Annotated in this window: 85 protein-coding genes; 58 read left to right on the top strand and 27 right to left on the bottom strand. The window is 31.4% G+C overall.

What is annotated here, in order from left to right; translation table 11 throughout:
- Positions 1-333: 333 nt before the first annotated feature.
- Together B4A23_RS02345 and B4A23_RS02340 are read right to left on the bottom strand one after the other, a co-directional pair.
- A complete protein-coding gene (locus B4A23_RS02345) occupies positions 334-1,482 on the bottom strand; it encodes a hypothetical protein (RefSeq protein WP_291116399.1) in 1,149 nt (382 codons plus the stop codon).
- Entirely contained in the window at positions 1,463-2,263 is an 801-nt protein-coding gene (locus tag B4A23_RS02340; RefSeq protein WP_291116395.1) for a hypothetical protein, read from the bottom strand. Before B4A23_RS02340 ends, B4A23_RS02345 begins: the two co-directional genes overlap by 20 nt.
- A 292-nt stretch (positions 2,264-2,555) precedes the next feature.
- Here B4A23_RS02340 and B4A23_RS02335 point away from each other — a divergent pair, with 292 nt between their 5' ends.
- The 3 genes from B4A23_RS02335 to B4A23_RS02325 are packed head-to-tail and all read left to right on the top strand — an operon-like array spanning position 2,556 to position 5,324.
- Positions 2,556-3,422, top strand: a complete 867-nt coding sequence (locus B4A23_RS02335) for a hypothetical protein (RefSeq protein ID WP_180905930.1) — start codon at positions 2,556-2,558, stop codon at positions 3,420-3,422.
- A 4-nt stretch (positions 3,423-3,426) separates the two neighbouring features.
- A complete protein-coding gene (locus B4A23_RS02330; protein WP_291116393.1) occupies positions 3,427-4,356 on the top strand; it encodes a hypothetical protein in 930 nt (309 codons plus the stop codon).
- 2 nt (positions 4,357-4,358) lie between these two features.
- Positions 4,359-5,324 carry a hypothetical protein gene (locus B4A23_RS02325; RefSeq protein ID WP_286487201.1) on the top strand — a complete coding sequence of 322 codons (966 nt, stop codon included), beginning with the start codon at positions 4,359-4,361 and terminating at the stop codon, positions 5,322-5,324.
- An 88-nt stretch (positions 5,325-5,412) separates the two neighbouring features.
- On the opposite strand, the gene B4A23_RS02320 is transcribed toward B4A23_RS02325, so the two are convergent.
- Entirely contained in the window at positions 5,413-5,559 is a 147-nt protein-coding gene (locus B4A23_RS02320) for a hypothetical protein (protein ID WP_180905933.1), read from the bottom strand.
- A 409-nt stretch (positions 5,560-5,968) separates the two neighbouring features.
- On the opposite strand from B4A23_RS02320, the gene B4A23_RS02315 reads away from it, so the two are divergent.
- Together B4A23_RS02315 and B4A23_RS02310 are read left to right on the top strand one after the other, a co-directional pair.
- Positions 5,969-6,505, top strand: a complete 537-nt coding sequence (locus B4A23_RS02315; RefSeq protein ID WP_286479852.1) for an RNA polymerase sigma factor — start codon at positions 5,969-5,971, stop codon at positions 6,503-6,505.
- Between the two features lie 33 nt (positions 6,506-6,538).
- Positions 6,539-6,946, top strand: a complete 408-nt coding sequence (locus B4A23_RS02310; protein ID WP_291116386.1) for a hypothetical protein — start codon at positions 6,539-6,541, stop codon at positions 6,944-6,946.
- Between the two features lie 6 nt (positions 6,947-6,952).
- On the opposite strand, the gene B4A23_RS02305 is transcribed toward B4A23_RS02310, so the two are convergent.
- The 3 genes from B4A23_RS02305 to mnmD form a co-directional block, all read right to left on the bottom strand.
- Positions 6,953-7,249, bottom strand: a complete 297-nt coding sequence (locus tag B4A23_RS02305; RefSeq protein ID WP_180905936.1) for an ATP-dependent Clp protease adaptor ClpS — start codon at positions 7,247-7,249, stop codon at positions 6,953-6,955.
- 5 nt (positions 7,250-7,254) lie between these two features.
- Positions 7,255-8,082, bottom strand: a complete 828-nt coding sequence (gene prmA, locus B4A23_RS02300) for a 50S ribosomal protein L11 methyltransferase (RefSeq protein WP_280046303.1) — start codon at positions 8,080-8,082, stop codon at positions 7,255-7,257.
- Between the two features lie 72 nt (positions 8,083-8,154).
- The gene (gene mnmD, locus B4A23_RS02295) at positions 8,155-8,871 is read right to left on the bottom strand and encodes a tRNA (5-methylaminomethyl-2-thiouridine)(34)-methyltransferase MnmD (protein ID WP_291116382.1); all 717 of its coding nucleotides are present in this window, start codon (positions 8,869-8,871) and stop codon (positions 8,155-8,157) included.
- Positions 8,872-8,951: 80 nt separating this feature from the next.
- Here mnmD and B4A23_RS02290 point away from each other — a divergent pair, with 80 nt between their 5' ends.
- From B4A23_RS02290 to B4A23_RS02280, 3 genes are all read left to right on the top strand, one after another.
- The gene (locus B4A23_RS02290) at positions 8,952-10,013 is read left to right on the top strand and encodes a branched-chain amino acid aminotransferase (RefSeq protein ID WP_291116379.1); all 1,062 of its coding nucleotides are present in this window, start codon (positions 8,952-8,954) and stop codon (positions 10,011-10,013) included.
- Between the two features lie 105 nt (positions 10,014-10,118).
- Complete coding sequence (locus B4A23_RS02285; RefSeq protein WP_180905940.1) at positions 10,119-11,141, top strand: DUF4407 domain-containing protein; 1,023 nt, start codon at positions 10,119-10,121, stop codon at positions 11,139-11,141.
- A gap of 53 nt (positions 11,142-11,194) precedes the next feature.
- Entirely contained in the window at positions 11,195-11,623 is a 429-nt protein-coding gene (locus B4A23_RS02280) for a hypothetical protein (RefSeq protein WP_125350302.1), read from the top strand.
- A gap of 32 nt (positions 11,624-11,655) precedes the next feature.
- On the opposite strand, the gene folP is transcribed toward B4A23_RS02280, so the two are convergent.
- On the bottom strand, positions 11,656-12,483 hold the full coding sequence (gene folP / locus B4A23_RS02275; protein WP_291116376.1) for a dihydropteroate synthase: 828 nt from the start codon (positions 12,481-12,483) through the stop codon (positions 11,656-11,658).
- 53 nt (positions 12,484-12,536) lie between these two features.
- Between folP and B4A23_RS02270 the strand changes: the two genes are divergently transcribed.
- From B4A23_RS02270 to B4A23_RS02245, 6 genes are all read left to right on the top strand, one after another.
- Positions 12,537-13,085 carry a DUF1599 domain-containing protein gene (locus B4A23_RS02270; RefSeq protein ID WP_280051635.1) on the top strand — a complete coding sequence of 183 codons (549 nt, stop codon included), beginning with the start codon at positions 12,537-12,539 and terminating at the stop codon, positions 13,083-13,085.
- Positions 13,082-14,206, top strand: a complete 1,125-nt coding sequence (locus B4A23_RS02265) for a BT_3928 family protein (protein WP_291116372.1) — start codon at positions 13,082-13,084, stop codon at positions 14,204-14,206. The genes B4A23_RS02270 and B4A23_RS02265 overlap by 4 nt, the downstream gene beginning before the upstream one ends.
- A gap of 3 nt (positions 14,207-14,209) precedes the next feature.
- On the top strand, positions 14,210-15,292 hold the full coding sequence (locus B4A23_RS02260; RefSeq protein ID WP_291116369.1) for an ABC transporter permease: 1,083 nt from the start codon (positions 14,210-14,212) through the stop codon (positions 15,290-15,292).
- 76 nt (positions 15,293-15,368) lie between these two features.
- Positions 15,369-16,127 carry a triose-phosphate isomerase gene (tpiA, locus tag B4A23_RS02255; RefSeq protein ID WP_180905945.1) on the top strand — a complete coding sequence of 253 codons (759 nt, stop codon included), beginning with the start codon at positions 15,369-15,371 and terminating at the stop codon, positions 16,125-16,127.
- 206 nt (positions 16,128-16,333) lie between these two features.
- A complete protein-coding gene (locus B4A23_RS02250) occupies positions 16,334-17,095 on the top strand; it encodes a hypothetical protein (protein WP_291116366.1) in 762 nt (253 codons plus the stop codon).
- A 123-nt stretch (positions 17,096-17,218) separates the two neighbouring features.
- A complete protein-coding gene (locus tag B4A23_RS02245; protein ID WP_291116363.1) occupies positions 17,219-18,133 on the top strand; it encodes a helix-turn-helix transcriptional regulator in 915 nt (304 codons plus the stop codon).
- Between the two features lie 29 nt (positions 18,134-18,162).
- On the opposite strand, the gene B4A23_RS02240 is transcribed toward B4A23_RS02245, so the two are convergent.
- Positions 18,163-20,304: a type IA DNA topoisomerase gene (locus tag B4A23_RS02240; protein ID WP_291116360.1), complete on the bottom strand. Its 2,142-nt coding sequence runs from the start codon at positions 20,302-20,304 to the stop codon at positions 18,163-18,165.
- A gap of 323 nt (positions 20,305-20,627) precedes the next feature.
- Between B4A23_RS02240 and B4A23_RS02235 the strand changes: the two genes are divergently transcribed.
- The 4 genes from B4A23_RS02235 (at position 20,628) to B4A23_RS02220 (ending at position 23,648) form a co-directional block, all read left to right on the top strand.
- A complete protein-coding gene (locus B4A23_RS02235) occupies positions 20,628-21,440 on the top strand; it encodes a MotA/TolQ/ExbB proton channel family protein (protein WP_180905949.1) in 813 nt (270 codons plus the stop codon).
- An 88-nt stretch (positions 21,441-21,528) separates the two neighbouring features.
- Complete coding sequence (locus B4A23_RS02230) at positions 21,529-22,119, top strand: biopolymer transporter ExbD (protein WP_291116357.1); 591 nt, start codon at positions 21,529-21,531, stop codon at positions 22,117-22,119.
- Positions 22,120-22,137: 18 nt separating this feature from the next.
- The gene (locus B4A23_RS02225; protein ID WP_291116354.1) at positions 22,138-22,668 is read left to right on the top strand and encodes an ExbD/TolR family protein; all 531 of its coding nucleotides are present in this window, start codon (positions 22,138-22,140) and stop codon (positions 22,666-22,668) included.
- Between the two features lie 32 nt (positions 22,669-22,700).
- Entirely contained in the window at positions 22,701-23,648 is a 948-nt protein-coding gene (locus tag B4A23_RS02220) for a hypothetical protein (RefSeq protein ID WP_291116351.1), read from the top strand.
- Positions 23,649-23,823: 175 nt separating this feature from the next.
- Here the strand turns inward: B4A23_RS02220 and B4A23_RS02215 are convergent, their stop codons facing one another.
- On the bottom strand, positions 23,824-24,891 hold the full coding sequence (locus B4A23_RS02215) for a M20 family metallo-hydrolase (protein ID WP_286502182.1): 1,068 nt from the start codon (positions 24,889-24,891) through the stop codon (positions 23,824-23,826).
- Complete coding sequence (argB, locus tag B4A23_RS02210; protein ID WP_291116347.1) at positions 24,885-25,652, bottom strand: acetylglutamate kinase; 768 nt, start codon at positions 25,650-25,652, stop codon at positions 24,885-24,887. Before argB ends, B4A23_RS02215 begins: the two co-directional genes overlap by 7 nt.
- A gap of 251 nt (positions 25,653-25,903) precedes the next feature.
- Between argB and B4A23_RS02205 the strand changes: the two genes are divergently transcribed.
- From B4A23_RS02205 to carB, 8 genes are all read left to right on the top strand, one after another.
- Positions 25,904-26,482: a GNAT family N-acetyltransferase gene (locus tag B4A23_RS02205; protein ID WP_038336858.1), complete on the top strand. Its 579-nt coding sequence runs from the start codon at positions 25,904-25,906 to the stop codon at positions 26,480-26,482.
- A gap of 70 nt (positions 26,483-26,552) precedes the next feature.
- Positions 26,553-27,005 (top strand): arginine repressor, encoded by a 453-nt coding sequence (locus tag B4A23_RS02200; protein ID WP_038336857.1) that lies wholly within the window; start codon positions 26,553-26,555, stop codon positions 27,003-27,005.
- 7 nt (positions 27,006-27,012) lie between these two features.
- Positions 27,013-28,194, top strand: a complete 1,182-nt coding sequence (argG, locus tag B4A23_RS02195; RefSeq protein ID WP_291116344.1) for an argininosuccinate synthase — start codon at positions 27,013-27,015, stop codon at positions 28,192-28,194.
- 94 nt (positions 28,195-28,288) lie between these two features.
- The gene (gene argC / locus B4A23_RS02190) at positions 28,289-29,275 is read left to right on the top strand and encodes an N-acetyl-gamma-glutamyl-phosphate reductase (RefSeq protein WP_291116341.1); all 987 of its coding nucleotides are present in this window, start codon (positions 28,289-28,291) and stop codon (positions 29,273-29,275) included.
- A 34-nt stretch (positions 29,276-29,309) separates the two neighbouring features.
- On the top strand, positions 29,310-29,672 hold the full coding sequence (locus B4A23_RS02185) for a four helix bundle protein (RefSeq protein WP_291116338.1): 363 nt from the start codon (positions 29,310-29,312) through the stop codon (positions 29,670-29,672).
- 27 nt (positions 29,673-29,699) lie between these two features.
- The gene (locus tag B4A23_RS02180) at positions 29,700-30,836 is read left to right on the top strand and encodes an aspartate aminotransferase family protein (protein ID WP_291116335.1); all 1,137 of its coding nucleotides are present in this window, start codon (positions 29,700-29,702) and stop codon (positions 30,834-30,836) included.
- Positions 30,829-31,917, top strand: coding sequence for a glutamine-hydrolyzing carbamoyl-phosphate synthase small subunit (gene carA, locus B4A23_RS02175; protein ID WP_219034922.1), 1,089 nt, complete (start codon positions 30,829-30,831; stop codon positions 31,915-31,917). Before B4A23_RS02180 ends, carA begins: the two co-directional genes overlap by 8 nt.
- An 11-nt stretch (positions 31,918-31,928) precedes the next feature.
- Positions 31,929-35,159, top strand: coding sequence for a carbamoyl-phosphate synthase (glutamine-hydrolyzing) large subunit (gene carB, locus B4A23_RS02170; protein ID WP_286514266.1), 3,231 nt, complete (start codon positions 31,929-31,931; stop codon positions 35,157-35,159).
- A gap of 101 nt (positions 35,160-35,260) precedes the next feature.
- Here the strand turns inward: carB and B4A23_RS02165 are convergent, their stop codons facing one another.
- The 4 genes from B4A23_RS02165 to B4A23_RS02150 form a co-directional block, all read right to left on the bottom strand.
- The gene (locus tag B4A23_RS02165; RefSeq protein WP_291116330.1) at positions 35,261-36,295 is read right to left on the bottom strand and encodes a DUF3667 domain-containing protein; all 1,035 of its coding nucleotides are present in this window, start codon (positions 36,293-36,295) and stop codon (positions 35,261-35,263) included.
- Between the two features lie 214 nt (positions 36,296-36,509).
- Positions 36,510-37,217 (bottom strand): hypothetical protein, encoded by a 708-nt coding sequence (locus tag B4A23_RS02160; protein WP_291116327.1) that lies wholly within the window; start codon positions 37,215-37,217, stop codon positions 36,510-36,512.
- A gap of 60 nt (positions 37,218-37,277) precedes the next feature.
- Entirely contained in the window at positions 37,278-38,000 is a 723-nt protein-coding gene (locus tag B4A23_RS02155; protein ID WP_280063035.1) for a tRNA threonylcarbamoyladenosine dehydratase, read from the bottom strand.
- A gap of 14 nt (positions 38,001-38,014) precedes the next feature.
- Positions 38,015-38,671, bottom strand: a complete 657-nt coding sequence (locus B4A23_RS02150; protein WP_291116324.1) for a TatD family hydrolase — start codon at positions 38,669-38,671, stop codon at positions 38,015-38,017.
- Between the two features lie 73 nt (positions 38,672-38,744).
- Here B4A23_RS02150 and B4A23_RS02145 point away from each other — a divergent pair, with 73 nt between their 5' ends.
- On the top strand, positions 38,745-40,148 hold the full coding sequence (locus B4A23_RS02145) for a DHA2 family efflux MFS transporter permease subunit (protein ID WP_291116402.1): 1,404 nt from the start codon (positions 38,745-38,747) through the stop codon (positions 40,146-40,148).
- 60 nt (positions 40,149-40,208) lie between these two features.
- On the opposite strand, the gene B4A23_RS02140 is transcribed toward B4A23_RS02145, so the two are convergent.
- Positions 40,209-41,249, bottom strand: a complete 1,041-nt coding sequence (locus B4A23_RS02140; RefSeq protein ID WP_291116322.1) for an asparaginase — start codon at positions 41,247-41,249, stop codon at positions 40,209-40,211.
- A 125-nt stretch (positions 41,250-41,374) separates the two neighbouring features.
- Between B4A23_RS02140 and B4A23_RS02135 the strand changes: the two genes are divergently transcribed.
- From B4A23_RS02135 to B4A23_RS02110, 6 genes are all read left to right on the top strand, one after another.
- Positions 41,375-42,211: a hypothetical protein gene (locus B4A23_RS02135; protein WP_291116319.1), complete on the top strand. Its 837-nt coding sequence runs from the start codon at positions 41,375-41,377 to the stop codon at positions 42,209-42,211.
- Positions 42,212-42,274: 63 nt separating this feature from the next.
- Positions 42,275-42,730 carry a peptidoglycan-binding protein LysM gene (gene lysM / locus B4A23_RS02130; RefSeq protein WP_038336838.1) on the top strand — a complete coding sequence of 152 codons (456 nt, stop codon included), beginning with the start codon at positions 42,275-42,277 and terminating at the stop codon, positions 42,728-42,730.
- Between the two features lie 148 nt (positions 42,731-42,878).
- Positions 42,879-43,721, top strand: a complete 843-nt coding sequence (locus tag B4A23_RS02125; protein ID WP_038336837.1) for an OmpA/MotB family protein — start codon at positions 42,879-42,881, stop codon at positions 43,719-43,721.
- Between the two features lie 88 nt (positions 43,722-43,809).
- Positions 43,810-45,108, top strand: coding sequence for a cation:proton antiporter (locus tag B4A23_RS02120; protein ID WP_291116316.1), 1,299 nt, complete (start codon positions 43,810-43,812; stop codon positions 45,106-45,108).
- The gene (locus tag B4A23_RS02115; RefSeq protein WP_114999127.1) at positions 45,108-45,614 is read left to right on the top strand and encodes a hypothetical protein; all 507 of its coding nucleotides are present in this window, start codon (positions 45,108-45,110) and stop codon (positions 45,612-45,614) included. The genes B4A23_RS02120 and B4A23_RS02115 overlap by 1 nt, the downstream gene beginning before the upstream one ends.
- A gap of 119 nt (positions 45,615-45,733) precedes the next feature.
- Positions 45,734-47,128: an ATP-binding protein gene (locus B4A23_RS02110; protein WP_291116313.1), complete on the top strand. Its 1,395-nt coding sequence runs from the start codon at positions 45,734-45,736 to the stop codon at positions 47,126-47,128.
- Between the two features lie 58 nt (positions 47,129-47,186).
- On the opposite strand, the gene B4A23_RS02105 is transcribed toward B4A23_RS02110, so the two are convergent.
- Genes B4A23_RS02105 through dnaN form a run of 3 tightly spaced genes read right to left on the bottom strand, consistent with a single transcriptional unit; the run spans position 47,187 to position 51,219 of the window.
- Complete coding sequence (locus B4A23_RS02105) at positions 47,187-47,621, bottom strand: META domain-containing protein (protein WP_291116310.1); 435 nt, start codon at positions 47,619-47,621, stop codon at positions 47,187-47,189.
- Between the two features lie 13 nt (positions 47,622-47,634).
- A complete protein-coding gene (gene pheT, locus B4A23_RS02100) occupies positions 47,635-50,064 on the bottom strand; it encodes a phenylalanine--tRNA ligase subunit beta (protein ID WP_291116307.1) in 2,430 nt (809 codons plus the stop codon).
- 36 nt (positions 50,065-50,100) lie between these two features.
- Positions 50,101-51,219 (bottom strand): DNA polymerase III subunit beta, encoded by a 1,119-nt coding sequence (gene dnaN / locus B4A23_RS02095; RefSeq protein WP_038337242.1) that lies wholly within the window; start codon positions 51,217-51,219, stop codon positions 50,101-50,103.
- Positions 51,220-51,487: 268 nt separating this feature from the next.
- Here dnaN and B4A23_RS02090 point away from each other — a divergent pair, with 268 nt between their 5' ends.
- The 7 genes from B4A23_RS02090 (at position 51,488) to B4A23_RS02060 (ending at position 57,838) form a co-directional block, all read left to right on the top strand.
- Positions 51,488-51,766: a GNAT family N-acetyltransferase gene (locus B4A23_RS02090; RefSeq protein WP_038337243.1), complete on the top strand. Its 279-nt coding sequence runs from the start codon at positions 51,488-51,490 to the stop codon at positions 51,764-51,766.
- A gap of 6 nt (positions 51,767-51,772) precedes the next feature.
- The gene (locus B4A23_RS02085; protein WP_180905972.1) at positions 51,773-52,399 is read left to right on the top strand and encodes a carbonic anhydrase; all 627 of its coding nucleotides are present in this window, start codon (positions 51,773-51,775) and stop codon (positions 52,397-52,399) included.
- A 63-nt stretch (positions 52,400-52,462) separates the two neighbouring features.
- A complete protein-coding gene (locus B4A23_RS02080) occupies positions 52,463-55,288 on the top strand; it encodes a hypothetical protein (protein ID WP_291116304.1) in 2,826 nt (941 codons plus the stop codon).
- A 4-nt stretch (positions 55,289-55,292) separates the two neighbouring features.
- Positions 55,293-56,042 (top strand): SDR family NAD(P)-dependent oxidoreductase, encoded by a 750-nt coding sequence (locus tag B4A23_RS02075; RefSeq protein ID WP_291116301.1) that lies wholly within the window; start codon positions 55,293-55,295, stop codon positions 56,040-56,042.
- Positions 56,043-56,167: 125 nt separating this feature from the next.
- The gene (locus B4A23_RS02070) at positions 56,168-56,677 is read left to right on the top strand and encodes an RNA polymerase sigma factor (RefSeq protein WP_286514290.1); all 510 of its coding nucleotides are present in this window, start codon (positions 56,168-56,170) and stop codon (positions 56,675-56,677) included.
- Complete coding sequence (locus B4A23_RS02065) at positions 56,649-57,350, top strand: hypothetical protein (protein WP_291116296.1); 702 nt, start codon at positions 56,649-56,651, stop codon at positions 57,348-57,350. Before B4A23_RS02070 ends, B4A23_RS02065 begins: the two co-directional genes overlap by 29 nt.
- An 11-nt stretch (positions 57,351-57,361) precedes the next feature.
- Positions 57,362-57,838, top strand: a complete 477-nt coding sequence (locus tag B4A23_RS02060; RefSeq protein WP_291116293.1) for a DUF4252 domain-containing protein — start codon at positions 57,362-57,364, stop codon at positions 57,836-57,838.
- Positions 57,839-57,889: 51 nt separating this feature from the next.
- Here B4A23_RS02060 and B4A23_RS02055 read toward each other — a convergent pair whose 3' ends face one another.
- The 4 genes from B4A23_RS02055 to B4A23_RS02040 all read right to left on the bottom strand — a co-directional run bounded on the left by B4A23_RS02055 (position 57,890) and on the right by B4A23_RS02040 (position 64,612).
- On the bottom strand, positions 57,890-61,204 hold the full coding sequence (locus tag B4A23_RS02055) for a S8 family peptidase (RefSeq protein WP_291116290.1): 3,315 nt from the start codon (positions 61,202-61,204) through the stop codon (positions 57,890-57,892).
- A gap of 23 nt (positions 61,205-61,227) precedes the next feature.
- Positions 61,228-61,518 carry a hypothetical protein gene (locus tag B4A23_RS02050; RefSeq protein ID WP_291116287.1) on the bottom strand — a complete coding sequence of 97 codons (291 nt, stop codon included), beginning with the start codon at positions 61,516-61,518 and terminating at the stop codon, positions 61,228-61,230.
- 209 nt (positions 61,519-61,727) lie between these two features.
- On the bottom strand, positions 61,728-62,198 hold the full coding sequence (locus tag B4A23_RS02045; protein ID WP_291116284.1) for a GNAT family N-acetyltransferase: 471 nt from the start codon (positions 62,196-62,198) through the stop codon (positions 61,728-61,730).
- Positions 62,199-62,245: 47 nt separating this feature from the next.
- Positions 62,246-64,612, bottom strand: coding sequence for an outer membrane beta-barrel family protein (locus B4A23_RS02040; protein ID WP_291116281.1), 2,367 nt, complete (start codon positions 64,610-64,612; stop codon positions 62,246-62,248).
- 122 nt (positions 64,613-64,734) lie between these two features.
- Here B4A23_RS02040 and B4A23_RS02035 point away from each other — a divergent pair, with 122 nt between their 5' ends.
- Entirely contained in the window at positions 64,735-66,057 is a 1,323-nt protein-coding gene (locus tag B4A23_RS02035; protein WP_291116278.1) for a sensor histidine kinase, read from the top strand.
- Positions 66,047-66,724, top strand: a complete 678-nt coding sequence (locus B4A23_RS02030; RefSeq protein WP_291116275.1) for a response regulator transcription factor — start codon at positions 66,047-66,049, stop codon at positions 66,722-66,724. The genes B4A23_RS02035 and B4A23_RS02030 overlap by 11 nt, the downstream gene beginning before the upstream one ends.
- Before the next feature lie 89 nt (positions 66,725-66,813).
- On the opposite strand, the gene gdhA is transcribed toward B4A23_RS02030, so the two are convergent.
- The gene (gdhA, locus tag B4A23_RS02025) at positions 66,814-68,163 is read right to left on the bottom strand and encodes an NADP-specific glutamate dehydrogenase (protein ID WP_180905982.1); all 1,350 of its coding nucleotides are present in this window, start codon (positions 68,161-68,163) and stop codon (positions 66,814-66,816) included.
- A 199-nt stretch (positions 68,164-68,362) separates the two neighbouring features.
- Positions 68,363-68,953 (bottom strand): DUF937 domain-containing protein, encoded by a 591-nt coding sequence (locus tag B4A23_RS02020; RefSeq protein ID WP_180905983.1) that lies wholly within the window; start codon positions 68,951-68,953, stop codon positions 68,363-68,365.
- A gap of 104 nt (positions 68,954-69,057) precedes the next feature.
- On the opposite strand from B4A23_RS02020, the gene B4A23_RS02015 reads away from it, so the two are divergent.
- Both B4A23_RS02015 and uvrA read left to right on the top strand, forming a co-directional pair.
- The gene (locus tag B4A23_RS02015) at positions 69,058-70,095 is read left to right on the top strand and encodes a GyrI-like domain-containing protein (RefSeq protein WP_291116272.1); all 1,038 of its coding nucleotides are present in this window, start codon (positions 69,058-69,060) and stop codon (positions 70,093-70,095) included.
- Positions 70,096-70,181: 86 nt separating this feature from the next.
- Positions 70,182-73,007, top strand: coding sequence for an excinuclease ABC subunit UvrA (uvrA, locus tag B4A23_RS02010; protein WP_286514312.1), 2,826 nt, complete (start codon positions 70,182-70,184; stop codon positions 73,005-73,007).
- Between the two features lie 47 nt (positions 73,008-73,054).
- Here uvrA and B4A23_RS02005 read toward each other — a convergent pair whose 3' ends face one another.
- Positions 73,055-73,591, bottom strand: a complete 537-nt coding sequence (locus B4A23_RS02005; RefSeq protein WP_286479811.1) for a hypothetical protein — start codon at positions 73,589-73,591, stop codon at positions 73,055-73,057.
- Between the two features lie 252 nt (positions 73,592-73,843).
- Here B4A23_RS02005 and B4A23_RS02000 point away from each other — a divergent pair, with 252 nt between their 5' ends.
- Positions 73,844-74,308, top strand: coding sequence for a Dps family protein (locus tag B4A23_RS02000; protein ID WP_114999161.1), 465 nt, complete (start codon positions 73,844-73,846; stop codon positions 74,306-74,308).
- A 109-nt stretch (positions 74,309-74,417) separates the two neighbouring features.
- Here B4A23_RS02000 and B4A23_RS01995 read toward each other — a convergent pair whose 3' ends face one another.
- Both B4A23_RS01995 and B4A23_RS01990 read right to left on the bottom strand, forming a co-directional pair.
- Positions 74,418-74,744 (bottom strand): YegP family protein, encoded by a 327-nt coding sequence (locus B4A23_RS01995; RefSeq protein WP_114999163.1) that lies wholly within the window; start codon positions 74,742-74,744, stop codon positions 74,418-74,420.
- Between the two features lie 129 nt (positions 74,745-74,873).
- The gene (locus B4A23_RS01990; protein ID WP_038336956.1) at positions 74,874-76,823 is read right to left on the bottom strand and encodes a KUP/HAK/KT family potassium transporter; all 1,950 of its coding nucleotides are present in this window, start codon (positions 76,821-76,823) and stop codon (positions 74,874-74,876) included.
- 325 nt (positions 76,824-77,148) lie between these two features.
- Here B4A23_RS01990 and B4A23_RS01985 point away from each other — a divergent pair, with 325 nt between their 5' ends.
- From B4A23_RS01985 to B4A23_RS01925, 13 genes are all read left to right on the top strand, one after another.
- Positions 77,149-77,610 (top strand): MarR family winged helix-turn-helix transcriptional regulator, encoded by a 462-nt coding sequence (locus B4A23_RS01985; RefSeq protein ID WP_038336958.1) that lies wholly within the window; start codon positions 77,149-77,151, stop codon positions 77,608-77,610.
- A complete protein-coding gene (locus B4A23_RS01980; RefSeq protein WP_291116265.1) occupies positions 77,594-79,993 on the top strand; it encodes a 3-hydroxyacyl-CoA dehydrogenase/enoyl-CoA hydratase family protein in 2,400 nt (799 codons plus the stop codon). Before B4A23_RS01985 ends, B4A23_RS01980 begins: the two co-directional genes overlap by 17 nt.
- 36 nt (positions 79,994-80,029) lie before the next feature.
- Positions 80,030-80,389 carry a four helix bundle protein gene (locus tag B4A23_RS01975; protein ID WP_180905989.1) on the top strand — a complete coding sequence of 120 codons (360 nt, stop codon included), beginning with the start codon at positions 80,030-80,032 and terminating at the stop codon, positions 80,387-80,389.
- 34 nt (positions 80,390-80,423) lie between these two features.
- Positions 80,424-81,605, top strand: a complete 1,182-nt coding sequence (locus B4A23_RS01970) for an acetyl-CoA C-acyltransferase (RefSeq protein ID WP_038336965.1) — start codon at positions 80,424-80,426, stop codon at positions 81,603-81,605.
- 86 nt (positions 81,606-81,691) lie between these two features.
- Positions 81,692-83,494 carry an acyl-CoA dehydrogenase family protein gene (locus tag B4A23_RS01965; RefSeq protein WP_291116262.1) on the top strand — a complete coding sequence of 601 codons (1,803 nt, stop codon included), beginning with the start codon at positions 81,692-81,694 and terminating at the stop codon, positions 83,492-83,494.
- 495 nt (positions 83,495-83,989) lie between these two features.
- Positions 83,990-84,670 (top strand): SIR2 family NAD-dependent protein deacylase, encoded by a 681-nt coding sequence (locus B4A23_RS01960; protein ID WP_291116257.1) that lies wholly within the window; start codon positions 83,990-83,992, stop codon positions 84,668-84,670.
- A 39-nt stretch (positions 84,671-84,709) separates the two neighbouring features.
- Positions 84,710-84,967, top strand: coding sequence for a hypothetical protein (locus B4A23_RS01955; protein ID WP_291116254.1), 258 nt, complete (start codon positions 84,710-84,712; stop codon positions 84,965-84,967).
- Positions 84,968-85,045: 78 nt separating this feature from the next.
- Positions 85,046-86,038, top strand: a complete 993-nt coding sequence (locus B4A23_RS01950; RefSeq protein WP_291116251.1) for a homoserine kinase — start codon at positions 85,046-85,048, stop codon at positions 86,036-86,038.
- A gap of 903 nt (positions 86,039-86,941) precedes the next feature.
- Positions 86,942-87,376: a nuclear transport factor 2 family protein gene (locus B4A23_RS01945; protein ID WP_180905996.1), complete on the top strand. Its 435-nt coding sequence runs from the start codon at positions 86,942-86,944 to the stop codon at positions 87,374-87,376.
- Between the two features lie 336 nt (positions 87,377-87,712).
- A complete protein-coding gene (locus tag B4A23_RS01940; RefSeq protein ID WP_291116247.1) occupies positions 87,713-88,534 on the top strand; it encodes a two-component regulator propeller domain-containing protein in 822 nt (273 codons plus the stop codon).
- Complete coding sequence (locus B4A23_RS01935; RefSeq protein ID WP_291116244.1) at positions 88,531-88,818, top strand: two-component regulator propeller domain-containing protein; 288 nt, start codon at positions 88,531-88,533, stop codon at positions 88,816-88,818. Before B4A23_RS01940 ends, B4A23_RS01935 begins: the two co-directional genes overlap by 4 nt.
- 584 nt (positions 88,819-89,402) lie before the next feature.
- Positions 89,403-89,708, top strand: a complete 306-nt coding sequence (locus B4A23_RS01930) for a cupin domain-containing protein (protein ID WP_291116241.1) — start codon at positions 89,403-89,405, stop codon at positions 89,706-89,708.
- Between the two features lie 13 nt (positions 89,709-89,721).
- Positions 89,722-90,537, top strand: a complete 816-nt coding sequence (locus B4A23_RS01925) for a siderophore-interacting protein (RefSeq protein WP_291116238.1) — start codon at positions 89,722-89,724, stop codon at positions 90,535-90,537.
- Positions 90,538-91,159 lie beyond the last annotated feature (622 nt).

The following is a 91,159-nucleotide window of genomic DNA, read 5'->3' as shown; positions in this document are numbered from 1 at the left end:
TTTTTATCAAAAGCCTCAAGAAATAAATCTTGAGGCTTTTTTTGTGGTTATACTTTTTGTAAAATGTATTAAGTAAAATGTAAGTTCTACGTCTAACGAATCAAAATTATGTTTTATAAAACAAGAAGCTTCCAATCAGCAAATAAGAGGCTTCTAATTAGTCAACAAGAAGCTTCCCTTTTTTTACTCAGAACTTTTATTCTGTAAGCCTTAAATCTTATGTATTAACTTATTATTCATAACTCAGCTCTTACATTATTAATGTTTGTATTCTTTTTCTTATCTTAAGAAATAATATAAATGGAAGGCAAAGAGTGAGAGAACGCCTTAATATTATTTGTTAAAAATTCGTTTTATTAGATTGAACATAATCAAATAGAAAACTATAGAAATAATCATCAATTCGATATTAGTATTCAAATAGTTGATTATTTCCTTGGGTTGGTTAAAGATTGTTTTTATCAAATCTATCGGTCCAGAAATTAATCTGTATTGATAAGTGATTACTATTCTATATACAATGTAGATCATTACAAACTGGTTGAAAAGACCATATAAAAATATAAATGTTTCTTTTTTACTTGTTAACTTAAACTTGAAAGGATTTTTAAAGAACCTGCTTACGCTATTAGTACTACTTGGTAAAAGATTTGGAATATCTGTAAGATCCGAGACAATCCAATAACCATCTGTACGAATAAATGGAATCAATTGATAAAGAATAATCATTGTACTAATACCTATCACATCTAATAATTGGTGATTATGTGTAATAAGATAGACGATATATAATGCTGCAATTATAAAAAGTTGTACATAAACGCCTGCTAAGTTTGTAATAATTCGTTCTTGTTTTTTGGCAGACCAAATGGGCGTGATATTTGAATAAAAGACTGGAAAAATGAAATAAATTCCAACCCCAACTTCTCCATTTTTTTTTGTAAATCTATTACAAGCTGCAACATGTCCAAATTCATGAATAAAAGCACTCACTAAATACAATAGAAACAAAAGAAGCATATATTCTTTCTCAAGATGAAAATGATGCATTTGAGTAAGATTATATATAGAGAGGCTAAATAATATTGTAAAAACAATCCAAAAGAAAGTAGGTTGAAATAGAGGCTGTAATAGTTTTGAAATTGAAGCTGCGTTTTCTTTAGAAATTAATTTTGTTTCGAAAAGAATAAATGATTTTTCTTTTTTTTGCTGACTATTTACTTTATCTAACTCTAAACTTTTTAGATTTTGTTTTACAATTTTATCGAAATCTTCATTAGAAACATAATCAAATTCTTGAATGAAGTCTTGATAAGAGTTCTCAAGATTATAGTGATTTCGTTTTAAGATTTCTAATAAAATTTTTATTTCTTCACTTACAATAAAAAATTTTTCTGAATGTTCTAAGACCCAACTTTGTTCATTTTTTTTTGTGAAAGAAAAATTTATATCTGTTAATGTACTAAGCAGTTCTGATCTCATCTATTTGGTTTTTCCAATCTTTAAGTTGAGTATCGATTGCATCTATCCAATTAGCAATTTTTACTAAATCATACTTTAATGCAATTTCTTTTGCAGCAGAAAATTGTTCTTCCATAAATTCAAATTGAGGATTAGATAATTCTTCAAGAGCAAAGAAAGCTTTGTGTGTATAGAGTTGATTATCTGGGTGATAATCGTTGTCGTTTTTAAGAAACTGAATAGTATTTGAAATAATATAAGTGAATTGTTTTTCTCGTAAATCATCACCAATATCTGTTATGTCATCATACATTTGTATTCCTTTGAAAATATAAGATAGCATCAATTTTATATCTTCTGATGGATAATCAGATTGTAAAAGATTTATTCCATCTACAATAAAAAAGACTGGAATATGTTTTTCTACTGCAATTTGTTCAAATTCTTCTTTGGATAAAATAGTTGAATCGAAATCCCATAATTTTTCTTTGATTAAAGCATCAAAATATATTTTACTATATTTTGCTTTACTTTCGAAAATAGAAGAATCTTCACCAAACAATTTGATAAGTGTCTTAATACAAAGTTCGTAATGATTAGTTAAGTTAACTAAAGGATTAGAATCAAGTAATTTTTTTTCAATAATAATTTCTTGATCTATTAATTTATCTAAGTGAATAATGTAATTATAATACGTTTTTGCAACTAGGTCTAATTGATCTTTTTTTAAACGATTAATTTTCACATTCTCAGTTAGAAAGTCGACAACTTCTCGAAAAAAGAGTTGATTAATTTGGCTCATTTAGGGTAGTTTTAAGTTGATACGAAAGTATAATTTTTATAGGAAGTATAAAAATAATTTTGTTAAATATTTGATAATTAATGATTTTAGTAATATATTTACTTCACCTAAAATTATAAAACTACCAATTACTATGAAAAGACTCTCTATTATTTTTTCTGCAAATTACTTCATGCAGATTTTATAAAATCAACACTGGATATTTCGTTTTTACATTAATTTTTTTTAGAAAAATTTTATTGTAATCTACGATTGTATTAATCTGTAAATAATCATAAACAACTATAAACCTATGTTAAAGAATTTTACTTTTTTAGCGACGTTATTTTTATCTGTTTTATATGCACAGGTAGAAATATCAAATAAAAACAAACCAGAAATAGATAATGCTACTGATGGTATTTATGTTAATTTTTCTGATAAAGGTGTTTTACTTCCACGAATATCATTGAATTCATTAACAGAACTTAAAAATTCCTCTGGAGTTAATTTTCCTAAACAAGGAGATGCCTCTCAAATGATTGTATATAATACAAATAGAGCTTTAGGAGAGGGGTTTCATTTTTGGGATGGATCAAAATGGCGTGCTTTGTTAGATTTTGAAAATGTTATTGCACAGTTAAATTCTTCTGTGATGTATTCTGCAAATGCAAATGGTATTGATATTGGAAGTGATAAGAGTTATGTTCAAGGTAGTGAAACAACTCTACCTAATTATACGTTCAATCAATCAGGAACTATTGCAACTAATAGAAATTTTATACCATTAAATATTTCAAAAATAGTACGTACAAATAAGCCTAATAACAAAGTGTCTTTTACGTTTACAGGAATTGCTCAAATTCAACAAAGTAATAGTTTATTGACCTTTGCAATAGGAGTTTTTGTAGATGGACAATTAAAATATGTTGAAAATTATACAGGTAATTTTACTTCAAATAGCTGTGGTTTTGTTCCTGTAGATTTGGATGGAATAATTCTCAATTTGTCAACTACTCAAGATCATACAATAGATGTGAGAATACATCCACGAAGAAGTTATGATTTATCTACACCAGCAACTACATATGCTTACACATTTGGAAAATCTATAGGAACATGTACTAATTTACCATCTGAAGTAATGAAATCAAGATTAATATTAACAGTAAAAGAGTAAACCTATGAAAAAAATATTACTTTCAATAATTGTCTTATCAAGTGCTGTTAACGCACAGGTAGCTTTATCGACTAACGTAACCAATGATAACTTGATTTTAGATTCCAAACAAAGTACAACTTCTACAAAAAATGATAAGACTTTTGTTTTACCAAGAAATGCTATGAAGGATCGAAAAGATAAAACTAACGTAGATCTTAGTTTAGGTTCAAATTTACAATCAGGTTTATTGATTTATAATACAAATACCTCTTTAGGAAATGATAAAGGACCTTATTTTTGGTATAATTATACTTCATCTTTAGGAGCTTGGACTCCTTTTGTTTCAACTAAGAATGAAGGTTCGTTAACTAATCTTGCTAATTTAAAAAATTACCCCTTATCAAGTACAACCGATATTGTTTCGGCGACTAATAATCCTACTACAGGACCTTATGCGAATTCTTGGCAAAATAATTTAGGGGATTTGATTACGGATGCAAGTAAAAGGTGGCAAGTGTTGCCCAATTTTACTCAAGAATTTCAAATATATAATTCAAAAAATATTATTTTTTATCGATTAACAGGTTTTGTAGAAGCATATAGTTCTTCAGCAGAGAAAGCGATAAGTTATGATGTAGGAATTTTTGTAGATGGTAAATTAACTGTGTATAGTCCTTTTTCTTTAGCAGGTAATTCTACTCGAAATTGTATGTATAATGTATTTAGTCTAACAGGTCTTACGAATGATTTGTCTAATGGAAAACATACCATACAAGTTGCAGTTAAAAATAGAAATATATTAAATTCTAATGCTATTGTAAATGTAACTTATAATAGTAGAAATTCTAACTGCGGTACATCATCTACAGATGGGTATTTACCTAATCAATCTGTAAATGAAGGATTATTAAGTATAAAAATTCAAGAAAATCCATCTATTCTAAATAATTAATTATGAAAAAGTTATTATATATATTACCATTCATAGCTCAATATAGCATAGCTCAGGTTATTATATCTAGAGATACAAATACAGCTACAGATTCTTCAGTTGGTTTAGAAATAAGCTCATCTAATCAAGCTGTAGCTTTACCAGAGTATAATATAACGGCATATAATGTTCACCCTTATACTAAAGAACCAAAAGGAGGAGCTATTGTTTTTAGTCCAAATAAGAATGGTGGATTAAATGAAGATTTTTATGGATATTTTTATTGGGATGATGATCAACATCTATGGGTTAAATTATTAGATTCAGTTTCATTTAGTTCTGATAAAGACTTTAGTTCGCCCTATTTTTTTACTAATTATGATGGAGCTTCAAATACAAGTATTGGAGTAGATGTATTATCTCCTTTTAGTAGTACAAATAACACAAGTAATACTACATTATCATCAATGACTAATTCAAACCATATTAATGGAACAAACTTGAATGCAATGACTTCAAATTATTGGACAATTGTACCAGCAGGTTTTCAACCAACTTTTAAATTTGCTAAAACAGCTGATGCTTTTGTAAAAGTAAATGCAATGCTTGTAAAACCAGGAGGAGGAACTTTTGATTTTAGTATTGCAATGGGAGTTTTTATTAATGATGTTTTAGTCGCCAATAAAATATTTCCATTTGTTAATCTAGCTGATCAGGGTTATTGTGCAAGAAGAAAAATTACAATTTTAGCTCCTGTAAATAATATTCCTGCAAATATTGATCAGAAAGTAAAAATTGGATTTAGGATTGTAGGAAATAACCATTTCAATTCAAAAGATCAGTCCTATGGTAATAATTTCACGTTGAATAATGGTAAAATATCTGTAGGATTAGGATTTAGTAATACAAATGGTTCAACAGGTACTTATTGTGCTAGTTCTAGTTTTCAATCACCAATTAATGTAACAGTATACGGAGTGACTAGATAAAAAAAAATCACCTACAAACTTTGCAGGTGATTATTTTATATAAAACAAAAGAACTTAGTATGACTAAGTTCTTTTTTATTTTTACATCTTATTGATCTCCGCCTCCAGGACCTGGATCTGGAGTTGTTGATCCACCTCCGTGACCTCCACAGAATAAATGTAACAAACAATAGAAGATAAACTCTTTTCTGTCTTCTAATTTCTCTACTTGAAAATCATTAATTGACTTTTTCATAATTAAATAGTTTTTGGGTTAATAATAAATACGTTAGTAGAAAGCAAGGAATTTAATCCCAACTTTTTATTTAATTTTATAATGTAAATGTGGAAGAAGTAAATTATATAATAATTTACAAAATTTGTTTGTATTGAATTGTATCATAGGTAATAGAGTTATAGTTTGGTATTTCAAATATAGAATAAGTTTTAAATTTTTAATAATAATAAACCGTTTTTAATTTGTTTTAAATCAGCTGTTTTAATGTTTTGTTAAAAAATAAACGTTTATTAAGTATTTATAATCTCTAAAATGATCAGATAGGGAATTAAACTTCTTAAAAAAAAGATAAAATATAGATTACTTGAAATAATATTAGAAGTTTATCATTTCAAATTTAATAGCTTTACAGCTTAATATTATTCAATTGGATCAGAAAATATTAGATCACATTTTAAATAAGGATTGGGAACAAGCTTTTAAACTTCTTGTAAAAGATTATCATCAGAGAGTTTATTGGCAAATTCGTCGTATGGTTTTGATTCATGAAGACGCAGATGATATTGCTCAAAATGTTTTTATCAAGATTTATCAAAATTTGAATTCATTCAAAAATGAATCGAAATTATCGACATGGATTTTTAGGATTACTTATAACGAAACCATTAATTTTATTCATAAAAATGCTAAAGAACAAAATGTTTCATTCGAAGATTATTCGATGAATATTGCGGATGATTTATCTACGGATGAATATTATACAGGTGATGAAATTGAGTTGAAATTACAAAAAGCAATCGCAAGTTTGCCAGAAAAGCAGCGTGTAGTATTTATGATGAAATATTATGATGAAATGAAATATGAGCAGATTTCTGAAATTTTAGGCACATCTGTTGGTGCACTAAAGGCATCTTATCATCATGCTGTTACAAAAATTAAAGAATTTTTAGAGGATGAAGATTAAACCTTTTTAACTTTTTTTTGTCTTATATGTGATATGAAAGAAAATGGATTAAAAAATAATTTTAAAATTCCTGAGAATTATTTTAAGAATTTAGAAGATGAAATTTATCTTAAAAGCTTAAAACAAAAGGAAAATTATACAACTCCAACTAATTATTTTGATGATTTAGAACAGTCAATTTTATCGAAAACTATTGATAAAAAAGAAACAAAAGTTATACATTTCAATATTTGGTGGGCAGCTGCTTGTATATTGCTATTAGCATTGGTTGTTACTCCTTTTGTGATTAATTCTACAGAAAAATCTTCAGAAGTTGTGGATACAAAAACTGAAAATCACGTTTACGAGAAGATTTATGATTCATATATAGTGAGCGATCAAAACAAAAAATCGTCCAATGTAACATTAGACGATTCTGATTTTGCTTTATATGATTATTAAGAAATTCTAAATAATTTCTGCACTTAAACCTCGGTTCAATAACTCTGTGCATCGAGGTTTTAAATCTTCTAATTCACCAGTCAATACTTCGCATTTACCTTTGTAATGAATCAAAATAGAACATTGTTCCGCTTGTTCTGGCGTGTGTTCACAAACATCAATCAACGACTCGATTACCCAATCAAAAGTATTCACATCGTCATTGTAAACAATAATTTGATATTTGTGCGATTCCTGTTCCAATACATCAACAGCCGAATCTTTTTCCGTTTCCCACATGGGTTGCGTTGCGTATTTTGTCATACATTTTATTTTTTGAAATGTAGCGCAATCCACTCATTTCGTTGTTTTTTAGATACAAATTTCAAACCATTTTCTGTACAGAAAGCTAAGATATCATCAAAATCTTGCTCCATTAATCCACTCAAGAATAAATCTCCATTTTCATTCAAAACGTTGATATAAGAAGGAATTTGACTGATTAAAATATTCTTGTTGATATTCGCTAAAATAATGTCAAATTGTTTGCTTCCTAAAAGTGAATTATCACCCATTTTAGCATCTAAACTAACACCATTTCGTTTCCCATTTTCGATAGAATTCTCCACAGCCCACTCGTCAATATCGATACATTCTGCATAATTTGCACCACGTTTCATTCCTAAAATTGCAAGAATTGACGTTCCACAACCCATGTCCAAAATATCTTTTCCTGTAAATTCAGTTTCCAAGATATATTCTACCATCAAGTGTGTTGTAGAGTGGTGTCCAGTCCCAAAAGACATTTTTGGTTGAATGATAATTTCGTACGGAATATTTTCGATTGTTTCGTGAAATTCTGCACGAATCAAACATTGGTCGTTCACTAAAATTGGTGTGAAATTTTCTTCCCAAGTTGCATTCCAATTTTGTTGTTCAATTTCTTGACGCGTATAAGAAAAATCAATATTCTCGATAGAATCAATCACTTCTTTTACTTGGTCAATATTTTCGTCAGTTTTTGGCATGTAAGCATCAAAACCTTCTTCGTTTTCAACAAAACTTTCAAAAGGTAATTCAGAAATCATTGCAATAATAATTTCATTAAAAGGCTCTACTTCCGCAACTTTAAATTTATATTCGATATAATTTGTCATAAAAAAATGTAGAAAACATCAAATTGTTTTCCGATGCAAATTTACGATTTTTATAATTAATGATAAAGGAGATTATTTATCAAATGGAAAGTCTTTCAAACCAACCATCATTTCACGTTTTCCTGGAGGTCCAGGACGTTTTTGTACAATATAGCCCAAGTCTTTCAATCCTCTTTTTATGGTTCCTTTCGCTGCATAAGTAGTAAAAATGGCAGATTTTTTAGTTAAAGAATCAACAATTTCTAACAATTCTTTTTCCCATAATTCTGGTTGAACACGAGAACCAAAAGCGTCAAAATAAACTAAATCAAAATTATTTTCGTTGATATTTTTTAGATTGAAAAAATCTTCTTTTACTTTTTTAATTTCAAAATAGGGAGAAATTTTATGCCAGTTTTCCCAATTCGAATGAAATAATTGTTGATAATAATCTAAAAAATCTTCTTTCCGATGTTCAAATTCTGGATAAAGTTTGAAAACATTTTCAAAATAATTCACCAATTCAAATTCTTCATCAGAAACCGGAAATTTTTCGATTCCAACATATTGCACCGAAATTTTATGTTTTTCAGCTTCCATCAAAGTAATGAAAGAATTAAGTCCCGTACCTAATCCAATTTCGATAATTTTTATAGGATTTTTTGTTTCTGTAAAATGATGAAATCCATTTTGTATAAATACATGAAAAGCCTCTTGTACAGCACCATGTTTAGAATGATAAGATTCATCCCAATCTTCAATATAGATAGTTTTTGAACCATCTTCCGTTTCTTGAATAATTCTTTTCATCGTCGAAAGTTATGATTTTTATTATGAAAAAGTGCAAATAAAATGTACCTTTGATAAGCACAAACAAAATATATCGTAAAATGATTATAGAAAAAATTGCTGAATCAAAATTTAACGATTCAGTTTTCAACTCTACAACTTTTGGGAAAGAGTTTACAGATCACATGTTGATCGCGCATTACAAAGATGGTAAATGGGATGAACCTAAAATTGTTCCTTACGGACCAATTTCAATGACACCAGCAGCGATGTCTTTTCATTATGGTCAAACAATTTTTGAAGGAATGAAAGCCTACAAAAATGATAACGAAGAAGTATTTATTTTCCGTCCTGAGAAAAACTTCGAGCGTTTTAATTTATCTGCGGCACGTCTTAATATGCCTCAAATTCCGAAAGAAATTTTTATTGATGGTTTAGAAGCGATTATTGATATCGATCGTCAATGGGTACCAAAAGATTACGGAACGTCATTATATATTCGTCCAGTAATGTTTGCAACAGAAGAAGCAGTTTCTGCAAGAGCATCTAACGAATATATTTTTGCAATTTTATTAGCTTATGCACCTAATTATTATGACAAACCTTTGTCAGTTAAAATTGCTGATTTCTACAGCCGTTCTGCACAAGGTGGTGTTGGTTTTGCTAAATGTGGTGGTAATTATGCGGGATCATTTTTCCCAACTTCTGAAGCGCAAAAAGATGGTTATGATCAAGTAATTTGGACAGACTCTATCGAGCATAAATATATCGAAGAAGCTGGAACAATGAATGTAATGGTACGTATCGGAAACAAAATTTTAACAGCTCCAACTTCTGAGCGTATTTTGAATGGAGTTACGCGTGATTCTGTTTTAACTTTAGCAAAAGATAACGGATACGAAGTAGAAGTGCGTCCTGTAGAAGTACAAGAAATGTACGAAGCATACAAAGCAGGAGAATTGAAAGAAGTATTTGGTTGTGGAACTGCTGTTGTAATTACACAATATGATGCAGTAGGTTTTGGTGAAGAGCGCGCTCAATTACCAACTTTAGCTGAAGAAGATTCTTTTGCATTACAATTGAAAAAGAAATTAAAAGATATTCAATACGGATTAGCTGAAGATCCTTATGGATGGAGAATTAAAATCGAAGAACAAGCTTAATCTGATTAAGAAAGTTTTTTTGAAAATATAAGCTGACAATTTGATTGTCAGCTTTTTTTGGCACGATATTTAATAATATGTTATACAAAGTACTATATTTGCAAAATGAATGGACTACAGAAATTTTTAATCATCTGTTCAGGGAGTAGTCTTGAACTATTGAAAAAAACACCAACAGATATCAACAAACATGTCGGTATTGGAGGTGTCATATTATTTACAGGAATTTTGGCGGCTTTGTCTGCTGGATATGCGCTGAATACTGTTTTTGATAATATATATGCAGCAACAGGTTTTGGTTTGTTGTGGGGATTGATGATTTTTAATCTTGACCGATATATTGTCACATCAATGAAAAAATCAGGTGGATTTTTTCGTCAGTTTTTTATTGCTTTGCCACGTATTTTGGTTGCAGTTTTATTAGGTATTGTGATTTCGAAACCGTTAGAATTAAAAATTTTCGAGAAAGAAATTAACAAGCAATTAAATATTATTGTCAATCGAAATAAAGCAGAATTACAAAAAGGAATTGATGCGCGTTATGCTGAATTGGGAACGCCTTTTTCGAATGAACGAAAAGAAATTTATGCAGAAATTGATAAATTAAGAAATGAGTATAATTCAGCTTCTACCGAGTTGGAAAAAGAAGTTGTTGGTACACAAACTGAAACAACAACTGGACGCGAAGGTTATGGACCAAATGCGAAACGAAAAGCAGAATTGAAAAAACAAAAAGCTGCCGAAATCGAAACTTATATTCAACAATCTGCGCCTCGTTTGACTGAAATTAACAAAGAATTGGATCGATTGAATGTGGCGAAAGAGAAAGAAATTGATGCAGCTAAACCAACCGAAGAAAATTACAATGGTTTTGCGGCTCGTATGCAAGCTTTAGATGAATTGTCAGTTAATAATCCAATTTTAGGAACTGCAGCTATTTTTATAGCTCTTGTGTTTATCTCGTTAGAAACTGCACCAGTTTTAGTGAAATTAATCGCGCCAAAAGGACCTTATGATTTTCTTTTAGAAAAACATGAACATTCGTTCAAGATTTTTAGTAAAGAATCAATTCAGATTATGGATATTAAATCAGAGAAACGAGTCAAACATGAATTTGAAAAAGCATAAATAATAAAAAAGTAACTTCTAATTGAAGTTACTTTTTTAATTTTGTACAAGATATGGAAACTTATAAAATAGAAATTTACGGAGAAGACGAAAACCAAATTCAACGAATGGAAGAGGTGATTGCTCCTATAAAAGATATACAGGATTATTTTTGGAAAATTCTTTGGGTTGATGGCGAAAGTGAAACGGACGAATATTCGGTTTTCGAATTGCAAGAAGTGATTGATCAACAAGACGGAATTTTTGTGGAATATGATCAATTAGAAAGTTTGTGTTACAAAATGGAACATGTAACGGAGGCGTTAATTATAGGAGATCGAAAAGAAAATAATTTGCATGTAAATATTGAGGATGAAAATTTATATGACAATGAAGTCGTGTTTGAATTTGTGAAAGATTCGCATTGGCAAATTTTGACTTCGGATATCAATATTGTAGATACGTTTAAAGTTTTCTTTCCAAATAGTAAAATCATTGATTAAAAATAAAAGCCACTTTTTAGTGGCTTTCTTTTTTATTTTTGATTCAATTTCTGAAAAATCTGTAACGTTTCTTTTGCTTCTTTTACATCATGAACGCGCAAAATTTTTGCACCTTTTTGTAACGCAACCATATTTAATACAGAAGTTCCGTTTAAAGCTTCTTGTGGAGTTGTTTCGAATAAATTATAAATCATCGATTTTCTCGAAATTCCAACTAATAAAGGAAAACTTTCAAAACCTAAAGCTTCCATTTTACTGAATAATTCGTAATTATGATCCAATGTTTTAGCAAAACCAAAACCAGGATCCAAAATAATATCATTCACTTTTGCAGCTTTTAATTGTGCAATTTTCTGCGAAAAATATTCGTTTACTTCCAGTGTAATATCTTCATATTCAGGATTATTTTGCATCGTTTTCGGTGTTCCTTTCATGTGCATCAAAATGTACGGAACCCGAAGTTCTTTTATTGCATCAAACATATTTTCGTCCAATTCCCAACCCGAAACATCATTTATAATAGAAGCGCCTGCTTTTACAGCTTCGCGTGCCACATTTCCTCGAAAAGTATCAATCGAAATAATCAATTCTGGATATTCTTCAATAATTTTTTCGATAATTGGTACAGTTCTATCAATTTCTTCTTGCTCCGAAATATTTTCTGCTCCGGGTTTTGTCGAATAACCACCAATATCAATCATATCGGCACCTTCGGACAAATGTTTTTCAACTTTTTCTAAAATCAAATTCATCGATTGATTACTACCACCATCGTAAAAAGAGTTTGGCGTTGTATTCAAAATTCCCATAATTTTAGGCTCGTTCAAATCAATCAAACGACCATTACAATTAATTGTCATATCTTAGAAGTTCTTTAAGCAATTTCAATTATTTTTGAAATCGAAACGAAATTATGAAAAATACCTCAATTCAATTTAAAGAAATCATCTCTGTTTGTCGAGATTTATATACAAAAAAATTACAAGATTATGGTCCGGCTTGGCGTGTATTGCGTTTGCCATCGTTGACAGATCAAATTTTTATCAAGGTAAACCGCATTCGTACGTTGCAAGAAGCGACGGAGCGTTTGGTTGATGAAGACGAAGAAGGAGAATTTGTGGCGATTGTAAATTATTCGATTATGGCATTGATTCAGCTAGAACTTGGTTTTGCAGATCAGCCAGATTTAACGGACGAACAAGCTATCGATTTTTATGATAAATATGCGACAATTGCGCATGATTTGATGATGAAAAAAAATCATGATTACGGTGAAGCTTGGCGAGATATGCGTGTTAGCTCGATAACAGATTTGATTTATCAGAAAGTTTTGCGCACAAAAAGTATCGAAGATAATAAAGGAAAAACGATTGTTTCAGAAGGTTTGGATGCAAATTATTTGGATATGATTAATTATTCGATTTTTGCAATGATTTTAATTAACGAAAAGAAAACTTCATGAGGTATTTGGTACAATTTGCTCGAATTATAGTTGGAGTTATTTTTATAATTTCTGGATTTGTAAAAAACATTGATCCAATTGGATTAAGTTTCAAATTAGAAGAATATTTCTCACCAACAGTTCTTAATATTCCATTTTTAGAAAGTTTGAGTTTGCCTTTGGCAACATTTTTCTCCATTTTTGAAATAGTTTTAGGCGTTTTATTATTGCTTGGCGTTTGGAAAAGATTTACGACAATAGCTTTATTGTTAACGATTATTTTCTTCACATTCTTGACATTTTATTCAGCTTACTTCAATAAAGTAACCGATTGTGGGTGTTTTGGTGATGCGCTAAAACTAGAACCTTGGACATCATTTTACAAAGATGTTGTGCTTTTGGTGTTGATAATTATTTTAGTGATTGGTCAAAAATATATCAAACCATTATTCGTCGAAAAAGCGAATTATGTAATCAATTTTATAACAATTTTAGGTTCTGCAATTATTGCTTATATCGGAATTAATCATTTGCCAATTATCGATTTTAGACCTTATGCAGTTGGAAAAAATTTGATTGAAGGAATGAAATCTCCACAAGAATTAGGTTTGAAACCAACAACGTATAAAACAATTTACACCATGAAAAATAGTGTAGATGGAAAAGTTGTAGAAATTGACGATGCGCAATATATTGCGGATGACAAGTGGTATAAACATGGAACGCCTTGGGTGATTGAAGCAGATAAAACACGTACAATTGTAGAGAAAAAAGGGTACGAACCACCAATTCACGATTTTAATTTTGATTGTAATGGAGTTGATAAAACTTCTGAAATTTTGAATGCGCCAAAAGCGATTGTTTTTGTCATTCCTTTTGTTGAAAAAGTAAACGAGAAACAAATTGCGAAATTAAATACTTTAGGAAAAGAAGCGTCTAAATATAAAGGTTACAAAGTTATTACAGTTTCGAATAATCCAATTAAAGGTTTAGAATTGGAGAATTGTTTCATGGATCAAACAACGATGAAAACAATTATTCGTTCAAATCCAGGAGTGATGATTTTAGAAAAAGGAACGGTAAAAGCGAAATATCATGACAACGATTTTCCATCAATTAATCAATTAGAAGAATTATTTTAAAAAGTGATTAATTATATTTTAAATAAAATTTTCTACGGATTTCTAACGCTTTTTGGTGTAGTGACTGTAGTTTTTCTATTGTTTTCGGTACTTCCTGGTGATCCTGCTCGTATGATGCTCGATCAGAAAGAAGATCCTGAACAATTAGCTCAAATTAGAAAAAACTTAGGTTTAGATCAACCTTTGTGGAAACAATATGCTTTTTATATTAATGATTTGTCACCGATTTCATTTCATAATATTGACGAAAACAATACAACATATACTTCATTAAGTTCTGATAAATACAATTACACAAAATTGATGGATTTCGGAACAAATGAAATGGTTTTGAAAACGCCTTATTTACGTGAATCTTTTCAAAAACAAGGAAAAAGCGTCAGTACAATTATTGAAGAAACTTTGCCAAATACAATGGTTTTAGCAATTGCGGCTATTATTATTGCAACGATAATTGGGGTTGCGTTAGGAATTGTTTCTGCTCTGATGAAAGATACGTGGATTGATCGTGTTTTGTTAGTTGTTACGAGTTTTGGGATGAGTATTCCGTCTTTCTTTTCGGCGATTATCATTGCGTATATTTTTGCATTTTTGACGCATAATATTACAGGACTGAATATGATTGGAAGTCTCTACGAAGTGGATGATTTGGGAGAAGGAAAACATTTGATGTTGAAAAATCTTATTCTTCCAGCGATTACATTAGGATCTCGTCCGTTAGCGGTTTTTACACAATTAACGCGTAATTCGTTGTTAGAAGTTTTGAACCAAGATTATATTCGTACAGCTTTTGCAAAAGGACTTTCAAGAAAAACGGTGATTACAAAACATGCATTACGAAATGCACTTAATCCAGTTGTTACAGCAATTTCGGGTTGGTTCGCTTCGATGTTGGCAGGTTCTGTTTTTGTGGAATTTGTTTTTGGCTGGAATGGTTTAGGAAAAGAAATCGTAAATGCACTAAATACATTAGATTTACCAATTGTGATGGGAGCTGTTTTAGTTATTGCGGTGATGTTTATTGTAATTAATATTCTGGTTGATATACTTTACGGAATTCTAGATCCGCGCGTTCGCATAAAATAAATCAGGTATAATTTCGCAAGAAATAATTATCTTGCAGTAAATATTAAAACCAAAATCAAATAAAATACACTTTTTTATGCGTGATAGAATAGTAGCAGGAAACTGGAAAATGAACTTAAATTATGAAGAAGCAATTCATTTAGCAACAAATCTTAATGCTTGGGTGGCAGATAATCATCCAATTGCACAAGTTATAATTGCGCCTTCTTCTATTTATTTACAAACATTGTTAGAGGCTGTAGATGAGCAATATGTTAAGATTTCTTCGCAAGATATTTCTGCTCACGAAAAAGGAGCGTATACAGGAGATATTTCAGCAGAACAATTGGATAGTATCGGATTAGATTTCGCTATTATTGGTCATTCTGAACGTAGAGAATATCAAGGAGAAACAGATATTGTAATTGCTGAGAAATTAAAACAAGCTTTTAAACATCAAATTAATCCAATTCTTTGTGTAGGAGAAAAATTAGAAGAACGTGAAGCTGAGAAACATTTTGAGGTTGTAAAAACCCAATTAATGGATGCTTTAGTTGCTCAAAAACCAGAAGATCTTTCTCGTTTGATTATTGCTTACGAACCAGTTTGGGCAATTGGAACTGGAAAAACAGCTACACCAGAGCAAGCGCAAGAAATTCATGCATTTATTCGTAAAGTTTTGAATGATGAATTTGGCGTAGAAGTCGCGAATGATACAAGTATTTTGTACGGAGGAAGTGTAAATGCACAGAATGCGAACGAAATTTTTGCTCAACCAGATATAGACGGCGGTCTTGTTGGTGGTGCTTCACTAAAATATGATGATTTTGTGCAGATTATCGCTGCATGTAAATAAAGTTAATGACTCAATCGAAAGGTTGAGTTTTTTTATTTCTTTTTTCAAACTCTCTATTAATCAGTCTTAGAATAGGTTTATTGTCTGATTTAAGAAAATTATAACATTTCTTAAGATTAATTAAGAGTTTTCGGAACAGTGTCTGCAAAGTTCTAAATGTACTAACTATTTAAAAAGTATCATTTTTTAAACAAAACACATTTATTATGAAAAAATTGACGCAAGTATTAGGAGTCGTAGCAATAGGGTTAGTTTCTTTCTCTTTTACTACAAAAAATGAAATAAAAGTTCCTACAACAGAAATTACAAATAAGGTTGTAGAAGATGCTCCAAAAGTTGTTATTTTAGATATTGTAGATAATATCGCAGCAGATTCAGGAGCTAATATTGCAACAGAATTTAAAACAAAGTTAGAATCTTTGAATAAAGAAAATGTACAGGTTCTTTTATGGAAAGATTTAACTAAGGGGTTAAAAGAAGAAGAGAAAAGATCAATTATTGATAGTTTAAAACCTGAGTTAATCATGACGTTAAGCTTTGATAAAACTGATGATAACACAAACAAAGTTGCCGCAGTTGTTTCTAAACAAAACGTAGCTTTTGAAGATACATTCAAAGTAGCACGTGAATTAGCTGATAACTTAAATTCAACTTCAGTTAAAAATGATGGTGTATATCAAAATGATTCAAATTATATTCAAGATAATGCAGCGCCATCAATTTTCTTAAGCGTAAAAGTGAAGAATGAACCAACTTCTAACGCAGAAATTGTTGATAAACTTTCTAATTTCATCGAAACAGCGAAAGTTGAAGATGGCACAACTCCAGTTGAAACAACATCAGAAGTAGTAGTAGATTCAGCAGCAGCTACGGTAGACACAGCTACAACAACAGTAGAAGCGGCAGCACAAGATGTAAAAGCAGTTACGAAAGATGCAAAAACAAAAGTAAAAAAATCTAAAAAATAGAATCCGTTTTTTCGAATATTTCATTTTTATTAATGAAGAAAAAGTAACATTTTGTAATGAAATGTTACTTTTTTTTGTTTTTAATTACAGATAACTTAAGTTTGTTCAAACACTTCCAATTCAATGTCAAAACAAGGTTATATCGCGCGTTATTTCAATATTGTTCGTAAATTATCACAACAAAAATATTGTTCTTATGAAGATTTAGAGCGTTTTTTGGAACGAGAATTTGAAATGCTTCAACTTAATGATGATACATTAGAGTTTAATTTCTCTAAACGTACATTGCAACGCGATATTCGAGAAATCAGAAATATATTGGGAATTGATATAATGTATAGTCGCAGTCAGCGTGGATATTATATTATTCAAGATGATTATAGTTCTGATTTATTTCTGAAAACCTTAGAAGAAATCAATAGTTTTTCTGCTTTGAAATTGACAAATTCGCTCGATTCGATTGTGTATTTGGAAAAAAGAAAACCAAAACGCGCCGAATTTTTACCAGATATTGTACAAGCAATTCAAGGAAAAAAGAAAATTGAATTTCATTATCAAAAATTTGGAGAGGAAAAAGAAACGATTCGTAAAGTTTCGCCAATTGCAATTAGAGAGCATAATAACCGTTGGTATTTGATTGCAGATGATAAAGGAATTGTCAAAAATTTTGGTTTGGAACGAATGAATAAGGTTTCAATTCTGAAAGAAAAAATTGATGATAATATTGAGTTTAATTACGATGATAAATACAAGTATTCGTACGGGATTATTGTTCCAAGCTCAGAAAAACCAGAAAAAATAGTGCTTTCTGTGACCAAAAAACAAGCGGCCTATTTAGAATCTTTGCCTTTGCACGAATCTCAGCAAATTTTAGAAACTAATAATGATGAAGTTTTAATTGGTTTAGAATTATTTTTGACCGAAGATTTTATCAGTGAAATTCTTTCTATGAGCCGTACGGTTACGATTATCGAACCAAAAAAACTGAAAGAGAAAATCAAAACAATTTTAAAAGAGACATTAGAAAAATATAATTAGCGAGTTTCGAATTTCGAAACTCGCTTTTTTTACATTTCTTCAAATTCTAAATCGAAATTCATTCCCAAAATAGCTTTACCAGTAACTTTTTCTCCATTTTCAGGATTGATTAAGCCAGCCATTTTTCCAGTTTTTTGTTTGGTAACCAAATCCAAAATCTGTTTATCAGTTAGTTTTTTACCCATAAACTCAAATGGAATTTTGAATCCACATTCTTTAAAGTTTGCACATCCATAAGCTGCTTTTCCTTTGACTAATTTATGTGTTTTACATTTTGGACAAGTTGCATTTTCCAGATTAATTTCTTCTTTTGGTTTGCGCTCTTTCTTTGGTTTTTCCTCTATTTGAGCTGAATTCTGATGAGAAGCAATTGGTCTGAAGTAACTATTTTTCACATCAAATGTCAATTTCGAAACCATTTCAATCAATTCTTGTTTGAATTGTTCTAATTCGTATTCACCTTTTTCAATCAAACGAAGTTTTCGTTCCCAAACACCTGTCAATTCAGGAGATTTTAATAATTCATCTTGAATGGTATCAATTAAATCAATACCCGTTTGTGTTGCAATTATATTACGTTTTTTCTTTTCGATGTATTTTCTACGAAACAAGGTTTCGATAATATTTGCACGCGTAGAAGGTCTACCAATTCCATTTTCTTTCATCAATTCGCGCATTTCTTCATCATCCACTTGTCGTCCAGCAGTTTCCATTCCGCGCAATAAAGTTGCTTCAGTATAATGTTTTGGCGGAGTTGTTTTTCCTTTGTGAATAAATGGTTCGTGAGGACCTTTTTCTCCAATCTCAAAAATCGGCATTATTTTTTCCTCATCTTTTTCGTCTTCCTTTTTATCTTTTGCATAGACTTCACGCCAACCCATTTCGAGAATTTGTTTTCCTGTTGCTTTAAAATTTATTGCAGAAAGTTGTCCATCTTTTCCATTATTTTCAACTTTTCCTTCGACAGTTGTGTTCGCTACTTTACATTCTGGATAAAAAACAGCAATAAAACGTCGTGCAACCAAATCATAAATACGTTTTTCTTCGTTCGATAAACCTTGTGGAAAGATTTCGGTCGGAATAATAGCGTGGTGATCGGTTACTTTTGTATTATCAAAAACTGCTTTCGACATCGGAATTGGTTGCGTCATCAAAGGAGCAATCAAATTTTGATAAGCGGTTAATTTATTTAAAATTCCTGGAACTTTAGGGTGAATATCTTCCGAAAGATAAGTGGTATCAACACGAGGATAAGTCACAAATTTTTTCTCGTAAAGACTTTGTATATATTTTAAGGTATTCTCTGCCGAAAACGCATATTTTTTATTTGCTTCTACTTGTAAAGCAGTCAAATCGAATAGGCGAGGATTTTTTTCGCGACCTTCTTTTACTTCGAAATCAATAATTTCAAACTCTCGATCTTTGATAAAATCTAAACCTTGCTTGGCTTTTTCTTCAGATTTTAAACGAGGTATTGTTGCATTAAATTCTACTTCTTTGAAAATTGTTTTTAATTCCCAATATTCATCAACCACAAAGGCATTTATTTCTTTTTGACGTTGAACAATCATTGCCAAAGTAGGTGTTTGCACACGACCAATAGAAAGAACCGTTTTTGGCGGCGCAAATTTTTTGGTAAACAATCGCGTAGCGTTCATTCCTAATAACCAATCGCCAATTGCACGCGCTTGTCCAGCAGAAAAAAGATTGAAATATTTTTCTCCATCTTTCAGGTTATCAAAACCTTCTTTAATCGCTTCTTCTGTCAACGAAGAAATCCACAAACGCTTCATTGGTGCTTTTGCACGCGCTTTTAATAACACCCAACGTTGTATCAATTCTCCCTCTTGTCCAGCATCGCCACAGTTTATAATCTCGTCGACTTGATCGTTCGTGACTAATTTTTCGATGATATGAAATTGTTTCGAGACACCTTTATCTGCAATTAATTTAATTCCGAAACTTTGCGGAATCATTGGCAGATAATTAAGATCCCAGCTTTTCCACTCGGGTGTATAATCTTGCGGTTCTTTTAATGTACACAAGTGTCCGAAAGTCCAAGTGACCTGAAATCCATTTCCTTCATAGTATCCATCGTGCTTTTGATTCGCACCAATTACTTTGGCGATATCTTTAGCAACACTAGGTTTTTCGGCAATACAAACTTTCATAGCATTTATAATTATTGAAGTGCAAAAGTCAAAATAATAATTTAATTCTTAAAAAAAAATATAAATATGTATAATTATTGAATAAATTTGCGATTAGGTTAGTTAATGAAAAGATTAATATTCTTTAAAATTAATAGGTTGTTTTAGAAATTTTTACTGTATTGTTGAAAATTAAGTTATCAATTCGGTAAAAAATAGTGTTGATTTTGAGTGAAATTGAAATTTAACGTGATAACAACGCAAAAAATTTAGAAGAATTAAAAAATTTTCACTTAATTTACACCCACATTAATAAAAATCATAATATTTAAAAGAATTAGTAAATGGAAAAGAATGTAACAGTACCAGCTAAAACTAAAAAGGGAGGTCTTAACCCTGTGATTACTATGATCATTTTAATTGCAATCGCAATGGGGATCTTCAGATTTGTATTTGGAGCAGAAGGTAATTTCGAAGGAGGTGATGTAGAAAAAGGTAATCCTTTAAACTTTTTAGGAATTATTCATAAAGGAGGGGTGATAATTCCATTCTTAATGTCTTTCTTCTTTATGGTAATCGTTTTCTCAATTGACCGTGTTATCGCTTTAAACAAAGCAAAAGGAACAGGATCTGCTGAGAAGTTTGTAAATGACATTCGTGCTTTATTAAACAAAAATGAAGTTAACAAAGCAATTGAATTATGTGACAAACAAAAAGGAGCTGTAGGTAATGTAGTTAAAGAAGGTTTAACAACTTACAAAGCTTTAGAAAACGACACAACGTTAAACAAAGAGCAAAAATTAGCTCAATTAGGTAAAACGTTAGAAGAAGCGACTACATTAGAAATGCCAACGTTAGAGAAAAACATGACAATCATTTCTACAATTGCTTCTGTAGGTACGTTAATTGCCTTAATGGGTACAGTAATCGGGATGATTAAAGCATTCTTCGCATTAGGTGAAGGTGGAGGATCTCCAGATGCAGCTCAATTATCAGTAGGTATTGCCGAAGCCTTAATTAATACAGGTATGGGTATTGGTGCTTCTGCATTCGCTATTATTATGTATGCTTTCTTAACTTCTAAAATTGATGATTTAACATTCAAAATTGACGAAGTAGGAATGAGTATCCAACAATCTTTCTCTGCTCACAATTAATATTCAATTGACGAAGCCTTAGAAGGATAGTATAAGGACAAAATCAAACAACAAACAATTTAGAATATTAATTAATAATACAGAGAAAATGGCAAGAGTAAAACCAAAAAGAAGAGGTCCTTCGATGGACTTAACAGCTATGTCTGACATGGCTTGGCTTTTGTTAACTTTCTTTATTTTGACATCTAACTTTAGAGAACCTGAAGTTGTTCCTGTCGTAACACCAACATCTGTTTCGAACCAAAAAATGGCTGCTGAAAACATGATGATCATTAAAATTGATGGAGAAGGTAAGTTCTTATTCGGATTAGAAGAAAAAGATCGTATTCCTACATTAGAAAGAATGGGTGATAAGTACGGAGTAAAGTTTACAGATGCTGAAAAGAATGCATTCAAAAGCATAGTAGAGTTTGGTGTACCAATGAATGAAATGAGAAATTATTTGAATCAGTCTGCTGATAAACAACAATCATATCATCCAGGTATTCCATTAGATACGATACCTAACAAAAATCAAGAATTAATTGATTGGGTATTTGAAGCAAAAGAAGTGAACCCAGATGTTTTCTTGGCAATTAAAGGGGATCAAAAATCTGAATACAAAAAATTCAAAACTTTGATTCAACAATTGCAAGAAAAGAACATGAATAAGTTCCAGTTAATTACATCTCAAGAATAATTATTAAGAAATTAGAAAATGGCACAAATAGAAAGTCACGATGACGGTGGCGGAAAGAAAGTCCGTTCCAAAAAGAATTCGACGAAAGTCGATATGGCTCCTTTGGTTGATTTAGGTTTCTTATTAATTACTTTCTTTATGTTTGCAGCGACTTCGATCAAACCAAACGTAATGAACTTGAATATGCCTCCAAAGATTAGCGAAAATCAACCGAAGCCTGATGTTGAGATTGATTTGAGAAACTCTTTAACAATTTTGATTTCTAAGGATAATAAGTTGTTTTGGCACCAACAAGAAGAGAAAAGCTTAAATGCAAGTAATTTAAACGAAACTGACTACTCTAAAGTTCGTGATGTTATTACGAATGCACAAAAAGGAGCTAAGGATATTAAGATGTTTACGGTAATTATCAAACCGATGGATGATGCCACGTATGATAATTTAGTAACTATCTTAGATGAAATGGAAATTACAAAATCTACAAAATACGGTATCGTACCAGTTGCACCTTTTGAACAAAAAGTGTACGAGGAGAAAGTAGGTAAATAATTAGTTTATTTGTTAAATTTAAAAGAATTAAAATGTCAGAAAATAACAACAAACTAAAATCCTTAGACGAGATAGTATTTGAAGGTAGAAATAAAGCGTATGGAGCTTATGACATGAGAATGTCTGAGAAGAGTACATTATTGAAAGCTTTCATTCGTGGATTTATAGTAATAGCGATTTTAGCTTTTGCACTTATTGCTTCAGCAACAGGAATGTTTAGTAGTAAGAAGACAGAAGATGTAGTCGTAGACGTACAACTTGAAGATTTAAATATCCCTGAACCTCCAAAAGAGGAAGAAGTGGTAGAGCCAGAACCAGAGCCAGAACAACAAGAGAATCATTATCAAGAAGAGACAGCTCAGGTAAAAATGGTTATTCCAGAACCTAAAGCTCAACCTAAAAAAGAAGAAACTATTCCTGATGTTAAGGAAACAGTGAACAAAGATTTAGGTTTAGAGAATAGAGAAGGAAAAGAATCTAAAGGACAAGATGGTGGAGGACCGGTTAATTTAAACCCAGAAGCTCCTAAAAATACAGTTCAAACTCCTAAAACAGAGGATAAAGGTGAAAAACCTGCTGCTCCTTCTACAGTAACTGCTCGTACAGCGGCTGTAATGGCAGTATATCCTGGATGTGAGAAAGATGCTGCAAAAGGTAAACAAGCTGCAACAGACTGTTTATCTAAAAAGTTATCACAAGATTTACAAGACGAGTTGCAAGATTTTGCGAATGACGCTGCTGGTCAAGGTTTATCTGGTGTAGTAGCTGCTAAACTTTCTTTCCAAATTGACACTGATGGTAGAATCGTTGGAATTTCTCCAATGGGTGATGCTAAGTTAGGTCCTGAAGCTAAAAAAGCTTTAGAGCGTATTACACAACGTCAACAAAAAAGAGGGAAAACGATCAAACCTGCTCAAACAGAAGATGGTCGTGCTGCGAAGTTGAATTTCAACATTCCAGTTAAAATGCAAATTGAGTAAGACTTAATTTCATATATAAAAAAGAGGCTAAAATTAATTAGCCTCTTTTTTTGTGTATAATTTTTAGAACACATTTTATGTTTTTAATAAAATCCGCGTTGGTTTTATTTATCAGATTTGATAAAATTAAAAAGCATCTTCAATTGAATGAAGATGCTTTTTTGATTATAAGAGTTTAAAAAGTAAAACCTTTCAATAAACTTGTATATCGTTCAATCCCGTGTTCTATTTCGGATAAATAAATATATTCGTCTGGTGTATGAGAACGAGCTGAATCTCCAGGTCCCATTTTTACCGTTTCGAAATTCATCATTGCTTGATCTGACATTGTTGGTGAACCATACGTTGTGCAACCTAATTCGATTCCTTTTTGTACAATTGGATGATTTTCTGAAATACGTGAAGAATTTAAACGTAACGAACGTGCTTTAACTTCTGCTTTTGGTAAACAACTCGAAATAATATCAACAACTTCTTGATTTGAATATAATTCGTTTACACGACAATCTACAACCAAACGACATTCATCTGGTACAACATTGTGTTGTTTTCCTGCTTCAATTTGCGTAACCGTCATTTTTACAGGCCCTAACATATCAGAAACTCTCTCGAATTGATACGTTTTGAACCAATTCATCACATCAATTGCTTCGTAAATAGCATTTACACCTTCATTTCTTGCAGCATGTCCAGTTTTTCCTTTTACAATAACGTCCATCACAACCAAACCGCGTTCTGCAATTGCCATGTCCATTTGCGTAGGTTCTCCTACAATTCCCAAATCTATTTTTGGTAGATTAGGTAAAATACTTGCAACATTCAATTGGCCTGAACTTTCTTCTTCAGCCGTAATTGCGACAATCAGATTAAATGGTAAATCATCATTCAAGAAATTGATATAAGTTGCCAATAAACTTACCGCAGAAGCTCCTGCATCGTTACTTCCCAAACCTACTAATTTATCACCTTCTATTGTTGCTTTCAATGGATCATACGTCCAAGAAGAACCAAATTTTACCGTGTCGTGATGAGAGTTTAATAAAATTGTTTTTTTGTTCTCATCAAAATTTGGATGAATACTCCAAACATTGTTATTCTGACGATGAGCTGTAGCACCATGATCAGTTAAAAACTTGAAAATAATATCGGCCGTTTTATCTTCTTCACTCGAAAAAGATTGAGTTTCGATTAATTGACACAACAAATCGACAGCTTTCTTTTTGAGAACAGCTAATTCTAACATAAAATTGTTTTAATCTCTGAGTTAATGTTGCGCGCGTGCACCAAACATACATTTTTTACACCCGCATTGATTACTTTGAATGAATTGTCTAATTTCGGAATCATTCCTTCGAAAATTACACCTTCTTCTTTTAACTGCAAATATAAAGTTTCGTTAATTTTTGGGATCAATGTTGTGTCATCATTTACATCACGAAGTACACCAATTTTATCAAAACAAAAATTTAACTCTACTTCATTTTCTTGTGACATTGCAACCGCAATTGTAGATGCAATAGTATCTGCATTGGTATTTAACAATTGTCCATTTCCGTCATGTGTAATCGCGCAAACAACAGGTGTAATATTGTTGTCAATTAATAATTGAAATAATTTTTTGTTGACGCTTTCATCACTCAAATCTCCTACAAAACCATAATCAATAGTTTTTACAGGACGCTTAGAACCTTTTATAGCATTACCATCTGCACCCGATAAACCTAACGCATTGCATCCAAATTCTTGCAATTTAGAAACGATAGATTTGTTCAAATTTCCGGCATATAATCCTGTCACAACATCCAATGTTGGTTTGTCTGTAATGCGACGACCTTCGATCATTTTAGGCTCGATTCCTAATTGATTTAACATCTTCGAAGCACCTTTTCCTCCACCATGAACTAAAATTTTAGGTTCTTTAATTTCGGAAAACGTTTGTAGGAATTGCTCTAAGTCTTGCTCGTTATCGATAATTCCGCCTCCTATTTTAATAATTTTCAACATTTTAATAAATATGTAAATTTTGTTTGCTTTTTTTTGGTGATACAAAAATATAATATTTAACTTTGCATCTCAGTATAATAACTGAATATCTTGTTGATTAATGGAAGAAATTACTGAAATTGTTCTTCTCAATTATGAGAGTAGCTTTCGCAATGAAAGCGCACCTTTTGGTTCTCATATTTTACTTAAGTGTGATGACAAAAGGTCATCTTTTCTCAATTCCTCTTTATTAATCGACTTTCCCTTAAATTATGTATGTTAGAATAGCAAATGCAGATGATGCCAAGTACACAGAATTGTTGTGCGAATGGTACGAAGAATCAGCTCGTATGAGAAAAACGGGTATTGCTAAACGAAATCCAGTTTATCTTGAACGCAAAATGCGTAATGGAAATGCTGTGATTGCTTTTGATGATGATGATCAAATAGCAGGGTTTAGCTACATAGAAACGTACGAAGAAGAAAAATTCGTCGTAAACTCAGGTTTAATTGTTCGTACAGATTTAAGGAGTTCAGGAATTGGACGCGAAATAAAACATGCTGTTTTTGAATTGTCACGTACAAAATTCCCGAAATCAAAAATCTTTAGTATTACAACTTCTTTAGCTGTAATGCGTATGAACACAAAATTAGGATACAAGCCAGTAACATTTTCGGAATTAACACAATCGGATGAATTTTGGAATGGATGTAAAAGTTGTAAAAACTATCACATCTTGATGGAAAATGATCGCGAGCGTTGTATTTGTACAGGATTGGTTTATGATAACCTTGATGACGAGTACGCTAAGCGCGCATTGGCAAATCAATCAAAAAAAGAAGATGAATAAATATACGAACTAAGGTTTTTTTTTGTTTAAAATGAGTATATTTGCATAAAATTTCGAATAAATATTCAAAATGAGTAATAAAAAATACAGATTCCAGATTATAAAAGATTTAATAACAGATCAAGAAATAAGTAATCAAGACGAATTATTAAAAAAATTAATCGATTTAGATATCTCCGTTACTCAAGCAACTTTATCGAGAGATTTGCGCGAATTGAAAGTTTCAAAAGTTCCTAATAGTTCGGGACAATACATTTATCGCCTTACAGAAAGTGCTGTTCCAACGGCAACCGTTACACATAACGAAAATGCAAGTTTGATTTTCTCTAAAAATTTGGGAGTTATCAAAACAAAACCAGGTTATGCAAACAGAATTGCTTTTGAGATTGACAACACACATTTCAATACTATAATTGGAACAATAGCTGGAGACGATACAGTATTAATCGTAATGAAAGAAGAGAGTAGCCGAGAAGAGGTTACCAATGAATTAAGAAGAATTATTCCCAATATAAACAAATAAACAAACAATGAGCAACAAAGCAGTTTTAGCTTACAGTGGAGGTTTAGATACATCGTACTGTTTGGTTAACTTAACAAAAGATCAAGGAATGGAAGTGCATACAGTAATTGTAAATACTGGTGGATTTTCGGCAGAAGAGTTAAAAGATATCGAAGCACGTGCCTACGAATTAGGATCTTCTAAACACGTTACAATTGATATTACAAACAAATATTACAACGATTGTGTTCGCTACTTAATCTACGGAAACATCTTGAAAAATAACACTTATCCATTATCAGTAAGTGCAGAACGTATGTTTCAGTCAATTGCAATTGCTCAGTATGCAAAAGATGTAGATGCAGAATACATTGTACATGGATCTACAGGAGCAGGAAACGATCAAATTCGTTTTGATGTTGCTTTTGCAGTTATCTCACCACAATCTAAAATCATCACACCAATTCGCGACGAAAAATTATCTCGTCAACAAGAGGTAGAATATTTACAAGCAAATGGTGTAAACTATAGTTGGGAAAAAGCTAAATACTCTATTAACAGAGGAATTTGGGGAACATCTGTTGGTGGAGTAGAAACATTAACATCTAACCAAGCGTTACCAGAAGATGCTTATCCAACACAATTATCAAGAACAGAACCATCTGTTATAGAAATTGAATTTGAGAAAGGTATTCCAGTAGGTTTAGATGGAGAAAAATTATCTCCAGTAGCATTAATTCAAAAATTAAACGAAATCGGTGGTGAATATGCAATTGGTCGCGACATCCACGTAGGAGATACAATTTTAGGTATCAAAGGACGTGTAGGTTTCGAAGCTCCAGCAGCTTATTTATTAATCAAAGCACACCACTTATTAGAAAAACATACACTTACAAGATGGCAATTGTTGCACAAAGATTCGTTATCAAACTGGTACGGAACTTTATTGCACGAAGCACAATACTTGGATCCAGTAATGCGTGATATCGAAGCATTCTTAGAATCTTCTCAAAATCATGTAACAGGAAAAGTGAAAGTACAATTAAATCCTTATCATTTCTCAATGATTGGAATCGAATCGCCTTATGATATGATGCAATCTAAAGTCGCTACTTATGGAGAAGAAAACGAAGCTTGGGATAGTAGAGATGCAAGAGGTTTCATCAAAATATTCGGTAATCAATTAAAGATTGTTCATAGTTTCGATTAATTGATTCTTTAAAGTGGATTCCAACGAGTCCACTTTATTTTAGAAATATAGTAGAGGTATTATACCTTAAAAAAACACGCGCAAAACATAACAAATGACAAACAAAATTAACGTAAGCATTGTAGGAGGTGCTGGCTACACAGCAGGCGAACTGCTAAGAATATTGATACATCACCCGATGGTTAATATTTCGTCTGTGTACAGTACATCAAATGCAGGCAACCCCGTTACCAAAGTGCACGACGATTTGTTTGGAGAAACTGACATCGTATTTTCGGATAAAATAGACGAAAATGCTGATGTCGTTTTTTTATGCCTTGGTCACGGAAAATCGGCAGAGTTTTTACAGAACAATAAATACTCAGCCAACACAAAAATTATTGATTTGAGCAACGATTTTCGATTAAATGAGAACCACATTTTCGAAGATAGAACGTTTGTTTACGGTTTACCAGAATTAGACCGAGAAGCAATCAAAACAGCTCAAAATATTGCAAATCCAGGTTGTTTTGCAACGGCTATTCAGTTAGCATTGTTACCATTGGCAGCTAAGAATGAAATCAAAAATGATATTCACATCAATGCTGTAACGGGTTCTACAGGTGCCGGACAAAGTTTATCTGCTTCTACGCACTTTAGTTGGCGAAATAATAATGTTTCTTTTTACAAAGAATTTACACACCAACATGAAGGAGAAATTTATCAAACATTGAATCAATTAGAAAAAGATTTCAATAACAAAGTATATTTCTTACCAATGCGAGGAGATTTTGCGCGCGGAATTTTAGCAGGTGTTTATTTAAAATCTGATTTATCAGAAGAAGAAGCAAAAAATATCTTCAACGAATATTACAAAAACGAACCTTTTACACATGTTTCTGATGCTCCAATTGCACTTAAGCAAGTTGTAAATACAAACAAATGTTTTTTACACGTACAGAAACAAGATGATGTATTGTTAATTACTTCTATCATTGATAATTTAACAAAAGGAGCTTCTGGACAAGCGGTAGAAAACATGAATTTGATGTTCGGTTGGGAAGAAAACTTAGGACTTAATCTTAAAACAATTGCGTTTTAGGACGTTTAAGGCCAAAAGCTTAACGGTAAACGATATGCAAGATTTTAGGAACATAAAAGTTTGGAATGAATCTCATCAACTTACTCTGAAAGTTTATGAAATAACTTCTGAATTTCCTAAATCTGAGATGTTTAATTTAACTTCTCAATTAAGAAGAGCTTGTGTATCTATCCCGAATAATATAGCAGAAGGTTGTGGTAGAAATTCGGACAAAGATTTTTTACGATTCCTCCATATCTCTTTAGGTTCTACAAATGAAACGCTTTATTTATTGATTTTATCAAAAGATTTGAAATTGATAACAGAAGAAATATTTAAAGAATTTGAAGATAAAGTTGAAAAAATAAAAGCGATGTTATTAGCTTTTATTAAAACAATTAATAATCGTTTAGCGTAAACCGTTAAACGTAAAACTTAAACAAAAATGAAACTATTCGACGTATATCCATTAATGAATGTAACTCCGGTTAAAGCCAAAGATTGTATTCTTTGGGACGAAAACGGAAAAGAATATTTGGACCTTTATGGAGGTCACGCAGTGATTTCTATCGGTCACTCTCATCCATATTATGTTGAGAAATTAACAGAACAAATTAATAATATCGGGTTTTATTCAAACTCAGTAAATATCCCAATTCAGCAAGAATTGGCAGAAAAATTAGGTAAAGCATCAGGTTATGAAGATTATACTTTATTCTTGATTAACTCTGGAGCAGAAGCCAACGAAAATGCAGTAAAATTAGCCTCTTTTCATACAGGAAAAGATCGTGTAATTGCGTTCAAAGATGCGTTTCATGGACGTACTTCTGGAACAGTTGCGTTAACAGATAATCCAAAAATTGTTGCACCTTATAATGCTCATCATAAAGTATCTTTCGTAGAATATAATATTGATGAAGTGAAAGAAGTAATTGCTGGTGGAGATGTTGCCGCGGTAATTTACGAACCAATTCAAGGAGTTGGAGGAATCATTTTACCTTCTGATGAATTTGTACAAGAATTAAGAAAAGTTTGTACAGAAAACGGAGTGGTTTTAATCGCAGATGAAATTCAATGTGGTTATGGACGCTCTGGGAAATTCTTTGCGCATCAACATTCAGGGATCAAAGCAGATTTGATAACAATGGCAAAAGGAATGGGGAATGGATTTCCAATCGGTGGAGTTTTAATCTCTCCAGAATTTAAAGCTTCTTATGGATTATTAGGAACAACTTTCGGAGGAAATCATTTAGCTTGTGCTGCAGCAGTAGCCGTTTTAGATGTGATTGAGCAAGAAAACTTAATCGAAAATGCAAAAGAAATTGGAGAATATGTTGGAATCCAATTAAATAAATTCCCGAAAATTAAAGAAGTTCGTGGTCGAGGATCAATGATTGGTATCGAGTTTGATTTCCCAATCGGCGAATTAAAAAACAACTTAGTTATAAAACACAATATTTTTGTAGGCTACGCAGGTACAAACGTTATTCGTTTATTGCCACCTTTAACAGTAACAAAACAATACATAGATAAATTCATATCAGCTTTAGAAACTGAAATTAACATTATCATCAATGGATAAGACAGTAAAATTAGTATTCCAAGACGGATTAGAAATCGAAGGAAAATCTTTCGGTGCGTATACTTCTGCCGCAGGAGAAGTAGTATTCAACACAGCTTTGGTTGGATATAATGAAAGTTTGACTGACCCTTCTTATAAAGGGCAGATTATGGTGATGACAGCTCCAATGATCGGTAACTACGGTGTTCCTGATGATAAAGCAATGATTAATGAAATTGAAGCTTGGATGGAATCGAACCAAATTCAAGTAACTGGATTGGTTGTTTCTTATTATGCTGATGATTATTCGCATTGGAACGCTATTCAAAAATTAGGAACTTGGTTAGAAAGTCAAAATATTCCTGGTATTTATGGAGTTGACACACGTATGATTACAAAAAAATTACGTGAGCAAGGTTCTACTTTAGGAAAAATTGTTGCTGATACAGATGTTGCATATTACGATCCAAACGAAGATAATTTAGTAGATCAAGTTTCTTGTAAAGAAGTAATTCGTTACAACGAAGGTGCTGATATCAAAATTGTTTTGATTGATTGTGGAGTAAAAAATAACATCATCCGTTGTTTTGTAAATCGTGATGTTGAGGTAATTCGAGTTCCTTGGGATTATGATTATTCAACATTAGAATATGATGGATTATTTATCTCGAATGGACCTGGTGATCCAGCTTTATGTATTCCTACGATTAATAATATCAAAGAATCTTTGAAAGGAGATAAACCAATTTTCGGAATTTGCTTAGGTAATCAGTTGGTAAGTTTAGCTGCTGGTGCATCTACTTTTAAATTAAAATACGGACACCGTTCGCACAATCAACCTGTACAATTAGTTGGGACAAAAAGATGTTTCATTACATCTCAAAACCACGGTTTCGCAGTAGATGATTCTAAATTACCAGAAGGATTCAAAACATTCTTCACGAACTTAAATGATGGTACGTGTGAAGGAATTCGTCACGAATCAAAACCAATCTTTACAGTTCAATTCCACCCAGAAGCAATGGGAGGACCAGTTGATACAGAATATTTATTTGATGAATTCATCGAAGAAGTAAAAAAATATAAAAACGCAAACGCATAATCAGAATCACGATGTTAAAAAAAGATATTAAAAAAGTATTAGTATTAGGATCAGGAGCATTAAAAATTGGTCAAGCTGGTGAGTTTGATTACTCTGGTTCGCAAGCGTTAAAAGCGTTAAAAGAAGAAGGAATTAAAACAGTTTTAATCAATCCAAATATTGCAACTGTTCAAACTTCTGAAGGTATTGCAGACGAAGTTTATTTCTTACCTGTAACACCTTACTTTGTAGAAAAAGTAATTCAAAAAGAAAAACCAGACGGAGTTTTGGTTGCCTTTGGTGGACAAACTGCCTTAAACTGTGCGGTTGAGTTGAACAAAGAAAATATTTTCGAGAAATATGGTGTTGAGGTTTTAGGAACTCAAATTCCAGTAATTGAAGCAACGGAAGACCGTGATATTTTCATCGAAAAATTAAATCAAATTGGTGTATTAACAGCTCGTTCAGAAGCGGTAGAAACTGTTGCCGATGCAATGGAAGCTGGTAAACGAATTGGTTTCCCATTAATCATCCGTGCAGCATACGCTTTAGGAGGTTTAGGTTCTGGTTTCGCAAATAACGAAGAAGAATTATTAGATTTAGTTGAAAAAGCGTTCAATTATTCTTCTCAAGTTTTAGTGGAAGAATCATTAAAAGGTTGGAAAGAGATCGAGTATGAAGTAGTTCGTGACTCTTACGATAACTGTATCACAGTTTGTAACATGGAGAACTTCGATCCAATTGGAGTTCATACGGGAGAGTCAATCGTTATTGCACCTTCTCAAACTTTATCAAATTCAGAATATCACAAATTACGTGAAGTTGCAATCCGTACAATTCGTCACCTTGGCGTAGTTGGAGAGTGTAACATTCAATACGCTTTCGATACTGTTTCTGAGGAATATCGTGTAATTGAGGTGAACGCTCGTTTATCTCGTTCGTCAGCTTTGGCCTCAAAAGCTACAGGTTATCCTTTAGCTTTCGTGGCTGCCAAATTGGCTTTAGGTTATTCTTTAGATGAGTTGAAAAATAGTGTAACGCAAACGACATCTGCGATGTTCGAGCCAGCGTTAGATTACTGTGTAGTGAAATTGCCTCGTTGGGATTTAAATAAATTCTACGGAGTTCGTCGTAACATTGGTTCTGCAATGAAATCTGTTGGAGAAGTAATGGCAGTTGGACGTTCTTTCGAAGAAGCAATTCAGAAAGGAGTTCGTATGTTAGATATCGGACACAGAGGTTTCGTAGCAAATGGATTCAAAATTCCTGAAGGAGAATCGTTGGATACATGGTTAGCTGAACCAAATGATGAGCGTCTATATGCAATTACAGAAGCTTTCAAAGCAGGATATTCGATTGAAAAAATTCATGATTTAACGAAAATCGATTTATGGTTTTTACAACGTTTAGAAAGAATTTTTAATGTATCAAAAGAATTTGAAGCATTAGAAAGATTTGAACAAGTTGAAGCTGATTTAGTAAAACGCGCAAAATTATTAGGATTCTCGGATCAACAAATTGCAGTTTTAGTAAAAGGAGATCAAAACGTACACAGAAACGAATTAACGGTTCGTGAATTACGTAAAAACTTCGGAATTAAACCTGTTGTAAAACAAATTGATACGTTAGCAGCAGAATTCCCAGCACAAACAAATTATTTATATGTAACCTACCACGGAACTGAAAATGATTTGACACCAGAAACAGAAAAAGCAGTTTGTATTTTAGGATCTGGAGTTTACCGTATCGGTTCGTCTGTAGAGTTCGACTGGTGTTCTGTAAATGCAGCGCACACAGCGTCTAAAAATGGTTATAAAACAATTATCATCAACTATAATCCAGAAACGGTTTCAACAGATTATGATGAGTCAGATCGTTTATACTTCGAAGAATTATCTTTTGAACGTGTAATGGATATTTTAGATTTTGAACAACCTGAAGGAACAATTATTTCGACAGGAGGTCAAATTCCGAATAACTTAGCGATGAAATTGTACGATCAATCAATCAATATTTTAGGAACTTCTCCTTTAAGAATTGATGATGCAGAAAATCGTCACAAATTCTCAGAAATATTAGATGAATTAGGAATCGATCAACCACGTTGGAAAGAGCTTTCTTCTTTAGAAGCGATTCACAAATTTGTGGAAGAAGTTAATTTCCCTGTATTGATTCGCCCTTCTTATGTTTTATCTGGAGCTGCAATGAACGTAGTTTCAAATACTCACGAGTTAGATGCTTTCTTGAAATTAGCGAAAGAAGTTTCTCCTGATTATCCAGTTGTAGTTTCAGAATTCGTACAAGGTGCAAAAGAAATTGAGTTGGATGCAGTTTGTCAAAACGGAGAAATTGTAGATTACGCAGTTTCTGAACACGTAGAATTTGCGGGAGTTCACTCTGGAGATGCAACAATGTATTATCCACCACAAAAAGTGTACATCGAAACAATTCGTCAAATGCGTAAAGTTGCAGCGAAAATTGCAAAACGTTTCGAAATTTCTGGACCAATGAACATTCAGTTCTTGTCAAAAAATAATACAGTTCGTGTGATCGAAACTAATATTCGTGCTTCTCGTTCGTTCCCATTCGTATCGAAAGTTGCTGGAAATAACATGATCGAAAAAGCGACAAAAGTTTTATTAGGATTAGAAGTAGAAAAAGGACATTCAGAAATCGTTTACGATTTAGATTATGTAGGAGTAAAAGCTTCTCAGTTCTCATTTACACGTTTAGCAGGAGCAGATCCAGTTTTATCAGTAGACATGTCTTCTACAGGAGAAGTTGGATGTATCGGTGATACAGCGGAAGAAGCTTTATTAAAATCAATGCTATCTGTTGGGTATGAAATTCCTGAGAAAACAGTTTTAATTTCTGGTGGACCAATTGCTTCTAAAGTTGCTTTATTAGAGCCAGCGAAACAATTAATCGCAAAAGGTTACAAAATTTATGCAACAGAAGGAACGCACAAATTCTTTACAGAAAATGATGTGTATTCTACGCTTGTTTACTGGCCTTCTGATAAAAAAGAACCAAATGTAATGTCTTATTTACATGACAAGAAAATTGATATGGTGATCAACATTCCGAAAAACTTAACAAAAGCGGAATTAGACAACGATTATCAAATTCGTCGTACAGCAGTAGATTTCAATATTCCGTTGGTTACAAATGCACGTTTAGCTTCGGCTTTCATCAATGCATTTACAAAATTATCGATGGATGATTTAAAAATCAAAACTTGGAACGAATACCGTAATAAATAGAAATTAGAATCTAGATATTAGAAATTAGAAAGCCTCGCATTTGCGAGGCTTTTTTTATGTTTTTTTTGAATTTGTCATTCTGAAGTGTCGAGGAATCTCTATTAAACATGAAGAAATGAATACACAATAATTCCAATAACAATTATTGAGAAAATAAACGTATTAATTCCTAAAAGTATAGCACCTTTAATTGTTGTAATGATTAATCCTTGGTTATAGAGTTTTTTCAAAGCAAGGAAAAAGTACACAATAATATATAAAACAATCAATGTGTTAATTAAAGCTATTATGGCTGATAAAGCATTACTATCAATATAATCTGAAAGTTTATTCAAAAGAAAAATCACCAAAATTGATAAAAGAATTACCGTAAAATAATGCAGTGTAAAAATTCCGTGATCAAAATACCACCATTTCTTTTTGTTGTAAAAAATCCATAAGAAGAAAGCAAACAAAGGCATGTATACAAACAAAACTTTCGGAATGACATGTAAAGATTTTTCGGTAATAGCTTCTCCTAATTGATCGTCAGAAACCTTTCTTTTTCTCAACTCTTGGTATTTTTCAATAAACGGAGATAATATTGGAACGTTATTTTTTACTTTAGACTGCACCATTTCAATTGTTTCAGGTTTCAAATCATCTAAAGAATTTATATTTTTATTCTTTTCAAATTCAGATTTTATTTTTGCACCTTGTTCAGCAGTAGCACCCACTTTGTTTTGTATAGTATCAGTTATTGCATTAAGTGCTTTTTGAATTTTTTCAGTATTTTCTATTGATACAGGCTCATTGGAAGTGTCATTATATTCAGTTTTATGAGAAGGAAAAATAGAAATAAGGAAAAACGTTACAAAACTGACAAAAATGTACATTTTTACAGGATTAACAGAACTATTTCTTTTACCACTTAAATATTCTTTGGTTAATACCCCAGGTTTTAAAAATAGTTTTTTGATCGTTTGCCAAAAACTTCCATCGTAATGAACAAAATCTTCGATAAAGTGTGTAAATAAAAAGTGAAACGGTTGTCGTGTTTCTACATTTTCTTGTCCGCAATGTGTGCAATAATGTTCTTCTACGTAATGTCCACAATTTTGGCAATTATGATCTTCTCTTAGTTTTCCGTGACTCATGTGTTAATTCTTAGTGATGATAAATCTATAAAAAGATTATTTATTTTGAAATAATCACGAAGAAATATTTGATTAAATATAGATTAAGAAAATTAGCTTTTTTGTCTTTCAAAGTCATCCTGAACTCGTTTCAGGATCACATTAGTTAAACATTAAAACAAAAAATCCACTTCTTTTGAAGTGGATTTTTTTATTTCTTGTAAAAATTGTAGGCTTAAAATTCAGCGAAAAAAGCTTCTACTTTTTCTACGCCGTTTGCGTCTAAGGCTTCAACCAATTCTTTTTTGATTTCAGTTAATTCTTTCTTTTTTGCTTTTTTCAAAACTGGTTTTGCAGTTTCCAAAAAGTTTTCGATTTGTTCTAAACCACGAGAACTTAAGAATTTTTCGTCTGTTTTTTTCAATTTAGCGTAAACTTGTACCAACATTCTACATTGTTCCAAAGCCAAAACGTATTCTTTTACAGTTTCTAACGTAATCATGTAATGCAACATCAATTGTACTGAAGGCATATTACGTTGATGACCAAATTTCGTGTATTTTTCTAATGCAATTCCAAAAGATTCTTTACCACGTTCGATATTTTTATTTAAAGCTGCAGAAATAACAACGTTAAACCAATCGTCCGAATTATCAGAGTTTTGAGCGATATCGAAAAATGCATTATCCGCATTCTCAAAATCTTGTAAACTATAATATGATAACGCAATTAATTTCTTTGCATCGTACAATTGTTTTGGGTCTTTTGCATCCAATAAACCTTCACAAATTTTGATACACATCTCGAAATTGCTGTTTCCAAATAAATCTCTCGCAGTGTTCAACAACGAATTAGTCGCATTCTGTTCCAACGCTTGCTCGTACATAAATTGACGCGCTCTCAAAACATCCTCGTATGTGATATAATCGTAATTGATTTTCATTTTTTTCGTCTCTTTGTTAATTCGCAACTAAATTAATTAAATCTTTAAGAAAGTACTTAATTATTTATCTTTTTTTAATAAATGTCGAATCACCGTTTCTGCCGCATGCAACCCGAATAAACCAGGCATCCACGAATTGGTTCCGTAAAACGATTTTTTATAATTTTTTCCGTCCGTTAATTTAACCGAAGATTCATCTGGAACTTCTGTCGAAAAAACAGCTTTTACACCTTTATTAATTCCTTCTTTTTTTAATCGTTTTCTAACATTTTTTGCCAACGGACAAACATCTGTTTTGCTAATATCACGCACTTGTACTTTGCTTGCCAAATATTTTCCACCAGCGCCCATATTGCTGATCACTTTAATTTTTTTGCGTTTTGCAGCTAAAATCAAATTAATTTTTGGCGTTACAGAATCAATGCAATCTAACACATAATCAAAATCAGTTGTGACGATTTCGTGTGTGCGTTCTGGACTCAAAAACTCGTTGATACGTGTTAATTCTAATTCAGGATTTATATCCATCAAACGATCACCAACCACATCTACTTTATGTTGCCCAACTGTCGAATGCAAAGCGGGCAATTGTCGGTTAATATTTGTAATGTCAACAGTATCTCCATCAACAATAGTCATTTTTCCAACACCTGCACGTGCGATAAATTCTGCGGCAAAAGAGCCAACTCCACCTAAACCAACAACTAAAATGTTAGAATTTTTTAGGATTTCTAAACCTTCTTCTTTGAATAATAATTCAGCTCTTTCTTGCCAAACTGCCATTGAAATGTATTTTATTATGATTGAACTTCGTAACCGAAAACTGTTTTCCAATTTTCTGCTTGTTGAAGTTGTAATTCCTCGATTGTAATTTTTCTCAAATCTGCTGCAAAAGTATAAATTTCTTCAATAGAAATTTCGCTTGCATCATTTTCTAAAAAGAATTGATTTGCAGAAAGATTTGCAAATATAATTTGTAAGTTTTTGTTTGATAGAAGATTTTTACCAAAAGATGCAAAACAATTTTGCGCAATAATTTGATTGAGTAATTGCTCATTCTTATTGAAACCATGAAAAATAAACGGAATCGTCAATTTCATTTTTTTTCGAATCTGTAAAATTTCTTGATAAGCACGAACCGAATGTATAACGACAGGAAGTTGATGTTGCGTTGCAATTTCTAATTGTTTTTTTAAAACATTGATTTGTAATTCAAAATCTGTTTCGCACAATTTATCCAATCCAATTTCCCCAATCGCCAAACAGTTTTTATTCGAAATAGTTTGATTGATAATTTCGATTTCTTCCTCTATTGATGAGGTTTTGATGTAAGCTGGATGAATCCCAATCGAAAACAATTTTGCTTCATTATTCAACTCATTTGGAAACTGATTATACAATTCCAAAACATCTGTTTGATGAGCTAAATGATGTGTATGCGCGTTGAGAAACATAGTTCAAATTTAATCTTTTTCAATGATTTTTCGAAATGTTAAAATAGGAATAGAATTTGCTGTAGGAATTTCAATGAATTCAGATCATATTTTAAGTCCAAAAATGTTGAAATTTTTGCCGTGGCTTGGTGCGATGGCAATTTTTATGCAAGCTTTGGACGCTACAATTTTAAATACATCTTTACCTACAATCGCAAAAGAATTAGGAAAATCGCCTTTGGAAATTCAGTCGATTATCGTTGCGTATACGTTAACAATTGCTTTGTTAATTCCTCTGAGTGGTTGGCTTTCGGATAAATATGGAACGAAAAAAGTTTTTCAATCAGCGATATTGATTTTTACACTTGGATCCACACTTTGTGCGTTTGCGACAACTTTGCCTTTTTTAGTGATTTCACGCGTTATACAAGCGATTGGAGGATCGATGATGGTTCCCGTTGTGCGTTTGGCAATTTTGTATGCTTATCCAAAAAGTGAATTATTAAAAGTAATTAATTTCATCACCATTCCAGGATTAATAGGACCACTTTTAGGACCAACAATTGGAGGTATTTTGGTTGAAACCTTATCGTGGCATTGGATTTTTATTGTGAATATTCCTTTTGGAATAGTAGCACTTTGGATGACGACTTTTGCGATTCCTGATTTTAAACATCCAGTTTTTAAATTTGACATAAGAGGCTTGATTCTTTTTAGTGGAGGAGTTACGGTGTTGACATTGATTATGGAATTAACATCTTCTCGAGTGATTGGCTTGCAAACTGTATTAGCATTGACTGTAGTTTCTGCCTTTTTGATTGGGTTGTATATTTATCATGCAAAACATAAACAACATCCTTTAATCGATTTGAATTTGTTTAACATCAGAACTTTGCGAATTGGTATTATAGGAAATCTTATTACGCGTTTAGGAATTGGAGGAATGCCTTTTCTTATTCCGCTTTTATTGCAAGTTGGTTATGGATATTCGGCTACTGTAGCGGGATTAATTATGATTCCGTCTGCAACAAGTAACATTATTGCAAAATCGTTTGTTGTACCAATTGTGAATAAATTTGGTTATCGAAACACGTTGATTTCCAATACAATTATTTTAGGATTAATCATCTGTCTATTTTATTTTCTACAATCCGAATCGCCAATTTATTATATAATTCCGTTAATGGTTTTGAATGGATTTTTTAGTTCGATACAATTTACGGCGATGAATACTTTGTCTTTAGCGGATTTGGATGAAAACACATCCAGCGAAGGAAATAGTTTATTGTCAGTTACGCAACAATTATCACTAACTTTTGGAATATCTGTAGCCGCATTAATTTTAGGCGTTTTTAGACAAGCAGGATTTGTAAATGGAGTAGAAGTTCAAGCTTTCCGTTATTCATTTTTGACGATGGGAGTGATGACAATTTTATCAACTTACATCTTTTTCAAATTAAGACAATCTGATGGCGCTTCGATGTCAGGGAAAAAATAAAATTTAGAACATAAAAAAATCTCTACCAAGTAGAGATTTTTCGTTTTATATTATTCTGATTTAATCATTGTAAAAATGATGGCGAAGTTCACCTTTCAAGTTTGTTTCGTATTGCGTCTTAAATTCTTCTTTCGAAAGATTTTGACCTAATAAATAAATGGCTTTTGTAATTGCAGCTTCCATTGTCAAATCATAACTTGAAATTGCACCCATATTTAGCAACGCATCACTTGTCGCATAACGTCCAAGTTCTACCATTCCACCCGCACATTGCGTGTTGATAATAAGATGAACTCCTTTATTCGTTACTTCTTCCAACAATTCGATAAACCAATCATCGGTAAAAATATTTCCTGTTCCAAAAGCCTCAATTATAAAAGCTTTCATATTTGGAGCGTTCAAAACACTTTCGATAAAAGAACGATTCATTCCAGGAAAAATCTTCAAAACACCAACATCAGCGTTTAGATTTTTGTTGATCGAAAGTTTATCTGTAACAATATTTTTTAACAACAAATCTTCTTTCACTTCCAAATGAACACCAGAAACTCCAATTACTGGATAATTCGGCGATTCGAAAGCATCAAAGTTTTCTGCATTAATCTTAGTTGTTCTATTCGCACGGAACAATTTATATTCAAAATACACGCAAACTTCTTTGATAATTGGTTTATCATTTTTGCGTAATGAAGCCAATTGAATCGAAGTAATTAAATTTTCTTTTGCATCTGTACGCAAATCTCCAATTGGTAATTGCGAACCAGTGAAAATAACAGGTTTTTCTAGATTATCAATTATGAAACTCATTGCAGAAGCGGTATATGCCATCGTATCTGTTCCATGTAAAACGACAAAACCATCATAGTTTTCGTAGTTTTGTTGAATGGTTTCTGCAATTTCTATCCAATATTTAGGTTTCATATCAGACGAATCTATTGGTGTATCGAAACTATGATAATCGAAAGAACAATCTAAAAGTCCCAACTCTGGAATTTGTTTCAACAAATTATCAAAATTGAAAGGTTTCAAGGATTGGTCGCCATAATCTTTCGCCATTCCAATTGTTCCTCCTGTGTAAATTAATAAAATTTTTGTTTGCATGCGGTTTGATTAATTTCTGGTTAAAATTAACCATTATAAAAAATCTGTACAACATCTTTTCTTAAACTCCGATATTTTGTAAATTGGATAAATAATTGTGAACATAATTTTAAACTATCAACTTGATGAAACTATTACTTTTAGCCATTACAACTTTGTTAACATCAGCTTATGTTAATGCTCAATCTGACGAAGGATTGTTTGAAGTTGAGTACGAAATGAACGGACAAGAACTAAAATCTTTTGCTTTTTCTACGGATAATTGTGCGCAGAATTTGATTGTAAAATCGTGGGAAAATTGGGTAACGAACAAAGAAGGTTCTTCTGCTTTTCTAAAAAAACACGAAGCGAGTAATATCAAATTCAAAAATTCGCAAGATGTGTATAAATCTGTGATTAGTTTGGTTGATGAAGAAAACGGAAAAACGACCGTGATTAATACATTAACTGATCAAAATGGAATGACGTTTAATAGTAATTCGGCAGAGTTTGATAAAATTTATGCGCAATTGCAAGATTTAGCGACTAAAACGAAGCAAGGTTGTGTACGAAATGAGTTGAGGTTAGCGAACGAAAATATGATTCGATTGACAAAAGATAACGCTGATGCACAATTGAAAAAAGGAAACTCGATCAAATCATATCTAAAATACAATAATACTTTATTAAAATTAGAAAGTAAAAAACAAGCTTTGGGTGATAAATTGGATTTGGTGGTGAATCAATTGGAAAGAGAATCGAATGATAAAGTAACTGATGGCTTGATGAAGAAAAAGATAAAAACAGAAAATTCTTTGCGATCTATAGAAGATCAAGTAGTAACATTGAGCGGAAAAATACAAACTGCTGAAGAGAACGATAAAGGTTTAGACGCAAAAATTAATCAATTGACAAGTCAAATTCAGCAACAACGCTCGATTACGGAAAATTTAAAAAAGAAATATTCATCAATTGCACGATAATTGTTAGAGAAATTATATATTTACTAAATATCAACAAATAAATATTATTAAAATCAACTCGTTATGGGATTATTTTCATTTATCAAAAATGCCGGAGAAAAAGTCTTCGGAGGTGCAGAAACACCAGAAGAAAAAGCAGCTAAAGTACAAGAACAAGTTGCAAAACAAGGATTTGATTTGTCAGGAGTAACTTTTTCTGCTGATGGAGATAAAATTGTGGTAGCTGGACAAGCGTTGGACATCAACGAGAAACAAAAAATTTTAGCAACAGCAGGTAACATTGATGGAGTGGAAGGAGTAGAAGATCAATTAACATTGAAAACACCTTTGAAAATTGAGATTCCAGACTTATCTAAGACAATGTATACTGTGAAAAGTGGAGATTCTTTATCTAAAATTGCAAAAGAAGTTTATGGAGATCCAATGCAGTATCCAAAAATTTTCGAAGCAAACAAACCAATGTTAAAACACGAAGATAAGATTTATCCAGGTCAGGTTTTATATATTCCTCAGGATTAATACAATAGAAATAAAATATTCACGTTAAAACTCCTACAACCAAATGATTGTAGGAGTTTTATGTTTTTACAGCATGGTTTTTGCGGAATATATACTCGCAATAAAAAATAATAACATATATTCGTATAACTGAAATAAAAAAATAATTATGAAAGTTTCAATTTTGCCAGTAGCGGTTATCGCTGCTTCAACTTTATTTAGTTGTGTGAGTCAGAAGAAGTATGATGAATTACAAAATAAATTCAATTCTGCTTATTCTGAGAACCAAGGATGTCAAACAGAATTGGCTGTAGCGAAAGCTAAATTAGCTAATTTTGAATCTAACCAAGGTCAGTACGAAAACACAGTTCAGAGTGAAAGAAATCAAATTAAACAATTACAAGAGCAATTGAAAAATTGTATTAATGGTGGTTCTAAAAATGTTTCTGAATTAGTGAACGAAATCAATCAGTCTAACAAATACATCAAACATTTGATCGATGCGAAAAGCAAATCGGATAGTTTGAACATGGTTTTAACAAACAACTTAACGCGTTCTTTATCTAGCAACGAAGCTAAAGATGTTGATGTTAAAGTATTAAAAGGTGTTGTTTACATTTCATTAGCTGATAACATGTTGTACAAATCTGGTAGCTACGAAATTTCGCCTGCTGCTGGAGAAACTTTAAGCAAAATTGCGAAAATCATCAACGACTATAAAGATTACGATGTATTGATTGAAGGTAACACAGATAATGTGCCAATTTCTAAACCAAACATCCGTAACAACTGGGATTTATCTGCTTTACGTGCATCTTCTGTTGTACAAGCGTTACAAAACCAATACGGTGTTGATGGTAAACGTTTAACAGCTGGTGGACGTGGAGAATTTAATCCATTAACTACAAATGCTACTGCGGAAGGAAAATCTAAAAACCGTCGTACACAAATTATTATCTTACCTAAGTTAGATCAATTTATGGATTTAATTGGGCAAGCTCCAAAAAACTAATTTTGATAAAAAAATCAAATTAATATAGAAAGAGCCACTTTAAAGTGGCTCTTTTTTTGTAACTTTTTCCAAATTTTAATCAATACCAATGGAACTATATTATTCTTTTTCGGTTCTAATTGTTCTTGCTGCATTATTTTCTTATGCAAACCTTCGATTCCTAAAATTACCTGGAACAATTGGAATTATGATTATCGCCATGTTAGTATCTGTCGCTATCCGTTTATTGGGAGATAGCTATTTTCCTGATGCTACAAAAGACATGTTTCAACTCTTTAATAGTTTAGACTTTAATGAAATATTGATGGGCGCAATGCTTAATTTTCTGCTTTTTGCAGGCGCAATGCACGTTAATATCTTAGATCTGAAAAACTTGAGATGGACAATTGCTACTTATGCTACAATTTCGGTAGTATTATCAGCATTTATTATATCAGCAATTTTATATTATATCGCGCCATATTTTGGTATTCAAATTCCGTATATCTATTGTTTATTGTTCGGAACATTAATTTCTCCAACTGATCCAATCGTTGTATTAGGAATTTTGAAACAAGCAAAAGTTCCTAAAATTATTGAGACAAAAATTACAGGAGAGTCACTATTTAATGATGGTGTAGCCGTTGTAATGTTCGCAGTAGTTTTACAAATAGCAACTAATCCAAGTTTTGATGCTGACTTTGCAAGTGTTTCAAAATTATTCTTGATGGAAGCTGGTGGAGGAATTTTACTTGGATTATTACTAGGATTTACAGCTTCTAGATCCATGAAAAAAATTGATGATTATAAAGTTTCAGCTTTAATTACATTGTCGATTGTAATGGGAGGATTTTTGATTGCAAAAGAACTTCATGTTTCGAGTCCTTTAGCTATGGTTATCGCAGGTTTAATAATCGGAAATTATGGAAAGAGATTCGCAATGAGCAAAACAACTCAAGATTATTTAAACAAATTTTGGGAGCTTATTGATGAGATAATGAACGCTATTTTATTCCTTTTTATAGGTTTCGAATTGTTATTAATAGAAGATTTAATGGATCAAATTCTATTAGGAATTGTCACAATTTTTATCGTCTTATTATCTCGAACATTATCAATTGTGATTCCAGCTCGTACTATTTTAAGAAAAAATACATTCTCCAAAGGTTCGCTTATCGTTTTAGTTTGGGGAGGAATTCGTGGAGGAGTTTCAATTGCATTAGTTCTTTCGATGCCAAATTCGGAATGGAAAGATTTGTTATTAGAGATTACATATATCGTTGTTTTATTTTCAATTGTTATTCAAGGTTTAACCGTTGGTAAAGTAGCACATCGTGTTTTAAAAGACGAATCTGATGAAGCAAATAAAGACGAAATGGAAGATTATCTTAATTCATCTAAATTGTAATGTTCGAAAGTCAATTAAAATTATTTACGCAATCTTATGATGACGCAATTTTTTATAATAATGACGCTAAGGTTGATGGTACAATTGGAGCAAAGTTGCACTTGTCTTACTATTATATCGACATTCCCTATAAAAATTGTTTGATTTATGTAGAACAAGAATTAGGAAATCATAATCTAGGAAAAATTCGAGTAACCTTAGATAAAATATCGTTACCAATTTTTACGATTACGAATATTAATCATCTTGTCAATTTATTTTTAAGAAAGAAACAGATTTTAAAAGTTGATTGTAGCAATGAATCTTTTAAACATTATTTACAGAATTTATTGATTGAAACTAATCTTGAAAAAATAGCAAAGGATAATTTATTCGAACCTAAAATATCAAGTAAAATTGAAGGTGAAAATTTGGTTATAGAAACAATTTACCATTTAGAATTTGAAGAAAAAATAGAAGCTCTGAAAGCTTTAATAGAATTTTACAAGAAATTAATTTCATATTAGTTAAAGCAACAAGCGCATCTATAGATGCGCTTGTTGCTTTAACAGAAGTTTAGAACTTAAAATGGTCTAGTTCACGAATTAATCTTTATTTTTAATAGAAATTAGAACAAGCCAACAGAATGAAATTAAAAGATTTATCTAATCAACTCGAAATATCTTTAGGAAGTTTACAGAATTTTATCAATGATTTTAATATTGATTTGAGTTTTTGTATTGACGAAAATTTTAATGTAACACAACAATTTATAGCATTTTCGGAAGAGAATAAAGACTTCTTAAAAAAATATGCAGAAGATTATTCCAAAGAAAAAACAATAGAAGAGATCGCTAAAACAATTGGAGCGAAAGAAGAAGAAGTGCTTCATTTTTTTGTAACAAATGGAATTCCTGCTGAGGTAGCAAAGCAGATGAAAACGGGTGTGTCAAGTTATTTGATTCATTCTTACATTGGGGGAAAATATCCGTTTATAGAAAAAGCATTTCCGCAATGCGAAGATTTTTCTGGTAAAAGCTTAGTCGGTTATACTGATTTGTATTTTTATATGACTGATATGTTAGATCCATTTATAAGCAAAGATCAAATAGAAAGTTGGGGAATCTCAAAACCTGCGGGATTGATTTTGTATGGACCTCCAGGTAGTGGAAAAATATATTGGGCAAAGAAAATAGCGGATATGATTGGTTACGAATTTGTACATATTTTCAATGATTATTTAGTTGGGAATTTTGATAACAAAAAGAATAAATTCTCCGATTTTCTTTCAAAAAAGATGAATCAACCCAAAACATTATTGTTTATTGATTCGTTCGATGAAATATTACATTCTACTTCTGTAAATACCATTTATCCAGAAATGGTCGATTTGTTTTATTCCGTTCTTAGACATATTCAGAAAAACGACACGAAAGAACTTTTGATTGTTGGAGCTGTTGAATCTTTGGCAAATTTGAATGATGAAATCGTTGCGCCTGGTCGTTTTGATTTACATATTCCTATTTTTCCTCCAACTTTTGACGAGCGCAAACAATTACTTTTACACCACATGACCGCAAATCTGGCGCAAGATTCTCCGTTATTATCAATTTTGAAAAATCAAAATGCATTGAACAAAGATTTCTGGACGCCTTATGCGGCTGAAATGAGACTTTTTTCAAACACAATGATTATTGATTTTACACAATCGCTTAAAAAACGTTTGTACGCGTTGTATAGAAAAGATGAAACGAAAAATATTGTGATGACAGAAAAGGTATTGTTTTCGGCATTTCAAGAAGCGAAATCGAAATTAACTCCTGATTATTTAAAACATTGTGCAATTTTCTTAACAGAAGCCAAGCAAAATGTTGGTCAAGATTTTCCACATCGTCTGATCGAATTAAATGCTGATTTAGAGTTTTATTTATCATCAAAAGAAATTCCGATTACTAAAATTGGTTTCAAGCAAAGTGATGAAGCAATTTCTCCTACAGCTCAACCACCGGTTGAAGAAACTAAAGAAGTTCAAAATAAATAATATGAACACAAAAAAAAGCGCTCGTAGAGCGCTTTTTGATTTTATAAATGATTAAAACTTACAAAGTTTTAAATGTCAATAATAAGATATTTCCTTTGTAAAGATGTAATTCTTTTCCAGAAACTTCGTAACGATTTACACTTTTCAACATCGATAAAAATGCTTTTTCTTCTTGCAAATTAGGACAAGCCATTTTAGTTTCAGAAAAATTAACAAAGCTTGTTACGCCGCTAACTTTTGTAAAAGCAGTATTGAAATTGTTGCAACCCGCAAAACCACTTACAGTCGAATTCGCTTCGTCAATAATCAACATTACGTCCTTATCGTACAAACCTTTTACTACGTTGTTATCGTTGATCAAATACCAATTTTGATTTGAAATCGAAACTTCCGATTTAGGTTTAATTTTAGCAGTACTTGCGCTTGTAGAACAAGAAGTTGCTATAAAACTCATCAAAATAGTTGCTGAAAATAAAGTTACAATCTTTTTCATTTTTCGGAATATTTTATCTCAACTCAGCGTTGAATTTTTCTTGATACAATTTGATTAATTTATTCATTAAACCATCAATTTCTTGATCGCTTAATGTTTTATTTTCGTCTTGAATCATAAAACTTAAAGCATACGATTTTTTACCAGCTGGCAATTTATCTCCTTCGTAAACGTCGAATAAATTAACGGCTTTCAACAAATTCGTTTTCACTTCTTTTGTCGCTTTGTACAATTCTTCATATTTCACAGAAGAATCAAGTAATAAAGCTAAATCTCTACGAGAACCTGGAAATTTAGAGATTTCTTTGTATTTCAAATCGTGTTTGTTTGCTAAAGCAACCATTGCATCCCAATTTAATTGAGCAAAGAAAACATCTTGATTAACGCCTAATTTTTTCGCTAATTTTTTGCTGATGATTCCTAGTTTTCCTAATGATTTTTGACCAGAAACAAATTCAATTCCATCTAAGAAATTATCATCTTTCGCAGGTAATTCATCTGTAATTTGAATATCTAATCGAACAAAAATTTGTTTAATCAAACCTTTTAAATCAGCAAATGAAGCTTTACGTAAATTTCCTGTCCACGATTCGCTATTAAAGTTTCCTGAAAGAACGATTCCTAAACATTTATTTTCTTCGTAAATACCATCAATTTTGCGATAAACTTTCCCAAACTCGAATAATTTAACATCCGAATTACGACGGTTGATATTAAACGCAACATTTTCTAATAAACCATTCAACAAAGTGCGACGCATTACAGCTAAATCAGCCGAAAGCGGATTTAACATGGCAACACTTTCTCCTTCTGGATAAAAGAAAACTTCTTCGTACTCTCTTTTCGTTAACGAGTTATTCATCGCTTCATTGAATCCGAAAGAAATCAATTGACGCGCAATAAAATCTTCGATTTTATCTGGACTAACTTTTTGATTTGGAACATAAGAAAACGAGAATTTTGAAGGTATTTCGATATTATCGTATCCATAAATTCTCAAAATATCTTCAATCAAATCCACATCACGTTGTACATCTACACGATAAGCAGGAACTTCTAAATCTAAAATTCCATCATTTTCTGACAAAATTTTAATTTCTAAATTCTCTAAAATCGATTTTATTTTATGTTCTGGAATTTCAACTCCTAATAATTCAACCACTTTATGTAAACGTAATTTTACATTAAAGTTTTGAATTGGATTTTCGTAAATATCATCAATATTAGATGCAATTTCAGCGCCAGCGATTTCAACTAACATCATTGCAGCTTTTTTCAATGCATCGATTGTTGTGTTAGGATCAATTCCACGTTCAAAGCGGAAAGAAGCATCTGTATTCAACGCATGTGCTTTTGCACCTTTACGAATTGTTACAGGTTCAAAATATGCTGATTCTAAGAAAATAGTTGTCGTAGCATCCGAAACTCCAGAATCTTTTCCTCCGAAAACTCCCGCAATACACATTGGATTATTCTCGTTGCAAATCATCAATTCATGTCCTTTTAATGTACGTTCAACGCCATCTAGAGTTGTGAATTTTGTTCCTTCTGCTAATTTTTGAACGATCACTTTATTTCCTTCAATTTTAGCTGCATCAAAAGCATGTAAAGGTTGTCCTAAATCGTGTAAAATGTAATTGGTAATATCAACCACATTATTAATTGGTGATAATCCGATAACTTTCAAACGATTTTTTAACCAATCTGGCGACTCAGCAACTTTTACATTTTTTAAGTAAACACCTGCATAACGAGGCGCTGCTTCTGTATCTTTAACCTCAATAGAAATAGGACTTTTTCCGAAATCTGTCGTAGGATAATTTGAGACATCATATGTTTTGAATGTTGACGCAATATCACGAGTTTTAAGCGCAGCATGTAAATCACGCGCTACCCCGAAATGTGACATTGCATCCGCACGATTTGGCGTTAAACCAATTTCGATTTCGTGGTCAACTTCATCATTTTTTCCGAAAAGATCAAACGTAGAAGTTCCAGGTTTTAAATCTTCTGGTAAAACTAAAATACCAGAATGATCTGTACCAATTCCTAATTCTACTTCAGAGCAAATCATTCCGAAAGATTCTTCACCACGAATTTTTGCCTTCTTGATTTTAAATTCACCATCTGGAGAAGGTAAAATCGTTCCGACAGTTGCTACAGGTACATTTTGACCCTCCGCAACATTAGGAGCACCACAAACAATTTGTGTTTCTTTTCCGTCTCCTAAATCTATTTTAGTAACTTTTAATTTATCTGCATTTGGATGAGGTACAGCCGACAAAACTTTACCAACTAATACGGTTTCCAAATAATTTTTAGCTCCACCTACTTGCTCTACACCTTCTACTTCAAGACCTGTACTTGTAAGTGTAGCAGACACTTCATCAAGTGTGATATCTGTATCAATGTAGGTTTTTAGCCAATTGTATGAAATTTTCATTGTATTGTATAAATGAATTTTATGTATTATTTTTGATTATGCGTTTAACATAACTGGCATAACTAACATTAAGATTTCTTCGCCATCTTCTAGTCCATCAACTGGTTTGATGATTCCTGCACGATTTGGCTCAGACATTTCTAATGTTATTTCTTCTGATTGTAAATTGTTCAACATTTCGATTAAGAAACGAGAATTGAAACCGATTTGTAAGTCAGTTCCGTTGTAATCACAAGGAAGTCTTTCTTCTGCTTTGTTTGCAAAATCGATATCTTCAGCAGAAATTGTCAATGAATTTCCAACTAATTTTAATCGAACTTGGTTTGTTGTTTTGTTAGAGAAAATAGCCACACGTTTCAAAGATGTTAAGAATAAGTTTCTGTTAATCGTTAATACATTTGGATTTTCTTTTGGAATTACCGCTTCATAATTAGGATATTTACCATCAATCAAACGACAAGTTAACACGATATTTTGGAATGAAAAACGTGTATTTGTATTGTTATATTCGATTGTTACATCGTCATTATTTCCTCCTAAAATATTTTTCAATAAGTTAAGTGGTTTTTTCGGCATAATATATTCAGCAGCTTGTAAATTGTCTAAGCCGTTGCGTGTATATTTTACCAAACGATGCGCATCTGTTGCAACAAAACGGAAAATATCTGCATTTGCTTGGAAGAAAACTCCTGTCATAATTGGACGTAATTCATCGTTTCCTGTCGCAAAAATAGTTTTGATAATTGCCTCTGATAAAATGCTTGCGCTAAGAGTTGTAGAGCTTGCGTCTTCAATATCTGGCGTTTGAGGATATTCGTTTGCGTCTTCGAATGCTAACTGATAATTTCCTTGTTCTGAAACAATTTCCAACGTATTTCCTTCTTTTTGGATAAAAGTAAGCGGTTGCGCAGGGAAAGTTTTCAACGTGTCAGTTAAGATTTTTGATGGAATTGCAATTTTTCCATTATCATTAGACTCAACTTCTAAAGTTGTTGAAATTGTTGTTTCTAAATCAGAACCAGTGATAGTTAATTGGCTACCATCCAATTCGAATAAAAAATTATCAAGGATTGGTAAAGTATTATTAGAGTTAATAACTCCTCCGATTAAGTTAACATTTTTTAATAACGTGTTGCTCGATACAATAAATTTCATATGAAGAATATTTCCTTAAAATATCTAACAAATGTAATAAATAATCAAGTAAAAAACTCAAACCTATACATTAAATATTATATAGAATGGCTTGTTGTTGATTATCAAACAGAAAGATGATTGTAAATTGATTGTTATTATTTGTTTAAATTTTCTTTGAATTAAAAACTTTTCACCCGTAAATTTGTCTTGTATATCGAGACTTTTAACAAATCTTTTTGACCAAATCTCATCCAAAAAGATTAATTTGAATTTAAAATAATATTCTATGAAAATTGAATTGAATTTAGAAGGAAAAAACGGTGTTTTTATACTTCTTGATGAGAATAATAAAGAGGTTGGCGAATTAACTTTTATGCTTAAAGAAGAACAAATGTTGATTAATCATACAGGTGTTAATCCCGAATTGAGAGGGCAGGGTTTGGCAGAAAAGTTAGTGTTAGAAGCTGTAGATTATGCAAGAAAAAATCAGTTGAAAATCATACCATTTTGTAGTTATGTGAGCGTTTATGTTGGTAAACATCCAGAAGTGCAAGATGTAATTTAGAAAATTATGAATTTAGAAAAAGTTTTTGAACACAACCAAGAGTGGGTAAATAAACGTTTAGGACAAGACGAGCAATATTTTGATAAGCTTTCGGCTGGTCAAAATCCAGAAGTGCTTTACATTGGTTGTTCGGATAGTCGTGTGACGGCAGAAGAGTTGTTGGGAGCTGAGCCAGGAGAAGTTTTTGTACACCGCAATATAGCTAATATGGTAATTAGTTTGGATATGAATACCACTTCTGTTTTGGACTATGCGGTAGAACACCTAAAAGTGAAACATATTGTAGTTTGTGGACATTATAATTGTGGTGGGATTAAATCTGCAATGATTCCGAAAGATTTAGGAATTATGAATCCTTGGTTGCGTAATATTCGTGATGTTTATCGTTTACATTCAGAAGAATTGAATGCAATCGAAAACGAAGGAATGCGTTACAACCGTTTGGTAGAGTTAAATGTACAAGAACAATGTGTTAATGTTGTAAAAAATCCTTTTGTACAACGTGCAATGGAAAATGGATTAGAAGTACACGGTTGGGTGTTCGATTTGTTTACTGGAAAATTAATTGATTTGAATTTAAACTTCGATACAATCTTAGAAAATATCAAAGAAATTTACGATATCAACGAATAAATTTAACATTTTGTTATATTTGGTATAATAATTGTTTTTAAGACTGTTAACCAAACTATATCAATGATTAACAACCGTTGGATAAAAAGAATCGGTATCGCTTTAATTTCTATTATTGCGGTACTTTTTATTTTAAGTTTTTACATCTCCTATTTTCTGAATGATCGACTTCCAAAAATCATTGCAGAAAAAAACGATACGGCTTATAATCTGACTTACGAAGATTTGAGCTTTTCTATTTTTAATTCATCTTTATCGCTAAAAAATGTCGAAGTTTCTCCAAAAGATTCTTTGTTAATAAAGGATTCGATTGACGCAACAGGAAAAGTGAAAGAAATAAATGTTGTCGGTATCAATTTTATAAAATTAATTACCAAAAAAGAAGTTGCTGCCTATTCAATTAACATCAATAATCCTTCTGTAAATTATTATCTTAAAGAGAAAAAAGATTCGGTCAAAAAAGATACAGCGCAATCCAAAGTTGGTCAAAGTATAGATGTTTCGAATGTGAATATCAACAATGGAGAGTTCAATTTGTATTCTCAATCAGGAAAAAAACATATTGCAAATGTTTCTAATTTTTCGATCGATTTCGATGGCGTTCGCTTCAATGAACGAACAGCGGACAAAAAAATTCCGTTCAGATATTCTGCTTTTGACATCAAATTAGATTCGATGTTTTTTGTAGTAAAAGATCAACAATTGATTAGAGCACGAAAAGTTCGTTTTAATGAAACTGATTTTGAGTTGGACAATTTCTTGATGAAACCGCTCAAAATGAACGGAAAAATGTACGTTCCAAACGATTCTGAAAATGATTTATTGGATATTGAATCACCACTTCTTTCGCTTTCCAAGATGGATTGGGGATTTACTTCGGAAGATAAATTATATTTTAAAACAGATTTAATCAAATTCAAAAATCCAAAAATTACCATTATTTCTGCTAAACCAGAGAATAAAGTTGAGAAAGAAACAATCAAAAAAGTAAGCATAAAAACGGAAGATGCAGAATTAATTAACATCAAAAAATTACAAATAGAAAACGGTAAAATTCGTTCGCTTTTCTCTAATGCAAAAACGGTAAAATATGCAATAAACAATGTTGCGTTAAATATCGAAGGAATAAAAATGAATGCGTTGACGCGAACAAATGATATTCCGATTGATTACAAAACTTTCCGTATTAAGTTGGATTCGATGTATTATCGATTGAATGAAATGCACACGTTAACAGCATCTAATTTTGATTTGACAGAAAAGAAATTGATTCTGAAAAATTTCAAAATGAAACCATTGATTTCAAAAAATCAATTTAATCGAAATTATACAAAATCAAACACATTATTAGATGTCGAAGCGCCAATTTTGACGTTGAATAATAACAGTTGGGGAATAAAAAATGGTGATTTTTATTTTCATACAAATTCAATCAAATTGGATGAGGTAAATGTTAAAATCATCGATCAAAAGAATGAAAAAGTTATTGCGAAGAAAGTTGAAAAAGCAACAGAAAAGTTCTTGATTAATTTTAATCTTGGAATTGATACGATTCAAATCAAGCAATCTCGTTTTATTGCTTCACAAAAATTTGATTTCAATAATGTTAATTTGACGGTTTTAGGATTGAAAAATGATTATGGGAAAGAACTTCATGTTAATCATGTTATTTTCAAAAATCCAAAATTTACAATTTATGGACAGCCAAGACGAGTGGCGCAGCGCGAAGGAAAAACCTCAAAAGAGTTTAATGATGTTATAAAAGTTGATAAAATTTCGTTGGTAAATGGACATTTAGATGTGATTCCTTATCAACAAAAAACGTCGAATTTAACATTGAAGCAAATTCAGTTAGCATTTAATCATATTAATGTTGATCCAAAAACAATTCAAGAAGCGATTCCTTTTTCTTATAAATCTGTATTACTGAAATCTTCGGGAATTGATTTCGATTTAGGAAAAACGTATAAGATGAATACTGGAGCTTTGCAGTTTCAGAATGGGAATTTGACCTTAAACCAATTAAAATTAACTCCAAAACTTTCTCGAAAAGCGTATACAGCTTCATTAGATAAACAGGCCGATTTATACACTGTTTCTGTCAATCAATTACAAGGAAATGGAATTCAGTGGGGAATTTCTCCATCCAAAGATTTCTTTTTGAAAGCGAATCAAATAAAATTGAACCAGCTTTATGCAAATATTTATAGAAGTTTGGTTCCGCCTGATGACACAAAACGTAAAACAATGTTTTCACAAAAATTACGTGAAATGAAATTTGATTTAGGGGTGAAACAATTGCAATTGGTCAACTCTAAATTAGAATATGAAGAGGAAACGGCTAAAAGTATCGGAACAGGAAAATTGACGTTTTCATCTATAAATGCAACGGTTAAAAATGTCAATTCGGGTTATCGTAAAACATCTTTGCCAGACGTTGATGTTGATTGGCGTTCAGAATTTATGAATGGAGATTTGCGTGCAAATTGGACATTTAATCCAATGAATCGTTCGGAGAAATTTAATATCAATGGTTCAATTTCAAAACTTCCTGCAAGAAATCTCGATCCTTTTGTGAAACCATATCTTAAGGTTTCTGTAGACGGATTTTTCAATCAAATAAAATTTAATTTTGATGGAAATGATAAAGTTGCTGGAGGAAATTTTGGAATAGATTATCAAAATTTGAAAGTGAATGTTTTGCGTGATGATGGTTCGAAAAGGAAATTATTATCAGCAGTTGGAAATGCGGCGGTAAAGAATGATTCTCGTGGAAAAATGAAAGAAGAAAAAGTAGAAAATATCGAACGAAAACAGGATAAATCATTTTTTAATTTCTTTTTAGCTTGTATCTTAGACGGTCTTAAAAAAGCACTTTTAATTATTTAAGAAAATGAAAAGAACAGTCTTCATAACCGGAGCAACATCTGGCATAGGAATGGCGACAGCAAAGAAATTAGCACCAAATTATCGTTTAATTTTGTGTGGGCGTCGTCAAGATCGATTAGATGAAATTCAGGCAGAATTGAGTCAAATTACGGACGTTAAAACCATTCAATTTGATGTTCGAGACAAGGAAGCTGTTTTTAATGCAGTAGAAAGTTTAGAAAATGAGTGGAAAAATATTGATATTTTAATCAATAATGCGGGAAATGCGCACGGATTAGCACCTTTTGATACAGCTGATTTGGAAGATTTGGAAGCAATGATTGACATCAATGTAAAAGGATTAATTTACGTTTCGAAAGCAATTATTCCAATTCTTAAAGAATCATCAAATGCGCATATCATCAACCTTTCGTCGATTGCAGGAAAAGAAGTTTATCCAAATGGAGGAACATATTGTGCGTCGAAAGCGGCGGTAGAATCGTTGAGCAAAGGAATGCGTTATGATTTGTTGCCTTACGGAATTAAAGTTTCCAATATTGCGCCAGGAGCGGTAGAAACAGAATTTTCTTTGGTTCGTTTCAAAGGAAATCAAGAACTTTCGGATAATGTGTACAAAGGTTTCGAGCCATTGGTTGGAGAGGATATTGCAAATGCAATAGAGTATTTGTTGCAACAGCCAGAACATGTGCAAATTGCCGATGTTACAATCTTCCCAAAAGCGCAAGCTGGAGGAACTGTTATTTATAAAGGATAATTTATTAAAATATTTTGAATTGAAAGCCTCTATTTTAGAGGCTTTTTTATTTTATTCGAAAAAAGTTTCAAAATCGATGTAACACTTTTTAGTATTGAGCTGTCTTATTAGTAAAAGCACTCAATATGAATCAAGAAACGTTTAAAACATCGGTATTTGTCCACAAGGATAAGCTGTATCGTTTTGCGCGTAGGATTTTGATTAGTGATGATGAAGCGTTTGATGTTGTGCAAGAAATATTAATGAAATTGTGGGAAAAACGTGATTCGTTAATTGAAGTGAACAATATTGAGGCTTATGCAATGCGAATGGTAAATTATGAATGTATAAATCGATTACGAAAATTTGATGTTCGAGAGAATTATAAAAATATAACGCAAATCAATTTGAGTATTCAAGAAGATCCACAAGAAATAAAACCGATTATTCTAAATTTGATTAATCAATTACCAGAAAAGCAACGCAAAGTAATGCATTTAAAGGATGTAGAAGAACTCGAAATAAAAGAAATTGCTGAAATTCTGGAAATGGAAGAAAATGCAATTCGAGTAAATTTGATGAGAGCAAGACAAAAAGTAAGAGAACAATTAGAAGTTTTTTTTGAAAATGAAGAAAGAGCAATCTATTATAAATAAAGATGATTTTTTTGCTGGAAAATTAACTGATGAGCAAGAAAAACAACTCAGAAATAATGAAAATGATTCTTTTTTTGAAACATTAAAAGAGGAAAAAGAAGTCAAAATGGAATTAAGTTTTGATGATTTTATGACAAAAGTTGAAGAAAATCAACCAAAAGTTATAGAAGAATCAAAATCGAAAGAATTTTTTCTATGGAAAATTTCGGGAATTGCTGCGTCCATTTTACTTGTTGTTGGATTATTTTTCTTCTTGAATCAAACAAATAAAATTGAAGACCATCAAGAAATTGTGAAAACAATTGAACCAAATAAAAAAGAAGTAGAAGTTGTTAAGAATAAAGAAGTAGAAATTGTTGAAAAGCCTAATACAGTGATTTCTGAACCAAATAATATTGAGATAAAACACGAAGTTTCGCAATTTGTAAAAGAGACAAAATCAATTAAACAAGAAAATAAAAAATCAACCATTCAACCAATTGAGCAAGAAATTATAAAGCCTGAAAGCGCAAAAGAATATTCATCAGATTTTGTGATTGTAAATGGTCAACCAGTTGAAAATATGGAAGAAGCGAAAGCTTTGGCTTATTCTACAATGAAATTATTTTCGAAAAATGTAGACCAAGGAGCGAAGGCAATCGGACAATTAAAATCATTATCAATAGAACTTTAAAAAAGAAAAATATGAAAAAATATGTATTCGTTTTTGCATTATTCATCGTTGGATTTGCAAATGCACAGACAAATAAATTCGTTGATATTTACAACCAATTTCAGGATAAAAAGGGCGTTACAACGATTACGATAAACAAAGCAATGTTTAGTATGATGGGAAGTATGACGGCAAATGATTCTGATTTGAAAGATTTGGATGGCTTGTTCAAAAAAATGAATTCGATCAAAATGATTATGATTGATAACACAAACAAAGATGCTAAAAGTCAGGTGAAATCTGCTTTTGATAAAATGAAATTAGAGGAATTGATGTCGATAAATAAAGACGGAAGTAAAATTCGCTTTTTAACGGAAAATGCAAATGCGAAAGTTTTTAAAAATGTGTTGATGAGCATTAATAGCGACGATCAACAAATGTACATGATTATGGATGGTGAAATTACGGCATCCGAAATGAACAAAATGGTAAAAGAAGGGAATAAATAATAAAAAAAGCTCCTTAAAGATTTTCTTTAAGGAGCTTTTGATTAAATAAAATTATTTTTTGATAATCTTTTTAGAAGTAGTTTCTTTATCAGTTTTTATTTCGATAATATAAACGCCTTGCGATAAACTAGTGACATCTAATTTATTATTACTTGTAGTTATTTTATTCTCTTTAACTGTTCTTCCAGATATGTCTACAATTCTTATTTGTGCTTCTTTAACAGTTGTTGGTAACTTGATATTTAATTCGTTAACAACAGGGTTAGGATATAAAGATAATGTAGATAATGAAGTCTCATTAATTGCTAAAGTACTGTTTGTAGATAGTAAATACCCCCCAAAACCTATAGTTTCTAATGAAACTTCCCAGTATTTGTATGTGTCATTCCAAATAATATCGTCGGTATTAACAGGAATGTTTACAACTTTATTTGTGTAAGATGCAGGAAGGCCTGTGTTATCAGTACTAGTTCCAGCATAAAAATGTACAATTACATTCTTTTTATTATCTACATCATTTGGAGAAGTAGGTAATTTTAGACTAGCTGTTTTATTGAATATATCAAAATCAGCTTGAGTATAGTACAATGTAACTTTACCTGTTGAAGTAGAATTATTAGTTTCTGCATTAACTTCAACTCTTTTATTTACAAACTCTTTTAGTGAATCGTCTATCCAAATTTTTGCAGTTGTTTTTCCTTTAATAGGAGAAGCGCCGTAGCTCTCAACTCTAGTTATCATTTCACAACCATTGATAAAATAATTATACCCTAGTCCAATATTCTGAGTTGCATTTTTTGTAATAGTTGCTAACTGTTTAACACTTGGTTCGTTTTCGTAAATAGTAGCTCTAATTTTTGCATCATAAGTCGTTACAATACTGTAAGTTTTGCCATTGTCAACGGATTTATACGTTTTGTTGTCAATGTTAATATTGTCGGCTCCTAATATTAAATTAGTGTCTTTCATACTCAAAATAACGAAAACTTCTTCTCCTGCGTTGATATTAATATTTTTGTCAATAAAATTTATATTATTCCAACCAGATTGTTCTAATGTTTTAACATTTTCAATTGTTTTTGAAGTAATTAAATCTCCAGGAAGTCCCTTGTCATTAACTTCTCTAATTTCTACTATTAATGGTATTTTAGCAGTAGTATTAGAATTATAATTTCCTAATAAAAAAGTTACATTTCCTATTTTTCCTGTTGCACTAGATTTTAATTTTACAGCAATATTTGATGGTGAAAAATTAACTAAGTTTGTTCCATTATTTACTGGATTTGTTTGAGATGCAAAGCCCCATTTGTATGCAAGGTTATCATTTGCTAAAGTATAATTAATACTTACTGGACAAGATGTATTGTTATTTAAATTATTAAGTTCAGAAGATACAGCTTTGTAAATATTTAATTTTCCATAACCAAACTCATTTGTATAGTTACTTGTTGTATATGAATCTTTGTTTGTATTTTCTATTAATCTTTGTTTTACTTGTTTAGCAGTCAATCTATTATTAGCTTGTAATAATAAAGCTACACTTCCTGCAACAGCTGGGGATGCCATACTTGTACCAGTCATTTGAGAATAGTACTTACCATCAATAATATATGGATCTACATTATCTTTTGTTTTAGCTGAAATTACAAATGTACCGCCAGAAGCAATATCAGGTTTTCGTGCTTCGTCTGCTCTTGGACCTTTTGAACTTGAAGAGTTTAAATTTTCTGTCATAATACCAGAACTGCTATATGTTCCGTTGGCTGCAGGAGTACTACTGTTAACGGCAAAAGCAACATTACCTACATAGTTAGCAACTGTTATAGCTTCATCAGCAGATCCTGGAGATCCTACAGTGTAATTGTTGTCTCCTTCTGGAAAAGATATCTTAGCTAAATTATAGTTAGTTGATGTTAACCAGCCATCAATAGTAATGTTTTTTGTAGAATTATTTTCAATTTCTAAATCATATACTCCTTCGGTATTAGCTGTTGTAAGTCTAGTTGCAATAATTTGAATAAATCTTTTTCCAGAATCAGAATCAACATAGTTGTAAGAAGTAATTTGCTGATAATTTTTTCCAGCAGTATCTTTTAGAAAATTTGTAGAATTAGAACCAGGATTTTGAATAAATTCACTACCATTTGGGGCTGTTATTTTTAATGTAATAGGTGATGTTTCGTTGTCACCTTTATTAAATGATAGAAATGAAAATAATGAAGCGCTATTGTTACTTTGATTTTTTTCTATTTTTATTTTAAATGATTTTTTTTCATTAGCATTTAAAGAAATACGTTGATGTATATTTCCATCTCCTTCATTTCCTGCAGAAATAACAACTACTCTTCCAAGACCAGATGCGGTAAATTCATTTACTTTAATTTCATGTTCACTTTTACCATCATGAGGAGAGCCTTGACCTCCAATACTCATATTAACAACAATAGGTTTTCCTTTTGATGCTGCTACACTTTTAAAATAATCTAGAGCGGCTATTGTATTAGTTGTAGGAAAACTTCCATCACCACCTTTTACGATTACTAATTCTGCTTCAGGAGCCATTCCTTTGTGAGGAGCACCTTCTATAGCAGATCCATTTCCTGCAGCAGTTCCAGCTACGTGAGTACCATGTCCATGAATATCTTTTTCTCGTACAAAATTAGCTGGAGTTCCATCTATTTCATCATTAATTTGAGCCTGTGTATATTCAACACCATAATTCCCTGCTGCATATAATTTAGGTGATGATTCTCCTGTGATAGGTGTTAAGGTTTGATCCCAAATACTAACAATTCTAGTTTTTTTTGTAATAGGATCAATAAAATCTGGATGAGTAAAATCAATTCCTGTATCATAGATACCTACTAATACATCTTTTCCTGTGTAATTTATGTTGTTTAAAGCACCATCTTGTAATAAAGAAGCACCAGATTCAATAACATTTGATTGATTATTTAAATAATCAATTTGAGGAAATTTTACAGTAGATACGTTGTTATTTGTTCTTAATTTATCAAAATCGTTTTCAGATAATAAAGCCGTGACAAAATTATCAGATATAGACTGTATTAAGTATCCATCTTTTTTTAATTGATCAGAATTTTTTGTATATATAATAGCCTGATAATATTCCTTTATTGTTCCATCTGGAGAAATAATTGAAGTTATAGGCAAAAATTCATCACTATTTAATTCAGATGATATTTTACTTTGTTTAACATCTTTTCGTTCATTTATTAAATGTTCAAATCTCGGATCTATTTTGTATTGTGCATTAACATTATTTCCAATGAAAAATACAAAAGCAGTGCTTAGTGTTAATTTAGCTAAATTTAGATCAGTAAGTTTGTGTAAATGTTTAATCATATCAGTATTTTAAAATGTGTTAATTATTCGTCTTTTTGGAATTCTTGTTTTGGAACTCCTATAGTATCCATTTTTGGAAATTTTATATATTTAATAGAGTTAATCTTATTTAAGATTATAATATCTTCTTTTTTGATTAAAGCTGTTACAAAGTTTTTAGATTCACTTTGAACAATAATTCCTTTATCTTTTAAAGGTTGAGAGTTATTTGTATAGATAATCACAGAATAAACTTCTTCTTTACCTTTATCAGTGGTTATAATTATAGGTATAAGATTATTTAGATCCTTTTCAGAAATATTTTTTTCTTGCATTGTTTTTTCGATATTATTATTAAGGGTTGTGTTATTTTGACAACTTAAGAATATTGTGAGTGTATGAGTGATAAATAATAAAAATAATATCTTTTTTAACATTGATTTAATTATATGTTAAAACTAAGTTAAGGATACTTTTTGATATAAATAAAAAAATATTGTTTTTTAGAAAAAGAATCTAAATAAAATAGTTTTAATATGGAATATTAGAAAATATTTCTAGTTAATATTTTCTCATAACAAACACTCTCTTCTATATCTTTGTATTGATCGTAATTTTCGATTCTTGTGTAATCACATCGCTCATACAAAGCAATTGCTTCGGGTTGTTTCAATCCAGTTTCCAAAATACATCGTTCATAATCCAATTCGATTGCCCAATTTTCTAACTCATTCAGAACTTTTGCAGCAATTCTATTTCCTCTAAAATCTGGATTTACGTACATTCTTTTCACTTCCATTGTTGTGTCAGAATAATGTTTTATAGCACCACAACCAACAGGATTTTCGTTTGAATAGGCGATAACAACGTGATTTATTTTATCAACTTTATTGTATTGCGAAAAGAAAGAATGAAATTCACCATTTCTTATTGCTAAATCTTTATCTAATTCTGTTACCAATTCTTGAAAATCTTTGTTTGATGAATTTGTTCGAATGATTTTTACTGAATTCATTTTATTGCTTTTGCTCAAATTTAATAAAACTTACGCTTTTTGTAGCGCTAAATTCTATTCTGTTCCGTTGTTTTTTGTGCTTGTTTCGCTTCTTTTACTTTTTGATTTCCGAAATTGTATTTCAAATTAAACATAAAGTATTGTGTATCGCGATAATCTTTGAAATATTGATTTTGATTTGCGTATTTCGTAGAAATCGTATTGCGATCAGTTTTAAAAATATCATTGAAAACCAAACCAATTTCGAAACGTTTATCCCATATTTTTTTGTTTAAAATCAAATAGGTGTTTTGAGAAGAACTAATATCAAACGAACCTTGAATTGCCTTCGAATTATATTGATATCCTGCCGAAATATTAAATGTTTTTGCTTTGTCTAAATCCAATTGCGTGCTCAATGAAAGGTGATAAAAAAAGACATCGTTTTTGTATTGCAGATTATCTGAACCAAAATAATAGTTTTGATTATATTCTCCCATCGCAAATAAATTCAGTTTCCACCACGATTTTAGATTGAAATTTTTCGAAAGATTAGCTCCAAAAGCTTCTCCATTTTTGATGTTTGTAAAATGATAAACTGTTTCGAAAGTTTCCGGATTTTGTAATGAAATTTCCATCGCTGGATTTTTCTCGTATCGATAATATGCTTCGAAATTCCAATCTTTCAAAGTGTAGGATAAACTCAAATTGTGGATAATAGTAGAAATCGCATTGGCATCGCCCTGAAAATAAGAAAATAGATTGTAATATGATTTTGAAGGATTCAAGAAATTATAATTAGGTCGATCAATTCTTTTTCCATAATTCAAACCAATTTGTCCAGCATTTTCAAAATTATACATGACGTATAAAGTTGGAAAAAGATCGGTGTTTGTTCGTTTATTTTGGCTAATTGGATTATCAGAAATTGTATTTATAAGAGCTGTTTCAGATCTCAAACCAGCTTTTGCTTCCCATTTTTTCCATTTGTAATTTCCAGAAATATATAAGGCGAAAATCTGTTCTTTGTAATTAAAAATATTACTTTTTTCGGGTTGATATTCGATTTGATTTTGGATCGATTCAAAGAAATCCAAATCATTATCATTCTTTACAAAACTATATTTCGCTCCCACTTCCAAACCGAAATTTTCATTAGTGAAACTATAATCAATTTGTGTAGAAAATAGATTCAATTTTTGAAGTGCAGCACTCAAAAAACGATTTTCTTCATAAGGTTTATCTTTGAAATTCATTTTTGTTAAAACATCTTGATTTTCTTTGTAATAACGATGACTAAAATTGTTACTCCAAGTCAAATTATGTTGCCCGAATTTTTTATCATAAACCAAATACGTATTAAAATTATTTGAAGCCTCGCGACGATGATTTTGTGTTTTATAAAATGATTCAAGTTGATTATTCGTTGTATTGTAAATATTCGTCGGAACGTTATAATTCCCAATTGAAGCAGGATTTCTAGAACCATTTATTCCAAACTGAAAATTCTGTAAACTATCAATTGAATATTGAGAAGCAAAGTTGTAAATATGTTGTTGTTTCGCAACTGTTCGACGGATCATGTCGCTTTCCCAACGTGTTTGATCTTTTTCATAAGTTGTTACATCAAAATTCTTGCGAACATATTTTCCATTCACAAAATAGTAACTTCCTGTTAGTTGCCATTTTTCTGTATTGTAAGATTGGGAAGTACCCAGCATTCCTTTGCTATAAATAGATTGATGATAACGTGTCGCAATTTGTCCTTTGTAACCAGAAAGCACATTTTTCTTCATTTTAATATTAATAATTGCGCTTCCAGAAGCTTCATATTTTGCAGGCGGATTGGTAATGACTTCAACCGAAGAAACTGTGGCACCATCTGTATTTTCTAACAATTGTTTCAAATCATCTTGCGACATTAATGTTTTTTTATCATTAATTGTAACCAAAATTTGCGTATTTCCTCTCACACTTAATTGATCATTTTTTAAAAGAACATTTGGCGTGTTTTTCACGATATCCCAAGCACTTAAATTTTGCAAAGGCGTATTTTCTACATTAAATTCTATTCGATCAATTTTTCGTTTCAATAAAGGTTTTTGACCAGAAACAACAACGTCTTTTAAGTTAATTGTTTCATCTTTTTGAAGTGTGATAATTAAAGAATTTTCTGAGTTAGTTTGATATGTCTTTTCAAATTCTTGGTAACCAAATTCTTTAATGTAAATTGTAAATGATTGTGCTTGATGAAGCTCAAAATTAAATTCGCCATTTTCATTCGATTCAGTCATAATTGGATCTTGTGGAGGAATTTCAACTTCAATAGAACTATTTTTGATCGGTTGATTTTGTTCATCTATAATTTTTCCAGAAATAATTTGTGCGAAAATTAAATTTGGAAGTAGCAGAAGAAATGTCATTACTATTTTCATGGTTCAGATTTTTAACAAATCTCTTTCAAGTTTCGATTTTACTTGGTTAATGAACGGTTAACGATGAGTTAATGTGTAATTTATGTGCGAAAACAATGTATTTTTGAATTGATGAAAAGCTTATGAAATTATCTAAAAAACATTATACATTTATTTTTTCTTTTGCATTGATTGTTTTGGTTGCATTGCAAGCCTATTATATCTACAATTCGTATCGTTTGATAGAAAAAGATATGAATAAAGAGGCGTCTGAAATTGCTTTGAAAGTTGCAGATGAAATGAATCAAATCCAGAAAGTAATCGATGAAGATAATTTGATTAATAGTTTTAAGATGTTATCACATGAAAAGGATAAACAGTTTGATGAACTGAATGTTATTCGTTTTAAAATAAATAATAATCATCAAATATTTACGTCTAAAGTAGATTCGTTAGTGGATTTTTATTCCAAAGGAGAGAATTATAAAATTGCGCTGAAAATGGAAATTTATTCTATTTATGATGAAATCAATAATAAGGAATTATTACCTAACAAACCGTTGATTATGTATCGTACATCATCCAAAATAAATCATCCAAAATCGATTAATCAAAGCGTATGGAGTTCCGATGATATTAGTAATCAAAAAGATTCTGATTTAGGAATTGATGAAAGTGTACGACATAAATACAAAGTGAAATCACAAACGTATTATGAATTGTTGAACCTTAAATTTTTAATTCTCAAGAAAATTATTCCTTTAATTATTGTGAGTTTGTTGATTGTTGGATTAATTGTCTTTTTGTATTGGAAAAGTCTTAAAAATTTATCGAGACAAGAAGAAAAAATCAATCAATTACATTTGACAATAGATTCTATTGCACATGAATTGAATACTCCAATTACTACAATGAAATTTGCTCTGCATCAAGTTCAACATCCAGAAACGAAACAAATGATGAACCGACAAATTAATCGTTTGGAGCAAACTGTCGATTCTATTTTTGTAAAAAATGACGAAAATTCTGAGTTGTTAGATGAGGTTATTTTGAGTGAAATTATCCAAAATATTCAGCTTCAATATCCAGAAGTTAAACTTATTCGTCAAAGTATTTTCGAGAAAAATAATGTATTAAGAACAAAAGATTTTCAACAAATAGCTCAGAATTTGATTGAAAATTCAGTGAAATATGGCGCTTCTGAAATTGTATTAAACTTTAAATTTCAAAAAGAAATAAAATTGAGTTTTTCGGATAATGGAATTGGAATTCCAACGAATGATTTGTCATTTATTTTTGATAAATATTATCGTGTAAACCGTTCTGTTAACCAAAATGTAAGCGGTTTGGGTGTTGGATTATTTTTGGTCAAGAATACGGTAGAACGATATTTAGGGACAATTAAAGTTCAGAATAATAAAGACAAAGGTGTTCAATTTTTAATCGTTTTGCAGAATGAAAACTAAATTAATTTTAATAGAAGATGATCAAGATTTGGGAACAGTTCTCAAACAATATCTCGAATTTTCTGATTTTGAAGTGACTTGGTTTGATCATCCGCAAAAATTATTGAAGGAAATAGAATCGTTAAAATCTGCTCAATTAATCATTTTTGATGTCATGTTACCCGAAATTGATGGTTTTTCTTTAGCGAAAAAATTAGCCGAAACCATTACAATTCCCTATTTATTTTTGACAGCTAAGGCGCAAAGTTTTGACCGTGTTTTAGGTTTGAAATTAGGTGCAGATGATTACATTACAAAACCTTGCGATCCTGAAGAATTGGTTTTGAGAATAAAAAATATTTTGAAACGAAATCAACCTGTTTTAGAAGAATTGATTAAAATAGGAACTTATGTTTTTAATCGAAATCAATTGCAATTATCTTATCAAGAAGAAAAATTTCAATTAACAGAAAAAGAAGCAGAATTGTTGAGTTTCTTGATTCAGAATAATCAAAAATTAGTGAGCCGTAAAGAGATTTTAGAAAAAATTTGGGGCGAAAACGATTATTTTATGGGTAGAAGTTTAGATGTTTTTATGACACGTTTGCGCAAATATTTTCAGCATGATGAAATGATAAAATTTGAATCTGTTCGAGGAATTGGGTTTAAAATTAATTTTCCACTCTAAAAAAATAAAGCTGAACAGAAGTTCAGCTTTAATAACAAACAATTGAATTCTAAATTCAGTAAAGGGAACCGAATTTTATAAATGGATTTTTATATTCCTTGAGCAATCATAGCATCGGCAACTTTTACGAAACCAGCTATATTAGCGCCTTTGTAATAATTTATATTTTCTTGAAATTCACCTTTTCCATATTTTTTACATTGGTGATGAATTTTGATCATAATTTCTTTTAATCGATAATCTACTTTTTCTCTGTTCCAATTTTGACGAATCGAATTTTGAGACATTTCCAATCCAGAAGTCGCAACACCACCGGCATTTGCAGCTTTACCAGGTCCGTATAAAATTTGATGATCCAAAAAATAATGAACCGCTTCGGGAGTTGTTGGCATATTTGCACCTTCTGCAACCAATTTGCATCCGTTGAGATGTAAAGTTTGAGCATCTTGCAAATCCAATTCGTTTTGTGTAGCACATGGCAAAGCTATATCACAAGGGACTTTCCAAGGGTTTTGGTCAGAGAAAAATTTAGCGTTTGGATAATAATCAACATACTTTGAGATTCTGTCATAATTATCATTTTTAATTTTGAAAATGACCTTTAATTTTTCTGTGTCAAAACCATCTTCATCATAAATATATCCAGAAGAATCAGAAAGTGTTACCACTTTAGCACCCAATTCCAGAGACTTTTCAGCAGCATATTGTGCAACATTTCCAGAGCCAGAAATAGAAACCGTTTTTCCTTTTAAGGTTTCTTTTTTTTCGGCTAGCATACATTCTACAAAATATAATAAACCGTAACCAGTTGCTTCAGGACGAATCAAAGAACCGCCATATTCCAAACCTTTTCCAGTTAAAACACCTGTAAATTCGTTTCGCATTCGTTTGTATTGACCAAATAAATAACCAATTTCTCTTCCTCCAACGCCAATATCACCAGCGGGAACATCTACATCAGCACCAATATGACGAGATAATTCGCTCATAAAAGATTGGCAGAAGCGCATAATTTCCATGTCAGATTTTCCTTTTGGATCAAAATCAGAACCACCTTTTCCGCCACCCATAGGTAAAGTTGTCAAGCTATTTTTGAAAACTTGTTCAAAAGCTAAGAATTTAAGAATAGATAAATTAACTGATGGATGAAAGCGCAAACCGCCTTTGTAAGGACCAATCGCAGAATTCATTTGTACACGATAACCTTTGTTGATTTGGATTTCGCCTTTGTCATCAACCCAAGTTACTCTAAACTGAATAATGCGTTCTGGTTCTGCAATTCTTTCAAGAATTTTGAATTTCTTGTATTTAGGATTTTCTTCTACAAATGGTAAAATGGTTTCGGAAACTTCTTCAACTGCTTGTAAAAATTCTTTTTCGTTTGGGTTTTTTGATTTAATTCTTTGAATGAATTTTTCTGAGTAAAATAAAGTATCCATGCTATTTGTGTTTGATTATTGATAAAATTACAATTAACAATAAAAAAAATAACATATTTTTTAAAGTAAACTTTTAATATTTGTGAAGTTGATAATTTTGACTACTCAGAATCTTTAGGTTGATAATTTTTGAAACAAAAAAAGCAGGAAAATTTCCTGCTTAATAAATTTTGTATTTTTATTCAGTTTAAGACAAGGCTTATTTTTTGAAAAATCCACCCAATAAACTCATGGCATCTCCAATTCCTAATTGTCCGTCACCATCTTGGTCTAGTAATTTTTCGAAACCACCTAAATTTACTCCACTTTGGTTTGTTTGAGTTGTAGAACCACCAACTAAACCGCCTAATAAACCAGCAATTCCATTTGAATCCAATCCAGCAGACTGTTTTTGTTTACCCAAATAACCCATTACAATTGGTGCAACTAACGCTAAAATTTGAGTAACTTGTGCTGTATTCAATCCAGATTGTTGAGAAATTGCAGATTCTACATTTTGTTGTTTATTTCCTAAAACGTGACCTAAAATTCCTAATCCATCTTGTTGATTTCCTCCTTGACCTAAAAATCCAGAAAGATTATCCAAAATACTCCCGTCGTGTTGATTCAAAGCATTAGAAATTCCTTCAGCACCTCCGCCTTGTGCATTTTTATTTAAAGCAGACAATAAAAAAGGTACAGCTGCTGCTACAGCAGTTTGAGCTTGAGATTCATTAATCCCTAATTGTTTTGCAGCAGAACCAACAATTTGTTGTCCCATTGCACCTTGAATTAAATTTGTAAAGTCCATAAGTTTATATTATTTACTCAAATATACTATTTTTAACAGATTAATTCAGATTAATATTAAGAGTCCTACAAAGTATTTCTATTTTTGTACAATCAATTTTGTAAATGAAACAAATAAATCTTTTTTTAGTAATCATTATTGCGGTTTTGGCTTTATTGCCAATCGTTTTACCAAGTCGTTTCGATGAAGAAATGCAATATGAATTTGATGCCCCTGTTGGTTTGGTGTACGACGAATTTTATAATCTTCGTCAATTTTCGAAATGGCAACAATTTACAGCTGCGGATTCTTTGACAATCAAGAAATTTTCTAATACAAAAGAAGAGGACGAAAATTATATGATTTGGGATTCTGAAGATGCTTCAATTGCTTCTGGAAAAGTAACGATTGAAAATTTTTCGATAAATCGTTTTGTTAATTATACCATAAAATATGATGGTTGGGAAAAATTAGATAGTTTGAATGTTAAATTTGAACAACAAGAAAATGGGAAAACAACTACAAAATTGAATTATTTAAGTCAAGAAATTCCTTATTTCTACCGCTATTTTGCTTTTTTCAAAAATCCTGAATCTAAATTTGAAAAATCTTTGGATAACCTCAATCAAAAAGTGAAAGTTAGATTAGATAAGGATCAAAAAGAAGGTCGATTGAATTATGGTGAATATCGAATTGTAGAATTAGGTCGAACAAATTTATTAGCAATTCGTAAGCAGTCAAGTTTAGCAGAAAAAGATATAATGGATAAAGTGGATGGCGCTTTTGAGGTGATTTATAAATCATTAATGAATAAAGATGAAGGTGGTTTTGATTTCGATCTAGGTTTCCCATATGTCTATTTTACTGATTTTGATAAAGAAAAAGATAAGACAACATTTTTTGCTGGAATACAATTAATAGAAGATTTACCTTTACAAAAAGAGATGAAAAAAGTTGTTGTTCCTGGTGGAGATTATTTGTTGACATTGCATTTAGGACCTCGTTCTAAGCGTGCGCAAACAATCGAAAAAATGAAGAATTATGCAAAATCTAAAAAACTACAATTGGATACAAAACAATTAGAAATTATGTTAAACGATCCGAAGGAAACTGATAGTTTAAAACTAATTTCTAGAATTTATATTCCAATTAAGAAACAATAAATACTTAAGAATTAACAATTTTTAAAGTACACTTAGCCACAGAAATGTGGCTTTTTTTGTATTTTTGCAACTTCTTACAAACGAACATGGACAAAGATTTTATTGAAGTTTACGGTGCACGTGAACATAATCTGAAAAATATTGATGTAAAGATTCCTCGAAACGAACTTGTGGTAATCACGGGTTTAAGTGGTAGTGGAAAATCTTCGTTGGCTTTTGACACGATTTATGCAGAAGGACAACGTCGTTATATCGAAACTTTTTCGGCTTATGCGCGTCAATTTTTAGGTGGTTTGGAACGTCCAGATGTTGATAAAATTGATGGTTTGTCACCAGTTATTGCAATTGAGCAAAAAACGACCAATAAAAATCCGCGTTCTACTGTTGGTACAATTACAGAAATTTATGACTTTCTTCGTTTGTTGTATGCGCGTGCTTCTACGGCTTTTTCTGTTGAAACAAACGAACAAATGGTTGCTTATACAGAAGAGCAAATCATTGAGTTGATTCGTACACAATACAGCGGAAAGAAAATTGCGATTTTAGCACCAATTGTACGTTCAAGAAAAGGTCATTATCGTGAGGTTTTTGTGACATATTCTAAAAAAGGTTTTCTTGAAATGCGCATTGATGGCGAGTTGAAAGATATTGCACCAGGAATGATGTTAGATCGCTACAAAACGCATGATATCGAATTGATGGTGGATAAAATGTTGCTGAATGATAAGGTGAACGATCAACGTTTGCGTTCAAGTATCGATCATGCAATGCAGCAAGGAAACGGAATTACAATGATTTTGGATTACGAAACCAATGAAACCAAATTCTTTTCTCGTTCGTTAATGTGTCCATCGACAGGAATGTCATATGCGTTGCCAGAACCGAATACATTTTCGTTCAATTCACCAAAAGGTGCTTGTCCAACTTGTACAGGTCTAGGTGAGTTGAAAGTGGTTAATCACGAAAAATTATTTCAAGATCAAGACAAATCGTTGTTTGATAATTTGGAAGAATTATTTGAAGCGTTAAAATCATCTTCTCGAATAGAAAAACAATTGGAAGCTATTTTTGTTAAACATAATATAGACCAGAAAGTAGCGTTCAAAAAACTTCCTCAAGCATTAATTGATGATGTAATGAATGGTTTGAAAGAAACATTGAATGTTGATCTTAAGTTTGCATCAGTTAAAAAAACATATAAAATCGATTTTGAAGGATTGAATGAATTTCTTTCTGAAATAATGGAAGATAAAAATAATCCGTCTTCAAGTTCGATTAGCAAAAAGTTTGGAAAGAAAGTTATTTGTCCAACTTGCGAAGGAAAACGCCTTAAAAAAGAATCGCTCTTCTTCCGAATTGACAATAAAAATATTGGTGAAGTTGCGGAAATGGATCTTCAATCGTTGCAAAAATGGATTGAAAATGCGCCAGTTTCGATGACTTCGAATCAACAACAAATTGCGCACGAGATTCTGAAAGAAATTTATACACGTTTATCTTTTTTATTAGATGTTGGATTAGATTATTTGAGTCTTAATCGTTCTTCAAGAACCCTTTCTGGAGGCGAGGCACAACGAATTCGTTTGGCTACTCAAATTGGTTCTCAACTGGTGAATGTGTTGTATATTTTAGATGAGCCAAGTATTGGTTTACATCAGCGCGATAATGTCAGATTGATAGATTCGTTGAAGAAATTGCGCGATATCGGAAATTCGGTTTTGGTTGTAGAACACGACAAAGACATGATCTTGGAATCGGATTATGTGGTTGATGTTGGACCAAAAGCAGGAAAAAATGGTGGTCAAATTGTTTGGGAAGGTGAGCCGGAACAAATGTTGAAATCAAATACATTAACATCAAAATATTTAAACAATCAGTTACAAATCGAAGTTCCAAAAGAACGAAGAAAAGGTAATGGATTAGAATTGAAACTTTTTGGTGCATCTGGAAATAATCTAAAAAATGTAAATCTTACTATTCCTTTGGGGGAATTGGTTGTGGTTTCGGGTGTTTCGGGTTCTGGAAAATCAACATTGATTAATGAAACATTGTACAGAATTCTGAATCAACATTTTTTTAGAGCAGAAAAAGATCCGATGCCTTATAAAAAAATCGAAGGTTTAGAACATTTGGATAAAGTAATCGAAGTGGATCAATCGCCAATTGGTCGTACGCCTCGTTCTAATCCTGCGACTTATACGGGAATTTTCTCTGATATTCGTACGTTGTTTACAAATTTACCTGAAGCCAAAATTAGAGGTTACAAGCCTGGACGTTTTTCATTTAATGTAAAAGGTGGACGTTGTGAAACTTGTCAAGGAGCAGGTTTGCGTGTGATTGAAATGAATTTTTTACCTGATATTCATGTCGAATGTGAAACATGTAATGGAAAACGTTTTAATCGTGAGACGTTGGAGGTTCGTTATAAAGGAAAATCGATTTCGGATGTGTTAGAAATGACGGTAAATGAAGCGGTAGAATTCTTTGAAGCGATTCCGAAAATATATCGTTATGTCAAAATGTTGCAAGATGTAGGTTTGGGTTACATCACGCTTGGTCAGCAGTCAACAACATTGAGTGGAGGAGAAGCGCAACGTGTGAAATTAGCAACAGAATTAGCCAAGAAACAAACAGGAAAAACAATTTATATTTTAGATGAACCGACAACAGGTTTGCATTTTGAAGATGTAAATGTGTTGATGAAAGTAATCAATAAAATTGTAGAATTTGGAAATACTGTTATCATTATCGAACATAATTTGGATGTGATAAAATTAGCTGATTATGTGATTGATATTGGTCCAGACGGAGGGAGCAAAGGTGGAAAAATTGTGGCAGAAGGAACTCCTGAAGAAATCATTAAGAATCCGAAAAGTGTGACAGGAAAATTCTTGAAAGACGAATTGAAATAAATATAAAAAAATCCATCTAAAAATTTTTAGATGGATTTTTTTATGACTTATAATCCGATTGAAACACCCATAAAAGGTTGTAATCCTGAAGAAAATATACTTTCGTTTTCTTTATATAAAACATTGTACATCACGCCAGCTTGAAATCTTACTGGTCCACTCGATTGATATCCAGCTCCTAACCATAAAGCAGATTCGTCCATGTCAGCTTCATAAATACTGTTGTAATATGGCGTACGATCGTTGTACTTTTGTTTTCCTGTGTAGTACATATAATTGGCTCTCAAGAAAATATTTTCGATTGGAAAAAAGTTAATGTAAGGACCAACATTAAACAAATTTTGCTTTACATAGTCATCTTTCGCATACTGATAACCTGCTGTCGCACCCAATTCTAAATTGTTTGCAACCATATATCCAACACTTGGAGAAATATTAAACCCAAAATAACTATTATTCCCAAAAGATAGTCCCAAACCACCTCCAAAACGCCAATTATTATTAAGCGTTTGATTTTGATTAATTTGAGAAAAAGCAGTATTGCTTAGGGTTAAAGAAATGATAAATAAAAGAAACTTTTTCATAGAAATTTAATTAATTTTTAACTTTTAAAAATGGCTCTAATTGAAAAAACCACTATAAATTTGTCTCATCAAAAATAGTAATTCTGTTTTTAAGTAAACATCATTATTTATTTTAAGTTAATTCGAGTCGTTCATAGTTTTTAATTATAAAAGAATAGAAATAAGATTTGATAAATCTATAATTCATTCGTTTTCTGGTTCTATATTTGCATTAGTAAAGTTAATCAAATAGACAATATAAAATTTAATCATATGAAATTATTATCGCCAGAAAAAAAACAAAAAATCGCTGATATTTTAATTAAATTATTAGCTGATGAACATATTTTATACTTAAAAACAAGAAATGCACATTGGAATGTAGAAGGTCCTGATTTTCAGACAATACATGTGTATTTTGAATCGTTATATAACGAGTTACAAATTGTTATAGATGATGTTGCAGAAAAAATTCGTCAAAAAGATGTTTATGCACCAGCAACTATGGCAGAGTATTTGCAGTTAGCTCACTTATCAGAAACAAGAAAAACTGAAAACAAAGATAGTTTAAGTTTTATTGCTGATTTACTACACGATCACGAAGTTATTATTGACTTTTTGGCGCAGGCTGTAGTAGAAATTGATGAGTTTCATGATATCTCAACTTCGGATTTCTTAGTTGGTTTATTAGAACAACATCAAAAAACTGCTTGGATGCTTAGATCGCATCTAAAATAAAGTTGAACATTATTTTACTTCATAAGTTTTTAGTGTTAATTCATATTAGTGTTAATTAGGTTGAGCCTTGGATTTATCCAAGGCTTCAGCTTTTTATAACGGTTTGTAATTAACCTTCTACTTCTTTTACTTCTGCATCAGCAGCGTTTGTTTTGACAGAAGCAATTCCATTTTTAGCGCCAGATTCGGTTTCGTACGATTGGCTTGTTCCAATTACTTGCCCATTTGTTGCCTTTAAATTGAAATGCCATTTACCCGAAGAACCTTCTTTTAATTCGTATTTAGAATCATCTTGAGAATTTTTGCGAACAGATTCAATTCCATTTTCGCAACTTGCTTTTTGTTTATAACCTTCGCTTGCCAAAATATTTTGTCCATTTTTAGCTTTCAAACGAAAACGATATTCTCCTGCTTTGTCTTGATAAATTTCGAACATAATTTAATTTTTTATAAATATTTTATCTTGTTGATTGATATAAATTTATAAAAATTATTTGATAATTATCAATCTATAAAATATTTACAAAAAAAATCCTGAAAAATTATTTTCAGGATTTCTATTCTTTTATTGAATTCTTTTTAAATCGTCAATATTATGTTTGTGCATATAAAGAGGAATGTGTTCTACAACAACGTCGTTCTTCTCTAGACCAAAAGATTTCGGAATATTGAACTCTATTTTCTTTAATAAATAATAAACTTTCAGCGTGAAAAATTCTTTCATACTTAATTTAGTCTCAATTGAAGGGAATTTTTCAATCAAAACAAATTTCATATCAGGATCTTGATTGTATTTTTTCAAACATGTACTCAGGTATTTTAACTCTAATTCTCCATTTGCATACATATCGTTGATTACTTTTTTGATATATTGTTCTGTTTTTGGTTGAACTCTAAATCCTACATTAAATGTAATTCGATATATTTTTTGATCAACAATTGGCAATATTTTATAGCTCAACGTATAAGGTTCACTATCTCGGTTAATGTTTACAAACCAATAGACATCTGCACGTTTTGGACGTTTTGATAAAATGGATTGAATACTGTATTTCTCGATATTTTTCGGATTGGTAGATTTCGTTAAGTAAAACAAGAAAGTCGAATATTTATTGATTGTTTTATCTTCACTTAATTCTGTTAAAACATTCGCGTAACGTTTAATTTTAACGAATTCTAAGTTTCTTGAATTAAGGATTTTTCCGTAAAAACTACAATACATTATTATGAAGAACAGCCATCCCATTAATAAAGCTAAATATCCACCATCAACAAATTTGACAACATTTGCTACGAAAAATGAAGATTCTATTGCTACGAAAATAGACAAAATTGCCACAATAAATACTTTGTTGAACTTTGTATAATAATTAAGATAATAGGATAACAAGAAGGTCGTCATTAACATGGTAACTGTAATAGCAAGTCCGTAGGCGGCTTCCATATGGGACGAATCTCGGAAATATAAGACAATAAAGACACAGCCAGCCCATAACATAAAATTGATTGTAGGAATGTAAACTTGGCTTTTGTGCTCGTTTGGTTGAATAATTAATGTTCTTGGCCAGAAACCTAAGTTGATAGCTTCGTTGATTAAGGTAAAAGATCCTGTAATCAAAGCTTGTGACGCAATAATAGCTGCACCTGTGGCAATACAAATTCCAGGAATCAAGAACCAATCTGGCATCATTTCGTAGAAAGGATTTCTACCATCTAACATAGGATTGTCTTGGTGCATTAACCAAGCTGCTTGCCCCAAATAGTTTGTTACTAAACAGATTTTAACGTACAGCCAACTAATTCTAATGTTTTTTCGTCCGCAATGTCCTAAATCGGAGTATAATGCCTCAGCACCTGTTGTACATAAGAATACAGCGCCAAGAATCCAGAATCCATGAGGATAATTCATCAATAAGTTATACGCATAATAAGGATTTAATGCTTTGATAATACTTGGATGATGTACAATATGTAAAACTCCTAAGCCTAGAAGCATTGTAAACCATAAAACCATAAATGGTCCAAATATTTTTCCTACTTTATTTGTTCCAAATCGTTGGAAGAAAAATAACATCGAAAGGATGAAGATTACAATAGGTATAGTAGGTAGATTTTCGAGTCCGTTTAGCATTCGTAGTCCTTCAACAGCAGAAGAGACGGAAACGGGGGGAGTGATAATTCCATCGGCGAGCAAAGCAGAAGCTCCAATGATAGTTGGAATAATTAGGTTTTTACCTTTTTTCTTGATTAATGAATACAAAGAAAAAATTCCTCCTTCGCCATCATTATCCGCTTTTAGTGTCAACCATACATATTTGATAGAAGTCTGAAAACACAAAGTCCAAAAAACACATGATACGCCTCCGTAGACAATGCTCTCTTCAATCACGCGAGTCTCGCCAATTATCGCTTTCATTACATATAAAGGACTTGTTCCAATATCACCGTAAATGATTCCAAATGCGATTAATAGCGTTGCCGCTGTTACTTTGTTCATCGTATGGTTTGATTCCATAAGCAGTATTTTAAAATTTCTACGAATGTATGCCGTTGAAAAGAGATTAAACAATCTTATTTATTTATAATATAAAACCAACATTATATTTATTTTCGATACTAAATATGACGTATTTTTACACTACTACAGTCAGTTTTTTATTAATGGAATAAATTTAAGTATTATTTAATCATACTATTTATTTTATTAATCATAATTTAAAGTTACATTTCATTGATAAATAGTAAATTGAATCATTATTTGTTAAACAAAATTAAATTTTAAAACTTTGTTATGCTTGCATAATAAAAAAAGATTATATTTGTTAGACATACACTAAAATATGTTAAGAGAAGATTTAACGATAGATTATTTATTGCGTTCAACATGGTTGTCAGTTCAGAAAATGTATAATGAGCAAGCTGGTGCTTACGATTCCACAATGGTGTATGCCTTTACATTATTATCAATAGATCCGAAAGGAGGTACGCCAAGTACGTCGCTAGGACCAAAGATGGGAATAGAGCCAACAAGCTTGTCGAGAACTTTAAAAAACTTAGAAGCAAGAAATTTTATCGTTCGAAAACCAAATCCAGAAGATGGGAGAAGTGTGTTGATCACTTTGACTGAAGAAGGATTAAGAATGAGAGATATTTCAAAACATTTTGTTTTGCAATTTAATGAATCAATTAATAATCATATAGATCCAGAGAAAATGCAAATTTTCTTGGAAGTGATTTATAAGATTAACCAATTAATATCGGACAAAAAAATATTTAAAAACAATTATGAGAAGACACGTTAAACACGTAACTGTATTAGGATCAGGAGTGATGGGTTCTGGTATTGCATGTCATTTTGCAAATATCGGAGTCGAAGTCTTGATGTTAGATATGGTTCCTCGCGAGCTTACACCACAAGAGCAAGCGAAAGGACTTACTTTAGAGAGTAAAGTAGTTCGTAACAGAACTGCTCAAACTCACTTAGATGCTGCTTTAAAAAGCAATCCTTCACCAATTTATGACAAAGCATTTGCTTCTCGTATAACTGTAGGGAATTTTGATGATGATTTCGAGAAGATTAAAAACTCGGATTGGGTAATAGAGGTTGTGATCGAAAGATTGGATATTAAACAATCAATTTTCGAGCGTGTAGATAACTTCCGTAAACCAGGAACTTTAGTCACTTCTAATACTTCTGGTATTCCAATTCATTTGATGGCAGAAGGTCGTTCAGAAGATTTTCAGAAACATTTCTGCGGAACGCATTTCTTCAATCCGCCACGATACTTAAAATTATTCGAAATTATCCCAACTCCTCAAACAGACAAATCTGTTGTTGAGTTTTTCCAAAACTATGCATCATTATTCTTAGGTAAAACGCCAGTTTTATGTAAAGATACGCCAGGTTTTATCGGAAATAGAGTAGGGGTTTACTCGATGGCGAAAGTGATGGAATTGGCGCAAGAAATTGGATTAACGATTGAGGAAGTTGATACGTTAACAGGTTCTATTTTAGGTCGTCCAAAAACGGGAACATTCAAATTGGGTGATTTGGTTGGTTTGGATACAGCATATAATGTAACAAAAGGTTTACAGCAAAATGCGCCAAATGACGAAATGATTCAAGGTTTGAAAGATTCAAAATTCTTGGATTTCTTAATCGAGAATAAATTCTTAGGAGATAAAACAAAAAAAGGTTTCTATTATAAAGAAATTGATAAAGAAGGAAATACAAATCGTTTTGCCTTAAATCTTGATACATTAGAGTATCGTCCAATGGAGCGCGCAAAAGTTGCCGCTGTAGAAACTGCTAAAAATGCAGGATCTATGCGTAATAAATTAGGTGTTTTATTGAAAGATTCTGGTAAAGCTGGAGAATTAATCCGCAAACATTTTGCTTCATTATTCGCTTATGTTTCTCAACGTGTTCCAGAAATTACAGATGTTCTTTATCCAATTGATGATGCTTTAAAAACAGGTTACGCTTGGAAATATGGTCCATTTGAAACATGGGATTTGGTTGGATTACAAAACGGAATTCAATTAGTAGAATCAGAAGGTTTCAAGGTTTCGGATTGGGTAAAAGAATTAGCAGCAACTGGTGCAGATTCTTTCTATAAAATCGAAAATGGTAAGAAATTATTCTATAATCAATCATCAAAACAATTTGAATTAATTCCTGGTCAAGATGCATTCATTATTTTAGATAATATCAGAAAAACGAATGAAATTTGGTCAAATAAAGAAACATCTATTCAAGATTTAGGAGACGGAATCATCAATATTGAGTTTCGTTCTAAAATGAATTCTCTTGGAGGAGGAGTTTTACAAGGAATTAATAAAGGAATCGAGTTGGCAGAAAAAGATTATCGTGGAGTTGTAATTGGTAATCAAGGAGACAATTTCTCTGTCGGAGCTAATTTAGCCATGATTATGATGATGGCTGCAGAACAAGATTGGTGGGAATTGAACATGGCAATCAAAATGTTCCAAGATACGATGATGCGTGTTCGTTATTCATCTATTCCAGTTGTTGTTGCTCCTCACGGAATGACGCTTGGTGGAGGTTGCGAAATGTCAATGCATGCGGATAAAATTGTAGCTGCTGCTGAAACTTACATTGGTTTGGTTGAGGTTGGAGTTGGATTAATCCCTGGTGGTGGAGGTTCGAAAGAATTTGCGCGCCGTGCAACTGAATTTGCTTTGAAAGATGATGTAAAAGTAAATCATTTACGTGATAATTTCATGAATATCGCAACTGCGAAAGTGGCGACTTCAGCTTATGAAGCTAAGAATATGGGAATTATTCGTGAGCAAGATATTGTAGTGGTAAATGCAGAACGTCAAATTGCAGAAGCGAAGAAACATGCAATTATTATGGCAGAAGCAGGTTATACACAACCAATTCAACGTAAAGTAGAAGTGTTAGGAAAAGAAGCGATGGGAATGTTCTATGTCGGAACAGATTCTATGGTTGCTGGACGTTTTGCTTCGGATCATGATCGTTTAATTGCGAATAAATTAGGATATGTAATGACAGGTGGTAATTTATCTGAATCAACTTATGTTTCAGAACAATACTTGTTAGACTTAGAGCGCGAAACATTCTTATCTCTTTGTGGAGAAAGAAAAACATTAGAGCGTATTCAGCATATGTTAAAAACAGGTAAACCGTTGCGTAATTAAAATTGTAGTATTGAGATTTTAGATATTAGTATTGAGATGCATAAACTTGAGGATTTGATAATTTGGAAAAAAGCGATTGAGCTGACAAAACAAGTTTACTTGATTTGTTTAGAATTACCTCAAGACGAAAAATTTGGTTTGACAAGTCAAATTAAAAGAGCAACAATTTCAATTCCTTCTAATATTGCAGAGGGAGCAGGAAGAAACTCGAATAAAGAATTCGTTCATTTTTTATCTATAGCAAATGGTTCTTCTTACGAATTAATGACTCAATTAATTTTAGGAATAGAATTACAATTATTGAAAAAAGATAAAGTAGAACACATCATTTTATTATTAAATGAAATTCAAAAAATGAATTATGTATTTCAACAAAAATTAAAATCTAATATCTAACATCTAAAATCTAACATCTAAATTTTTAAATAAAATGAAACAAGCATATATAGTTACAGGATATAGAACAGCTGTAGGAAAAGCGCCAAAAGGAACATTGCGTTTTACGCGTCCAGATGAAATGGCAGCTACAGTAATCAAGCGCTTAATGCAAGATTATCCAACTTTAGATCCAGCACGTATCGATGATTTAATCGTAGGATGTGCAATGCCAGAGGCAGAACAAGGATTGAATATGGCACGTCTTATCTCGTTAATGGGATTAGATACAGACAAAGTTCCAGGTGTTACAGTAAACCGTTACTGTGCATCAGGATCAGAAGCAATTGCGTTGGCAGCTGCTAAAATTAGAACAGGAATGGCAGAATGTATCATCGCAGGTGGTGCAGAATCGATGTCGTATATCCCGATGGGAGGTTACAAACCAATTCCAGAAACAGATTTAGCCAAAGATCATCCAGATTATTACTGGGGAATGGGATTAACAGCTGAAGAAGTTGCAAAAGAATTTAAAGTTTCTCGTGAAGACCAAGATTTATTTGCATTCAATTCACATCAAAAAGCGTTAAAAGCAAATGCGGAAGGAAAATTTGCTTCTCAAATCGTTCCGATTGATGTTGAATATAGTTTCTTAGATGATAAAGAAAAAGTTCAAACAAAGAAAATTGATTTTAAAGTGGACGAAGGTCCACGTGCGGATACATCAATCGAAGGTTTAGCAAAATTACGTCCTGTTTTTGCACAAGGAGGATCGGTTACAGCAGGTAACTCTTCTCAAATGTCGGACGGTGCAGCTTTCGTAATGGTGATGTCAGAAGATATGGTGAAAGAGTTAGGTCTTGAGCCAGTTGCTCGTTTGGTTGCATATTCTACGGTAGGTTTAGCACCTCGTATTATGGGAATGGGACCTTTGTTTGCAATTCCAAAAGCGTTAGAGCAAGCAGGAATGAAATTAGAAGATATTCAGTTAATCGAATTGAATGAAGCCTTCGCTTCTCAATCAGTTGCAATTATGCGTGAGTTGAATCTTAATCCTGATATCGTCAATGTAAATGGAGGTGCAATTGCTTTAGGGCATCCACTTGGGTGTTCGGGTACGAAATTAACAGTGCAGTTGTTACATGAAATGGAAGCGCGTAAAGCGAAATATGGAATGGTAACCATGTGTGTTGGTACAGGACAAGGAGCAGCTTCAATTTTCGAATATCTAAAATAAAATACTGAATTGAGAGGTTAGATTATAGATTTATCTAACTTCTAATTTCTCAATTCTAATATCTAATATCTAAACAACAAAAAAATATGTCTACAAATCCAAATAGATTAATCGGAGGTCAATATTTAATTAAAGATGCCTCTTACAATGATATTTTCACTTACGAAGATTTATCAGAAGAACAACAAATGATTTTGCAATCTGCAAAAGAGTTTATCGATAAAGAAGTAGTGCCTAAAAAACACCAAATCGAGAAGAAAGATTATGCGTTGATTGAAGAATTAATGCGTAAAATCGGTGAATTAGGTTTATTAGGAATTTCTGTTCCAGAAGAATATGGTGGAATGGGAATGGGATTCGTTACAACAATGTTAGTGTGCGACTATATTTCTGGAGCAACTGGTTCGTTAGCGACAGCTTTTGGAGCGCATACAGGAATTGGAACAATGCCAATTTTATTGTACGGAACAGAAGAACAAAAACAAAAATATTTACCAAAATTAGCAACTGGTGAGTGGTTTGCTTCTTATTGTTTAACGGAGCCAGAAGCAGGTTCTGATGCAAATTCTGGGAAAACAAAAGCTGTTTTATCAGAAGATGGTAAAGAATATATCATCACAGGTCAAAAAATGTGGATTACAAATGCAGGTTTTGCAGATTTATTCATTGTTTTTGCACGTATCGATGATGATAAAAATATCACAGGTTTCATTGTAGAAAAAGATAAGGCTGGTGCTGGATTCTCATTAGGAGAAGAAGAAGATAAATTAGGAATTGTTTCTTCATCAACACGTCAAGTATTCTTTAACGAAGTTCGTGTTCCGGTTGAAAATCTTTTAGGAGAAAGAGATGGAGGTTTCAAAATTGCGATGAATGCATTGAATGTTGGTCGTATCAAATTAGGAGCTGCGTGTTTAGATGCGCAACGTCGTATTTTAGATTATTCTTTACAATATTCTTCAGAGCGTAAACAATTCAATACGTCAATCAATACGTTTGGTGCGATTAAAGAGAAATTAGCTGATATGGCTGTTTCTGCTTTTACTTCAGAAGCTGGTGCGTATCGTGCAGCGAAAGATGTACAAGATGCAATCGAAGATAACATGGCAAAAGGAATGCCTCATAATGAAGCGGAATTAAAAGGGATTGAAGAATATGCGATTGAAGCTTCTATTTTAAAAGTTTGGATTTCCGATGCAGCGCAGGATTCTGCCGATCAAGGAATTCAGATTTATGGAGGAATGGGATATTCGAAAGAAATGCCAATGGAAGCAGCTTGGAGAGATGCGCGTATTTCGAGAATTTACGAAGGAACGAACGAAATCAATACATTATTATGTGTTTCGATGTTAGTAAAACGTGCATTCAAAGGAAAATTAGATTTAATGTCTCCTGCAATGAATGTGGCGAACGAATTGATGTCTATTCCATCGTTTGATGTTCCAGATTATTCAGAATTATTTGCGCAAGAAAAAGAAATCATTGCAAATCTTAAGAAAGCGTTCTTTATGGTTGCGGGTTCTGCTTTGCAAAAATTTGGTGCAGAATTAGAGCAACACCAACAGTTGATTATTGCGGCTTCTCGCATTATGCAAGAAATTTATATGGTTGAATCGGCGATGTTACGTGCAGAAAAAATTGCGAATGTAAAAGGTGCTGATGCAGTGAAAAATGCAGAAAAATTAGTTCAATTACAATTATTCAAATCAGTAGAAATTATTAAAACAGAAGCGACTCGCGGAATTGTTTCTTTCACAGAAGGAGATGAGCAACGCATGATGTTATCTGGTTTAAGAAGATTTACACGTTACAACGAATATCCAAACGTAGTGAACTTGAAAACTGAAATTGCAGATCTTTTAATCAAAGAAAATAAATACGCTTTCTAAGTATATTTTAAATACAAATTATTTAAAGCAGTCAATTTATTGGCTGCTTTTATTTTTTAACATGCTGAAATATAATTTGGTATATCGTTTGATGAATCTAGAGCAAGTACTAGTCTTTATATAAGTTAGTTGAGTTTTCATGGTACTTAAGTTTTAGTAGAGAAAGGCCTCAGTTGTTCCCAATTGAGGTTTTTTTATATTTCGAGGTTAAAGTTTATTCATTAAAAATAAGTGAGTTAAGTCGTTATTTCTTAATGAAATACTTTTCGAAAGAAATGATTTGAAGTAACTTTAATTCAAATTAATAACCCAAAAACAAAGCTTATGATAATTAATGCAGCAATTCTTACGTTGACCATGTTTGCAACATTTAGTATTATGTGTCTAGTCAAATTAGATGAATTAAAAAAAATAAAATAAAACCGAAACTCCATTTATAGAAATGGAGTTTTGTGGTTTTATAAAGTTATATTTACTTCAATTAATACATTCGAAATGAAAAAGAAGTTAGTCGTTTTAACGGGAGCCGGGATTAGTGCAGAAAGTGGAATTTCAACTTTTCGAGATGCCAATGGTTTGTGGGAAAATCATGATATTATGGAAGTAGCTTCGATTGATGGTTATCAAAGAAATCCTAAATTGGTTCAAGAATTCTACAATCAACGCCGAAAACAATTGTTCGATGTTGAACCCAATGCGGCACATTTTTTTCTGAAAGAGTTAGAACAAGACTTTGAAGTTTCTATTATTACCCAAAATGTAGATGATTTGCACGAAAGAGCAGGTTCGTCTAAAATTATTCATTTGCATGGCGAATTGAGAAAAGCGCGAAGCGAAAAAGACGAAAATCTAATTATTGATTGGAATGAAGATATCAAACTTGGAGATTTGGCGAAAGATGGAAATCAACTACGTCCGCATATTGTGTGGTTCGGCGAAATGGTTCCAGAAATAGAAAATGCAATTGAAGAGGTTTTAACAGCAGATATTTTGGTGATTATTGGAACGTCAATGCAAGTGTATCCAGCTGCTTCACTCAAAGATTATGCAAAAACTAATGTACCAATTATCTATATCGATCCATCAGATACGTATACCAATTCATCTATTACGCATATCAAGAAAAAAGCAACAGAAAGTATCGAAGAATTAAAAACAATTTTGAATAATTTTTAATCTTTTACGTTTTAACGTTGGTTAATTATTTAAAATGATATGAAGTATATATTTCTACCATTATTTGTTTTTTCTCTCAATCTAGCTGCTCAAGAGTTGAATCTGTTTTATCAATCAGTTGTTGAGCAAGTGAAATACGATTCTGTGCATCAGAAATTACAAAAATTTCAAGATTTCGGAATTAAAACTGTTGGATCTTCTGCTCACGAAAATGCATTTACATGGTTGAAATCTTATTATACGAATTATATTCGTTTTTTTGTAAGTTTACAAATAGTAAAACAGCTTTGGCTCTGAATTGAAGATTTACTCAAATTAAGTTCGCACTTCAACAAGTCTAGTTAGCGGCAATTATAAAACAAACTCAGCATTTAAATGAAAACTTTTCCAGTAATAGCTTCAATTTTATCACCAACAGAATTAGGAGAATTTATTAACGAAAAGTATCAATTGGAACATAATTTCGATTGTAAACTTTTTAGAACAGGAGTAAATCATACCTATTTTTTAACTACTCCAAGTACGAAATATGTGGTTAGAGTTTATTGTCGCAACTGGAGAACAGAAACTGAAATCCAAGAAGAGTTAAGCCTATTAAATTTACTCAAATCACATCATCTTTCAGTTTCAACTCCAATTCCTGATAAAAATGGAAATTTAATTCAAGAAATTGTTGCGCCAGAAGGTTTAAGATATGTTGCGCTTTTCTCATTCGCAGAAGGAGAAAAATTGCGTTTTATGAGCAAGGAAACTTGTTTTGCTGTTGGTTCAATAATGGCAAAAATTCATAATGTAACAGCGACAAAAAAAATCAATCGAATCAATTATAATTCTGATGTGCTTCTGTACAAAGCTTATGAGAGGTTAAATGTATATTTTTCAGAAGATTTAGATGAAATGTTATATTTAAAACAAATATCCTCAAAAATCGCAAAGTGTTTTGAAACAACTCATTTATCCGAAAACCAAAATGGCATTGTTCACCTTGATATTTGGTATGACAATTTGAGTGTAAATAAGGAAAATGAAATTACAATTTTTGATTTTGATAATTGTGGAAATGGCTCTTTGATTTTAGATATTGGATATTTTTGCAAACAATTATTTTTCATTGAAACGGATAAAAATGAATATGAAACTAAAGTGGAAAGTTTCTTAAATGGTTACAGAAAAGAAAGAAGCTTATCTGAAAAAGAATTCAATTTAATTCCAGAAGCTGGAGCTTCAATTTTTGTATTTTATCTTGGTGTCCAAGCGCAAAGATTTGATTGGTCAAATATATTTCTAACAGAAAACTATCTTAAAATGTTTGTTGGAAGAATCAAAAATTGGCTAGATTATTACGAAGAAAAAAAGAACTGCGGCTAACATTGCATTGGTTAAAAAAAACGGGCTGAAAGTAAACTTTCATCCTAGCTTTTCCTTTTTTTGCAAATAATAGGCTCGTTAGCTGTAATACATTACAAACAATGTCTACAAAAGAAACTAAATAAATATGTCAAAATTTTTAACGCTTAAACATTGGCAAGTATTTGCTCTGCTAATTGGAGTTCCATTCATTTTACAAATAGTAACTTTTAGCTCAATTATTGTAACTAAAGATCCAAAAACATTAACTTATACTTTTCTAATAACTACAATTATTTATCTTGTACTTTTTTTAAGTTGGTTTTATTCTTTGGGAACAAATCTTAATAAAAAGCTTTCAAAAACTGTAAAAATGAATTTGAGTAAGTTCAAAATATTTCTAATTATACCAATAATTTATATTTTTATTCTGTCTATTTATTTATCAAGCTGGAATATTTACAAAATCTTCTATAAATGAACAACCAAATCCGATTGTCTTTGCATTTATAATTCCTACTCATCTTTTTTCAATGTTTTGTATTTTCTATAGTTTATATTTTATTGCAAAAGAATTAAAAAGTGTCGAACTACAAAAACCTGTAACATTTAGTGATTTTGCGGGCGAATTTTTTCTTCTTTGGTTTTTTCCAATTGGAATTTGGATCATTCAACCAAGAATAAATAAAATATTTGAATCAAAATAAGAAAAAAGGACTACAGTTAACATTGTAGTAGCGAAATTGCGACTAAGGGAAAAATTGAAAGTTTTCGCTTCCTTATTCGCTAATAATTTTCTTGTTACCTATAAATTTAAAAAAACATAATTTAAAAATTAAGAAAAATCATCGTTTCAATATTGATAATTTGTTGTTATTTAGTTTTAAATAACTGAATACAATCAGAATATTAAAAATGAAAATAATGATTACAGAAAGAAAAGAAGTTGTCTTAAAATATTTTGAAAAAATTGATAATGGTACTTTTGATAGTACTTATTTTGATTTATTTACTGAAGATGTTGAATTGTATTTCCCGAAGTATGGATACACTAAAGGAAAGGAAGGTATAAAACACTTTGGCGAAACACTTGGAAATGGATTAAAAAGCCTTCATCACGATGTTAAAAACTTTAATATCATAGTATCCGATAAATATATAATCGTTGAAGGACAAGAAGGAGGAGAAACGAAAGAGGGAATAAAGTGGCCTGATAATAAAAATTCATTTGGTAAATTTTGCAATGTTTTTGAATTTGAAGGTAGTCTGATTAAAAGAGTACATATTTATGTTGATCCAGATTTTACATCAGAAGATGCTAAAAGAATTGAGATGTTAAATCAAGGGAATAAATCGTGAAACATCAACTACTAGAATTGGTAATTGTTAAACAACTTAATATTTTAGATAAAATATAAACGAATTAACCTTGTTTAAGTCTTTTTAAGCAAGGTTTTTTTATTTGGTTTGTATCTACTGGGACAAAATTCTATAGATTTCTATCACACCAATATTTCTAAACTTACTTCATATAAATAGCTGAGGTGTAAATTGTTTTTTATTCATATACAGTAAGATACTGAAAAATTACTATATTTATTCGTGAGCAGAGTGTATTGGTAAAATTGAAAATTTTCATTTTTAATTCCCTCGTAAAATCATGAATGGTCGAACATTCTTTTAGAACATGTAGAAATGGACAGAAAAATAAAATTGATTCTCCTAATCTTTGTATTAACATTGAGCTTTTCGTGTACGGAAAAGAAATCAATAGAAAAGGTGAAAAGCGAATCTGAATTGGTTGTGACTCCAAAAACTGCTACTTTAAAATTTACTTCAGGAATTCGTGCGATCTTTCAAGATAGTAAGGGAAATTATTGGTTTGGAAGTCTTCAAGAAGGTGTTGCGGTTTATGATGGTAAATCATTCAGTTATTTTACTCGTAATGATGGACTTTCTGATGATCAAATTCACTCTATTCAAGAAGATAAAAAAGGCACCATTTGGTTTGAAACACAAACTGGAGTTAGCAGTTACGATGGTACAAAAGTTACTAATCGCACAAAAACGAAAAACGAAAATTCTCAAAACATTTTTTCTATACAAAGTAATGATGATAAGGAAAGTAAATGGATGAAATCTGACACTGACTTATGGTTTGAAGCGGGAAATAATCCTGGAGTTTATAGATATGACGGGCAACAATTGCATTATTTAGCTTTTCCTCCTCAAAAAAATATTGATCCAAAGAATAATTTATTTGCTGTAACTGATATATCAAAAAGTAAAAACAATATGATTTGGTTTGCCACATATACAGGTGTTTTAGGGTACAATGGAAGTGATTTTACAATCATTAATAATGAGACATTAGGATTGGATAGAAAGATCGAACCTTTGCATATACGAAGTATTTACGAAGATTCTAAAGGTAGGCTTTGGATTGGGATAATGGAATCGGCGTATTACTTAAAGAAGGGGAGTCAATCATCAATTTTTCAAAGAAACATCACTTGATTCATCCCAACAGCAAACAAAATGGAGAAAAATCACCCGAAGGAACATTGGAGCACGTTTTTGTAATTGCTGAAGACCACAAAGGAAATATTTGGTTTGGAGATAGAGATGCTGGAATTTGGAAATTTGATGGAAAACAATTACAAAATTATACTCAAAAAGATGGATTGACCAATGATTTCGTTCTCTCTATTTACGAAGATTACAACAAAGAATTATGGTTTGGAATGGCAGACGGAAAAATATATAAATTTGATGGAAAATCATTTGAAAAGCAATTTTAAAAAATACGGATGTCGAATAATGATAATTAAACGAAGGCTATTTCTGATATAAACTCGAAAATCATTTTTTCTTATCATTTAGTTTTGAAGATAACAACGCATGCTTCTTTAATAAGTGAACGTTAGGGAATTTAAATCTCCGCTTTCTCTTCTGTAAACTCTTTCAATATTGTTACCTTCTCTACAGCTTGTGTTGTTGTGATGCACAGTACTGTTTATACTGTGAAAAGCAGCTGTTTTTAATAATAGCAAATTTCTCTTTCACATAAACAATAAATAAAAATGTCAATTGGTCTAATTTATTTTCGGCAGACAAAAATTTCTTAGACCCTCTACGAAAACCTGTACGAGTAGAATATCTGATATATAAAGGAAGATTAATTTATCTAAGAATGATGAAGATAATTAATTATTGTTTATATGAGTTTCTCGTACGTAAATAAATACTTTAGAGAACAACAAATATTTAATCATAATAGTTTTATATTTATTATTTAGATTTATTCTAAATAATTTTTTTAACTTTGTTCAAATGAATGATTAGTAATGTGCTAATCACATAACAATTCATAAAAACGGTTAAAATGGAAGCGAATAAAATAAACATTCAATCACAGCTTGAAACAATTACTGAATTTTGGAGCTTGAAAGAACTTGCAAAAGTTAATAATCACGCTATAAAAATTTTTAAACTGAAAGGTGATTTTGAAATGCATAAGCACGACAACGGAGATAAAGTATTGCTAATTGTAGAGGGAACTATGTTTGTTGAATTTGCGGACAGAACCGAAGAGATAAAAACAGGAGAGTTTATAGTAATTCCAAGTGGAGTGGAACATAAACCTTATGTAAAAGGCGAAGCAAGTGCCCTAATGTTTGAACAATTATAAAAAAAATAGAATTATGAATGATTTCACACCTCTAAAAGCTGAGTTAAAATTAAGCAGAAAAGAATATATTACACCTCATTATATACGTATTTATCTTAAGGGAGAAAATGTTCCTTTATTTGCTAATACTACAATTGGTGTAAACAATAAGATACTAATTCCACCAAAAGGAATTAATCAAATTCATTTTCCTGAATTTGATTACGAAAAAAGACAATGGTATCCAATGTCAAAAGAAATTCAACCTACTGTTCGTACTTACACGCATCGAGGAATTGACTTAAAGACGAATGAAATATGGATAGATTTTGTAGCGCACAAAGACGAAGGCGTAGCTTCTGCTTGGGCAATTTTAGCAAAGGAGGGTGATGTCTTAGGTGTTTTAATGAAAAATGGAAAAACGGAACTATATACCCAAGCCGAAAATTATCTTTTGGTTGCTGATGCTACTGGTATTCCAGTGCTATCGGCTATTTTAGAGGATTTACCTCCAACAGCTAAAGGTACTTGTATTATTGAAGTGTACGGAAAAGAAGATGAACAGGATTTACAGACAGAAGCTACTATCAATTTTATTTGGTTGCATAATGAATTTCCAAAGAAAGGAAGTAATATGGCAGAAGTTGTTAAGCAGCAGGCATTGCCTGAAACATCACGTTTTGGATATATAGCAACAGAGTTTTCTACGGTCAAAGAAATTCGACATTATTTAAGAAAAGAAAAAGGATGGAAACAAGAGGAACTGTATGCTTATTCTTATTGGAAAGCAGGAGTTTCGGAAGATAAATCGGTTGTTGATCGTCACAAAGAAAAAGATGAGAATAGTTAAACTAGCATGATTTAGGATGTAATTACTTAGTTATAATACACTTCTCTTAACTTATATGAATGAGTATTATTTTAAGGCTTACTATATGTAATAGATGTTGTCTTTTTAAGTTTCTTAAAAACTTTTTCAATAAAATTTATTTGGAAATCATGCTAAACTCATTTCTATATAGCATCTATTATATTGTTAACTATATTGAATAGTTATTCTCGCTTCGCGACAATTTCTCCCGAGTTGATAACCACAAAATATCCGCTGCTGCTTTGCTTAATTCAGCAAACCAATAGCGTCTAATCATTTCTTGCTGTAAAAATTATATACCCATTTAGTCTTGCTGAATTCATTTCAGCATCGCATTCTAAATAATGTAAAAGAATAATTCTCTTTATAATCGTGATAACCTTTCTTAGGTAAATCTAAAATCCTCCTTTTTCTGACAAAAATGTCAATCTAAACTACAAATCTTCTCCAATTTTTCATTTTTAATTGATCGTTTTTCTCTATTTCGTCTACCGTTTAGCGTAAATCGTCAAACATTTCAAAAAATATTTCTCATCATACCAATCACTTAAGAGGAGAATGTAAAATAAATGTAAATTATGTTTGGAAAAACGAATAATAG

Source organism: Empedobacter sp. UBA7248 (assembly GCF_002472945.1).
GTDB classification, from domain to species: Bacteria; Bacteroidota; Bacteroidia; order Flavobacteriales; family Weeksellaceae; genus Empedobacter; species Empedobacter falsenii_C.
The sequence above is the reverse complement of the archived record's forward strand: the minus strand, read 5'-3'. Positions and strand labels throughout refer to the sequence as shown.

Coding starts and splice junctions, on each gene's coding strand:
- B4A23_RS02235 (WP_180905949.1), top strand. CDS start 20,628: ATGGAAAAGAATGTAACAGTACCAGCTAAAACTAAAAAGGGAGGTCTT.
- B4A23_RS02310 (WP_291116386.1), top strand. CDS start 6,539: ATGAAAGAAAATGGATTAAAAAATAATTTTAAAATTCCTGAGAATTAT.
- B4A23_RS02030 (WP_291116275.1), top strand. CDS start 66,047: ATGAAAACTAAATTAATTTTAATAGAAGATGATCAAGATTTGGGAACA.
- B4A23_RS02055 (WP_291116290.1), bottom strand. CDS start 61,204: ATGATTAAACATTTACACAAACTTACTGATCTAAATTTAGCTAAATTA.
- tpiA (WP_180905945.1), top strand. CDS start 15,369: ATGCGTGATAGAATAGTAGCAGGAAACTGGAAAATGAACTTAAATTAT.
- argB (WP_291116347.1), bottom strand. CDS start 25,652: ATGTTGAAAATTATTAAAATAGGAGGCGGAATTATCGATAACGAGCAA.
- B4A23_RS02020 (WP_180905983.1), bottom strand. CDS start 68,953: ATGGACTTTACAAATTTAATTCAAGGTGCAATGGGACAACAAATTGTT.
- B4A23_RS02200 (WP_038336857.1), top strand. CDS start 26,553: ATGAGTAATAAAAAATACAGATTCCAGATTATAAAAGATTTAATAACA.
- lysM (WP_038336838.1), top strand. CDS start 42,275: ATGGGATTATTTTCATTTATCAAAAATGCCGGAGAAAAAGTCTTCGGA.
- B4A23_RS02080 (WP_291116304.1), top strand. CDS start 52,463: ATGATTAACAACCGTTGGATAAAAAGAATCGGTATCGCTTTAATTTCT.
- B4A23_RS02280 (WP_125350302.1), top strand. CDS start 11,195: ATGGAAACTTATAAAATAGAAATTTACGGAGAAGACGAAAACCAAATT.
- B4A23_RS02125 (WP_038336837.1), top strand. CDS start 42,879: ATGAAAGTTTCAATTTTGCCAGTAGCGGTTATCGCTGCTTCAACTTTA.
- B4A23_RS01950 (WP_291116251.1), top strand. CDS start 85,046: ATGAAAACTTTTCCAGTAATAGCTTCAATTTTATCACCAACAGAATTA.
- B4A23_RS02000 (WP_114999161.1), top strand. CDS start 73,844: ATGAAATTATTATCGCCAGAAAAAAAACAAAAAATCGCTGATATTTTA.
- B4A23_RS02065 (WP_291116296.1), top strand. CDS start 56,649: ATGAAGAAAGAGCAATCTATTATAAATAAAGATGATTTTTTTGCTGGA.
- B4A23_RS02220 (WP_291116351.1), top strand. CDS start 22,701: ATGTCAGAAAATAACAACAAACTAAAATCCTTAGACGAGATAGTATTT.
- B4A23_RS02215 (WP_286502182.1), bottom strand. CDS start 24,891: ATGTTAGAATTAGCTGTTCTCAAAAAGAAAGCTGTCGATTTGTTGTGT.
- B4A23_RS02340 (WP_291116395.1), bottom strand. CDS start 2,263: ATGAGCCAAATTAATCAACTCTTTTTTCGAGAAGTTGTCGACTTTCTA.
- carB (WP_286514266.1), top strand. CDS start 31,929: ATGTTAAAAAAAGATATTAAAAAAGTATTAGTATTAGGATCAGGAGCA.
- B4A23_RS01970 (WP_038336965.1), top strand. CDS start 80,424: ATGAAACAAGCATATATAGTTACAGGATATAGAACAGCTGTAGGAAAA.
- B4A23_RS02330 (WP_291116393.1), top strand. CDS start 3,427: ATGAAAAAAATATTACTTTCAATAATTGTCTTATCAAGTGCTGTTAAC.
- B4A23_RS02325 (WP_286487201.1), top strand. CDS start 4,359: ATGAAAAAGTTATTATATATATTACCATTCATAGCTCAATATAGCATA.
- B4A23_RS02250 (WP_291116366.1), top strand. CDS start 16,334: ATGAAAAAATTGACGCAAGTATTAGGAGTCGTAGCAATAGGGTTAGTT.
- B4A23_RS02285 (WP_180905940.1), top strand. CDS start 10,119: ATGAATGGACTACAGAAATTTTTAATCATCTGTTCAGGGAGTAGTCTT.
- B4A23_RS02070 (WP_286514290.1), top strand. CDS start 56,168: ATGAATCAAGAAACGTTTAAAACATCGGTATTTGTCCACAAGGATAAG.
- B4A23_RS01985 (WP_038336958.1), top strand. CDS start 77,149: ATGTTAAGAGAAGATTTAACGATAGATTATTTATTGCGTTCAACATGG.
- B4A23_RS02320 (WP_180905933.1), bottom strand. CDS start 5,559: ATGAAAAAGTCAATTAATGATTTTCAAGTAGAGAAATTAGAAGACAGA.
- B4A23_RS02035 (WP_291116278.1), top strand. CDS start 64,735: ATGAAATTATCTAAAAAACATTATACATTTATTTTTTCTTTTGCATTG.
- B4A23_RS02335 (WP_180905930.1), top strand. CDS start 2,556: ATGTTAAAGAATTTTACTTTTTTAGCGACGTTATTTTTATCTGTTTTA.
- B4A23_RS01930 (WP_291116241.1), top strand. CDS start 89,403: ATGGAAGCGAATAAAATAAACATTCAATCACAGCTTGAAACAATTACT.
- B4A23_RS02060 (WP_291116293.1), top strand. CDS start 57,362: ATGAAAAAATATGTATTCGTTTTTGCATTATTCATCGTTGGATTTGCA.
- B4A23_RS02075 (WP_291116301.1), top strand. CDS start 55,293: ATGAAAAGAACAGTCTTCATAACCGGAGCAACATCTGGCATAGGAATG.
- B4A23_RS02040 (WP_291116281.1), bottom strand. CDS start 64,612: ATGAAAATAGTAATGACATTTCTTCTGCTACTTCCAAATTTAATTTTC.
- B4A23_RS02270 (WP_280051635.1), top strand. CDS start 12,537: ATGAAAAATACCTCAATTCAATTTAAAGAAATCATCTCTGTTTGTCGA.
- gdhA (WP_180905982.1), bottom strand. CDS start 68,163: ATGGATACTTTATTTTACTCAGAAAAATTCATTCAAAGAATTAAATCA.
- B4A23_RS02110 (WP_291116313.1), top strand. CDS start 45,734: ATGAAATTAAAAGATTTATCTAATCAACTCGAAATATCTTTAGGAAGT.
- B4A23_RS01965 (WP_291116262.1), top strand. CDS start 81,692: ATGTCTACAAATCCAAATAGATTAATCGGAGGTCAATATTTAATTAAA.
- folP (WP_291116376.1), bottom strand. CDS start 12,483: ATGACAATTAATTGTAATGGTCGTTTGATTGATTTGAACGAGCCTAAA.
- B4A23_RS02240 (WP_291116360.1), bottom strand. CDS start 20,304: ATGAAAGTTTGTATTGCCGAAAAACCTAGTGTTGCTAAAGATATCGCC.
- B4A23_RS02115 (WP_114999127.1), top strand. CDS start 45,108: ATGTTCGAAAGTCAATTAAAATTATTTACGCAATCTTATGATGACGCA.
- prmA (WP_280046303.1), bottom strand. CDS start 8,082: ATGACAAATTATATCGAATATAAATTTAAAGTTGCGGAAGTAGAGCCT.
- carA (WP_219034922.1), top strand. CDS start 30,829: ATGGATAAGACAGTAAAATTAGTATTCCAAGACGGATTAGAAATCGAA.
- B4A23_RS02165 (WP_291116330.1), bottom strand. CDS start 36,295: ATGAGTCACGGAAAACTAAGAGAAGATCATAATTGCCAAAATTGTGGA.
- B4A23_RS01925 (WP_291116238.1), top strand. CDS start 89,722: ATGAATGATTTCACACCTCTAAAAGCTGAGTTAAAATTAAGCAGAAAA.
- B4A23_RS01940 (WP_291116247.1), top strand. CDS start 87,713: ATGGACAGAAAAATAAAATTGATTCTCCTAATCTTTGTATTAACATTG.
- B4A23_RS02290 (WP_291116379.1), top strand. CDS start 8,952: ATGATTATAGAAAAAATTGCTGAATCAAAATTTAACGATTCAGTTTTC.
- B4A23_RS02005 (WP_286479811.1), bottom strand. CDS start 73,591: ATGAAAAAGTTTCTTTTATTTATCATTTCTTTAACCCTAAGCAATACT.
- dnaN (WP_038337242.1), bottom strand. CDS start 51,219: ATGAAATTTATTGTATCGAGCAACACGTTATTAAAAAATGTTAACTTA.
- B4A23_RS02345 (WP_291116399.1), bottom strand. CDS start 1,482: ATGAGATCAGAACTGCTTAGTACATTAACAGATATAAATTTTTCTTTC.
- B4A23_RS01995 (WP_114999163.1), bottom strand. CDS start 74,744: ATGTTCGAAATTTATCAAGACAAAGCAGGAGAATATCGTTTTCGTTTG.
- B4A23_RS02155 (WP_280063035.1), bottom strand. CDS start 38,000: ATGGCAGTTTGGCAAGAAAGAGCTGAATTATTATTCAAAGAAGAAGGT.
- B4A23_RS01975 (WP_180905989.1), top strand. CDS start 80,030: ATGCATAAACTTGAGGATTTGATAATTTGGAAAAAAGCGATTGAGCTG.
- B4A23_RS01990 (WP_038336956.1), bottom strand. CDS start 76,823: ATGGAATCAAACCATACGATGAACAAAGTAACAGCGGCAACGCTATTA.
- B4A23_RS02015 (WP_291116272.1), top strand. CDS start 69,058: ATGAAACAAATAAATCTTTTTTTAGTAATCATTATTGCGGTTTTGGCT.
- B4A23_RS02085 (WP_180905972.1), top strand. CDS start 51,773: ATGAATTTAGAAAAAGTTTTTGAACACAACCAAGAGTGGGTAAATAAA.
- B4A23_RS02050 (WP_291116287.1), bottom strand. CDS start 61,518: ATGCAAGAAAAAAATATTTCTGAAAAGGATCTAAATAATCTTATACCT.
- mnmD (WP_291116382.1), bottom strand. CDS start 8,871: ATGAAAAGAATTATTCAAGAAACGGAAGATGGTTCAAAAACTATCTAT.
- B4A23_RS02135 (WP_291116319.1), top strand. CDS start 41,375: ATGAAACTATTACTTTTAGCCATTACAACTTTGTTAACATCAGCTTAT.
- B4A23_RS02045 (WP_291116284.1), bottom strand. CDS start 62,198: ATGAATTCAGTAAAAATCATTCGAACAAATTCATCAAACAAAGATTTT.
- pheT (WP_291116307.1), bottom strand. CDS start 50,064: ATGAAAATTTCATACAATTGGCTAAAAACCTACATTGATACAGATATC.
- B4A23_RS02185 (WP_291116338.1), top strand. CDS start 29,310: ATGCAAGATTTTAGGAACATAAAAGTTTGGAATGAATCTCATCAACTT.
- B4A23_RS02150 (WP_291116324.1), bottom strand. CDS start 38,671: ATGTTTCTCAACGCGCATACACATCATTTAGCTCATCAAACAGATGTT.
- B4A23_RS02230 (WP_291116357.1), top strand. CDS start 21,529: ATGGCAAGAGTAAAACCAAAAAGAAGAGGTCCTTCGATGGACTTAACA.
- B4A23_RS01955 (WP_291116254.1), top strand. CDS start 84,710: ATGAAGTATATATTTCTACCATTATTTGTTTTTTCTCTCAATCTAGCT.
- B4A23_RS02305 (WP_180905936.1), bottom strand. CDS start 7,249: ATGACAAAATACGCAACGCAACCCATGTGGGAAACGGAAAAAGATTCG.
- B4A23_RS01980 (WP_291116265.1), top strand. CDS start 77,594: ATGAGAAGACACGTTAAACACGTAACTGTATTAGGATCAGGAGTGATG.
- B4A23_RS02145 (WP_291116402.1), top strand. CDS start 38,745: ATGAATTCAGATCATATTTTAAGTCCAAAAATGTTGAAATTTTTGCCG.
- B4A23_RS02105 (WP_291116310.1), bottom strand. CDS start 47,621: ATGAAAAAGATTGTAACTTTATTTTCAGCAACTATTTTGATGAGTTTT.
- B4A23_RS02245 (WP_291116363.1), top strand. CDS start 17,219: ATGTCAAAACAAGGTTATATCGCGCGTTATTTCAATATTGTTCGTAAA.
- B4A23_RS02265 (WP_291116372.1), top strand. CDS start 13,082: ATGAGGTATTTGGTACAATTTGCTCGAATTATAGTTGGAGTTATTTTT.
- argC (WP_291116341.1), top strand. CDS start 28,289: ATGACAAACAAAATTAACGTAAGCATTGTAGGAGGTGCTGGCTACACA.
- B4A23_RS02180 (WP_291116335.1), top strand. CDS start 29,700: ATGAAACTATTCGACGTATATCCATTAATGAATGTAACTCCGGTTAAA.
- B4A23_RS02205 (WP_038336858.1), top strand. CDS start 25,904: ATGTATGTTAGAATAGCAAATGCAGATGATGCCAAGTACACAGAATTG.
- uvrA (WP_286514312.1), top strand. CDS start 70,182: ATGGACAAAGATTTTATTGAAGTTTACGGTGCACGTGAACATAATCTG.
- B4A23_RS02090 (WP_038337243.1), top strand. CDS start 51,488: ATGAAAATTGAATTGAATTTAGAAGGAAAAAACGGTGTTTTTATACTT.
- B4A23_RS02120 (WP_291116316.1), top strand. CDS start 43,810: ATGGAACTATATTATTCTTTTTCGGTTCTAATTGTTCTTGCTGCATTA.
- B4A23_RS01945 (WP_180905996.1), top strand. CDS start 86,942: ATGATTACAGAAAGAAAAGAAGTTGTCTTAAAATATTTTGAAAAAATT.
- B4A23_RS02225 (WP_291116354.1), top strand. CDS start 22,138: ATGGCACAAATAGAAAGTCACGATGACGGTGGCGGAAAGAAAGTCCGT.
- B4A23_RS01960 (WP_291116257.1), top strand. CDS start 83,990: ATGAAAAAGAAGTTAGTCGTTTTAACGGGAGCCGGGATTAGTGCAGAA.
- argG (WP_291116344.1), top strand. CDS start 27,013: ATGAGCAACAAAGCAGTTTTAGCTTACAGTGGAGGTTTAGATACATCG.
- B4A23_RS02160 (WP_291116327.1), bottom strand. CDS start 37,217: ATGAAAATCAATTACGATTATATCACATACGAGGATGTTTTGAGAGCG.
- B4A23_RS02140 (WP_291116322.1), bottom strand. CDS start 41,249: ATGCAAACAAAAATTTTATTAATTTACACAGGAGGAACAATTGGAATG.